The 115,343-nt window shown below is 71.6% G+C and carries 101 protein-coding genes and 2 tRNA genes; 43 read left to right on the forward strand and 60 right to left on the reverse strand.

From position 1 onward, the window contains the following. Nucleotides 1-122: 122 nt before the first annotated feature. The 3 genes from R2S09_RS17515 to R2S09_RS17525 form a co-directional block, all read right to left on the reverse strand. Complete coding sequence (locus R2S09_RS17515) at nt 123-2,702, reverse strand: FtsX-like permease family protein (protein WP_316741947.1); 2,580 nt, start codon at nt 2,700-2,702, stop codon at nt 123-125. Then, nucleotides 2,699-3,487, reverse strand: coding sequence for an ABC transporter ATP-binding protein (locus tag R2S09_RS17520; protein ID WP_306185931.1), 789 nt, complete (start codon nt 3,485-3,487; stop codon nt 2,699-2,701). Before R2S09_RS17520 ends, R2S09_RS17515 begins: the two co-directional genes overlap by 4 nt. A gap of 585 nt (nt 3,488-4,072) precedes the next feature. Next, entirely contained in the window at nt 4,073-4,777 is a 705-nt protein-coding gene (locus R2S09_RS17525; protein WP_316741950.1) for an SDR family oxidoreductase, read from the reverse strand. Between the two features lie 307 nt (nt 4,778-5,084). Here R2S09_RS17525 and R2S09_RS17530 point away from each other — a divergent pair, with 307 nt between their 5' ends. Both R2S09_RS17530 and R2S09_RS17535 read left to right on the forward strand, forming a co-directional pair. Beyond that, nucleotides 5,085-5,570 carry a DUF485 domain-containing protein gene (locus R2S09_RS17530; RefSeq protein WP_306185927.1) on the forward strand — a complete coding sequence of 162 codons (486 nt, stop codon included), beginning with the start codon at nt 5,085-5,087 and terminating at the stop codon, nt 5,568-5,570. 26 nt (nt 5,571-5,596) lie between these two features. Then, nucleotides 5,597-7,177, forward strand: a complete 1,581-nt coding sequence (locus R2S09_RS17535; protein ID WP_306186103.1) for a cation acetate symporter — start codon at nt 5,597-5,599, stop codon at nt 7,175-7,177. A gap of 46 nt (nt 7,178-7,223) precedes the next feature. Here the strand turns inward: R2S09_RS17535 and R2S09_RS17540 are convergent, their stop codons facing one another. The 3 genes from R2S09_RS17540 to R2S09_RS17550 form a co-directional block, all read right to left on the reverse strand. Then, a complete protein-coding gene (locus R2S09_RS17540) occupies nt 7,224-8,120 on the reverse strand; it encodes a cellulose-binding protein (RefSeq protein WP_316741951.1) in 897 nt (298 codons plus the stop codon). Between the two features lie 232 nt (nt 8,121-8,352). Then, complete coding sequence (locus tag R2S09_RS17545; RefSeq protein WP_316741952.1) at nt 8,353-11,205, reverse strand: SUKH-4 family immunity protein; 2,853 nt, start codon at nt 11,203-11,205, stop codon at nt 8,353-8,355. 9 nt (nt 11,206-11,214) lie between these two features. Beyond that, nucleotides 11,215-12,255, reverse strand: coding sequence for an SMI1/KNR4 family protein (locus R2S09_RS17550; protein ID WP_306185922.1), 1,041 nt, complete (start codon nt 12,253-12,255; stop codon nt 11,215-11,217). Nucleotides 12,256-12,572: 317 nt separating this feature from the next. Between R2S09_RS17550 and R2S09_RS17555 the strand changes: the two genes are divergently transcribed. Next, nucleotides 12,573-13,097, forward strand: a complete 525-nt coding sequence (locus R2S09_RS17555; protein ID WP_306185920.1) for a YwqJ-related putative deaminase — start codon at nt 12,573-12,575, stop codon at nt 13,095-13,097. A gap of 61 nt (nt 13,098-13,158) precedes the next feature. Further along, nucleotides 13,159-13,653 (forward strand): SUKH-3 domain-containing protein, encoded by a 495-nt coding sequence (locus R2S09_RS17560; protein ID WP_306185918.1) that lies wholly within the window; start codon nt 13,159-13,161, stop codon nt 13,651-13,653. An 86-nt stretch (nt 13,654-13,739) separates the two neighbouring features. On the opposite strand, the gene R2S09_RS17565 is transcribed toward R2S09_RS17560, so the two are convergent. Next, nucleotides 13,740-15,068 (reverse strand): sensor histidine kinase, encoded by a 1,329-nt coding sequence (locus R2S09_RS17565; RefSeq protein ID WP_306185916.1) that lies wholly within the window; start codon nt 15,066-15,068, stop codon nt 13,740-13,742. Between the two features lie 168 nt (nt 15,069-15,236). On the opposite strand from R2S09_RS17565, the gene R2S09_RS17570 reads away from it, so the two are divergent. The 8 genes from R2S09_RS17570 to R2S09_RS17605 all read left to right on the forward strand — a co-directional run bounded on the left by R2S09_RS17570 (nt 15,237) and on the right by R2S09_RS17605 (nt 21,855). Then, a complete protein-coding gene (locus R2S09_RS17570; protein WP_306185914.1) occupies nt 15,237-16,097 on the forward strand; it encodes a hypothetical protein in 861 nt (286 codons plus the stop codon). A 15-nt stretch (nt 16,098-16,112) separates the two neighbouring features. Further along, nucleotides 16,113-16,185, forward strand: a tRNA-Gln gene (locus tag R2S09_RS17575). A gap of 112 nt (nt 16,186-16,297) precedes the next feature. Beyond that, entirely contained in the window at nt 16,298-17,746 is a 1,449-nt protein-coding gene (glmU, locus tag R2S09_RS17580) for a bifunctional UDP-N-acetylglucosamine diphosphorylase/glucosamine-1-phosphate N-acetyltransferase GlmU (protein WP_316741953.1), read from the forward strand. A 148-nt stretch (nt 17,747-17,894) separates the two neighbouring features. Further along, nucleotides 17,895-18,869, forward strand: a complete 975-nt coding sequence (locus R2S09_RS17585; RefSeq protein ID WP_306185910.1) for a ribose-phosphate diphosphokinase — start codon at nt 17,895-17,897, stop codon at nt 18,867-18,869. Nucleotides 18,870-19,076: 207 nt separating this feature from the next. Continuing rightward, complete coding sequence (locus R2S09_RS17590; protein ID WP_306185908.1) at nt 19,077-19,673, forward strand: 50S ribosomal protein L25/general stress protein Ctc; 597 nt, start codon at nt 19,077-19,079, stop codon at nt 19,671-19,673. 88 nt (nt 19,674-19,761) lie between these two features. Beyond that, nucleotides 19,762-20,367, forward strand: a complete 606-nt coding sequence (gene pth, locus R2S09_RS17595) for an aminoacyl-tRNA hydrolase (protein ID WP_316741955.1) — start codon at nt 19,762-19,764, stop codon at nt 20,365-20,367. 53 nt (nt 20,368-20,420) lie between these two features. Further along, nucleotides 20,421-20,984, forward strand: coding sequence for a hypothetical protein (locus R2S09_RS17600; protein WP_399144050.1), 564 nt, complete (start codon nt 20,421-20,423; stop codon nt 20,982-20,984). 136 nt (nt 20,985-21,120) lie between these two features. Further along, nucleotides 21,121-21,855, forward strand: a complete 735-nt coding sequence (locus R2S09_RS17605) for an LPXTG cell wall anchor domain-containing protein (protein ID WP_316741958.1) — start codon at nt 21,121-21,123, stop codon at nt 21,853-21,855. Nucleotides 21,856-21,934: 79 nt separating this feature from the next. Here R2S09_RS17605 and ppc read toward each other — a convergent pair whose 3' ends face one another. Then, nucleotides 21,935-24,664, reverse strand: coding sequence for a phosphoenolpyruvate carboxylase (ppc, locus tag R2S09_RS17610; protein ID WP_306185899.1), 2,730 nt, complete (start codon nt 24,662-24,664; stop codon nt 21,935-21,937). 364 nt (nt 24,665-25,028) lie between these two features. Here ppc and R2S09_RS17615 point away from each other — a divergent pair, with 364 nt between their 5' ends. The 4 genes from R2S09_RS17615 to R2S09_RS17630 all read left to right on the forward strand — a co-directional run bounded on the left by R2S09_RS17615 (nt 25,029) and on the right by R2S09_RS17630 (nt 27,268). Beyond that, nucleotides 25,029-26,039, forward strand: coding sequence for a fatty acid desaturase (locus R2S09_RS17615; protein ID WP_306185897.1), 1,011 nt, complete (start codon nt 25,029-25,031; stop codon nt 26,037-26,039). After that, nucleotides 26,036-26,710 (forward strand): TetR/AcrR family transcriptional regulator, encoded by a 675-nt coding sequence (locus R2S09_RS17620; protein WP_306185895.1) that lies wholly within the window; start codon nt 26,036-26,038, stop codon nt 26,708-26,710. The genes R2S09_RS17615 and R2S09_RS17620 overlap by 4 nt, the downstream gene beginning before the upstream one ends. A 61-nt stretch (nt 26,711-26,771) precedes the next feature. Continuing rightward, complete coding sequence (locus R2S09_RS17625) at nt 26,772-27,023, forward strand: type II toxin-antitoxin system Phd/YefM family antitoxin (protein ID WP_306185893.1); 252 nt, start codon at nt 26,772-26,774, stop codon at nt 27,021-27,023. Continuing rightward, on the forward strand, nt 27,020-27,268 hold the full coding sequence (locus R2S09_RS17630; RefSeq protein WP_306185891.1) for a type II toxin-antitoxin system RelE/ParE family toxin: 249 nt from the start codon (nt 27,020-27,022) through the stop codon (nt 27,266-27,268). The genes R2S09_RS17625 and R2S09_RS17630 overlap by 4 nt, the downstream gene beginning before the upstream one ends. On the opposite strand, the gene R2S09_RS17635 is transcribed toward R2S09_RS17630, so the two are convergent. Both R2S09_RS17635 and R2S09_RS17640 read right to left on the reverse strand, forming a co-directional pair. Beyond that, nucleotides 27,243-27,623, reverse strand: a complete 381-nt coding sequence (locus R2S09_RS17635) for a glyoxalase (RefSeq protein WP_306185889.1) — start codon at nt 27,621-27,623, stop codon at nt 27,243-27,245. The two genes, R2S09_RS17630 and R2S09_RS17635, sit on opposite strands and share 26 nt — an antisense overlap. Before the next feature lie 3 nt (nt 27,624-27,626). After that, complete coding sequence (locus R2S09_RS17640; RefSeq protein WP_306185887.1) at nt 27,627-28,478, reverse strand: trans-aconitate 2-methyltransferase; 852 nt, start codon at nt 28,476-28,478, stop codon at nt 27,627-27,629. 79 nt (nt 28,479-28,557) lie between these two features. Here R2S09_RS17640 and tamR point away from each other — a divergent pair, with 79 nt between their 5' ends. Then, nucleotides 28,558-29,055: a MarR family transcriptional regulator TamR gene (tamR, locus tag R2S09_RS17645; RefSeq protein ID WP_030163987.1), complete on the forward strand. Its 498-nt coding sequence runs from the start codon at nt 28,558-28,560 to the stop codon at nt 29,053-29,055. On the opposite strand, the gene R2S09_RS17650 is transcribed toward tamR, so the two are convergent. Then, a complete protein-coding gene (locus tag R2S09_RS17650) occupies nt 29,014-29,796 on the reverse strand; it encodes a response regulator transcription factor (RefSeq protein ID WP_306185884.1) in 783 nt (260 codons plus the stop codon). The genes tamR and R2S09_RS17650 overlap by 42 nt on opposite strands. Nucleotides 29,797-30,087: 291 nt before the next feature. Here R2S09_RS17650 and R2S09_RS17655 point away from each other — a divergent pair, with 291 nt between their 5' ends. Further along, nucleotides 30,088-30,531, forward strand: coding sequence for a GNAT family N-acetyltransferase (locus R2S09_RS17655; RefSeq protein ID WP_316741962.1), 444 nt, complete (start codon nt 30,088-30,090; stop codon nt 30,529-30,531). Nucleotides 30,532-30,841: 310 nt separating this feature from the next. Here the strand turns inward: R2S09_RS17655 and R2S09_RS17660 are convergent, their stop codons facing one another. From R2S09_RS17660 to galT, 6 genes are all read right to left on the reverse strand, one after another. Beyond that, the gene (locus tag R2S09_RS17660; RefSeq protein ID WP_316741964.1) at nt 30,842-31,498 is read right to left on the reverse strand and encodes a hypothetical protein; all 657 of its coding nucleotides are present in this window, start codon (nt 31,496-31,498) and stop codon (nt 30,842-30,844) included. Then, on the reverse strand, nt 31,491-33,662 hold the full coding sequence (locus R2S09_RS17665) for a hypothetical protein (protein WP_316741966.1): 2,172 nt from the start codon (nt 33,660-33,662) through the stop codon (nt 31,491-31,493). The genes R2S09_RS17660 and R2S09_RS17665 overlap by 8 nt, the downstream gene beginning before the upstream one ends. A gap of 5 nt (nt 33,663-33,667) precedes the next feature. Beyond that, the gene (locus R2S09_RS17670; RefSeq protein WP_306185877.1) at nt 33,668-34,114 is read right to left on the reverse strand and encodes a hypothetical protein; all 447 of its coding nucleotides are present in this window, start codon (nt 34,112-34,114) and stop codon (nt 33,668-33,670) included. 286 nt (nt 34,115-34,400) lie between these two features. After that, a complete protein-coding gene (galK, locus tag R2S09_RS17675; protein WP_306185875.1) occupies nt 34,401-35,573 on the reverse strand; it encodes a galactokinase in 1,173 nt (390 codons plus the stop codon). Next, the gene (gene galE / locus R2S09_RS17680; protein WP_306185873.1) at nt 35,573-36,541 is read right to left on the reverse strand and encodes a UDP-glucose 4-epimerase GalE; all 969 of its coding nucleotides are present in this window, start codon (nt 36,539-36,541) and stop codon (nt 35,573-35,575) included. The genes galK and galE overlap by 1 nt, the downstream gene beginning before the upstream one ends. Continuing rightward, nucleotides 36,538-37,599 carry a galactose-1-phosphate uridylyltransferase gene (gene galT, locus R2S09_RS17685; protein WP_316741967.1) on the reverse strand — a complete coding sequence of 354 codons (1,062 nt, stop codon included), beginning with the start codon at nt 37,597-37,599 and terminating at the stop codon, nt 36,538-36,540. The genes galE and galT overlap by 4 nt, the downstream gene beginning before the upstream one ends. A gap of 214 nt (nt 37,600-37,813) precedes the next feature. Between galT and R2S09_RS17690 the strand changes: the two genes are divergently transcribed. After that, complete coding sequence (locus tag R2S09_RS17690) at nt 37,814-39,505, forward strand: sodium:solute symporter family protein (protein ID WP_306185870.1); 1,692 nt, start codon at nt 37,814-37,816, stop codon at nt 39,503-39,505. A gap of 21 nt (nt 39,506-39,526) precedes the next feature. Next, nucleotides 39,527-39,877, forward strand: coding sequence for a hypothetical protein (locus R2S09_RS17695; RefSeq protein WP_316741968.1), 351 nt, complete (start codon nt 39,527-39,529; stop codon nt 39,875-39,877). 152 nt (nt 39,878-40,029) lie between these two features. On the opposite strand, the gene R2S09_RS17700 is transcribed toward R2S09_RS17695, so the two are convergent. The 10 genes from R2S09_RS17700 to rsmI form a co-directional block, all read right to left on the reverse strand. Further along, nucleotides 40,030-40,701 (reverse strand): response regulator transcription factor, encoded by a 672-nt coding sequence (locus R2S09_RS17700; RefSeq protein WP_306185868.1) that lies wholly within the window; start codon nt 40,699-40,701, stop codon nt 40,030-40,032. Nucleotides 40,702-41,040: 339 nt separating this feature from the next. Continuing rightward, nucleotides 41,041-43,005 carry a PQQ-binding-like beta-propeller repeat protein gene (locus tag R2S09_RS17705; protein ID WP_316741970.1) on the reverse strand — a complete coding sequence of 655 codons (1,965 nt, stop codon included), beginning with the start codon at nt 43,003-43,005 and terminating at the stop codon, nt 41,041-41,043. A gap of 79 nt (nt 43,006-43,084) precedes the next feature. After that, on the reverse strand, nt 43,085-45,031 hold the full coding sequence (locus tag R2S09_RS17710; RefSeq protein WP_316741972.1) for a PQQ-binding-like beta-propeller repeat protein: 1,947 nt from the start codon (nt 45,029-45,031) through the stop codon (nt 43,085-43,087). Nucleotides 45,032-45,321: 290 nt separating this feature from the next. Next, nucleotides 45,322-47,133 (reverse strand): ABC-F family ATP-binding cassette domain-containing protein, encoded by a 1,812-nt coding sequence (locus R2S09_RS17715; RefSeq protein WP_306185862.1) that lies wholly within the window; start codon nt 47,131-47,133, stop codon nt 45,322-45,324. A gap of 282 nt (nt 47,134-47,415) precedes the next feature. Then, nucleotides 47,416-48,309: a 4-(cytidine 5'-diphospho)-2-C-methyl-D-erythritol kinase gene (locus R2S09_RS17720; RefSeq protein ID WP_316741974.1), complete on the reverse strand. Its 894-nt coding sequence runs from the start codon at nt 48,307-48,309 to the stop codon at nt 47,416-47,418. Beyond that, entirely contained in the window at nt 48,306-49,178 is an 873-nt protein-coding gene (rsmA, locus tag R2S09_RS17725) for a 16S rRNA (adenine(1518)-N(6)/adenine(1519)-N(6))-dimethyltransferase RsmA (protein WP_316741975.1), read from the reverse strand. Before rsmA ends, R2S09_RS17720 begins: the two co-directional genes overlap by 4 nt. 76 nt (nt 49,179-49,254) lie before the next feature. Then, a complete protein-coding gene (locus tag R2S09_RS17730; protein WP_316741977.1) occupies nt 49,255-50,535 on the reverse strand; it encodes a ubiquitin-like domain-containing protein in 1,281 nt (426 codons plus the stop codon). A 135-nt stretch (nt 50,536-50,670) separates the two neighbouring features. Further along, entirely contained in the window at nt 50,671-51,549 is an 879-nt protein-coding gene (locus tag R2S09_RS17735) for a TatD family hydrolase (RefSeq protein ID WP_316741979.1), read from the reverse strand. Between the two features lie 397 nt (nt 51,550-51,946). After that, nucleotides 51,947-52,381 (reverse strand): hypothetical protein, encoded by a 435-nt coding sequence (locus tag R2S09_RS17740; RefSeq protein WP_316741980.1) that lies wholly within the window; start codon nt 52,379-52,381, stop codon nt 51,947-51,949. Between the two features lie 263 nt (nt 52,382-52,644). Beyond that, nucleotides 52,645-53,490: a 16S rRNA (cytidine(1402)-2'-O)-methyltransferase gene (gene rsmI, locus R2S09_RS17745; RefSeq protein ID WP_316741982.1), complete on the reverse strand. Its 846-nt coding sequence runs from the start codon at nt 53,488-53,490 to the stop codon at nt 52,645-52,647. Between the two features lie 132 nt (nt 53,491-53,622). Between rsmI and R2S09_RS17750 the strand changes: the two genes are divergently transcribed. Then, nucleotides 53,623-55,374 (forward strand): phospholipid carrier-dependent glycosyltransferase, encoded by a 1,752-nt coding sequence (locus R2S09_RS17750; protein WP_316741984.1) that lies wholly within the window; start codon nt 53,623-53,625, stop codon nt 55,372-55,374. On the opposite strand, the gene R2S09_RS17755 is transcribed toward R2S09_RS17750, so the two are convergent. Further along, on the reverse strand, nt 55,371-55,553 hold the full coding sequence (locus R2S09_RS17755) for a hypothetical protein (protein ID WP_316741985.1): 183 nt from the start codon (nt 55,551-55,553) through the stop codon (nt 55,371-55,373). The two genes, R2S09_RS17750 and R2S09_RS17755, sit on opposite strands and share 4 nt — an antisense overlap. 155 nt (nt 55,554-55,708) lie before the next feature. Here R2S09_RS17755 and R2S09_RS17760 point away from each other — a divergent pair, with 155 nt between their 5' ends. Continuing rightward, the gene (locus R2S09_RS17760) at nt 55,709-57,346 is read left to right on the forward strand and encodes a penicillin-binding transpeptidase domain-containing protein (RefSeq protein ID WP_316741986.1); all 1,638 of its coding nucleotides are present in this window, start codon (nt 55,709-55,711) and stop codon (nt 57,344-57,346) included. 167 nt (nt 57,347-57,513) lie between these two features. After that, the gene (locus R2S09_RS17765) at nt 57,514-59,187 is read left to right on the forward strand and encodes a penicillin-binding transpeptidase domain-containing protein (RefSeq protein ID WP_316741988.1); all 1,674 of its coding nucleotides are present in this window, start codon (nt 57,514-57,516) and stop codon (nt 59,185-59,187) included. A 30-nt stretch (nt 59,188-59,217) separates the two neighbouring features. Here the strand turns inward: R2S09_RS17765 and R2S09_RS17770 are convergent, their stop codons facing one another. Further along, entirely contained in the window at nt 59,218-59,583 is a 366-nt protein-coding gene (locus R2S09_RS17770; protein WP_306185841.1) for an SsgA family sporulation/cell division regulator, read from the reverse strand. A 165-nt stretch (nt 59,584-59,748) separates the two neighbouring features. On the opposite strand from R2S09_RS17770, the gene R2S09_RS17775 reads away from it, so the two are divergent. From R2S09_RS17775 to R2S09_RS17790, 4 genes are all read left to right on the forward strand, one after another. Then, the gene (locus tag R2S09_RS17775; RefSeq protein ID WP_306185840.1) at nt 59,749-60,816 is read left to right on the forward strand and encodes an energy-coupling factor ABC transporter permease; all 1,068 of its coding nucleotides are present in this window, start codon (nt 59,749-59,751) and stop codon (nt 60,814-60,816) included. Then, complete coding sequence (cbiQ, locus tag R2S09_RS17780) at nt 60,816-61,577, forward strand: cobalt ECF transporter T component CbiQ (protein ID WP_316741993.1); 762 nt, start codon at nt 60,816-60,818, stop codon at nt 61,575-61,577. Before R2S09_RS17775 ends, cbiQ begins: the two co-directional genes overlap by 1 nt. A gap of 203 nt (nt 61,578-61,780) precedes the next feature. Further along, nucleotides 61,781-62,530 (forward strand): ABC transporter ATP-binding protein, encoded by a 750-nt coding sequence (locus R2S09_RS17785; protein ID WP_316741994.1) that lies wholly within the window; start codon nt 61,781-61,783, stop codon nt 62,528-62,530. 110 nt (nt 62,531-62,640) lie between these two features. After that, nucleotides 62,641-63,840: a serine hydrolase domain-containing protein gene (locus tag R2S09_RS17790; RefSeq protein WP_316741995.1), complete on the forward strand. Its 1,200-nt coding sequence runs from the start codon at nt 62,641-62,643 to the stop codon at nt 63,838-63,840. Between the two features lie 55 nt (nt 63,841-63,895). Here R2S09_RS17790 and R2S09_RS17795 read toward each other — a convergent pair whose 3' ends face one another. From R2S09_RS17795 to R2S09_RS17815, 5 genes are all read right to left on the reverse strand, one after another. After that, nucleotides 63,896-64,171, reverse strand: a complete 276-nt coding sequence (locus tag R2S09_RS17795) for a DUF1876 domain-containing protein (RefSeq protein WP_306185832.1) — start codon at nt 64,169-64,171, stop codon at nt 63,896-63,898. 113 nt (nt 64,172-64,284) lie between these two features. Further along, nucleotides 64,285-65,130, reverse strand: a complete 846-nt coding sequence (locus tag R2S09_RS17800) for a DMT family transporter (RefSeq protein ID WP_306185830.1) — start codon at nt 65,128-65,130, stop codon at nt 64,285-64,287. After that, nucleotides 65,127-65,642: a YbaK/EbsC family protein gene (locus tag R2S09_RS17805; RefSeq protein ID WP_306185829.1), complete on the reverse strand. Its 516-nt coding sequence runs from the start codon at nt 65,640-65,642 to the stop codon at nt 65,127-65,129. The genes R2S09_RS17800 and R2S09_RS17805 overlap by 4 nt, the downstream gene beginning before the upstream one ends. A gap of 145 nt (nt 65,643-65,787) precedes the next feature. Continuing rightward, a complete protein-coding gene (locus tag R2S09_RS17810) occupies nt 65,788-68,007 on the reverse strand; it encodes an MMPL family transporter (protein ID WP_316741997.1) in 2,220 nt (739 codons plus the stop codon). Nucleotides 68,008-68,121: 114 nt separating this feature from the next. Continuing rightward, nucleotides 68,122-68,763 carry a TetR/AcrR family transcriptional regulator gene (locus tag R2S09_RS17815; protein WP_316741998.1) on the reverse strand — a complete coding sequence of 214 codons (642 nt, stop codon included), beginning with the start codon at nt 68,761-68,763 and terminating at the stop codon, nt 68,122-68,124. 167 nt (nt 68,764-68,930) lie between these two features. Here R2S09_RS17815 and R2S09_RS17820 point away from each other — a divergent pair, with 167 nt between their 5' ends. Further along, entirely contained in the window at nt 68,931-72,206 is a 3,276-nt protein-coding gene (locus R2S09_RS17820; RefSeq protein ID WP_316741999.1) for a S41 family peptidase, read from the forward strand. A gap of 98 nt (nt 72,207-72,304) precedes the next feature. Here the strand turns inward: R2S09_RS17820 and R2S09_RS17825 are convergent, their stop codons facing one another. From R2S09_RS17825 to R2S09_RS17840, 4 genes are all read right to left on the reverse strand, one after another. Then, on the reverse strand, nt 72,305-72,490 hold the full coding sequence (locus tag R2S09_RS17825; RefSeq protein ID WP_306185822.1) for a hypothetical protein: 186 nt from the start codon (nt 72,488-72,490) through the stop codon (nt 72,305-72,307). 96 nt (nt 72,491-72,586) lie between these two features. After that, entirely contained in the window at nt 72,587-73,480 is an 894-nt protein-coding gene (locus R2S09_RS17830; RefSeq protein WP_316742000.1) for an SDR family oxidoreductase, read from the reverse strand. Further along, entirely contained in the window at nt 73,477-74,430 is a 954-nt protein-coding gene (locus R2S09_RS17835; RefSeq protein ID WP_306185818.1) for an alpha/beta fold hydrolase, read from the reverse strand. The genes R2S09_RS17830 and R2S09_RS17835 overlap by 4 nt, the downstream gene beginning before the upstream one ends. Next, entirely contained in the window at nt 74,427-75,947 is a 1,521-nt protein-coding gene (locus R2S09_RS17840) for an NAD(P)/FAD-dependent oxidoreductase (RefSeq protein ID WP_306185816.1), read from the reverse strand. Before R2S09_RS17840 ends, R2S09_RS17835 begins: the two co-directional genes overlap by 4 nt. A gap of 133 nt (nt 75,948-76,080) precedes the next feature. Here R2S09_RS17840 and R2S09_RS17845 point away from each other — a divergent pair, with 133 nt between their 5' ends. Beyond that, a complete protein-coding gene (locus R2S09_RS17845; protein ID WP_306185815.1) occupies nt 76,081-76,722 on the forward strand; it encodes a MerR family transcriptional regulator in 642 nt (213 codons plus the stop codon). Nucleotides 76,723-76,770: 48 nt separating this feature from the next. Here the strand turns inward: R2S09_RS17845 and R2S09_RS17850 are convergent, their stop codons facing one another. Further along, nucleotides 76,771-77,574, reverse strand: a complete 804-nt coding sequence (locus tag R2S09_RS17850; protein WP_306185812.1) for an exodeoxyribonuclease III — start codon at nt 77,572-77,574, stop codon at nt 76,771-76,773. Between the two features lie 103 nt (nt 77,575-77,677). Between R2S09_RS17850 and R2S09_RS17855 the strand changes: the two genes are divergently transcribed. Next, nucleotides 77,678-78,154: a GNAT family N-acetyltransferase gene (locus R2S09_RS17855; protein ID WP_306185811.1), complete on the forward strand. Its 477-nt coding sequence runs from the start codon at nt 77,678-77,680 to the stop codon at nt 78,152-78,154. A 13-nt stretch (nt 78,155-78,167) separates the two neighbouring features. Here R2S09_RS17855 and R2S09_RS17860 read toward each other — a convergent pair whose 3' ends face one another. The 9 genes from R2S09_RS17860 to galU form a co-directional block, all read right to left on the reverse strand. Continuing rightward, nucleotides 78,168-78,917 (reverse strand): glycosyltransferase, encoded by a 750-nt coding sequence (locus tag R2S09_RS17860; RefSeq protein ID WP_316742002.1) that lies wholly within the window; start codon nt 78,915-78,917, stop codon nt 78,168-78,170. A gap of 8 nt (nt 78,918-78,925) precedes the next feature. Continuing rightward, nucleotides 78,926-79,546 carry a UTRA domain-containing protein gene (locus R2S09_RS17865; protein WP_316742003.1) on the reverse strand — a complete coding sequence of 207 codons (621 nt, stop codon included), beginning with the start codon at nt 79,544-79,546 and terminating at the stop codon, nt 78,926-78,928. 102 nt (nt 79,547-79,648) lie between these two features. After that, nucleotides 79,649-79,722 (reverse strand) — tRNA-Ala (locus R2S09_RS17870). Between the two features lie 92 nt (nt 79,723-79,814). Further along, entirely contained in the window at nt 79,815-81,146 is a 1,332-nt protein-coding gene (gene glpR / locus R2S09_RS17875; RefSeq protein WP_316742005.1) for a gephyrin-like molybdotransferase receptor GlpR, read from the reverse strand. 218 nt (nt 81,147-81,364) lie between these two features. Then, complete coding sequence (locus R2S09_RS17880) at nt 81,365-81,985, reverse strand: GNAT family N-acetyltransferase (RefSeq protein WP_306185804.1); 621 nt, start codon at nt 81,983-81,985, stop codon at nt 81,365-81,367. Nucleotides 81,986-82,005: 20 nt separating this feature from the next. Continuing rightward, on the reverse strand, nt 82,006-82,548 hold the full coding sequence (locus R2S09_RS17885; RefSeq protein WP_316742006.1) for a MogA/MoaB family molybdenum cofactor biosynthesis protein: 543 nt from the start codon (nt 82,546-82,548) through the stop codon (nt 82,006-82,008). Next, nucleotides 82,545-82,973, reverse strand: a complete 429-nt coding sequence (moaC, locus tag R2S09_RS17890; protein ID WP_372337662.1) for a cyclic pyranopterin monophosphate synthase MoaC — start codon at nt 82,971-82,973, stop codon at nt 82,545-82,547. Before moaC ends, R2S09_RS17885 begins: the two co-directional genes overlap by 4 nt. Before the next feature lie 229 nt (nt 82,974-83,202). Further along, nucleotides 83,203-84,528 (reverse strand): gephyrin-like molybdotransferase Glp, encoded by a 1,326-nt coding sequence (gene glp / locus R2S09_RS17895; protein WP_306185798.1) that lies wholly within the window; start codon nt 84,526-84,528, stop codon nt 83,203-83,205. 4 nt (nt 84,529-84,532) lie between these two features. Then, nucleotides 84,533-85,435, reverse strand: coding sequence for a UTP--glucose-1-phosphate uridylyltransferase GalU (galU, locus tag R2S09_RS17900; protein ID WP_306185796.1), 903 nt, complete (start codon nt 85,433-85,435; stop codon nt 84,533-84,535). A 200-nt stretch (nt 85,436-85,635) separates the two neighbouring features. On the opposite strand from galU, the gene R2S09_RS17905 reads away from it, so the two are divergent. Beyond that, complete coding sequence (locus R2S09_RS17905; protein ID WP_316742007.1) at nt 85,636-86,250, forward strand: 5-formyltetrahydrofolate cyclo-ligase; 615 nt, start codon at nt 85,636-85,638, stop codon at nt 86,248-86,250. Nucleotides 86,251-86,431: 181 nt separating this feature from the next. Here R2S09_RS17905 and R2S09_RS17910 read toward each other — a convergent pair whose 3' ends face one another. Continuing rightward, on the reverse strand, nt 86,432-89,281 hold the full coding sequence (locus tag R2S09_RS17910) for a penicillin acylase family protein (protein ID WP_306185792.1): 2,850 nt from the start codon (nt 89,279-89,281) through the stop codon (nt 86,432-86,434). Between the two features lie 375 nt (nt 89,282-89,656). On the opposite strand from R2S09_RS17910, the gene R2S09_RS17915 reads away from it, so the two are divergent. The 6 genes from R2S09_RS17915 to mscL all read left to right on the forward strand — a co-directional run bounded on the left by R2S09_RS17915 (nt 89,657) and on the right by mscL (nt 95,459). After that, nucleotides 89,657-91,177: a potassium/proton antiporter gene (locus R2S09_RS17915; RefSeq protein WP_306186101.1), complete on the forward strand. Its 1,521-nt coding sequence runs from the start codon at nt 89,657-89,659 to the stop codon at nt 91,175-91,177. Between the two features lie 281 nt (nt 91,178-91,458). After that, a complete protein-coding gene (locus R2S09_RS17920; RefSeq protein ID WP_306185790.1) occupies nt 91,459-92,757 on the forward strand; it encodes an MFS transporter in 1,299 nt (432 codons plus the stop codon). Between the two features lie 67 nt (nt 92,758-92,824). After that, the gene (locus tag R2S09_RS17925) at nt 92,825-93,160 is read left to right on the forward strand and encodes an FmdB family zinc ribbon protein (protein WP_316742009.1); all 336 of its coding nucleotides are present in this window, start codon (nt 92,825-92,827) and stop codon (nt 93,158-93,160) included. A 79-nt stretch (nt 93,161-93,239) separates the two neighbouring features. Beyond that, nucleotides 93,240-94,073 (forward strand): S-methyl-5'-thioadenosine phosphorylase, encoded by an 834-nt coding sequence (locus R2S09_RS17930; protein ID WP_306185786.1) that lies wholly within the window; start codon nt 93,240-93,242, stop codon nt 94,071-94,073. Nucleotides 94,074-94,250: 177 nt separating this feature from the next. Further along, the gene (locus tag R2S09_RS17935) at nt 94,251-94,931 is read left to right on the forward strand and encodes an RcpC/CpaB family pilus assembly protein (RefSeq protein ID WP_316742012.1); all 681 of its coding nucleotides are present in this window, start codon (nt 94,251-94,253) and stop codon (nt 94,929-94,931) included. A gap of 57 nt (nt 94,932-94,988) precedes the next feature. After that, nucleotides 94,989-95,459, forward strand: a complete 471-nt coding sequence (gene mscL, locus R2S09_RS17940; protein ID WP_316742013.1) for a large conductance mechanosensitive channel protein MscL — start codon at nt 94,989-94,991, stop codon at nt 95,457-95,459. A gap of 121 nt (nt 95,460-95,580) precedes the next feature. Here mscL and R2S09_RS17945 read toward each other — a convergent pair whose 3' ends face one another. Continuing rightward, on the reverse strand, nt 95,581-95,751 hold the full coding sequence (locus R2S09_RS17945) for a hypothetical protein (protein WP_306185779.1): 171 nt from the start codon (nt 95,749-95,751) through the stop codon (nt 95,581-95,583). A 74-nt stretch (nt 95,752-95,825) separates the two neighbouring features. Here R2S09_RS17945 and R2S09_RS17950 point away from each other — a divergent pair, with 74 nt between their 5' ends. From R2S09_RS17950 to R2S09_RS17965, 4 genes are all read left to right on the forward strand, one after another. Further along, a complete protein-coding gene (locus R2S09_RS17950) occupies nt 95,826-97,070 on the forward strand; it encodes a low temperature requirement protein A (RefSeq protein WP_316742014.1) in 1,245 nt (414 codons plus the stop codon). 31 nt (nt 97,071-97,101) lie between these two features. Further along, nucleotides 97,102-98,133 carry a P1 family peptidase gene (locus tag R2S09_RS17955; protein ID WP_316742016.1) on the forward strand — a complete coding sequence of 344 codons (1,032 nt, stop codon included), beginning with the start codon at nt 97,102-97,104 and terminating at the stop codon, nt 98,131-98,133. A 153-nt stretch (nt 98,134-98,286) separates the two neighbouring features. After that, nucleotides 98,287-99,492: an Ig-like domain-containing protein gene (locus R2S09_RS17960; RefSeq protein WP_306185775.1), complete on the forward strand. Its 1,206-nt coding sequence runs from the start codon at nt 98,287-98,289 to the stop codon at nt 99,490-99,492. Nucleotides 99,493-99,693: 201 nt separating this feature from the next. Further along, on the forward strand, nt 99,694-100,440 hold the full coding sequence (locus tag R2S09_RS17965; RefSeq protein WP_306185772.1) for a DUF6227 family protein: 747 nt from the start codon (nt 99,694-99,696) through the stop codon (nt 100,438-100,440). Between the two features lie 56 nt (nt 100,441-100,496). Here the strand turns inward: R2S09_RS17965 and R2S09_RS17970 are convergent, their stop codons facing one another. The 5 genes from R2S09_RS17970 to R2S09_RS17990 all read right to left on the reverse strand — a co-directional run bounded on the left by R2S09_RS17970 (nt 100,497) and on the right by R2S09_RS17990 (nt 106,744). Continuing rightward, nucleotides 100,497-100,751, reverse strand: coding sequence for a hypothetical protein (locus R2S09_RS17970; RefSeq protein WP_306185770.1), 255 nt, complete (start codon nt 100,749-100,751; stop codon nt 100,497-100,499). 110 nt (nt 100,752-100,861) lie between these two features. Further along, the gene (locus R2S09_RS17975; RefSeq protein WP_306185769.1) at nt 100,862-102,994 is read right to left on the reverse strand and encodes a fructose-specific PTS transporter subunit EIIC; all 2,133 of its coding nucleotides are present in this window, start codon (nt 102,992-102,994) and stop codon (nt 100,862-100,864) included. Between the two features lie 157 nt (nt 102,995-103,151). Then, nucleotides 103,152-104,099 (reverse strand): 1-phosphofructokinase, encoded by a 948-nt coding sequence (gene pfkB, locus R2S09_RS17980; RefSeq protein WP_306185767.1) that lies wholly within the window; start codon nt 104,097-104,099, stop codon nt 103,152-103,154. Continuing rightward, nucleotides 104,096-104,857, reverse strand: a complete 762-nt coding sequence (locus R2S09_RS17985) for a DeoR/GlpR family DNA-binding transcription regulator (protein WP_189899754.1) — start codon at nt 104,855-104,857, stop codon at nt 104,096-104,098. The genes pfkB and R2S09_RS17985 overlap by 4 nt, the downstream gene beginning before the upstream one ends. 354 nt (nt 104,858-105,211) lie before the next feature. Further along, complete coding sequence (locus R2S09_RS17990) at nt 105,212-106,744, reverse strand: MFS transporter (protein WP_316742019.1); 1,533 nt, start codon at nt 106,742-106,744, stop codon at nt 105,212-105,214. Nucleotides 106,745-106,807: 63 nt separating this feature from the next. Here R2S09_RS17990 and R2S09_RS17995 point away from each other — a divergent pair, with 63 nt between their 5' ends. Next, entirely contained in the window at nt 106,808-107,788 is a 981-nt protein-coding gene (locus R2S09_RS17995) for a YafY family protein (RefSeq protein ID WP_306185761.1), read from the forward strand. A gap of 248 nt (nt 107,789-108,036) precedes the next feature. Here the strand turns inward: R2S09_RS17995 and R2S09_RS18000 are convergent, their stop codons facing one another. From R2S09_RS18000 to R2S09_RS18010, 3 genes are all read right to left on the reverse strand, one after another. Beyond that, nucleotides 108,037-108,690, reverse strand: a complete 654-nt coding sequence (locus R2S09_RS18000; RefSeq protein WP_399144097.1) for a TetR/AcrR family transcriptional regulator — start codon at nt 108,688-108,690, stop codon at nt 108,037-108,039. 786 nt (nt 108,691-109,476) lie between these two features. Next, on the reverse strand, nt 109,477-110,475 hold the full coding sequence (locus R2S09_RS18005) for an RNA polymerase sigma factor RpoD/SigA (RefSeq protein WP_306185758.1): 999 nt from the start codon (nt 110,473-110,475) through the stop codon (nt 109,477-109,479). Between the two features lie 569 nt (nt 110,476-111,044). Further along, nucleotides 111,045-111,836: a dioxygenase gene (locus tag R2S09_RS18010; RefSeq protein WP_306185757.1), complete on the reverse strand. Its 792-nt coding sequence runs from the start codon at nt 111,834-111,836 to the stop codon at nt 111,045-111,047. Between the two features lie 140 nt (nt 111,837-111,976). Here R2S09_RS18010 and R2S09_RS18015 point away from each other — a divergent pair, with 140 nt between their 5' ends. After that, nucleotides 111,977-112,522, forward strand: a complete 546-nt coding sequence (locus tag R2S09_RS18015) for a MarR family transcriptional regulator (protein ID WP_316742022.1) — start codon at nt 111,977-111,979, stop codon at nt 112,520-112,522. Nucleotides 112,523-112,623: 101 nt separating this feature from the next. Here the strand turns inward: R2S09_RS18015 and R2S09_RS18020 are convergent, their stop codons facing one another. Beyond that, nucleotides 112,624-114,165, reverse strand: a complete 1,542-nt coding sequence (locus R2S09_RS18020) for an MFS transporter (RefSeq protein WP_306185753.1) — start codon at nt 114,163-114,165, stop codon at nt 112,624-112,626. A 222-nt stretch (nt 114,166-114,387) separates the two neighbouring features. Beyond that, complete coding sequence (locus R2S09_RS18025; protein WP_306185751.1) at nt 114,388-115,041, reverse strand: TetR/AcrR family transcriptional regulator; 654 nt, start codon at nt 115,039-115,041, stop codon at nt 114,388-114,390. Nucleotides 115,042-115,343 lie beyond the last annotated feature (302 nt).

Genomic DNA, 115,343 nt, shown 5'->3' on the forward strand with positions numbered 1-115,343 from the left:
CGCGGGGTGGTGGGGGGGGCCGCCCACCCCCCCCCCCCCGGGCGGGGGGCCGCCCCGCCCCCCCCCCCCCCCCCCCCCGGGCTCCCCCGTGACCCCCGTCCACGGAGGCGTCGTCGCGGTTGCTACTCCGTGGCGATCGCGTTCAGCACGTTCATCCGGCCCGCCCGGAACGCCGGGATCAGGGCGGCGAACAGGCCCACGAAGGCCGAGCCGATGAAGACTCCGGTGATCGTCGGCCAGGGGATGTCCAGGACCTTCAGGCCCTCCAGGGCGAGAAGCTTCTGGGCGGTCGCGCCCCAGCCCATGCCCAGGCCCAGGCCCAGCAGGGCGCCGAAGAGGGCGATGACCACCGACTCCATGCGGATCATGCGGCGCAGCTGTCGGCGGGAGAGGCCGATCGCCCGCATCAGGCCGATCTCGCGGGTCCGCTCGACCACCGACAGGGCCAGGGTGTTCACCACACCCAGGATCGCGACGATGATCGCCAGCGCCAGCAGGCCGTAGATCATGTTCAGCAGCTGGCCGATCTGGTCCTTCAGCGCCTGCTTGTAGTCGGTCTGGTCGCGCACCGTGTACTGCGGGTAGTCGTGCAGCGCGGACTTCAGCGACTTGTACGCGGCATCCTGCTGCCCGTCCTTGGCGCTGGCGAAGACCAGCTGGTCCAGCGGCATCTTGTCGGCGGGCACGTGCTCGGCGAGCGTGGCGATCGACGTGTACATCGCGCCCTGGTCGATGACCACGTCGCTGCTGGTGATCGCGCGGACCGTCAGACGGGCCGTGGAGCCGTTCCTGAAGGCGACGGCGATCTTCGAGCCGAGGTGGATGCCGTGGTCCTTGGCGAACTTCTCGTGCACGGACATCGAGTCCGGCAGATAGGCGTCCTTCAGGTTCCCGGCGACGGTCTTGGTGCGCAGGTCCGTCGCGTACGTCGGGTCGGCCGCGGTGATCGCCGTGTCGTCGAGGGTCTTGCCGTCCGGGGTGGTGAAGTCGGCCTTGGTCCACTTGTACTCGGTGACCCGCGCCAGCCCCGGCGTGTCCTTGATCGCCTCGACCGCCTGCGGGGTGACCAGCTGCCCCCTGTCGGACTGGACGATGAAGTCCGTGCCGACGGTCTTGTCGAGCTGGTCGGTGGCGGAGGCGACCATGGAGGAGCCGACCACCGAGAGGCAGGCGACCAGCGCGAGGCCGATCATCAGGGCGGCGCCCGTGGCACCGGTGCGGCGCGGGTTGCGCAGCGCGTTGCGTTCGGCCATCCGGCCCACCGGCCCGAAGGCCCGCAGCAGTACGGCGCCCAGGACGCGCACCACGCCGCCCGCGAGCAGCGGGCCGATGACGACGAACCCGATCAGCGACAGCACCACGCCCAGGCCCAGCCACAGCGAGCCGTCCTTCGCCTTGTCGACGCCCGCGGCCAGGTAGAGGCTGTAGCCGCCGGCACCGGTCAGCACCAGGCCCACCAGGGCCCGGATCCGCCCGGCCCTGGCGTCGGCCGGGGCTCCGGCGTCGCGCAGCGCGGCCATCGGGGAGACCTTGCCGGCCCGGCGGGCGGGCAGATAGGCGGCGAGGACGGTGACGACGACGCCCAGCAGCAGGCCGACGACCGGGGTCGTCCAGGCGACCGTCAGATCGCTGGTCGACAGGTGCATGCCCATCTGACCCATGAGCTTCATCAGCCCGACCGCGAGGCCGACGCCCGCGCCGACACCCAGCACCGACCCGAACACACCGAGCAGCAGCGCCTCGGCCAGGACGGAGCGGTTGACCTGCTTGCGGCTGGAGCCGATGGCCCGCATCAGGCCGATCTCGCGGGTGCGCTGGGCGACCAGCATCGAGAAGGTGTTGATGATCAGGAAGATGCCGACGAGGAAGGCGATCCCGGCGAAGCCGAGCATCGCGTACTTCATGACGTTCATGAAGCCCTCGACGTCCTTCTGGTTGGCGTCGGCGGTCTCCTTGGCGGTCTGCACCTTGTAGCCGGTGCCGATCGCCGAGAGCACGTTCGTCTTCAGCTGCGGGTCGGTCACCCCGGAGACGGCCGTGACGTTGATGTTGGTGTAGACGCCGGTCCTGCCGACGAGCGTCTGCTGCGCCGTCCTGGTGTCCAGGTAGAAGATCGCCGCACCGGGGTTGGTTACCTGGAAGGCGGCGATGCCGGAGATCCTCGCGCGGTGCGTGCCGACCGCGCTGATCAGGCCGAGTTCGTCACCGAGCTTCAGATGGTGCTTGTCGGCGGTGTCGGCGTCGACCATCACCTGGTCCGCGCCCTTGGGCGCCGTACCGGAGGTGATCTTCATGGTGCGGGCGTCGTTGCCGTTCCAGCTGCCGACGATGGTCGGGGCGCCGCTGGAGGGCGACAGGCTGTCCTTCTTGCCGTCGACGACGGTGACGGAGGTCGAGAAGACCGTCCCCTCCGCCGACTTCACGCCCTGCGCCCCGCGCACCCTGCCGAGCACGGAGGCCGGCATGACCGGCGGCTTGCCGTCCTCGGCGGTGGTCTCACCGCTGTCCGAGGCACCCTTGGCGCTCACCGTCACATCCGACGACGTCGCCTGGAACAGCTTGTCGAAGGTGGTGTTCATGGTGTCGGTGAACACCAGCGTCCCGCAGACGAAGGCCACCGACAGCAGGACGGCGATCGCCGAGAGGGCCATCCGCCCCTTGTGCGCGAAGAAGTTGCGCATCGATGTCTTCAGGACGGTCATGACGTACGCCCCCGGGCGTCGAAGTCCTTCATGCGGTCCAGGACCTGATCGGCCGTCGGCTGGTGCATCTCGTCGACGATCCGGCCGTCGGCGAGGTACAGCACCCGGTCCGCGTAGGAGGCGGCCACCGGGTCGTGGGTGACCATCACGATCGTCTGGCCGAGCTCGTCGACCGAGCGGCGCAGGAAGCCGAGGACCTCGGCGCCCGCACGGGAGTCCAGGTTTCCGGTCGGCTCGTCACCGAAGATGATCTCGGGCCGGGCGGCGAGCGCACGGGCCACGGCGACCCGCTGCTGCTGACCGCCGGAGAGCTGGTTGGGGCGGTGCCTCAGCCGCCCGGCCAGACCGACGGTCTCGACCACCCTCTCCAGCCACGCCCGCTCCGGCTTCCGGCCGGCGATGTCCATGGGCAGGGTGATGTTCTCGATCGCGTTCAGCGTCGGCAGCAGGTTGAACGCCTGGAAGATGAAGCCGATCCGGTCCCGGCGCAGCTGGGTGAGCTTCTTGTCCTTCAGCCCGGTGATCTCGGTCTCGTCCAGGTAGATCTGACCGCTCGTCACGGTGTCGAGCCCGGCCAGGCAGTGCATCAGTGTGGACTTGCCGGACCCGGAGGGGCCCATGATCGCGGTGAAGTGGCCGCGGGCGATGTCCACGTCGACGTGGTCGAGGGCGACGACTCGGGTCTCCCCGGCCCCGTAGGCCTTCACGACCTGCCGCGCCCGCGCGGCAACGGCCGTAGTCCCTCCAGTACCCCCGTGCCTGGGAATGGTCACAGCCGATGTCACGGTAAGTCTCCTATGTCGGTCAGCGGTTGGTCGTGCCTTCGCCCGTCTGTCGAGCGAGGTGCTTCGGTACGCCCATGAGTCTGGTCGGCGTAAGGCTCCGGCGCGCTGGTGCCGGGCCCCGTCTTCTGCGGGGGAAAACCCCACCCCCTCAGGTGCGGTGCGCCGCCGCCCGGCGGTGCCGTGCCGCGCCCTCAGTGGCGTAAAGCCAGGTTAAGGACGGCCCCCGTGCCCTCTCGTCCTCCGTCGGTACGAACCCTCCCCGACCCCAGATGCGGAGCAACCCCTAGGGGCTGTCCACCGACGGGTGGACCTCGTCTCAGGGTCGCGTCCACCCACCGGCCCAGCGAGCCTCCACCCTCCCGCCACGTGAGGATCAAGTGCGAAGCTGTCCGCCGGCGCCTGGGGCATGGGTGCGAGGATCGCCTTCCGGTGATGCGGGGCCTGGGCGGCCGGGCTCTTCAGGGCACCGCGCCGCCGCGCACTCCTTCCCCAGCGACCACCCCCACCAGCGAACGGGAGCACACACGTTCGCGCGAACGCCGGGGCCTCCCAGCAAGAGACCGGGTGAAGTCCGCCGGCTCCGCCTCACTTCCCCAGCGCCTCCTTGCGGATCAGCTGGACGAAGCTCGGGGTGCCCTCCGTCGTGCGTACGTCGACGAACCGGTGCACGTACCGCCGGTCCTCGGCCTGCCGCAGCAGTTCCTGGGCCAGGTCGCGGCGCGCGGTGTAGCGGCCCGGCAGCCGTGACGTGCCGGTCCGGTAGTCGCTGACCCGCGGCGCGTCGAACAGCCCACCGGGACGGACCACCGTCCAGTCCAGGTCGCTGCGGCGGACGATCTCCTCCATGCGCCGCATGTCGTCGTAGACCGTGCGTCCCATGAACCGCGCCACGGCCGGTTCCAGCACCCGGCGGAAGAGGAAGCCCTCACCGGGCGCGGGCGTACCGAACATGATCGTGGAGGTGACGGCGACCAGACGGCGCACGCCGTGCGCCGTCATGGCCTCGATCAGGTGCGTGGCACCGGCGGAGTACACGCTGACCGGTTCGCGGCCGAACGGCACGCCGAGCGCCGATATCACCACGTCGTGCCCGGCCACCACGCGCTCGACCGCGTCCGGGTCGAGCACGTCCGCCTCGGCCACCCGCACGTGTGCTCCCCGCACCGGGAAGGCCTCGGGACGGCGGGTGACGGCGGTGACGTGGTGTCCGGCTGCGCTCGCCTGCTCGACGACCAGCCGCCCGGTGGGGCCGTTCGCCCCGAAGACGACGATGTTCCTGATGTTCTGCACGGTGGACTCCCCTTCGGCCGGTGCGACGTCGCGGTGTCGCGGTGCTTCCGCGTTGCGCCGTCTCCGCGTTGCGCCGTTTCGGCGCTCGCGCGTTTCCGCGGATCAGAGGGTCGAGGGCCCCTGTGATGTGACATCGGGGCGGCGGAAGGGCCGATGACGGCGCAGTAAGCGCATACCGACCACTCAGTTTGGCGAAAACGCAGCGCTGTGCCGGGGCGCCGAGTAGCGTGCGTGATCCGCAGCACCCTCCCCACGCCACCTCCCACCCCGCACCTCTCTTCCAGAGCCGCCACTCGAGGAGCCCGGGATGTCCCACCCCGCTCACGATCCCTCGCCGCCGTACGGCACGTATCCCCCGACGCCGTACGCCACGCACCCCTCGCCGTCGTACGACACGCGCCCCTCGCCGTCGTACGCCACTTATCCCTGGCAGCCGACACCGCCCGCACCGGAGCCGGACGCGCGGCGGTCGCCCCGGCGGGAGGCGCTCGGGCACCACAGCGACCTGCGGATCCTGCGCGGCGCCTACCGCTGGCAGCGGCGCGTGGCCTCCCTCACCGCGCTCGGGTACTTCACGCTCTTCCTCGTCCTGTCCGCCTTCGCGCCGTCCTTCATGACGGGCGACGGCCCGGGCGGACTGCCCGTCGGGCTGCTGCTCGCCCTCGCCCAGCTCCCGGTCACCCTGCTGGCGATCTCGCTGTACGAGTACACCGCGCGCCGGTACGTCGACCCGATCGCGGACCGCATACGCCGGCAGGCCGAGCTGGACAGCAGGCGGGGGGCGACACGGTGACCCTCTTCAGCGGCCCGCCCCAGGCGATGTCCCTGGTGGCGTTCACCAGTGTCGCCACCATCACCCTGCTGCTGTGCGTGATGACCGGCCCGGACCGGGACGACCTCGACGAGTTCTACACCGGCTACAGCTCCCTGTCCCCCATGCGCAACGGCCTGGCCATCGCGGGCGACTACATCTCGGCGGCCAGCGTGCTGGGCACGGGCGGGGTGATCGCCCTGTGCGGCTACGACGGGATCGTGCTGGCGCTGAGCACCGCGCTGTCGCTGATGCTGATGATGTTCCTGCTGGCCGAACCGCTGCGCAACGCGGGCCGGTTCACCATGGGCGACGCGCTGGCGCGCCGGATGCCGGGGCGGGCCGTACGGATGACGGCGTGCGCGGTGACCATCGCCGCGCTGGTGCCGCTGATGCTGGTGCAACTGGCCGGCACGGGCCAGCTGCTGGCCTTCATCCTCGGCTTCTCGGGCGACTCGCTCAAGACGGGCTGTGTGATCGGCCTGGGCGCGCTGATGATCAGCTACGCGGCCATCGGCGGGATGAAGGGGACGGCCCTCATCCAGATCCTGAAGATCGTGATGCTGCTGGGGTCCGGGGCCGTGGTCGCCCTGCTCATCCTGCGGCGGTTCGACTGGGACCCCGGCACCCTCTTCCACGCGGCGGCGCAGCAGAGCGGGGTCGGAGATGCCTTCCTGCACTCGGGGATCGAGTTCGCGGGCGGCGCCAACCCCCGGCTCGACATGATCACCGCCGAGCTGACGGTGGTCCTGGGCGGTGCGTGCCTGCCGCACATCACCATGCGTACGTACACCGCCTCCAGCGCACGGCAGGTGCGGCGGTCGATGTCCTGGGCGGTGTCCTGCGTGGCGCTGTTCGTGCTCGTCATCACCGTGGTCGGCTTCGGCGCCACGGCGCTCGTCGGACGCACGGTGATCGCGCGGGCCGATCCGCAGGGCAACACCGCCTATCTGCTGGGCTCGCGGGCCGCGTTCGGGGCGGACGTCTCCACCGGGGAGACGTTCCTGTTCACCGCGGTCACCACGGCCCTCTTCCTGACCCTGCTCGCCTCGGTCGCCGGAATGATCCTGGCCTGTGCCAACTCCCTCGCCCACGACGTCTTCGCCGCCCGCGTGCAGGAGATGCAGGCGCGCCGCGAGATGACGCTGGCCCGTCTCTCGGCGCTGGCGGTGGGCGTTCCCACGATCCTGCTGGCCACGCTGGTCCAGCACCGCAGCCTCCAGCCGCTGGTGACGCTGAGCTTCTGCCTGGGCGCCTCCGCCATCGCACCCGCCCTGGTCTACAGCCTCTTCTGGCGCCGTTACACCCGAACGGGCCTGCTCAGCACCCTGATCGGGGGCACCCTCGCGGTGCTGCTGCTGATGCCGGGCACCAACCTCGTCTCCGGCTCGCCGGTCGCCGCCTTCCCCGACGCCGACTTCAATTACTTCCCCTTCACCACGACCGGCCTGGTCACCATCCCCCTCGGCTTCCTGTTCGGCTGGCTGGGCACGCTGGCCTCCGGCCGGGCGAAGGCGGAGGAACAGCGGCACCAGTACGAGTCGGTGGAGGGCTGGATCCTGGCGGGGGCGGTACGGAGGGGAAACTGACCCCAGGGCGGCCGGACGGCCCTGTCCGTGCCGCGCCGGGCGGGCCCTATTCGGCCCAGGCCCGCCCGGTCAGCGCGGTGATGCTGTTCTGCACGGTGTCCATCTGGGCCCGTACGTCGTCCCACATCTCGCCGTGCTCGCGCAGCACGCGTTCGGTCTCGCGGGCGATCCGGTCCGCCCGCAGCCGGGCCTCGGCCAGCACCTCGGCCGCCCGCGCCCGCGCCTCCTCCGGCGCCCGCCGCTCCTGCTCCCGGGTGTCGGCGAGGGCCTGCTCGGCCGCGGCCAGCGCGGCCTCGGCCGCCTCGAGCCGCCGGGCGTGCTCGGCCTCCAGCGCGGCCTGACGCCCGCTCTCCTCCCGTTCCTCCTCGGCGAGCCGGGCGGCGTGCTCACGGGACTGCTCGGTGAGCATCCCGGAGGTGCGCTGCCGCATCTCGCGCAGGGCCGCCATGGCCTCGCCCCGGCTCGCCTTCACCTCGCGGCGGACGGAGATCCGCAGCTCCTCCGCCTCCGCCTGGGCGGCGAGGAGCCGCTGCCGGGCCCGTTCCTCGGCCTCGGCGCGTACGGCGTCGGCGTGCGCCCGAGCGGCCCGGAGCACGGCGTCCGCGTGCGCCCGCGCCGACTCCTCGAGCTGCTGGGCCTCCTGCCGCGCCCGATCCCGCACGGCCTGCGCCTCCCGCTGCCCCAGCTCGTACAGCCGCCGGGCGCCCTCCCCCAGCGACTCGTAGGTCTGCTCACCGATCCGGTCGGCGGTCTCCCGCAGGGCGGCGAGCTCCGCCTCCATGTTCTTGGCCAGCACGGTCAGCCGGGCGGCGCGCTCCCAGGCGGCGTCGCGTTCGTCGGAGAGGGCGTCCGCACAGGCGTTCACCTGGCTGGGACGGTAGCCACGCCCCCGTACGACCACGAAGCCGTGAAACACGGCCGATGACCTGGAGGCGCTGCCCATCCTGAACCCCTCTCCGCCGAAGCCTCGCCGAGCGGATGCGACACGATGATTTCGCGCACATCTTGAGGTATTGGGCGGAAATGTTCATAACGCGACACTCCGGACGCGCGATTCGATCGGTCGCCGAATACAAAAAGGCCGGGTGCGGTCGTACCGGTCGTACGACCACACCCGGCCCGTTCGGCAGCATCCGGCCTCGGCCGGCCTCACACGCCGTCAGGTGCTCACCCGCTCACAGCAGGCCGTCCCACATCTGCTCCAGCAGCACCGACCACCAGCTCTCCGGCGAGCCGAGCGCCGCCGGGTCCAGGGCGGCCAGCTGGGCCTGGAAGTCGACGGTCCAGCGGCCCGCCTGCTCCTGGTTCAGGCCGTGGCGCAGCCGCCACATCCGCCCGAGCAGCGCCAGGCAGCGCGCGAACTCCGGCAGGCCGGTGTTCACGAACTGCGGCGGCACGGACGTACCGCCCGGCCCCGCCTCGACCGGCACCGCGACGATGTTGGCCGTGCCGTACTGCACGCAGATCGCCTTGCCGAAGTCGCTGCCCATGACCAGGTACGAGCCCGCGTCCGGGGCGGGCTGCACCCCGCGCTCGGCCGCCAGTTCGGCCAGCGTCGGCACCGGCCGCCCCGGCTGGGCCTGCGCCCAGAAGAACGGCCCCATGTCCATCGGCAGACCCGCCACCACCAGCGTGTGCGCCACGACCGGCGGCACGCCCTGACGGGACACCGCAGCCTGCTCGAACCGGAACACGCCCGGACCGAAGGCCGCGCCCAGCTCCTGGGCGATGCCCTCCGGCGGAACCGGCGGCACCGCCTGCACCGGCGGGATCGGCGCCCGGACCGGGGCCGGACGGGCGGGCCCGTCGGCCACCTGGTGCAACTCACCCTGATGGGCGAGGAGCTGCGCCATGCCCTGCTGCCGGCTCGCATGGTCGGTGCCGTACGGCGCGATCGACGTGATCCGCGCCTGCGGCCACTGCTCGCGGATCATTCGCGCGCAGTAGGCGCCCGGCAGCCGGCACGACTCCAGCTCGGTGTGCAGCTCCAGCACCTGGTCCGGCGGCACGTTCATGGCGCGCAGCTCGTGGAAGATCTGCCACTCCGGGTGCGGCATGCCCGGCGCCGAACGCCGGATCAGCTGCTGCTCGGAACCGTCCTGGGCGCGGTAGCGCAGCACGGCCTGGTAGCCGGGACCGACGGTCGGCTGCCCTTGCTGGGGGTAGCCGTAGGCCGGGGGCTGCTGACCGGGGACGGGCTGACCGGGCACGGGCTGACCGGGCACGGGCTGACCGGGCACGGGCTGACCGGGCGGCGGCATGGCACCGGGGGGCATGGACTGCGGCGGCTGCGGGGCGCCCGGAGGCGTACCGGGAACGCCGGGAGCACCCGGGACGCCCGGGGCCGGCGGCGGCGGAGGCGCGCCGGGGCCGCCGGACGGGGGCCCGGCCAGCATGGTCGCCGCGTGGTGCACGGCACCCTGCCCGGTTCCTGGCGCGCCGGGGACCCCCGGTGCACCCGGTACACCCGGAGCGCCGGGCGCACCCGGCGGCTGCGGCGGACCGGGGACACCGGGAGCGGCGGGCGGTCCCGGCGGACCGGGCGGCTGCGGGACGCCGCCGCCCTGGCTGGGGTCGGCGAGCATCGTGGCGGCGTGGTGGACGCCGCCCGGAGGCGTACCGCCGGGCGTGCCGGGCGCACCCGGAGCACCCGGGGTGCCCGGAGCCCCCGGCGGGGGAGGCGCCGGCGGACCGGCGGGGCCCCCGGGCCCGTCGGGGCCGAGCGACGAGACGAGCTGGGTCGGCACGTACCCACCCGCGGTACCGGAGGCACCCGGGGCACCGGGCGCTCCGGGCGCAGGCGGCGGCGGAGGCGTGGGCGAGCCGACCCGCCCACGGCGCGGCGGAGGCGCCGCCTTGCTCGTCGCGGCGTCCGCGATGTCACCGGCGTTCTGCGCGAGAGGCCGTCCCGGACCGGCGGGGGGCGGAGCGGCCGGGGTGCCCTGAGCATCGGGGCCCTGCGGGTAGCCGTAGGACGGTGCACCGGGCGGCGGAGGAGGCGGGGTACCCGGGCCCGCCGGAACCCCCGCACCCGGAGCACCTGGGGCCCCGGGTCCACCGGGCGCTTGCGCACCAGGCGCACCGGGAACCTGCGGAGAGCCGTAGGACGGAGCGGCCGGCGGCGGGGGCGGAGTGCTGGGCCCCTGCGGATACGCGCTCGACGGACCGCCCGGCGACGGAGGCGGCGTGCTGCCCTGGGGCGCGCCGGAGGGCACGCCCGGGACGCCCGGGTCGTCGAGTGCCGGCGCCAGAGCCGTCCGCGGAAGCCGGCTGCCGCCCTCCATCAGCGCCGTCTTGGCGTCCGGAGCGGCGGCCGGAGGCGGGGTGTCGTCGTCGGCGTCGCTCAGCGGCGGCGCGAACACGGTCGCGGGCAGCGGTACGGAACGGTCGTCCCCGCCCTCGGCGTTGGTGTCCGTCCCGGCCCACGGGGTCGCCCCGGCGGGCGCGCCCGTGACACCCGCCGCGGCGGGCGCCGCCGGAGCAGCCGTGCCGGCGCCGGACGACCCGCTCACCGGCACCCCGGCCTGAGTCCGGGGCAGCGCGTCACCCCCGGCGCCCGCACCCGAACCGGCACCCGCACCGAACCCAGCACCCGGAGCCGCACCCGCACCGGCCCCCGGCCCACTGCTGTTACTACGCCGGTCCGGGATCCCGAGCTTGTCCGCCGCCTCCTGCAACCACTCCGGCGGGCTCAGCAGGAACGACGTCTGGTTCAGGTCCACCCGGGCGGGCGGCGCCGCGGCGGCGGCCTGGTCCGCCTCGCCGTCCGGGCCGCCGTACTCCTCCTCGTAGCGGCGGATCACCTCGCCCACCGGCAGCGCGGGCCACAGCGTGGCCTCACCGCTGTCCCGCGCGATCACCAGCCGCTGCGCACCGCCGTCCGAACGCGGCCCGTCCGCACGGTCCTCGGCCCACACCACGAAACCGAGGTCGAACTCCCGTACCCGCACCTCCCGGTGCTGGTACGACGGCACATCACCGTTGATCCACTCTTCCGCGCGCTCCTGCGCCTGCGCGAACGTCACCATCGCCCGACCTCACTCCCCCACCGACGACACGGAAGACGGCGCGGACGACACCGGGACGGCCCGTGCGAAACCGCCGTCCACCATCAGGTTCGCCACCGTCTCCAACTCCGGCGGAGACCCCGCCAGCCGGGACAGGAAGGTGTCGAAGTCCGCACCGCACGGCAGCAGCAGCCGCTCCACGCGCTCGGCCTGCGACCACGACGGATCGACGTCCCGGACGTCGTCGTACGCGCAGAACCACACCGACCCGGTCCGCTCGCCCCTCACCTTCACGGCCAGCAGCCCGCCCTGCACGAAACCGACCCCCAGATAGTCCTTGGTCAGGTGGTCGCGCAGACACTTGTTGACATACACCAGGTCGTTGACCGCCGCCTCCTCACGCACCGTGAAGAACGGCTGGTCGATCAGCAGCCCCAGCTCCGCGTCCAGCGCCGTCCCGACCGGCGCGCAACCGCCCGCCGCCTTCAGGAACGACCGGTACGCGCCCGGCAGCCGGTACCCCAGGTCCTCCTCGACCCCCTGCACCTGCTGCTCCGTCACCGCCGCACCCGACTTCGGCAGCCCGAAGTGCGCCGGCCGGGTCTCCTGCAACGGCCGGGTGCCGCGCTTGGTCTGGTCGACGTTCGCGGTCGCGATCCCGCCGTGATGGCGCAGCAGCGCCTTCACCTCCACCGGGACCAGCTCCAGGCGCCGGGTGCCCGCCACGTGGTGCCACGTCCAGCCGTGCGGAGTCGCCACGTTCGGCACCGTGTCCCACAACTCGTGCCCGGACGCCGCCAGCGCCGCGTTCGCGGACACGTAGTCCGTCAGCCGCAACTCGTCGACGCCGAAGCCCTCCGGCGGCTCCGCGATCTCCGCCGCCGCCCGCGCGTACGGCGAGAAGTCGGGGTGACCACGCTCGTCCACCCGTACCCCTCTCGGGTGACGGGCGGCCCGCACCGGGTCCGGGAAGTGCACGACCTGCCCGGCATAGGCCGCGTTCGGCGGCGCGGCTTGCCCCCCGGCCTGGCGGCTGGGCGGTGCCCCCAGCCCGAGCCGACCTGATGTCATGGCGGTTGCCCCCTGCGGCACTCTGTACGGCCCACGGCGGTACGGCTGCTGACGCCGTACCGCCAAGACCCGTATCGACTACTTCTCTCCAACGCGTCGACCGCGCGCATCGCGGCGTGCCGACAGCCTATGCGGTACGCCGACACCGGTCACCGGGCCTCCACCCACCCGCCACCCCCTCCCCCTCACCCCGCCGTGACCAGCCGTCACCCCACCGTGACGCACCGCCCCGGCCCTGGCGTGTCGCGGCGCCCCAGCTTCCGCAGCCGCCACGCGATTTGGCACTCTGTGTCCTCCGGGGGGATGCTCGGGAGGGGATGATGATCATGAATGCGACGCAGACGGGACCGCATGCCGGTGCCTCCGGCGACCCGAGGATCGGCTGGAGCAGCACCGAGACGCCCCAGGCGCCCGCCCTCCGCCACCGCCGCGACGGCATACTCCCCACCATCGCCGCCGCCCTGTCCGTACGCGGCGCCACCCTCACCGGCACCGCCGCCCGCGGCGAGGAACCCCCCGCCCTGCACCCCCTCGTCCAGGACTTCCTCGACACCCTCACCAGCGCCCAGCGCGACCGCTTCACCGGCCGCTGCGCCGAGACCATCCTCATCTCCCGGCACATCAGCGCCACCGACGCGGGCCGCAGCAAACGCGCCTCCCGCAAACCCATGACCAACGGCGAAGCCCGCAAAGCCCTCAAACAGGCCAAACTCACCGCCCGCCGCATCCGCGAGGACGGCGACCCCCTGCACGGCAGCTTCGCCACCCCCTGCCGCGCCTGCACCGCGCTCAGCGCCCACTTCGGCGTTCGCATCGTCGACCCCACGGACGGCGAAGCCTGACGACCCGCACACCCGGCCACGCGCACCGCACCCCACCGCGGCCACGACGAACGAAGGGCAGATGCACGCCGACCGCCACACCTCCACACGCTTCGCCGTACCCGTCGACGCCGCCCTGCGCGCCGCCGGCTGGCAACCCGGACGCTGGGACATAAAGCAGGCCGAAGTGTGGGCCGACGCCCTGCGCGACCACACCTCCCCGGCCGGCCACCGGCACACCGTCTTCCCCGCCGCCGTCGAGGCCTGGGCCGAATTCGGCGGCCTGCGCATCACCCCCACCGACAGCGGCCGCCAGATCGCCCCCGCCGCCCTCGACCTCGACCCGCTGCACGGCCTCCACATGGCCCGCACCCTCGGCGACCTCGGCCGCGCCCTCGACACCGAGGTCTGCCCCCTCGGTGCCGAGACCGACACCGAGTCCCTGCTCGCCATCGACACCGAGGGCCGCGTCTACGCCCTCGACCACACCGGCGACTGGTACCTCGGCCCGGACATCGACCAAGCCCTGTCGGCCCTCATCTCCGGCATAGCCCCGGTACGCCTGACAGCCGGCTGACGCACGAGCCGAACACGAGCCGAACCACAACCGGACACAAGGCGAACACGACCGGACACGAGCCGAAACCGAGGCAAGGGCAGGCCCTACGCGGCCGGAATCACCGCCGAGACCCGGAAACCCCCCGCCTCCGTCGGCCCCGACACGAACACGCCGCCCAGCGCCACGACCCGCTCCTTCATCCCGAGCAGACCGTTCCCACCGGACGGCAACCGCGCCGACGACGCCGACGACGGCTCCGGCGGCGGCTCGTTCTCCACCTGCATCGCGATCTCCGACCCCCGATGCGCGAGCCGCACATGCGTCTTCGCCCCCGCCGCGTGCTTGTGGACGTTCGTCAGCGCCTCCTGCACCACTCGATAGGCGGTCTGCTCGATCTCCGGGCCGTAGGGCCGCGCCTCGCCCTCCATCGACAGATCCACGACCATCCCCGCGGCCGCCGACTGCCCGACCAGCTCCTCCAGCTCCGCCAGACACGGCCCCTCCGCACCGCCCGGCTCACCGGCCGCCCGGGAAGCCGCGGCAGCGGCGGCCACCCCCACGGCGACCAGCGGCAAGGCGGCGGAAGCCCGCTCACGGCGCCGCTGCTCCTGCCCGTCCCCGCTGCGCAGCACCCCGAGCATCTCCCGCAGTTCGGTCAGCGCCTGCCGCCCCATGTCCCCGACGAGCGCGGCATTGCGCACCGCCTTCTCGGGATCCTTCCGGGCCACGGCCTGCAACGCGGCGGCGTGCACGACCATCAGACTCACCCGGTGCGCGACGACGTCGTGCATCTCCCGGGCGATCCTCGTCCGCTCCTCGTTACGGGCCCACTCGGCCCGCTCCTCCGCCCGCTCCGCGAGCAGCTGCAACTCCCGCTCCAGGCTGTCCGCCCGCTCCCTGAGCGACTCCATCAGCCGCCGCCGGGCGCCGACGTACAGCCCGAGAAGAAGGGGAGGAGCCGTCAGACCCAGCGAGGTCGTCACCGCGGCGAACGGAACGAACCAGTCCCCGAGGGAGAAATCCCCCCGCGCCATGTCCTGCCGCACCCGCACGAACGTCACGATCATCGTGCCGAGGAACGACATCCCGGCCAGCGCCCCGATGACCCGCCGCGGCAGCTCGCACGCGGCCAGGGTGTACAGCCCGACGATCCCCATCAGGAAGCCCATCTGGGCCGGCGTGACGGCGATCGCGACCAGCACCACGGCGATGGGCCACCGCCGCCGGATCAGCAGCACCGACCCGGCCAGCACCCCGAACACGATCCCGACGGCCGGCAAGACCCCGGCGTCCCGCGCGAACGGCACGCCCTCGGCCCCGCACTCCACCGCGGACACCAGCGCGAGGCTCCCGTCGAGCACCGCACTGCGCCACCGCACCCACCACCACGGCCCGGTCCCGGCCGCCTGATGGTCTTCCCCCGTCCTGGTCATGCCCTCCAGCGTACGGGCGCCCGCCGGGCCTTTTCCGGCGAGTTTTCACGTACCGACTCCCACCACACTCCGTGACCGAACGCCAGCAGGGCTGCTCGAAATCCCTCGAACTGCTGAACATCCCCTGTTCGACTCCGGAAGCAGACATTCCATCCGGACGGTATGCCCATGGCACATTCATTCGGCAGGTACGCCGACTTCGAGGGGCTGCGGGAGCGGGCGGTCGCGCTGCGGCGGGCAGGACTCAGCCGACGGCAGATCCGGGACCGGCTCCACGTCGACAACAACGACATCCTCAACCGACTCCTGGAGGGCGAGCCCGCCCCGGAGTGGACCAAGCGCCCGAACGCCAAGGACGACCTGCGCGCCAAGGCACGGGAGCTTCGCCTCCAGGGTTGGACCTACGACCAGATCCAGGTGGAGCTGGGGTGCTCGAAGAGTTCGATCTCGCTGTGGGTACGGGATCTGCCGAAACCGGAGCGCCGGGACCCGTCAGAGCAGGCGAAGCTCGCGGCACGGAAAAGGTGGGAGCACGAGCTGGCGGTGCGGGACGAGGCACGACAGCAGACCAAGGCCGCTGCCGCCCAGGAGATCGGAGAGATGTCAGACCGAGACCTGTTCATGACCGGCGTCGCTCTTTACTGGGCAGAGGGGACGAAGGACAAGCCCTACGACCGCCGAGAGACCGTCATCTTCGTCAACAGCGACCCCGGCGTAATCCAGCTCTACCTCGCTTGGCTGAGCCTGCTGGGCGTTGAGCCGGAGCGCCTGCAATTCCGCGTGATGATTCACATGACAGCAGATGTGGAGGCAGCCAGGCGTTACTGGGCCGCGCTGGTCGGCGTCGACGCAGCCACGTTCCAGAGGACGACGATCAAGAAGCACAACCCGAAGACCGTGCGCAAGAACGTGGGCGAGAACTACCGGGGCTGTCTCGTGATCCGCGTATCGCAGGGCGCGGAGCTCTACCGCCGCATCGAGGGATGGTGGACCGGATTGGTGGCCCAGGCACCGTCACGTCTCCGGTAAGGTCTGAGGCAGTGATCCGCCATGGGGTAACTGGTAGCCCGCGGGCCTTTGAAGCCCTGTAGTGCTGGTTCGAATCCAGCTGGCGGAGCTGCTTGGTTCGGGTCCTGCCCCCCACGGGTCAGGACCCGCTCTCGTCTCCCCCTCCCCGCGCCCCGCTATCCTGCGGATGTCCACCCCACCCAAAAGCCGAAGGGCATCCCGTGAGCGCCATTCGCCCGGCAGCCGTCGTCGTTCTCGCAGCGGGTGAGGGCACCCGTATGAAGTCGGCCACACCGAAGGTCCTGCATGAGATCTGTGGCCGTTCCCTGGTCGGTCATGTGCTGGCGGCCGCGCGCGAGTTGAAGCCCGAGAACCTCGTGGTCGTGGTCGGGCACGCGCGGGAGAAGGTGACCGCGCATCTGGCGGAGGTCGACCCCCAGGTCCGTACCGCCGTGCAGGAGAAGCAGAAGGGCACCGGGCACGCCGTCCGCATGGGGCTCGAGGAGCTCGGCGGGGCCGTCGACGGGACCGTGGTCGTCGTCTGCGGGGACACCCCGCTGCTCACCGGTGAGACGCTGCGGCAGCTGGCCGCCACGCACGGCGAGGACGGCAACGCCGTCACCGTGCTGACCGCCGAGGTGCCGGACGCCACCGGGTACGGCCGGATCGTGCGCGACGGCGACAGCGGTGCCGTGACCGCGATCGTGGAGCACAAGGACGCCACCGAGGCCCAGCGGGCGATCCGGGAGATCAACTCCGGGGTGTTCGCGTTCGACGGGCGGCTGCTCGCGGACGCGCTGGGCAAGGTGCGGACGAACAACAGCCAGGGCGAGGAGTACCTCACCGATGTCCTCGGGATCCTGCGTGAGGCCGGTCACCGGGTCGGGGCCTGCGTGGCCGGCGACCACCGGGAGATCGCGGGGATCAACAACCGTGTGCAGCTCGCCCAGGCCCGGCGGATCCTCAACGACCGGCTGCTGACCGCCGCCATGCTCGCCGGGGTGACCGTCGTCGACCCGGCGACCACCTGGGTCGACGTGACCGTCACCTTCGGGCAGGACGTCACCGTCCTGCCCGGCACCCAGCTGCACGGCTCGACGCATCTGGCCGAGGGCAGTGTGGTCGGCCCGAACAGCCGGCTGACCGACACCCGGGTCGGGGCGGGGGCGCGGGTGGACAACACCGTCTCCGACGGCGCCGTGGTGGGCCCGGAGGCGTCCGTGGGGCCGTACGCCTATCTGCGGCCCGGCACGCGCCTCGGGCTGAAGTCCAAGGTGGGTACGTACGTCGAGACGAAGAACGCCGCGATCGGCGAGGGGACGAAGGTTCCGCACCTGTCCTACGTCGGTGACGCCACGATCGGCGAGTACACGAACATCGGTGCCGCGAGCGTGTTCGTGAACTACGACGGGCAGGACAAGCACCACACCACCGTCGGGTCGCACTGCCGTACCGGTTCGGACAACATGTTTGTGGCGCCTGTCACGATCGGGGACGGCGCGTACACGGCCGCCGGGTCCGTGATCACGCGGGACGTACCGCCCGGTTCGCTGGCCGTGGCCCGTGGTCAGCAGCGGAATATCGAGGGTTGGGTGGCGCGCAAGCGTCCGGGGAGCGCGGCGGCGAAGGCGGCCGAGGCGGCGTCCGGGAAGGGTGAGGGCGAGGTCTGACCGGACACGAGTGCGTCAAACACGGCGTACCGTGATAAGTGCATACCCGCACCCCCACCAGCTGAGACGGCCTCTCGCCCACGGTCTGACACGGCTCATGAGGTCATCTCGACATCCAGCTGCGAACACCCTCTGAGGAGACACTGCTGTGACCGGGATCAAGACGACCGGCGAGAAGAAGATGATGTTCTTCTCCGGCCGCGCCCACCCCGAGCTTGCCGAGGAAATCGCCCACGAGCTGGGTGTCGGGGTCGTCCCGACGAAGGCGTTCGACTTCGCGAACGGCGAGATCTACGTGCGCTATCAGGAGTCGGCCCGTGGCGCGGACTGCTTCCTGATCCAGAGCCACACGGCTCCGATCAACAAGTGGATCATGGAGCAGCTGATCATGATCGACGCGCTGAAGCGCGCGTCGGCCCGTTCCATCACGGTCATCGTGCCGTTCTACGGTTACGCGCGGCAGGACAAGAAGCACCGGGGCCGTGAACCGATCTCGGCGCGTCTGGTGGCGGACCTGATGAAGACGGCCGGTGCGGACCGGATCCTCGCGGTCGATCTGCACACCGACCAGATCCAGGGCTTCTTCGACGGGCCGGTGGACCACCTGTTCGCGCTGCCGCTGCTGGCGGACTACGTGGGCAGCAAGGTGGACCGTTCGAAGCTGACGGTGGTGTCGCCGGACGCCGGCCGGGTGCGGGTGGCGGACCGCTGGGGCGACCGGCTGGGTGCGCCGCTGGCGATCGTGCACAAGCGGCGTGACAAGGACGTGGCGAACCAGGTCACGGTGCATGAGGTCGTCGGTGATGTGAAGGGCCGTATCTGCGTCCTGGTGGACGACATGATCGACACGGGTGGGACCATCTGTGCCGCCGCCGACGCGCTGTTCGCGCACGGTGCGGAGGACGTCATCGTGACGGCGACGCACGGTGTGCTCTCGGGTCCGGCCGCGGACCGGCTGAAGAACTCGAAGGTGAGCGAGTTCGTGTTCACGAACTCGCTGCCGACGCCGGGTGAGCTGGAGCTGGACAAGATCACGGTGCTGTCGATCGCGCCGACGATCGCGCGGGCGGTGCGCGAGGTGTTCGAGGACGGTTCGGTGACGAGCCTCTTCGACGAGCAGTAACGATCACTCTGTGACCCTTCGCGGGCCCTCGTAGATCGTTTTGGGTACGGCCTCCCTCTTTCGAGTAGACTGCTGCAGTTGCTCGGCGAGGGAGGCCGTGGCCGTCTTCGGACGGATACGGCGGTCCGTAATCGACGCGCTCTTCGTAGCAGGCCGTTCGTGTGGCCGGGTGACCACGTCCCCTACTTTCTACGAGGAGTGAGAAGCATGTCCGAGGTGAAGCTCGCCGCCGAGACCCGCACCGAGTTCGGCAAGGGTGCCGCGCGCCGCATCCGCCGTGACGACAAGGTCCCGGGTGTTCTCTACGGCCACGGCTCCGAGCCGCTGCACCTGACGCTGCCGGGCCACGACCTGCTGATGGCGCTGCGTACGCCGAACGTCCTGATCTCCCTGGACATCGACGGCAAGACCAACGAGCTGGCGATCCCGAAGGCCGTGCAGCGCGACCCGCTGAAGGGCTTCCTGGAGCACGTCGACCTGCTGCTGGTCAAGCGCGGCGAGAAGGTCACGGTCGAGATCCCGGTGCAGACCGAGGGCGAACTGGCCCCGGGCGGCAACCTGCTGGAGCACGTCCTGGCCGCGCTGCCGGTCGAGGCCGAGGCCACCCACATCCCCGAGGCCGTGACGGTGTCCGTGGAGGGTCTGGAGGCCGGTGCCTCTATCCACGCCAAGGACATCACCCTGCCGAGCGGTGTGACGCTGGCCGTCGAGGAGGACGCGGTCGTCCTCCAGGTCCTCCAGGCGCAGGCGGAGGAGGCCGCCGAGGGCGGCGAGGCCGAGGGCGAAGAGGCCGCGGAGGCCTGATCCTCAGCCGATCGTCGTTTCGCAGGCCGCTGCTTCCCGTACTCCGGTAGGGGGAGCGGCGGCCGGCGCGTATCAAGGAGAAGCAGACGTGACCACCCCGGCGAGTTCCGCGAACGCCCCCTGGCTGATCGTCGGCCTGGGCAATCCCGGACCGGAGTACGCCATGAACCGGCACAACGTGGGGTTCATGGTGGTGGATCTGCTGGCCGACCGTATCGGGGGCCGGTTCAAGCGGGCCAGCAAGGCGCAGGCGCAGGTGGTGGAGGGCCGGATCGGTCCGCCGGGCCCGGAGAGCCGCCGGGTGGTCCTGGTGAAGCCGATGTCGTACATGAACCTGTCGGGCGGTCCGGTGAACGCGCTGCGGGACTTCTACAAGGTCCCGGTGGCGAACATCGTGGCGATCCATGACGAGCTGGACATCGACTACGGCACCCTGCGGCTGAAGCTGGGCGGCGGCGACAACGGGCACAACGGCCTGAAGTCGATGACGAAGGCGATGTGCGCGGACTACCACCGGGTGCGGTTCGGGATCGGGCGTCCGCCGGGCCGTATGCAGGTGGCGGACTTCGTGCTGAAGGACTTCTCGGCTGCGGAGCGCAAGGAGCTGGACTACTTGGTGGACCGGGCGGCGGACTCGGTGGAGTGTCTGCTGGCGGAGGGGCTGGAGCGGGCGCAAAGCGCGTACAACTCCTGACTTGTCGGGCCGCCGGACTCCTCGGGAGTTGACCGGGTGCAGGGGTATGGCCAATGATCCCGGCCATGCCTGCCGCCGCAGCCACCGCCCGTAGTCGTTCCCGTCAGGCCCGTACGACCCGCAAGCCCGGCCGCACGAACCGCAGGCCCGCCCGTACGGCCTCGTTCGCCGCGCTGCGGTTCGGGCGGGTCGCCACGATGGGCGCGGTCACCGTGCTCATTCTGATCGCCGGTGTGTGGGCGTCCTGGAGCACCGCGCCGTACGTGATGCTGACCAAGGGGCGGGAGCGCGGGACGGTCGAGGTGACGCGGTGCGCCCACGACACGTGCAGCGGTCCGTACACGCCCCTGTCGCCGGGCTCGACGGCCCGGGACCGGGTGGAGATCGGCTCGGCGGTGGTGCACAAGGGGCGGACGTACAGCGTCGTGGTGAAGCCGGGCACCGACCAGGTGCTGCGTTCGGGCCCGGCCGGGATCCTGTACGCGTGGGCCCCGCTGGGCGGTGCGCTGCTGCTGGCCTCGGTGGTGGTGGCGGGCGGGCTGCGGCTGACCCGGGCCGCGTGGGCGCTGGCCGGGTCGGGCGTCGCACTGCTGACGGCGGCTTTTCTCGTGCTTTGACCGGGCTGGGACGGCGCCGTGCCGCCAAGGGCCGTCTTTGTTCCCGCTTTGTGATTGACGGGGCTGGGGGTGCTGCTGGGATGCTGAGCTGCCCCCTCCACATCTTCCTGTCCGCTTATTGAAGATGGACTGCCCCATGCGTACCCTGATCCGCGCCGGCGCGCTGACCGCCGGTGTCTCGGCGGCGCTCGCGATCGCTCCTCTCGCGCACGCCGCCTCGCAGAACTCCCACCCCGGTGACAACGGCACCGTGAAGATCCACGACGCGAAGACCGGCGAGGAGCTGCGCCGGAACGAGCCGCACGTGTGCACCTTCTACCTGGACGCCTTCGGATTCGACGGCGGGCAGAAGGTGGACTGGCACATCGAGACGTGGGCGCCGACCGACGCCGTGAAGGGCGACACCGTGAAGTCCGGCGACCTCACCCTGGACGCCCGCGGCCACGGCCGCACGGAGGATCTGTCGCTGCCCGACGGGCACTACAAGCTGTTCTGGAACTTCGACGGCGAGAACGGTCGCGCGAAGCACAAGGTGTTCTGGACGGACTGCGCTCCCGGCAACGGCGGTTCCGGCTCCACGCCGAGCGGGCCCGGCTCCACGCCCGGCGGACCCGGCTCCACGCCGAGCGGTGCCGGCACGCCCACCCCGGGCACCTCCGCGTCACCGACCGCGGAGGCGACCTCCTCGGCCCCGGCCTCCTCGGGCGCGGCTCCCGCCGCCTCGTCGTCGCCGTCCGCGCAGGGCGGCGCGAGCGGCGGCCTCGCCGAGACGGGCAGCAGCGCCCCGGTGGGTCTGCTGTCGGGCGTCGCGGCCGCGCTGGTCGCGGCGGGTGGCTTCCTGGTGCTGCGGCGCCGGGCCCGCCGCGGCTGACACGACGGAACGGACATGAGGGTGGGCCCGGGATCCGCGTGGATCCCGGGCCCACCCTCATGTGGTCCGGCGGCCCTGGTCAGCCGGTGTTGCGCAGGCCGGCCGCCACGCCGTTGACGGTCAGGAGCAGTGCCCTGGACAGCAGCGGGTCGGCCTCCTCGCCCGCTGCCACCGCGTCGCGCTGCCGCTTGAGCAGGGCGACCTGGAGGTAGGAGATCGGGTCGAGGTAGGCGTCGCGGATGGCGAAGGTCTGCTTCAGGACGGGCTGGGCGTCGAGGAGTTCCCGCTCACCGGTGACCTTGAGGATCTCGGTGACGGTCAGCTCGTGCTCGGCCTTGATGACGTCGAAGACGTGCCGCAGTTCGTCGGGGACGAGGGTGTCGACGTAGTGCTGGGCGATGCGCAGGTCGGTCTTCGCGAGCGTCATCTCGACGTTGGAGACGAAGTTGCGGAAGAAGTGCCACTGTTCGTGCATCTCGTCGAGCACGGTGTCCAGTCCGGCCTCCCGCAGCGCCTTGAGTCCGGAGCCGACGCCGAACCAGCCGGGGACGATCTGCCGGGACTGGGTCCAGCCGAACACCCAGGGGATGGCGCGCAGGCCGTCGAGTGAGACGCCCGAGCCGGGGCGACGGGAGGGCCGGGAGCCCAGGTGCAGTTCGGCGAGCTGGTCGACCGGGGTGGAGGCGAGGAAGTACGTCGGCAGGTCGGGGTCCTCGACGAAGGCGCGGTAGGCGGCGTGGGCGGCGTCGCTGACCACGTCCATGGCCGCGTCCCAGCGGGCGAGGGCCTCGGTGGACTGGCGGGGAGCGGTGTGCAGGGCGGAGGCCTGCAGGGTGGCGGCCACCGTCAGTTCCAGGTTCTCCCTGGCCAGCGACGGGATGAGGTACTTGTCGGAGATGACCTCGCCCTGTTCGGTGACCTTGATCTCGCCCTCGAGGGTGCCCCATGGCTGGGCGAGGATGGCGTCGTGGGTGGGGCCGCCGCCGCGGCCGACGGTGCCGCCGCGGCCGTGGAAGAGGCGCAGCCGTACGCCGTAGCGGTGGGCGACGTCGCGCAGCCGGCGCTGGGCGCGGTGGATCTCCCACTGGGAGGTGGTGATACCGCCGAACTTGGAGGAGTCGGAGTAGCCGAGCATGACCTCCTGGACGTCCCCGCGCAGCGCGACGAGGCGCCGGTAGGACGGGTCGGAGAGCATGTCCTCCAGGATGGTGTCGGCGGCCTTGAGCTCGTCGGTGGTCTCCAGCAGCGGCACGATGCCGATCCTCGCCCAGCCGGCGTGCAGGTCGAGCAGTCCGGCCTCGCGGGCGAGGACGGCGGCGGCGAAGACGTCGTCGGCTCCCTGGCACATGGAGATGATGTAGGACTCGATGACCTCGGGCCCGAAGACCTTCAGGGCCCGCTTGATCGTCTCGAAGACGCCGAGGGTCTTGGCTCCGGCGGCGTCGACCGGGGCCGGGGTGGGGGCGAGCGGGCGGCGGGACCTGAGTTCCTTGGCCAGCAGTCTGGTGCGGTACTCGCGGGGCATGTCGGCGTAGCGCCAGGACTCCTCGCCGAGCCGGTCGAAGAGCTGGCCGAGGGCGTGGTGGTGGGCGTCGGCGTGTTCGCGGACGTCCATGGTGGCCAGCTGGAGGCCGAAGGCGGCCAGGGTGCGGATGGTGCGGGCGAGACGGCCGTCGGCGAACAGGCCGCCCCGGTGGGCGCGCAGGGAGTCCTGGAGGAGGCGCAGGTCGGCGATGAGCTCGGCGGTGCCGAGGTAGTCGCGGCCGGCCACGTGGGGGGTGCCCTTGGCGAGGCGCTGCTTGGTGTTGACGAGCTTCTGCCGGATGCAGGTGGCCTTGAGCCGGTAGGGCTCCTCGGCGTTGAGCCGCTTGTAGCGGGGGCTGATCTCGGGCAGGTTGTCGAGGTCGGCCTGGAGGGAGGCGAGCAGTTCGTCGGTGGCGCCGCTGTAGCGGATGGAGTTGGACAGGAATCCGCGCAGCTCGTCGATCATGTCGAGGGCGTCGTTGATGCCGTGCTCGTGCTGGAGGATCAGCACGTCCCAGGTGACGTCGGGGGTGACGTTGGGGTTGCCGTCGCGGTCGCCGCCGATCCAGGTGCCGAAGGTGAGGGGGCGGGTGTCGTCGGGGAGTCTGACGCCGACGCGCTCCAGTTCCGCGGTGAGGTCCTCCAGGACGTCGCCGACGGCGCCGGCGTGGAGTTCGTCGAGGTAGTAGATGGCGTTGCGGGCCTCGTCGGTGGGTTCGGGGCGGACGACGCGGAGTTCGTCGGTCTGCCAGACGAGGTCGATGTTCTCGGCCAGCCGGGTGTCCAGGCGGCGGCGGTCGGATTCGAGGACCGGGGTCTCCAGCAGCGCGGCGATGCGCCGGAGCTTGTTGAGGACGGAGCGGCGCGCGGCCTCGGTGGGGTGCGCGGTGAACACCGGCCGCACGTTGAGGTGCTGGACGGTCTGGCGCAGGTGTTCGGGGTCGGCGTCCTTGAGCCGGTCGGCGGTGCGGGAGATGAGGCCGCCCTCGGCGGCGCGGCGGGCGCGCAGTTCGCGTCCGCGGTGGACCTGCTCGGTGACATTGGCGAGGTGGAAGTAGGTGGAGAAGGCCCGGACCAGCTTGGCCGCGGTCTCCAGTTCGGTGCCACGCAGCAGTTCGGCGGCGGCGTCGCCGTCCTCACGGGTGAGGCGGCGGACCTTCTCGACCAGGTCGAGGAGCTCGGGGCCCTCCTGCCTCACCAGGGTCTCCCCCAGGAGGTCGCCCAGTCGGCGGATGTCGGCGCGCAGCTCGCTGCTGGTCGTCGTCTGGTCGTCGGCACTGCTCACAGGTGCGGCTCCTTGCAGTGATCAGTAGGTGCGTCGCCCCAGCGACTCCTTGGAAGGGTGGTGGTGGGCGACGGGTTGGATCGTCTGGCAGGGGGAACCCGGACGGGTGCCGCGCGGCGGCTGCCGCATACGGGCCGGGCATCCGGGAAGGAATCTTCAGAGCGGACCGCGCTGTCCGACCGACTCCAAGTCTAGGTGTCGGCTGGGACGCGCAGGCCAGGGGCTCTTGCCGCGCGGCGACGCGCTGCCATACTTACGTCGCCGTAGGTTACGGAACCGTAGGGAGCTGGTCGTTTCCGAAACCCACCGGCACCACCGGCACCACCGGCATCTGTCACGACCCTCGACCCCACAGGGGACGCCCATGACCACAAGCTCCTCCGATGTGCTCGACGACGCCCCGGAGGCGGCCGTCGGCGAGCTGCCCTCCGCCACCCTGGGCGGCGAGCAGAAGCGTTCGATCGAACAGATCACGCTGCTGCTGTTCATCACCGTTCCGTTCCTGGCGCTGCTCGCGGCGGTGCCGCTGGCCTGGGGGTGGGGGGTGAGCTGGCTGGACCTCGGTCTGCTGGTGTTCTTCTACTTCCTGGGCTGCCACGGCATCACGATCGGTTTCCACCGCCACTTCACGCACGGTTCCTTCAAGGCCAAACGACCCCTGAAGGTCGCGCTGGCGATCGCCGGATCGATGGCGGTCGAGGGCCCGCTGGTGCGCTGGGTGGCCGACCACCGCAAGCACCACAGGTTCTCGGACGCGGACGGTGACCCGCACTCGCCGTGGAAGTACGGCGAGACGATTCCCGCGCTGGTCAAGGGCCTGTTCTGGGCGCATGTCGGCTGGATGTTCGACGAGGAGCAGACCCCGCAGGAGAAGTACGCGCCGGATCTGGTCAAGGATCCGGTGATGCGGCGGATCTCCCGTCAGTTCGTGCTGTGGACGACTGCGTCGCTGGTGCTGCCGGCGCTGATCGGCGGCCTGGTGACGATGTCGTGGTGGGGTGCGCTCACGGCGTTCTTCTGGGGTTCGCTCGTCCGGGTGGCGCTGCTGCACCACGTGACCTGGTCGATCAATTCGATCTGCCACGCGGTGGGCAAGCGCCCGTTCAAGTCGCGGGACCGCTCGGGCAACGTGTGGTGGCTGGCGATCCTGTCCTGCGGCGAGTCCTGGCACAACCTGCACCACGCCGACCCGACCTCCGCCCGGCACGGTGTGGAGCGCGGCCAGCTGGACTCCTCCGCCCGCATCATCCGCTGGTTCGAGCAGCTCGGCTGGGCGTACGACGTGCGCTGGCCGTCACGCTCGCGTATCGATTCCCGGCGGAACACCGACGATCGTGGCTCCCGGCGCCGGAAGGAGACCGCCGAGGCGGCATGATTGACGCCGTGGCGACCGACTCCAGCACTCCCAGCAGCGACAAGCCGCGGCGCACCCGCCGCACCCGTATGACCGGTGCCGAGCGCCGCCAGCAGCTGCTGGAGATCGGTCGCACCCTGTTCGCGGCGAAGGGTTTCGAGGGCACGTCGGTGGAGGAGATCGCGGCGAAGGCCGGGGTGTCCAAGCCGGTGGTGTACGAGCACTTCGGCGGCAAGGAGGGCCTGTACGCGGTGGTGGTGGACCGCGAGATGCGGCGCCTGCTGGACATGGTGACCAGCTCGCTGACCGCCGGCCATCCGCGGGAGCTGTGCGAGCAGGCGGCCTTCGCGCTCCTGGACTACATCGAGGAGTACACGGACGGCTTCCGCATCCTGGTCCGCGACTCGCCGATCCCCCAGTCCACGGGCTCCTTCGCCTCACTGATCTCCGACATCGCCACCCAGGTGGAGGACATCCTGGGCCGCGAGTTCAAGTCCCGCGGCTTCGACCCGAAGCTGGCCCCGCTCTACGCCCAGGCGCTGGTCGGCATGGTCGCCCTGACCGGCCAGTGGTGGCTGGACGTGCGCCGCCCGAAGAAGGCCGAGGTGGCCGCCCACCTGGTCAACCTGGCCTGGCACGGCCTGGACGGCCTGGAGCAGAAGCCGCGGCTGATAGGGCACCGGAAGAGCTGAGACTCACCGGAAAAGGTGACACTAGTGGGCAGTCAGATGCACCTTGTGGAAACATAGCCGTATGACTCAGATCGCGATCAGTGCCGCCCGTTCCCAGCTCGGCGACCTCGTCCGACGTGCGGCGCACAGCCGCGAGACCATCGCCCTCACCGACCACGGTCATGTGGCCGCGCTCCTCGTCTCACCTCAGGTGATAGAGGATCTCGAAGACGCCTTGGCCGTCTCCGACTATCTGCGGCGCAAGGCCGAAGGAACGCTGGGCGAAGGCATCCCGCACGAGGAGGTCGGACGCATCCTGGGGCTGCGTCCGTGACCTACCGCATCATCTGGGAGCCGGGCGCCACGGACCAGGCCGTACGGTTCCTCAAGGACGATCCGACCGGGCTCGCGGCCGTCTACGAAGCCGTCGACGGGCTGGCCGAGACACCGCGCCCCGCCAACTCAACCCCTTATGGACCCCACATCCGCCGCCTACGCGTCGGCGATTACCGCGTCTTCTACGTCATAGAAGACGATGTGGTCCGCATCCTGATCACGCATCTGGGCCGGACAGCCTGACCGGCTCCAGGAACTCCAGCCGGTTGCCCACCGGGTCCTCGGAGTAGAAGCGCCGGTGGCCCGGCAGGTTGTCGTCCCAGGTGACCGGGGCGCCCCGCCCGGCCAGCCGGACGGCGTACGCCTCGATGCCCGTCACCTTCAGGCCCGGGTGGGCCTTCTTCGCGGGCCGGAAGTCCTTCTCGACGCCCAGGTGGAGCTGGACGGACCCGGCCTGGAACCAGCAGCCCCCACGCGCGGCCAGGGCCGGCGGCTTGGGGATCTCCGTCATACCGAGGACGCCGACGTAGTAGGCCCTCAGCTCGTCCTCGGAGCCGGGCGGGGCGGCGAGCTGGACGTGGTCGATGGCCGTGAGCATGGCCTACGCCTCCTTCACGGCGACCGCGAAGAGGCGGCGGAAGGGGAACGGGGTGCCGTGCGGACCGGCCGGGTAGGCCTCGCGCAGGGCGGCCCGGTACTCGGCGAGGAACGCCTCGCGGGCCTCCGGGTCGTCGGCGAGCGCCGTGAGGACGGGGCGCAGGCCCGTGCCCTTCACCCAGTCCAGGACGGGGTCCTGGCCGGTCAGCAGGTGGATGTACGTCGTCTCCCACACGTCGGCCGCGCAGCCCAGCCCGGTCAGCCGCTCCAGGTACGCCTCGGGGGCGAGCACCGCGTCCTCGTGCCGCAGCACGCCGCCGAGGCGGTCGCGCCAGCGGGCGGAGCCCGCGAGGTCGCGCATCAGCCGGTGACTGGGGGCGGAGAAGTTGCCGGGCACCTGGAAGGCGAAGACGCCGCCGGGCTCGAGGGCCGCCACCCAGTCGGCGAAGCGCTCCACGTGCCCCGGCACCCACTGGAGGGTGGCGTTGCTGACGATCAGGTCGTACGGCTCGGTGGGCGTCCAGGTGCGGGCGTCGGCGGCGGTGAAGTCGAGGCGGCCGCCGCCGGGCGTGGGGCCCTCGTGATCCACCACGGCCTTGTCGAGCATCTCGGGCGAGTTGTCGTAGCCGGTGATGTGCGCGGTGGGCCAGCGGTCCGCGAGGAGGACGGTGACGTTGCCGGGGCCGCAGCCGAGGTCCGCGATGCGGGGCGGGCGCGGGTCCGCGGGCAGGTCCGGGACGCGGGCGAGGAGGTCGGTGAAGGGGCGGGCCCGGTGGCCGGCGTGGCGCAGGTACTGGGCGGGATCCCAGGTGGGACTGTCGGCGCGGCGGGCACGGTGGGAGCTTTCGGCGGACATGACGGCCTCCTGTTTATCTCGACTCCAAGATAGTTGATATCAAGAGACTTCACGTCGACACAACCACTACACTGATCTCATGGAGGACGAGGTCGATCGGCTGGTCGCGGCGTGGCGGCGGGAGCGCCCGGACCTCGACGTGGAACCGCTCGAGGTGCTCAGCCGGGTGAGCAGGCTGGCCCGGCACCTGGACCGCGCACGCCGGCTGGCCTTCGCCGAGCACAGCCTGGAGCCCTGGGAGTTCGACGTGCTGACCGCGCTCAGGCGCGCGGGAGCGCCGTACCAGCTCTCCCCCGGACAGCTGCTGACCCAGACCCTGGTCACCTCGGGCACCATGACCAACCGCATCGACCGGCTGGCGAAGAAGGGCCTGGTGGAGCGGCTGCCCGACCCCAGCGACCGGCGCGGTGTGCTGGTCCGGCTCACCGAGGAGGGCCGCGACCGCGCGGACCAGTCCCTCGCGGGCCTGCTGGACCAGGAACGCGCGATCCTGGCCGAACTGTCCTCCGCCCAGCGCGCCGAACTCGCCGGTCTGCTACGCCAGCTGACCGCCCCGTTCGACAACATCCCCGGCTAGCTCGTCCCCGGCCAGGTCGACGGGCCCGACCCCGGCCCGGCGGGCCAGGGCGACGGCGGCGAGGGTGGAGTGCACGCCGAGCTTGCCCAGGACGTTCTGCATGTGCGTGCGCACGGTGTGCGGGGACAGGTACAGGCGCTCGGCGACGGCCTTGCGCCCCAGTCCCGCGACCATGCAGCGCAGCACCTCACGCTCACGCGGTGTCAGGGACTCCACCAGCCGTTCGCTCTCGGTGCGGTGCTTGCGCGCGGCGGTCAACTCCCGCAGGACGCCGGTGAGCAGGGCGGGCGGCAGATGGGTCTCGTCGCGCAGCACTCCGCGGATGACGGTGAGCAGCCGGGACAGCGAGCAGTCCTTGGCCACCCAGCCGCAGGCGCCGGCCTGAAGCGCGAGCGCGGCCCGGCGCGGGTCGTCCTTCTCGGCGAGGACGACGGTCCGCACTCCGGGATACGCGCCGCGCACGCCGGCGACCAGGGAGATCCCGTCCACCAGCCCGTCGGCGTTGCCCTCCTGGACGGGCACGGCGGCCCGGACCCCGGGCACGTTCCCGCCGAGATCGGCGTCGACGAGCAGCACGTCGAAGCGGCGGCCCTCGGCCCCGGCCCGCTCCAGGCAGCGCAGCGCCGTCGGCCCGGACCCGGCGGCGGAGACGTCGACGTCCGGCTCCGCGGCCAGTGCGGCGGCGAGCGACTCGGCGAAGATGCGGTGGTCGTCGACGACCAGAACGCGGATACGCACCACTGATACCCCCTTCCCCAAGCTCCTTGGCAGAGCAGGGGATTCCCATTGTCCCGAGACATCTGCAGCGCTGACCGCTCTCACCTGCGCGGGTACGACGCCCGGGGTGGGCGCCACCGCCGCACGGCCGCCGCCATGCGGAACTGTTACCCCCACTTCGGGCGTCGTACCCGGCTGTCTCGCCCCCTGATCGGCACCGGCCCCCACCGGCACCGCTCCTCAGAGTACGGCCGGGGGCCCGAAGGGGAAGGCGATTCGCAGAACTGACCGTCCGGCGCGTTTAGGGTGTGCCGCATGTTCCGTATTGAGGCAGAAGTCGACAGGCAGCGCCGCGATCTGCTCCGCTCCCGCCTCCGCGACACGAACACGGCGGCGTCCCCGGTCCTGGCCGCCCTGCGCGGAACCCCCGCCGAGCGCGAGACCCCCCTGCACGTCTGGGCCCTGGACGAGTCGGGCGACCTGGCCGGCGGCCTGGTCGGCCACACCTGGACGACCTGGCTGCACGTGGCCTACCTCTGGGTCGACGCCCCCCACCGAGGCGCACGCCTCGGCTCCCGTCTGCTCACCCGCGCCGAACGCATCGCCCACGACGAACGCGGCTGCCGAGGCGCCCGCCTGGAGACCTGGGACTTCCAGGCACCGGAGTTCTACCGCGGACACGGCTACAAGGTGGTCTGCGCCATCCCGGACTACCCGCCGGGCATCACGGAGTACACGCTGATCAAGCCGCTGCGCTGATGGGCGCTCAGTCCGGCGCCGTCGACGCCGGTGGAGGCGGAGGCAAAGGCGGGTAGGGCGGTCGGGGCGGGATCCGGTGTCGGGGCGGGCCGGACGGCGCGGGCGGAGGTGGCTGCGGTTCCAGCGAGCGCCGGGGCCGGGGCGCGGGCGGCCGGGGTATGAAGAGCGGAGCCGGGGCCGGAGGCGGCGGAGGGGGAATCAGCTCGTCCTCCGTCAGCACCGGACCTCCCGCCCGCCACCGCTCAACGGTCCGCTCGGCCCGGCGCCCGGCCCCGGCCGTCGAAGCGCGACCGGATCTCGTCGTCCGTCATCAGCGGTCCTTGTTGTAGCGGGGCAGTTCTTTGGGGAAGGCGCGGTGATCCCTGCACTCGGCCAGCTTGTAGGCGTGCTCGGTGAGCTGATAGGCAAAGTCGGTCAGGGCTTGGCGCAGCTCCTCACCGGTGGCCCTGCTCCTCCCGGTGACGCCTGCATCCGCCACCAGGGCATAGGCGTGTGACGCAGTGCCTTCCTGCACGGTCGCCGGCGCACAGGGGACGTACACGGAAGCAGAGCCTTTGTCACCGTCCGTCTGTGCCAATGCTTCGACTCCGCCTGCCGTGACCCTGACGACTTGGTGGCCCGCAAGACTCCCGTAGTGGTCCTCCCACGCTGTCCGGGACGAATCCCTCAGATCCACCTGCCCCGACAGAATCGAGTGACCGCTGGTGGAGACGCGGCACGCGAAGGAGAAGTGACGTCCCGCACCTCCTTGCTCCGACCACTCGTCCGCCGATCGCGCACGCGGCAGAGTCCGGATCACGATGTCCCGCTGCACCGCCGCGTCGCACACCTTGTCCGGGAGCAGGTACAGACCTTTTATGAAGAACAGGACGAGTCCGCCCCCCAGGAGCCCGAGGACCACCAGGGAGACGAGGAATCCCTTCACAGAATGAGTCACCCAGCCCCGCCCCGACACCCGTTCACTCATATTCGTCCTTGGAGCGGTTCAAGTAGTAATCGCTGTCTTTCCAACCATCGTTCACAGCCTGCCGGACCGAGTCTCCGATTCCGTCCTTCGGCAGGTCCACATGGTTGCGGGCCAGGGCGTCGTGCACCGACCACAACGTCTGCTGGCTGACCGAATCCCGCATTTTGAACAGGTCCTTACTGGACTGATACAGCGCCTGGTCCCTGGCGCCCTCGAGTTGCTGGCCTTCGATCAGGCGGTCAACGGCCCCACCGGCGACGGCTCCGGCCGCTCCGCCGACGACGGACCCCATGGCCTCACCGCCCAGATGCTCGGGGAGCTTCAAGCCGGTGAAAGCAATGTTGACCCAGGTCTTGGCGACATCACCCTTCTGTTTCAGGGAGTCGTTGTAATCCGTCTCATTATGGACGGCAGTACTGACTTCGGCATTCGCGGCGGAGTGCCCAACGATTCCCTCGATGATTCCCGCATTCCTGCCGATGTCTTCAAGTACCTGCTTCTGATCTCCGTCGAACAAGGAGGGGTTCGAGAGGTGCTCCTGCAGAAGGCTCCCGGTGTAGATGCTCTCTCCGTAGATGATCCCAGCCCGGCCGGCGGGATCTGCGGACGTGGCTGAAAGAAAGCGGGTGACATCCGTGAGGTCGAGCCCGGCGGGGGACTCACTCTTTGTAAGGAAGACACTCTCGGACTCAGAGCCCGCGAACGCGTGGCTGATCTCCGGCATATAAGCAGCCGCCATGTCCCCGAAGCTCTCGCCCAGCCCCTTGGTCACGAGGTCCGCGCCGCCGCCGGGCTGGGCCACCGCGCTCATGATGTTGCCCATGATCTTGACCTGGGCCGCGCTGTGCGGTGGGGCCATGGAGGAGGTGTCACCGTCGGCGATTCCGGTGACCGCGCTTTCCAGGGCGCGACCGAGGGAGGCTCCACGGTCGGTGAACCTGGTCGTGCCGAGCATGTGGTCCAGGTCCGACTTGGACGCGAAGGCGTGCTCGGCCGCCTCGGGGTTGTGGGAAAGGCCGTCGAACAGCCCCTCCAGCGGGTCCCGGCCGTTGCCGTCGCCGAAGACGAGGTCAACGGAGTCGTAGCCCTTGGTCCACAGGTCATGCGTGCCCGAGTCCCCCGCCGCCTTGTCCGCCTTGAACAACTTCTCCCGGTAGTCGTCGAGGAACTCGGTGTCGAACTGCCCCTGGTGCATGAGGCTGCTGATCACCTGGGCGCCGAGAGCGCCGACCGCGTTGGACGAACCAGCGGCGTGGAAGCTGGTGTTGCGCTCCGCGATGAGGTCATTCTTCCAGTGCTGCATCGCGTCCGAGTCCGAGAAGGACGCCGTGGCCAAAGTCAGGCCCAGGTTGGTCTGCAGGTCCTTCATCGTATCGAGTTCCGAACCCCTGGCGCCGGCGTGCCGGGACGCCATCGCGTTCCAGAACCGGAGCGTTCCCTTGGCGCCCAGGTTCTTGGCGAACTGCTCGGCGAACAGCGGGTCGTCGTGGTACTGCGCCATCGTGCGGTTGAAGGCGGCGATGTCGTCGAGGGACATCTTGTCCGGATTCTTGGCCATCCTTGCCAGCTTCTCCGCTGCGTCGACGGCCTTGGCCGCCTCGTCCCGGTCCGCATAGGAGGCGTCGGAGAACCCGTACTCCGCCTGGTCGACGAGGAGTCTGAGGGCCTTGGCGGCACTGCTGTCACTCTCCGTCGCCTTGGTCAGGATGCCTTCGATCTCTTTGCGGTAGGCATCGACCTTCGTCTGATCCGTCGCGCCGGTCTTCCCGCTGGGATCGGACGACCAGTCGGGACGGGTGTTTCCCATGACGGTGAACGTGCCGCCACCGGTGTCCACCACGGTCATGTTCTCGTCGTTGGCGCGCTTGATCGCGTCGTTCAGCTGGGTGCGGTAGCCGATGAGCTCACCGCGCGTGTCGCTGAGGATCTTGGTGATGGAGTCGGCCTGGGTGTGCGCGTCGGCGAACTCGGCGGCAGTCTTGTCGATGAACTCCCGGCTGACGGTGGCGTTGACGCCCGCCCACTTGGCCTTGTCGGCTTTCGCCTTGAGGTTGTCCTCGGCGTCCTTCTCCAGCTCGGCGAGCTTCTTCGTCATCTGTTCCCAGTCGGTGACCGCTTCACCGAGCTTGGCGAAGTTGCCGTGACGCAGAGCGTCGAGATCCATCGGCGTCAGTGGCCCTTCCGGTCGTCGAAGCCCTCGTCGAGCGTGACGATGCTGCTGACCGCACCGGCGATGTAGGTCTCGTCGGCCGCGTGCCGGTTCTTGGTGTACCGCAGGTGGTTGGAGATGTGGGCGCAGGCGTCCAGCAGCGTCTTCGTCTGCTCGCCCCAGTGCTGCGTCACATGGTCCAGCGCACTCCCCAAGTCGAAGCCCTGGCCCTTGAGCCCGCCCGCGGCTGCCTCGGAGGCCACGCGCGCGTGGCCGCTGTAGGTCGTGAAGTGGTCGAACAGCTCATGGGCCGCCTTGCCGACCGCTTCGAGGTCCTTGTGCCCTACGACGAGGTCTCCCTGGGTGCCTTCGCCTCCCTGGTCAGCCGGATACTGATTGAGTTGCATCCGTGTGGAATGGCGCTGCGCCACCCGGGCCTTCAGCTGTTCCCACTCTTCCCATGCCATAAGCGGCCTCCCCCGCACTTCCTGACATCCCGTCAGTCCTGCCGGATGGCAGGCGGGCATGACATTACCGGGGCTTGCCAAGTGCCTGGCGAGGCACGGTCCTTCGTGGGGTGGTTACTGGCCAGGCCCAGGAACGGCGGTCCGGGGCTTACACGTTGGTGGCGCAAGAGACCGACGCGCGCGGGATCCGATGCCGTCGGTCGAACCGGTGTGCGCTGATCGCCCGGAAGAGACTCTCGCGGGCGGCGCCGGGAGCTGGTCGGCGCCGCCGCGTGGTCGGCGGGTGTCAGGCCAGGCGCCGGGCCCCCGCCGAGGGGACTGCCTCGAAGGCTCGGGGGGCCGTGAAGCCGGCGCTCGCGAAGGCCTCCTCGATCGCCTTGGTGAGGGAGGACGCCTCCGTCTCCTCCGTGAGGACGATCGCCGAGCCGCCGAAGCCGCCGCCCGTCATCCTCGCCCCCAGCGCCCCCGTGCTCAGGGCCGTGTCGACGATCAGGTCGAGCTCCGGGCAGGAGATGCGGAAGTCGTCGCGCAGGGAGGCGTGGCCCTCGGTGAGGACCGGGCCGATCGCCCGGGGGTCGCCGGACTCCAGGAGGGACACGACTCGTTCGACGCGCCGGTTCTCGGTGACGATGTGGCGGACCAGGCGGCGGACCTCCTCCTCGTCGCCCAGCTGTTCCAGGGCCGCGTCCAGGCCGTCGTAGGGGACGTCCCGCAGGGCGTCCACGCCCAGCAGGGCCGCGCCCTTCTCGCAGCCGGCCCGGCGCTTGCCGTACTCGCCGTCGCTGTGGGCGTGCTTGACCTGGGTGTCCACCACCAGCAGGCACAGGCCCCGACCCGCGAGGTCGAAGGGGATCTGGCGCTGGGAGAGGTCGCGGGTGTCGAGGAACAGGGCGTGCCCGGCCTCGCAGCAGGCCGATGCCGTCTGGTCCATGATGCCGGTCGGGGCGCCGACGTAGACGTTCTCGGCGCGCTGGCACAGGCGGGCCAGCTGCCAGCCCTTCAGGCCCAGGGCACAGAGGTCGTTCAGGGCAAGGGCGACCACGACCTCCAGCGCCGCCGAGGAGGACAGGCCGGCGCCGGAGGGCACCGTCGACGTCAGGTGCACATCCGCGCCCGTCACCGCGTGGCCGGCCTCCCGCAGGGCCCAGACCACGCCCGCCGGGTACGCCGTCCAGTCCTTGTCGGTCCCGGGTGCCAGGTCGTCGACGCGCAGCTCGACGGGGCCGCCGGGCACGTCCGCCGAGTGCAGGCGCAGCACGCCGTCCTCGCGCCGCGCCACCGCGGCGATCGTGACGTGCGGCAGCGCGAAGGGCATCACGAAGCCGTCGTTGTAGTCGGTGTGCTCGCCGATCAGGTTGACGCGGCCCGGCGCCGCCCAGACTCCGTCCGGCTCGGTGCCGTAGAGAGCCGTGAAGCCTTCCCTGATCTCCCGGGTCCGCCGGGTCTCCTCCGCCGCCACTACTGCTCCCTCGCGGTGTGCTGCGCGAACTCCCAGGCGTCCGCGACGATGCCCGCGAGGTCCGCGCGGGACGGGTTCCAGCCGAGCTTCTCGCGGGCGGTGGCGGCCGAGGCGACCAGGACCGCCGGGTCGCCGGCCCGGCGCGGGGCCACGACCTCCGGGATGGGGTGGCCGGTGACCTGCCGGACCGTCTCGATCACCTCGCGGACGGAGAAGCCGTTGCCGTTGCCGAGGTTGCAGATCAGGTGCTCGCCCCGGACGGCGGCCTTCACGGCGAGCAGGTGGGCCTCGGCCAGGTCCGCCACGTGGATGTAGTCGCGGACGCAGGTGCCGTCGGGGGTGGCGTAGTCGTCGCCGTAGATCGAGATGGCGTCGCGGCGGCCCTGGGCGACCTGGAGGACCAGCGGGATCAGGTGCGACTCGGGGTTGTGGCGCTCGCCGTACGCGCCGTAGGCGCCGGCCACGTTGAAGTAGCGCAGCGAGACCGCGCCCAGGCCGTGCGCCGCCGCCTCGCCGGTGATCATGTGGTCGACGGCGAGCTTGGAGGCGCCGTAGGGGTTGGTGGGCTTGGTCGGGGCGGCCTCGACGATCGGGACCTGCTCCGGCTCGCCGTAGGTCGCCGCCGTGGAGGAGAAGACCAGCTTCTTCACGCCGGCCTCGCGCATGGCGCCGAGCAGGGCCATGGTGCCGCCGACGTTGTTGTCCCAGTACTTCTCCGGCTTCACCACCGACTCGCCGACCTGCGAGAACGCCGCGAAGTGCAGAACGGCGTCGAAGGAGGAGTCCAGCCACTTGGCGGCGTCGCGGATGTCGCCCTCGATGAAGACGGCGCCCGCGGGCACGCCCTCGCGGAAGCCCGTCGAGAGGTTGTCGAGCACGACGACCTCGTGCCCGGCCTCCAGCAGGTGCTGGGCCACCACGCTCCCGACGTAACCCGCGCCGCCCGTCACCAGGTACTTCCCGCTCATGAACTCGCTACCTCTCGCAGTCGCTCGGCCGCGCGCTCCGGTGGCACGTCGTTGATGAAGACGCTCATGCCGGACTCGGAGCCCGCAAGGAACTTCAGCTTGCCGGAAGTGCGGCGGATGGTGAAAAGCTCGAGGTGGAGGGCGAAGTCCTCGCGGACGACTCCGTCGAACTCCTCCAGCGCGCCGAACGGGGCCTGGTGCCAGGCCGCGATGTAGGGCGTCGGAGGCTCACCTTCGCCGAACAGCCGGTCGAAGCGCCTCAACAATTCCAGATAGACCCGGGGGAACTCCGAGCGGGTCGGCTCGTCCAGGGCGAGCAGGTCCGGGACGCGGCGCCGGGGGTAGAGGTGGACCTCGTAGGGCCAGTGCGCGGCGTACGGCACGAAGGCCACCCAGTGGTCGCTCTCCAGGACGATCCGCTCGTCGGCGAGCTCCCGGGCGAGGACGGCGTCGAAGAGGTTCTCCCCGCCGGTCGCGTCCTTGTGGGCGGCCAGCGACCGCAGCATCAGCGCGGTGCGCGGGGTGGTGAAGGGGTAGGCGTAGATCTGGCCGTGCGGGTGCCCCAGCGTCACACCGATCTCCGCGCCGCGGTTCTCGAAGCAGAACACCTGCTCGACGGAGGGCAGATGCGACAGTTCCGACGTACGGTCGGTCCAGGCGTCCAGCACCAGTCGCGCCTGCTCCTCGGTCAGGTCGGCGAAGGAGGCGTCGTGGTCGGAGGTGAAGCAGACGACCTCACAGCGGCCGGAGTCGCCGGCCAGCGACGGGAAGCGGTTCTCGAACACCACCACGTCGTACGCGGAGTCCGGGATCTCGGTCAGCCGCTCGCCCCGGGTGGGGCACAGGGGGCACTCGTCGGCCGGCGGGTGGTAGGTGCGGCCCTGGCGGTGGGAGGCCACGGCCACCGCGTCGCCGAGCAGCTCGTCCCGGCGGATCTCGGAGGTGGTGACGGTCCGCTCCAGGGGGCGGCGGTCGACCGCGTCGCGCACGGCGTCGTCCCGCAGGTCGTAGTAGATGAGCTCACGACCGTCGGCCAGTCGGGTCGAGGTCTTCTTCACTGTCGGACTCCCTACCGGATCCAGGTCCGCTCCGCACTCCATCACCCAACACAATCAAACATAACACATCACAACCCACCATCCCGCTGACGTCAACCCTTGGGCGACCTTCTACATCACAATCAAACAAAGACCACCAACAAAAGTGTTCATTTTCTGAACGCGAAGGCGTAGGTTCCACGCTGGATCAGTTCGCGCGACGAAGCGAGTTCTTATGCAAACCCCCACATACGCACCCGCCTACCTGGCGGCGGAGCTACGCCTCCCCACCAACGGCCTGGACTACACGATCCTCGGCATCTACTTCGTGGTCGTCCTCGGCATCGGCTTCGCGGCGCGCCGCTCGGTCAAGACCAGCCTCGACTTCTTCCTCTCCGGCCGCTCCCTGCCCGCGTGGATCACCGGTCTGGCGTTCATCTCCGCCAACCTGGCCGCCACCGAGATCCTCGGCATGGCCGCCAACAGCGCCCAGTACGGTGCGTACACCGTGCACTGGTACTGGATCGGTGCCATCCCGGCCATGGTCTTCCTCGGCCTGGTGATGATGCCCTTCTACTACGGCAGCAAGGTGCGCTCGGTGCCCGAGTTCCTGCTGCTGCGCTTCGACCGGGGCGCACATCTGCTCAGTTCGATCCTGTTCGCCTTCGCGGCGATCCTCATCGCCGGCGTGAACCTCTACGCCCTCGCGATCGTCGTGGAGGCGCTGCTGGGCTGGCCGCAATGGGTGGCGATCGTCGTCGCCGGCTTCTTCGTCCTCGCCTACATCACCCTCGGCGGTCTGTCCTCCGCGATCTACAACGAGGTGCTGCAGTTCTTCGTGATCCTCGCGGCCCTCATCCCGATCGTGGTGCTCAGCCTGAGGAAGGTGGGCGGCTGGGACGGACTGACCCACAAGCTCACCGCCGCCCACGGCGAGAACTTCACCACCGCCTGGGGCGGCACCGGGATCGGCCACGGCAACCCGCTCGGCGCCAACTGGCTCACCATCGTCCTCGGCCTCGGCTTCGTGCTGTCCTTCGGCTACTGGACGACCAACTTCGCCGAGGTGCAGCGCGCGCTGTCCGCGAAGAACCTCTCCGCCGCCCAGCGCACCCCGCTGATCGCCGCGTTCCCGAAGATCTTCATCGTCTTCCTGGTGATGATCCCGGGCCTGGTCGCCGCCGCCCTGGTGCCGAAGATCGGCACCTCCGGCTCCGGGCTGCAGTACAACGACGCCATCCCCTACCTGATGCAGGAGCTGCTGCCCAACGGCGTGCTCGGCATCGCGGTGACCGGTCTGCTCGCCGCCTTCATGGCCGGCATGGCGGCCAACGTGTCCTCGTTCAACACCGTGTTCACCAACGACATCTGGGCCAAGTACGTCGTCAAGGACCGCGAGGACACCTACTACGTGCGGTTCGGGCGGCTGATCACCGCGATCGGCGTGCTCGCCTCGATCGGCACGGCGTTCCTGGCGTCGTCGTTCTCGAACATCATGAGCTACCTGCAGACGCTGTTCTCCTTCTTCAACGTGCCGATGTTCGTGGTGTTCATCGTCGGCATGTTCTGGAAGCGCGCGTCGAAGAAGTCCGGCTTCTGGGGGCTGCTCGCCGGCACGACCGCGGCGATGGTGAACTACTTCGTCCTCTACAAGCACGGCATCATCGACATCCCCACCGACCAGGGCGCCAACTTCGTCTCCGCGATCGCCGGGTTCGTCGCCGGCGCGGTGGTCATGGTGGCCGTGTCGCTGTTCACCAGGCCGCGGCCGCAGGAGGAACTCCAGGGCCTGGTCTACGGCACCCGCTCGCCGGGCATGGCCGAGCCGGCCGCGCCCGGTGACGAGGTCTGGTACCGCAGGCCCGCGCTGCTCGGGTGGGGCGCCGTCGTCCTCGCCGCCCTCTGCTACATCCCGTTCTCGTTCTGATCGCGGGAGGATTGGAAGACCATGTCAGACTCCGAGAACTCCGCACCCCGCTCCGGGCACTCCGAGAACTCCGGGTACTCCGAGCAGGATGTGCAGCGGGAAGTCACCGCGCTGGAGGGCAAGTCCGCGACCGCCGCGCGGATCTTCGATCTGCGGCGGATCATCGGTGGGTTGTTCGTGCTGTACGGGATCATCGTGACGGTCACCGGGATCACGGACTCGCAGGCGGCGATCGACAAGGCGCAGGGGGTGAACATCAACCTGTGGACCGGGATCGGGATGCTGGTGCTGGGGGTGTTCTTCCTGGTGTGGCTGAAGCTGCGGCCGGCTGCGCCGCCGGTGCCGTCGGCGCAGGAGCCCAGGGGCGAGTGACGTAGCTGGGTGGGCGCGATCTGCCGGGTGCTCCCGGTGGTGCGCTGGGGTGCGCTTGCCCGCGCGTACGGGGGGGGCCGCTGCGCCCACCCGTGCCGCCATGGGGGTACCTCCCAGGCGTTGAGCACTGGGAGAGGTACGACTGCCCGCAGCTATGTGGGCTTGCCCGCGCGGTCCAGTAGGCCCGTGCGGGCTGCCAGGGCCGCCGCTTCGAGGCGGGAGCCGACGCCCAGTTTCATCAGGACGCGTTGGACGTGGGTGCGGGCGGTGCTGGGGGCGATGCCCATGCCGGCCGCGATCAGCCGGGTGTCCTCGCCCTCGGCGACCCGGACCAGGACCTCCACCTCCCGCGGGGTGAGCATCCGCAGCAGGCGCTGTCCCTCGTCGTCCGGCTGGGCGGCCGGGTTCAGCAGCTCGCCGAAGGCGCCCTGCAACAGCTGCGGGGCCACCGCCGCCTCCCCCGCGCGCGCCTTCATGATCGCGCGCTCCACACCCTCTATGCGCTCGTCGTGCCGTACGTAGCCGGAGGCGCCCGCGGCGAAGGCCGCCGCGATGCCGCGCGGGGAGGGGACGGGGCCGAGGACGACCACGGCCACCTGCGGACGTTCCCGCTTGATCTTCACCACCGGGTCGAACGCCCCCGGCTCGGCCGGTGCCGCCGTGCCCAGCAGGCACACCTCCGGCGCGCGGCTGATCACCAGGTCCGCCGCGCCCGCGGCCGGCGCCGCGGCGGCCAGCACGCGATGCCCCCGCAGCTTCAGCGCCGAGGCCAGTGCCTCGGCGAGCAGTCGGTGGTCGTCGACCACCATGAGCCGCACTCCCATCGAGCAACCCCCCAGTCCCCCAACGGATGCCCAATCGGGCCGTCCATGCTCCGACGGGCTCGCACGGGCGGGAAGCCCCCCGGCAGTCCCGTCCCACATGCCCCCGGAAGCTACACGCTAGTTCGACGTCGCGCTGCCCCTACCGGCGAGAAGCACCCCGGATCGGCGGACTTTTTGGCCCACCGCGCACACGACGGTGACGTGCGGGGGCGCACGCGCGGGTGAATGTCGGGGGCGAGAGGTGACGAGCGGGTACGGCGACGGCCCCGCCCCCGGATCGGGGACGAGGCCGTCCGCGTGGCCCTCACGCCGTCGCCAGGCCGTCAGGACGTCACGCCGTCAGGACGTGCCGAAGGCGATGGCCAGATAGCGTTCGCTCGAGCTGGAGAAGTCCGAGGCGTAGACCTGGGACATGAACAGGCGCCCGTTGTGGAAAAGGATCTCCGCGTAGTCCGTCGAGAAGGTGGTCTCCGCGTCACGGACCGCCCGGTCCGAGGGGTTCTCCAGGAGCTTGGTCTCCTTGAACGAGGCGCCGTCGATGCTCACGATCTGACCGCCCTTGTCGTAGGGCGGCTCCTTGTAGGCGATGATGTTGCCGCCGTCCATGCGCAGCGGAGTGATCGTGTAGCCGTCTCCCGCGTCCGCGCGCTGACCGGTCTGCTTGCCGCTGCCGAGGTCGAAGGCGACGACCTCGTTGGTGTCGCGGAAGCTGCCCGAGCTGCCGTCGTGTTCGGCGGTGGCCAGGTAGGCCCGGTCGTTGCCGATCACGATGCCGGAGCAGCCCTCGATCCGGGTGATCCCGTCGCACTTGGCCGCGTACCGGTCGGCGGGCACCGAGATCTTGTTGCGCAGGGCGCCCGTCTTGTTGTCGATGCTGAAGATGTCGGAGATGCCGCGGCCCTTGGCGGAGTCGCCGACGTCCGCCGCGACCACCAGCGGGTTCGTCGACACCACGCTCGCGTACTCGACGCCCGTCGCCATCTTGTACTCGGAGATCACCTTCCCGGACTTCGGGTCGATGGTCTGGATGTGCAGCTGCGGGTTGTCGTAGTCACCGCACTTGCGCACCGCCACCAGCTTGTCGCCGCCGCCGTAGCCGGCGTCGTAGCAGGTGTCGCCCGGCTTCGGCGTCCACAGGGCCTTCCCGGTGGCGAGGTCGAAGGCGGCACCGCCGCTGGTGCTGCCCAGGGCGACCGTGCCCCCGCCGATGGTGACGTTCTCGAGGTTGACCGGCTCGTCACCGGTCTTGACCGTCCGCGTCCACAGCTTCTTCCCGGCGTCGAGGTCGATCGCCGAGACCTGGGAGCAGCCGTGGTAGCGCTTGTCCTTGGTCGGCATGGCGGGCTCGTAGGCGATCACGGTCTTGTGGTCCGCCGTGACGTGGCGGGTGACCTGGCACACCGGGCCGGGCAGCTTGATCGTCCACAGCTTGGTGCCCTTGCCGGGGTCGTAGCCGACGATCTCGGCGACGCCGCTCTTGGCGTACACCTTGTCGGTGAGCCAGGAGCCGGAGACGGTGGTGGTGTCGTCCACCTTCGGCATCGGCACCTGGAAGAGCACCTTGGCGTTGGTGTCGGCCGGCACCTTCTCGTCGCCGCGGGTCGGCGTGCCGCCGCTGCCGCCCTTGTCGCCGCCCTTGCCTCCGGTGCCGCCGCTGGTACCGGCGGTGTCCTTCTTGCCGCCGCTGTCGCCGGACGAGTTCGCGTACAGGACGCCGCCGCCGATGATCAGCGCGATCGCGACGACGGCCGCGACGATGATCAGCAGCTGCTTCTTCTTCTCCCCGTCGCCGCCCGGCCGGCCGGCCTGCGCCGGCACGGTGGCCTGCTGACCCGGATACCCCGGCTGGCCGGGGTATCCGTAACCGGGCTGCGGGGTGCCGTACCCGCCGGGCTGCGGAGTGCCGTACGCGCCGGGCTGCTGCTGGGCGTACGGGTTCGGCGCAGGCGCGGGTGCAGGGGCGGGCGTGGCCGGCTGACCGGGGTAGCCGTAGCCCGCGGGCTGCTGCGGCGGCTGCGCCGGCTGGGGCGCCTGCGGGTAGCCGTAGCCGGGCTGGGGCGGCGGCGGACCGGACGGCGGCTGCGCCGGAGGCGGCGGGGTCTGCGGGGCGCCCTGGGGCGGCTGGGGGGCCTGCGGATAGCCGTAGCCCGGGGCCTGGTGCTGCGGCTCGGCGACGTCCGGGCCGCCCGACGCGGGCGGGGTCTGCGGAGGCTGCGGCGGCTGCTCGGGCCGCTGGTCCTGCGGCTGGCCGTAACCGCCCTGCGGCGGCGGCTGGTTGGGCGGCGGGGGAGGCGGCTGGGTCATGACGGTACCTCGGATGAACGGGACGGGGTCGGGAGCGGTGCGCAACGGCGCCGGCCGCGCTCGGGCGGCCGGCCTCGCCTCACTTGCCGAAGGCGAGCATCAGCTTCTCCCTCGACTCGTCGTTGCCGCTCAGCCGGGTGGTGGAGATGTAGAAGCGTCCGTCGACCCAGTCGATGTCCTTGGAGAAGAAGCCGTTCTCGATCTCCGCGGTGCTCTGCGGGTTCTGCAGCAGCTTGGTGATGGTGTGGACCGACCCGGTGACCGACACCGACACGACCTGGCCGCCCGCGTCGTACGACGGCTCGACGTACGCGACGAGCTTCCCGTTCTCCACCTTGATCGGCAGCATCGAGGTGTCCTGCGGGGACTTCACCCGCCACTTCTCCTTGCCGGTGGCGAGGTTGACGGCCACGATCTCGTTGGCGCCGGTGGTGGCCCGCGTGGGCAGGTAGAGCGTGGTGGCGTCGGAGGCGACGGCCTGGCAGCCCTGGAGGTCGCGCTCCAGGATGGCCCAGCCGCACTGCGGGTCGAAGGTGGCCTTGGAGTCGACCTGGGAACGGACGGACCCGTCGTTGTTCAGGCTCGAGATGTTGTAGTGCTTCTTGTTCTCGTCGGTCGAGTACAGCACCACGGGGTCGACGGAGAAGGTCCGCTGGACCGTCCAGCCCTTGGGGATCTTCCTGGTCCACTTGACCTTGCCGGTGGCCGGGTCGAGTTCCTGCACCTCGTCGTGCTCGTTGGAGCTGCCCGCACCGCAGGACGAGACCGAGATCAGCCGCGTGCCGCCCGCGAACGCGCCCGGGAAGCAGGCCTCGCCGTACCGCTTCTTGTCGTAGAGCTTGTGGCCGCTGTCGATGTCGTACGCGACACCCGACTGCGAGCGGCCCACCATCAGCGTCTTACCGGTGACGGTCAGCTCGATGGTGATCGTGCTGTCGAACAGCTGGCCCTCGGAGAGCTCCGTGCTCCAGCCCTTCTTGCCGGTGTTCAGGTCGATCTGCTGGAGCTGGTTGCACGTGGCGCGGTCGCTGGAGCCGCTCTCGTAGGCCACGACGACCTTGTCGTCGGCCGACTTCTGCGGGGTCACCGCACAGATCTTCTGCGGGAAGGTGATCGGCGCCCATGTGGGCTTGCCGTCGCCGACGTTGTAGGCCAGTACCTGCTTGTACGCCGCCTTCACCGCCGCCTTGTCGGTGATCCACATGCCGGGGGCGTCGGCGCCGGAACCGGGCGCGTCGGGCGCCTCCTTGTACCAGAGCACCTTCGCCTCGCCGTCCTTGCGGCCCGAGTTGAGGTCCTCCGGGTCGTCGCCGCCGTCGCCGCTGCCGTCACCGGGGTTGACCGGATCGCCGGACGCGGACGGCCCCGAGGGCTTGGAGTCGCCGCTCTTCTGCGCGACCGGCTTCTTCTCGCCGCCGTCGTCGCCGCCGGTGACGGCCCACACGGTGCCGCCGACGACGAGCAGCACGGCCACGGCGGCGCCGATCAGGACCGCGGGCTTGCCCTTGAAGGGGTTGCGGGAGCCGCCGCCGGGCGGCGGGGTGCCGGGCGCGCCCGGGAACTGGGCCTGCGGGTAGCCGTAACCGGGCTGCTGTCCGTACGGACCGGGCCGGCCCGGCTGACCGTACGGACCGGGCTGCTGCGGGTAGCCGTACGGGCCCGGCTGCTGTCCTGGCTGCGGCGGCCGGTCGTAGGGGCCGGGCGCGGGGGCACCGGGCGCGGGGGCACCGGGTGCGGCGGGGGCACCGGGTGCGGCGGGGGCGCCGTAGGGACCCGGCTGGGCGTACGGTCCTGTCGGCCCCGGCCGGCCCGGCTGTCCCGGCTGGCCGTAGGGGCCGGGCTGCTGCGGGTAGCCGTAGCCGGGCTGGGGCTGCGGCGGACCGGACGGCGGCTGTGCCGGAGGCGGCGGGGTCTGCGGGGCGTCCTGCGGCGGCTGCGCCGGAGGCGGGGGCGTGGCCTGCCGTGGGTCCTGCGGTTCCGGTGGTCCGAATCCGCCCTGCGGCGGCTGGTTGGGCGGCTGAGTCATCAGCGCGTTTCCCCCTCATCGACTGACTTTTAGCCACGCCCTGAGATTCGCGAAGGCCCCAGAGTCGCACTCACACAGGCCGGGCACTTCTCCGGCCGCTCCTTCTTATCACCCGGCACCGACACCCCACCGGGCCGCGTCCACCCCTGTTCCCAAGGGAGAACCGGCCTGTGATGCCCCCGTTACGCGCCTTCACGACGCCTTCACGCGGCGCACGCGCCGGTCTTCACGCGCCGGTCTTCACACGCCGGTCTTCACACGCCGGTCTTCACACGCCGGTCTTCACACTCCTATGCGTCCTCGGCCAGTTCGAGCCAGCGCAGCTCCAGTTCTTCGCGCTCCCCCGTCAGGTCACGCAGCTGGGCGTCGAGTTCGGCCACCTTCGTGAAGTCCGTCGCCTGCTCGGCGATCTGGGCGTGCAGCGTGGACTCCTTCTCGGAGATCCGGTCCAACTGCCGCTCGATCTTCTGGAGTTCCTTCTTCGCGGCGCGCTGCTCGGCGGCGCTCTTCTCCGTGGTCGCCGGCTTGGGCGCGGCGGTGGCGGCGGCCTGCGCGGCGACCGACTCCTCCATGCGCCGGCGCCGCTCCAGGTACTCGTCGATGCCGCGCGGCAGCATGCGCAGCGTGCCGTCGCCGAGGAGGGCGTGCACCGTGTCGGTGGTGCGCTCGACGAAGAACCGGTCGTGGGAGATGACGATCATCGAGCCGGGCCAGCCGTCGAGGAGGTCCTCCAGCTGGGTGAGGGTCTCGATGTCGAGGTCGTTGGTGGGCTCGTCGAGGAAGAGGACGTTGGGCTCGTCCATGAGCAGGCGCAGCAGCTGGAGCCGGCGCCGCTCACCGCCGGACAGGTCGCCCACCGGCGTCCACTGCTTCTCCTTGCTGAAGCCGAACGTCTCGCACAGCTGGCCGGCGGTCATCTCCCGCCCCTTGCCGAGGTCCACGCGCTCGCGCACCTGCTGCACGGCCTCCAGGACCCGCAAGGCGGGGTCGAGTTCGGCGACCTCCTGGGACAGGTACGCCAGCTTCACCGTCCTGCCCACGGCGATCCGGCCGCCCGCGGGCTGTGCCTCGCCCTCGGTCCGGGCGGCCTGCTGCATGGCCCGCAGCAGGGAGGTCTTGCCGGCGCCGTTGACGCCGACGAGACCGATGCGGTCGCCGGGGCCGAGCTGCCAGGTGACGTGCTTGAGCAGCACCTTGGGCCCGGCCTGGACGGTCACGTCCTCCAGGTCGAAGACGGTCTTGCCGAGCCGCGAGGAGGCGAACTTCATCAGCTCGCTGCGGTCCCGCGGCGGCGGCACGTCCTTGATCAGCTCGTTGGCGGCCTCGACGCGGAAGCGCGGCTTGGACGTACGGGCGGGGGCGCCGCGCCGCAGCCAGGCCAGCTCCTTGCGGATCAGGTTCTGCCGCTTGGCCTCCTCGGAGGCGGCGATGCGCTCGCGCTCGGCGCGCGCGAAGACGTAGTCGGAGTAGCCGCCGTCGTACTCGTGGACCGTGCCGCGCTGGACGTCCCACATGCGGGTGCAGACCTGGTCGAGGAACCACCGGTCGTGGGTGACGCAGACCAGCGCCGAACGCCGGCCGCGCAGGTGCCCGGCGAGCCAGGCGATGCCCTCGACGTCGAGGTGGTTGGTGGGCTCGTCCAGGACGATCAGGTCCTGTTCCTCGATGAGCAGCTTGGCCAGCGCGATGCGCCGCCGCTCACCACCGGACAGCGGTCCGATGACGGTGTCCAGCCCCTTGGGGAAGCCGGGCAGGTCCAGCCCGCCGAACAGTCCCGTCAGCACGTCCCTGACCTTGGCGTTGCCGGCCCACTCGTGGTCGGCCATGTCCCGGATGACCTCGTGCCGGACGGTCGCCTCGGGGTCGAGGGAGTCGTGCTGCGTGAGCACCCCCAGCCGCAGCCCGCCGGAGTGCGTGACCCGCCCGGAGTCGGCGTCCTCCAGCTTGGCGAGCATCCGGATGAGCGTGGTCTTGCCGTCGCCGTTGCGTCCGACGACCCCGATCCGGTCCCCCTCGGACACGCCGAGTGACACACCGTCGAGCAGGGCACGCGTGCCGTAGACCTTGCTGACGTTCTCGACATTGACCAGGTTGACGGCCATTTCACTCCTGTGCAGGGGGGCGGGTCAGCCTTCAAGCGTAGGGCCTCGGGGGTGGGCGGTGACGCGCGAGGCGATGGTCACTCTTCGTGATGACGTGATCGGTCGAGAACTTCTGGCGGGTCGAGGAAATCGGACACACCGGCAGGCCGGTGATCCACGTCTACGAACTTGACCCGGTCACCGGGGTATACGTGCACGCGGGATGCACCGCCACCGCATCAAGGTGGCCAAGCCGTACCCGATCGACATCGACCTGACGGCCATCGAAGAGTTCTGAGCCCCTCAGAGAACCGCCGCCCCGGCCGCCGGAGACTCGGCGACCCGGACGGCGCGGCACGTCCCCGACGCCCGCAGCGCCTCCGCCACCGCAGCCGCCGACTCGGCGTCCGCCGCGAGGAACGCCGTCGTGGGCCCCGACCCCGACACCAGCCCCGCCGACGCGCCCGCCGCACGCCCCGCCGCGAGTGTGTCCGCCAGCGACGGCCGCAGGGACAGCGCCGCGGGCTGGAGGTCGTTGGAGAGCGCGGCGGCGAGCGCGGTCGCGTCCCCCTTCGCCAGCGCGGCCAGCAGGTCCTCCGAGGCGACCGGCTCGGGAATCTCCCGCCCCTCCGCCAGCCGGTCGAACTCGCCGTACACCGCCGGCGTGGACAGCCCGTCGTCGGCGACCGCGAACACCCAGTGGAAGGTGCCGCCGACCTCCAGGGCCGTCAGCTGCTCGCCGCGTCCGGTCCCGAGCGCCGCCCCGCCGACCAGGCTGAAGGGCACGTCGCTGCCCAGTTCGGCGCAGATGGCGAGGAGTTCGGCGCGCGAGGCGCCCGTACCCCACAGCGTGTTGCAGGCGAGCAGCGCGCCCGCGCCGTCCGCGCTGCCGCCCGCCATGCCGCCGGCGACCGGGATGTCCTTGGCGATGTGGATGTGGACGGCCGGCTCGATGCCCCGGCGCGCGGCGAGCGCGACGGCCGCGCGGGCGGCGAGGTTGGTGCGGTCCAGGGGGACCTGGGCGGCGTCCGGGCCCTCGCAGGTGATGCGGAGTTCGTCCGCGGGCGTGACGGTGACCTCGTCGTACAGGCCGACCGCGAGGAAGACGTTCGCCAGGTCGTGGAAGCCGTCCGGGCGGGCGGCGCCGACGGCGAGCTGGACGTTGACCTTGGCCGGGACGCGGACGGTGACGCTCACTGGTTGTCGGACTCCCTGTGCTCTGCGATACGCGCGAACTCTTCCACGGTCAGCGACTCGCCGCGCGCCTGCGGCGACACCCCGGCCGCGACCAGGGCCGCCTCGGCCGCCGCGGCCGACCCGGCCCATCCGGCGAGCGCGGCCCGCAGGGTCTTGCGGCGCTGGGCGAAGGCGGCGTCGACGACGGCGAACACCTCGCCCTTGGTGGCCGTGGTCTTGATCGGCTCGGTGCGCCGCACCAGCGACACCAGCCCGCTGTCGACGTTCGGCGCGGGCCAGAAGACGTTGCGGCCGATCGCGCCGGCCCGCTTGACCTCGGCGTACCAGTTCGCCTTCACGGACGGCACGCCGTACACCTTGGAGCCGGGGGCGGCGGCGAGCCGGTCGGCGACCTCCGACTGCACCATCACGAGGGTGCGCTCGATGCTCGGGAAGGTGTCGAGCATGTGCAGCAGCACGGGGACGGCGACGTTGTAGGGCAGGTTCGCCACCAGGGCGGTCGGGGCCGGGCCCGGCAGCTCGGTGACGTGCATGGCGTCGGAGTGCACCAGGGCGAAACGGTCGGCGCGGTCGGGCATGCGGGCGGCGACGGTCGAGGGCAGCGCGGCGGCGAGCACGTCGTCGATCTCGACGGCGGTCACCCGGTCGGCGGCCTGGAGCAGCGCCAGGGTGAGGGAGCCGAGCCCCGGGCCGACCTCGACGACCACGTCCTCGGGGTGGACGTCGGCGGTGCGGACGATACGGCGGACCGTGTTCGCGTCGATCACGAAGTTCTGGCCGCGCTGTTTGGTGGGGCGCACGCCGAGGGCGGCCGCCAGCTCACGGATGTCGGCGGGGCCCAGGAGGGCGTCGGGGGTGGGGCTGCTCACGGCACAAGGGTACGGGGGCCCGGACCAGGTCTCGTCCTGATCCGGCCCGATCGACGAGACACTCCCTAGCCGATCCCTAGCCGTGCAGCCTGTCCCCGCACTGCGGCCAGGGGCCGGCCCCGCGCCGGACGTACAGTTTCCCGGCGCGGTACGTCTGTTCCTCCGCCGACGCGTCCTGCGGGCGTCCTCGGCCGCCGAGGCTGTGCCAGGTGCCCTCGTCGAGCTGGTACAGGCCCCCGTACGTGCCGGACGAGTCCACCGCGTCCGGCCGGCCGCCGGACTCGCACTGCGCGAGACCCCGCCAGTTCAGGTGGTCGGTGCCCCGTACCGACGGCGGGTGGGGCCGTGTGCCGACCTTGACGATCCGCGAGCGCGGCGCGCGCACGACCTCCGACTCCACGCGCCGCGGCCGCTGCCGCACGCCGTTGACGGTGCGCAGGGTGTACGTGACCCGGAGGACCCCCGGCCGGCCGGCCCGTTCGACGATCTCCGTGCCGCGGAACAGGGTGGGATCGGCGGTGCGGCGCACGGTGAAGGCGATGGGTTCCTCGCGCACCTCGCGCATGCCGGTGACGCGCAGCACGGTGACGGTCTGCCCGTCGCGCGGGAAGCTGCCGGGCGGCACGGAGGTGGTGTCCTGGCCGCGCAGGGTGACTCCGGCCTCCTCCACCGCCTGCCCGACGGTCGGGGCGTTGGTGCGGATGGTGCGGGCGCGGCCGTCGGCCATGATCGTGACCGAGCGTTCGGTGCGCACGTCGAGCGTGATTCCGGCGTGTCCGATCGGCCGGGGGCCCGGGACCGACAGATACGCGCCCTCCGCGCGCACTCCCCACTGTCTGAGTGCCCCCTCGACGGTGCGGGCCGTCGTCCACAGCTCGTGCCGCTGTCCGTCCAGGGTGAGCCGGACCGGGTGGCCGTGGCGGACCGCGACCTCGTCGCCGCTGGTGAGGGCCGCGCCGGGGGCGGGTGCCACCGTGTCGTGCGCGCCGAGCCGCACGCCCTGCTCGGCCAGCAGTTCAAAGACGTCGTCGGCGAAGGTGTGCAGGGTGCGCGGCCGGCCGTCGACGCTCAGCTCGATCGCCTTGTCCTGGGCGACGAACGCGGTGGTGCCGCCCGCCAGGAACGCGACGACCAGCGCCTGCGGCAGCAGCCGCCGTACGCCCGCCTCCGGGCGCTCCGGGGAGCGCGCCCTGCGCCGCCGCGCGCCCCGCCGCGCCCCGCCGCGCCGCGTCTGCCGGGGAACCGACGGCTCCGGCTCACCGGTCTCACAGGTCCCGGCGGTCTCGTCATACGCCTCGTACGACGGGCCGCAAGGCTCATACGGCGGGCGGTACGTCTCGTACGGCGGACTGCTCACGCAGACACACTCCACAGGGCTGGGTCCGGGGGCGGATCGGAGCCCCAGAACCTAGCGGAGTGGCCGTCACTCTCCAAAGCGGCGCGACTACGGAGGGTGTCTACGGTGACGGTCGGTGAGTGATGGTCATGACGGTCAGTAGGCGAAGGCCCGGGCGGTGTTCGCGGCGAGGGCCGTCGCCAGCGTGTCCTCGTCGATGCCACGCACAGCCGCCATGGCGCGCACCGTGACGGGGATCAGATACGGCGCGTTCGGCCGCCCCCGGTACGGCGCCGGGGTGAGGAAGGGCGCGTCGGTCTCCACCAGGACCAGCTCCAGCGGGGCGACGGCGAGGGCGTCCCGCAGGTTCTGGGCGTTCTTGAAGGTGACATTGCCGGCGAAGGACATGAACCAGCCCGCGCGGGCGCAGATCTCGGCCATCTCGGCGTCGCCGGAGTAGCAGTGGAACACCGTCCGCTCGGGGGCGCCCTCCTCCTTCAGGACGCGCAGGACGTCGGCGTGGGCCTCGCGGTCGTGGATGACGAGGGCCTTGCCGTGCCGCTTGGCGATCTCGATGTGGGCGCGGAAGGACCTCTCCTGCGCCTCCTTGCCCTCGGGCCCGGTGCGGAAGTAGTCCAGTCCCGTCTCGCCGACGCCCCTGACCTGGGGCAGCGCGGCCAGCCGGTCGATCTCGGCGAGTGCCTCGTCGAGGGCGGCGTCGCCACCGGGCTTCCTGGCGCCCTGCCGGGACCATCCGTCGGGGTCGCCGTGAACGATGCGCGGCGCCTCGTTCGGGTGGAGGGCGACCGTCGCGTGGACGCTCTCGTACGCGGCGGCCGTCTCGGCGGCCCAGCGCGAGCTGTTGATGTCGCAGCCGACCTGGACGACCGTGGTCACCCCCACCGACGCGGCCTTGGCCAGACCTTCCTCGACCGTGCCGGACTGCATGTCGAGGTGGGTGTGCGAGTCGGCGACCGGTATCCGGAGAGGCTCCGGAAGCGGGGGCGCCGCGTTCTTGTCGGCATGGGAGGGCATGCCCCGATCCTACGAAAGGGACATGCCCTCACGGACCCACCGACGCCACCCACCGGCCGCCCGCAGCCCAGCCGCCCACCCGATGACCGCGCGCGGCCCGACCGATGGCCGATCGCCGGATCGATGGCCGCGCACAGCCCGGCCGCAGGCCGATCGCCCGACCGGTAGCCGCGCACAGGCCACCAGCGATCCACCGACCCGCGGGACATCCGCCGCCCGTCCACCGACCACAGGCCGATCGCCCAGCCGTGCGCACAACGCGGCCGGCCAGCCGACCGCCAGCCCCGGACGCCCGCCCCCGAGCCGACCGCAGGCCCGTTCCGCGGACCGACAGCCTGCCGGCCGACCGGCCGGAGGTCGGTCCGCCGGCCGGCCCGTCAGCCTGCCGGCCGTTCCGTCAGCCCGCCTTGCGGTGGTGGAACGGGTGCAGCAGGTCGGACAGATGCCAGTGATGGGGTTCCGGTCGGTCGGTCCCCGCCTCCTCCCCGGGCGGGGACTCGGGTGCCGGGTCCATCACGGGACCTGCCGGACGCTGGTGCCGGTGCTCGCGTTCGTGCAGGTGGCTCTGTGCCGACGACACCCGGCCCGCCCGCATGATCCGCACGACGTGGCCGTCGCAGTTGCGGCAGCTGGGCCTGGACAGCGGCGACGGCACGACCCGGCCGTCCGCCACGTACAGCACGAACTCGTTGCCGTCGGCGTCCGTGTGGTGCTCTATCTCGTACGACTGCTCCCAGCCGTGCCCGCATCGCATGCAGGCGAAGGAGTACGACTCGTTGACGACGGCGGCAGTCGCGCCGCGGTGGCCGGCCTGCCCTGTGATCTCGCTCATGCCAGCTCCTCGTGTCCGCTGGGCGAAGGGACGGATCCGTCCCTTCCTCCAGTGGACGCCTCCGCCGGCGCCCGCGCAGCAGGCCTGTCGAGTGTTGGAGCCGATTTGGACCGCGCTTGCCCAAGGCTCCCCTGAACGGCAGGTGTCGCTTTGCCTTCCCGAAACGGCCCTTTGCCCCCGCATGGGGCGCGCGCTCATGCGAGATACGCCCTGCTCAGAGTGGGTCTGAGCGCCGTCTCACAACCGCGCGCGGCCTCCCCGCGTCAACCCGCGTGCTTCGCCGCCACCACCGCGTCGAACACCTCGCGCTTGGGCACCCCGGCCTCCGCGGCGACCGCCGCGATGGCCTCCTTGCGCCGCTCGCCGGCCTCCTCGCGGACCCGCACCCGCCGCACCAGCTCCTCGGCGCCGATCTCCTCCGGCCCCTTCTCCGGCGCCCCCTCGACCACCACCGTGATCTCGCCGCGCACCCCCTCGGCGGCCCACGCGGCCAGCTCGCCCAGCCCGCCGCGCCTGACCTCCTCGTAGGTCTTGGTCAGCTCACGGCACACGGCGGCGCGCCGCCCGGGGCCGAACACCTCGGCCATCGCCGCCAGGGTGTCGTCGAGCCGGTGCGGGGCCTCGAAGTAGACCAGGGTGCGCCGCTCGTCCGCGACCTCCCGCAGCCGGGAGAGCCGCTCGCCCGCCTTGCGCGGCAGGAACCCCTCGAAGCAGAACCGGTCGACCGGCAGGCCGGACAGCGCCAGCGCGGTGAGCGCGGCGGACGGCCCGGGCACGGCGGTCACCCGCACGTCCTTGGCCACGGCCGCCGCGACCAGCCGGTAGCCGGGGTCGGACACCGACGGCATGCCCGCGTCCGTGACCAGCAGCACCCGCGCCCCGCCGAGCAGCTCCTCGACCAGCTCCGGCGTACGGGCGGACTCGTTGCCCTCGAAGTACGACACGATCCGCCCGCGCGGTGTCACGCCGAGCGCCTGCGCGAGCCGGCGCAGCCGCCGGGTGTCCTCCGCGGCGACCACGTCCGCGCCCGCCAGTTCCTCGGCGAGCCGGGGCGGCGCGTCCTGGACGTCGCCGATGGGGGTGCCGGCCAAAACTAGGGTTCCACTCACACCACCCATCCTCTCAAGCGTCCGCGTACGCCCCGCCCCGCGCGTCCGGTGAGGTCCTTCGTGAGCAGGCGCATATCCTCCGGTACCGCCCATGCGCGGGACTCACACAGCCCGGTTCCCTACGATGGCGCGGTGACCAGTACCGCGTCCTCCACGGACCCCCGGCAGGACCTGGCCCCCCACGACCAGCGGCCGTCGTGGCAGTGGCGGCTGCGCCGCTTCGGCTACGCGGCGGCCCCGGCGGGCCCCGCCAGTGACGTACGCGACCGGCTGCTGCCGCCGTACACCCGGCCGGGCCCGCGGCTGTGGGCGGCCCTCGGTGTGCCGCACACGCTCGCCGACCGCCTCGAGCGCTGGTCGGGCTGGGGCGGGCCGCTGCTGGTCACGCTGCTGGCGGGCGTGCTGCGGTTCTGGCACCTGGGCAGCCCGAAGGCGGTGATATTCGACGAGACGTACTACGCCAAGGACGCGTGGGCGATCGTCCACCGCGGCTTCGAGGTCAACTGGGACAAGAACGCCAACGACCTCATCCTGAACACCGGCGGCCACGTCACCCTGCCGTCCGACGCGGCGTACGTGGTGCACCCGCCGGTCGGCAAGTACGTGATCGGCCTGGGCGAGCTGATGTTCGGGTTCAACCCGTTCGGCTGGCGCTTCATGACGGCGCTGCTCGGCACGCTCTCCGTGCTGATCCTGTGCCGGGTCGGCCGCCGGCTGTTCCGCTCCACCTTCCTCGGCTGCCTGGCGGGCACGCTGATGGCGGTGGACGGGCTGGCCTTCGTGATGAGCCGCACCTCGCTTCTCGACGGCGTGCTGATGTTCTTCGTGCTGGCCGCGTTCGCCTGTCTGCTCATCGACCGGGACCAGGCGCGCGCGAGACTCGCCGCCGCGCTCCCGGCCGACGCGGACGGCCGGGTGCGCCCGGACGCCCGCACGGCGGACACGTTCTGGCTGATGTGGCGCCCCTGGCGCTGGCTGGCGGGCCTGCTGCTCGGCCTGGCGATCGGCACCAAGTGGAACGGCCTGTTCTTCCTGGTGGCCTTCGGCGTGATGACCGTGCTGTGGGACGTCGGCACCCGCAAGGTCGCCGGTGCCGGCCGCCCCTACGCGGCGGTGCTCAAGTACGACGTGGGGTTCGCCTTCCTGGCCACGGTGCCGGTCGCGCTCCTGACCTACCTGCTGTCGTGGACCGGCTGGATCCTCTCCCCGGCGGACGGCACCGGGGGCTACTTCCGCAACTGGGCGGTGACCGACGGCAGGGGCAGCCACTGGAGCCGGCTGATGCCCGACTGGTGGCGCAGCCTGTGGCACTACGAGCACGAGGTCTACAAGTTCAACGTCGGCCTGTCCTCGCCGCACACCTACCAGTCGAACCCGTGGAGCTGGATCGTCGACGCCCGCCCGGTGTCGTACTTCTACGAGTCCCCCTCGCCCGGCACGGCGGGCTGCCCGGCCGACGCCGGCGAGAAGTGCGCCCGCGAGGTCCTCGCCATCGGCACACCGGTGCTGTGGTGGGCGGCCTGCGCCGCGCTGGTGTACGTCCTGTGGCGCTGGTTCTTCCGCCGCGACTGGCGGGCCGGCGCGATCGCCTGCGGTGTCGCGGCCGGCTGGCTGCCCTGGTTCAACTACCAGGAGCGGACGATCTTCTTCTTCTACACGATCGTCTTCGTGCCGTTCCTGTGCCTGGCCGTCACCATGCTGATCGGCGCGATCATCGGCCCACCCGGCTCCACCGACACCCGCCGCGTCATCGGTACCACCGGCGCGGGCGTCCTGGTCCTCCTGATCGCCTGGAACTTCATCTACTTCTGGCCCCTCTACACGGGCACGGCCATCCCCATGGACCAGTGGCGGTCGCGGATGTGGCTCGATACCTGGGTCTAGCCGGACGCACACACCACGAGGGCGCGGCGGTCTGCCGCGCCCTCGTGGTCGTTGCCGGTCGTCGATGGTTGCTGCCGGGCGGCTCCCCGGGTCAGCGCCGACCGCGGCGCAGGTGTCCGGCGGGCCAGGGCCGCCCGGATCTCCAGGGTCTTCTCCTCGCCGTGGGCGTCGGACGGCACCCGATGGCGGAAGTCTGGCGTTCACGTACGTGGCTGGATGCCTGGGTGTGAGTCAGCGGGCCGATCTCTCTTAGGACAACATCCGGAAACAGCCCTCACACTTTCCCCTCACGCCACTTACAGTGCCGAGGAGGAAACGGGGAGGGAGCGCTCTCATGCGCAAGGGGGCCAAGGCCGCCATAGTCAGCGGGGTGTGCGTCGTGCTGGTGGGCGGCGCGGCGTACGGGGGGTACAACTTCGTGTCCGCGCTGAACGGGGACACCACCACCGGGAGTGGGGCCGCCCCCGTGAAGACCGGGCCTCCGGACGGGGACGAGGTGAAGGAGGCGTCGGAGAAGTTCTTCACCGCGTGGGAGAAGGGCGACGCGGCGACGGCCGCCTCCTACACGAACTTCCCGGACGCGGCCGAGGAGCTGCTCACGTCCTACGGCGGCGACGCGCACCTCACCCATGTGAAGATCACGCCTCAGCAGGCCACCGGCACCACCGTCCCCTTCTCGGTCGAGGCGACCGTCTCCTACGACGGGAAGTCCAAGCCGCTGGCCTACCGCAGCAGCCTGAGCGTCGTGCGCGGCACCAACACCCACCGGCCGCTGGTCGACTGGCAGCCGGCCCTGGTGTACCCCGAGCTGAAGAAGGGCGACACGCTGGTCACGGGCGCGTCGGCCGCCCCGCCGATCGAGGCGGTCGACCGCAACGGCGCCGTGCTGACGAAGGAGAAGTACCCCTCCCTCGGGCCGATCCTGGACGAGCTGCGCGCGAAGTACGGCGACAAGGCGGGCGGCACGCCCTCCATCGAGCTGAGCATCCGTCACGCCGACACCAATGCCGCCGAGACCCCCATCGTCACCCTCGCCAAGGGCCGGGCGGGCAAGCTGCGCACCACGCTCAGCGCGAGCGCGCAGGCGGCGGCCGAGCAGGCCGTGCAACGGTTCACCGAGTCCTCGGTCGTGGCCGTGAAGGCGTCCACGGGTGAGGTGCTGGCGGTGGCCAACCACCGCGAGGACGCCTTCAACGCGGCGTTCCTGGGGCGCCTCGCGCCCGGCTCCACGATGAAGATCATCAGTGCCGCCGCCCTGATCGACAACCGGATCACCACGGCGAACGGGCCCGCCCCCTGCCCTCCGGAGGCGGTGTGGCAGAGCCAGACCTTCCACAACCTCAAGGGCCTCGAGCCCGACGAGCACGCCACCCTCTCCGACAGCTTCGCGCGCTCCTGCAACACGGCCTTCGTCAAGCTCACCGACGACCTCGCGGACCGAGGCGGGTCGGACGCCCTGACCAGGGAGGCTCAGGACCGCTTCGGGCTCGGCCGGGACAACTGGAAGAGCGGCATCCCCTCCTTCGACGGCTCGGTGCCCGCCGTCACCGGCCCGGACCAGGCGGCCAACATGATCGGGCAGGGCCAGGTGCAGATGAGCCCGCTGAACATGGCGTCGGTGACGGCCACCGCGATGACGGGCCGGTTCCGTCAGCCGGTCCTCGTCTCCCCGAAGCTCGACGACCGCGAACTCGCCACGGCCCGGGGCCTTCCGGCGAGCACGGTCGCCCAGCTGCGGCAGATGATGCACCGCACCGCCACCAGCGGCACGGCGGCCCACGCGATGTCCGGGCTGAGCGGCAGCATCGGCGCGAAGACCGGCTCCGCCGAGGTCGACGGGCAGGCGAAGTCCAACAGCTGGTTCACCGGGTACCGCAACGACGTGGCGGCCGCCGCCATGACCCAGGAGGGCGGCCACGGCGGCGAAGCGGCCGGCCCCATCGTGGCGGCGGTGCTGCGCGCGGGCGGCTGAGCCGGGCGGCCCGGCTTTGTCGCAGCTTGGCTACGGACTGGTGGCCGAAGTCACCCGCACAGAGCGGGACTCTAGGGTGGGTGCCGTCGTTGGTTGCGTGGGTGCGCCGAAGGCGGCACGAGCAGCGCGGGCGACGGGGGCCTGGGGATCGCAAAGGACGGAAGGCAGTGGGCAAGAGAAGGCGCGTCGCCGAGCGACGGAAGACGAGTCCGGCCGTGGTCGGCAGTGTGATCGCCGTGGTCGCCGTCGGCGCCGGTGTCGGCGCGTACGCGCTGTACGGCGGTGGCGCCGCGGCCGAGGACCAGACCCGGACCACGTCGGCGAGCGGCCACCGGAAGGTGCCCACCGGACCCCTGTCGGCGGCCGAGGTGCAGACCACGGCCGGGCGCTTCCTGTCTGCCTGGCAGCAGGGCAGGCCGGCCGAGGCGGCGGCCACGACCAGCGACTCCACCGCGGCCGGCGCCCTGCTCACCGGTTACACCAAGGACGCGCACCTGAAGGACGTCACGCTGACCGAGGGCACCCCCAGCGGCGGCAAGGTCCCCTTCCACGTCAAGGCGACGGTGTCGTACAAGGGTCTGAGCAAGCCGCTGGCGTACGACAGCGCGCTGACCGTCGTGCGCCGTGCCACCGACGGCGCACCGGTGGTCGACTGGCACGCCTCCGTCGTCCACCCGGACCTCAAGGACGGCGACAGACTGGTCACCGGCGAGTCCGGCACCCCTCCGGTGAAGGCCCTGGACCGGGACGGCGGCGAGCTGACCGCCGCCAGGTACCCGTCGCTGGGCACGGTGCTGGACGGGCTGCGCGACAAGTACGGCAAGACGGCCGGCGGCAAGGCGGGCGTCGAACTGCGGGTGGTGCGCGGCACCGCGTCGAAGAAGGCGGAGCTGCCCGACAAGACGCTGGCCGAGCTGAGCAAGGGCACCCCGGGCACGGTGAAGACGACGCTGAGCCCCACCCTCCAGGCCGCCGCCGAGCACCAGGTGTCCGGGCAGAAGCGGGCGTCGGTGGTCGTGATGCGCCCGTCGACGGGTGAGATCCTCGCCGTGGCGAACACCGGCCACGGCTTCAACACCGGCTTCCAGGGCTCCCTCGCGCCCGGCTCCACGATGAAGATCGTGACGTCGACGATGCTGTTCGAGAAGGGGCTCGTCACCCCGGACGCCTCGCACCCCTGCCCCAAGACGTACAAGCTCGCCGGCTGGACGTTCCACAACGACGCCGACTCGGAGATCAAGAAGGGCAGCTTCAGGCTGAGCTTCGGGGCCTCCTGCAACAACGCCTTCATCGACTTCGCGCCGAAGCTGTCCAACAGCGACCTGACGAAGGAGGCCCAGCAGGTCTACGGCCTCGGCCTGAACAACTGGGCCATCGGCGTGCCGTCGTTCGACGGCTCCGTCCCGGTGCAGAGCGGCGCGCAGATGGGCGCCTCACTGATCGGGCAGGGCGGGGTGCGCATGAACCCGCTGAACATGGCGTCGGTGTCGGCGACGGTGCAGGCGGGCGTCTTCCATCAGCCGTACCTGGTGGACCCCTCGGTGGACCACCGCACGCTGGCGAAGGCCTCGCGCACGATGTCGTCGAAGACCCGGGCCCAGCTGAAGGACGTCATGGCGTACACCGCGGCGTACGGCACGGCGGCCAAGGCGATGTCCGGGGTCGGCGGCGACGTCGGCGCCAAGACCGGCTCCGCCGAGGTCGACGGCCAGAAGAAGCCGAACGGCTGGTTCACCGCCTACCGCGGTGATCTCGCGGCGGCGGGCGTCGTCCAGGCGGGCGGCCACGGCGGTGACACGGCGGGCCCGATCGTGGCGGCCCTGCTGAAGATGGGCGGCTGAGCGAGCGTCCCGGCGGCACGCGCGCAGGAGTCAGTGGTGGACCATGGCCCTGCTGGTCGCCGCCACGGCCGTGTAGGTGCGCCGCAGGAATCTCAGCAGCGTCCTGGTCTCGAACTCCACCACCGAGACGCCCTGCGGGGAGTGGAACTCGACCACGGCCTGCACCCGGCCGCAGGGCCACACCCGCACCGGTCCGCTGCTGACGGGGGCGATCAGGCCCTCTTCGAGCAGCGACCGGGAGAACCTCCACTCGTGCGCGCCGGGCAGCCCGATCCGCACCGAGCGCGGGTCGTCCTCCGGGTCGTAGCGCAGAACGACCGGGACGGCGCCGTGCTCGTCCAGGGAGTCGTCATCGGTGACTATGTGGGCTCGCGTGTACTGCTCGACTACAGACATCAGACGACCCCTCACACTCGGTGACCCAACCAGCAGCTGCTTTTGCGCTTTGTTACTAATGTCCCATATATTCCGATTTACACATCCTGACGGCGGGCCGCTCGGACGGGATGACGACCTCCTCGCTCTTGCAACTGGTTCGCAACAAGCCACTATCATCGAACGGTGCACGTGCCTGACGGATTCATCAACGCCCCCACGTCCGCCGCCGCCGGAGTGGTCGCCGCCGGTGCCCTCGCGGTGAGCCTGCGCGGCGCGCGCCGGGAGCTGGACGAGCGCACCGCGCCGCTGGCCGGCCTGGTCGCCGCGTTCATCTTCGCGGTGCAGATGCTCAACTTCCCCGTCGCGGCCGGCACCAGCGGCCACCTCCTGGGCGGGGCGCTCGCCGCGATACTCGTGGGCCCCTGCACAGGGGTCCTGTGCGTCTCCGTCGTCCTGCTCATGCAGGGCATCCTCTTCGCCGACGGCGGGCTGACGGCGCTCGGCGTCAACATCACCGACATGGCGATCACCACGACGATCGTGGCGTACGCCGTCTTCCGCGGCCTGGTGAAGGTGCTGCCGCGCCGCCGCCGCTCGGTCACCGTCGCCTCCTTCGCCGCCGCGCTCCTCTCCGTCCCGGCCGCCGCCGTCGTCTTCACGCTGATCTACGCGATCGGCGGCACCACCGACGTGTCGATCGGCAAGGTCGCCACCGCGATGATCGGCGTGCACGTCCTCATCGGCATCGGCGAGGCCGCGATCACCGCGCTGACCGTCGGCGCCGTCATCGCCGTACGGCCGGACCTGGTGTACGGCGCGCGCGGGCTGCGGCAGCGGCTGAAGCTGCGGGTGAACGGCGAGCTCGTCGACGCCCCCGCCGCCGGGCCCGCGCCCGTCCCGACCGCGGCGCGCTCGCACCGCAAGCTGTGGATCACCGGCCTGGTCACCTCGCTCGTCCTCGCCGGCTTCGTCAGCTTCTACGCCTCGGCCAGCCCCGACGGCCTGGAGAAGGTCGCCCACGACCAGGGCATCGACAAGAAGGAGGAGCGGCACGCCTCCGCCGGCTCCCCGCTCGCCGACTACGGCGTGAAGGACATCTCCGACGCCCGGCTGTCCGGCGGGCTCGCGGGCGTGATCGGCGTCGGCTCCACCGTCGTGGTGGGCAGCACGGTCTTCTGGGTGGTCCGCAGGCGCCGTACGGCCGCCTCGGCCGCCACCTCCGGTCCCTCCGCTTCTTCGCAGGCCGCCTGATGGGGGCGGGCCACACGCACCGGCTGTACCGGCACGGGCACTCGCCCGTGCACGCGCTGCCGCCGCACACCAAGCTCGCCGCGGCCTTCGCCTTCGTCGTGGTCGTGGTGTCGACCCCACGCGAGGCGATGTGGGCGTTCGCCCTGTACGCCGTGCTGCTCGCGGTCGTCGCCTCCGTGGCGCGCGTACCGGCGGGTTTCCTGCTCGGGCGGCTGCTGATCGAGATCCCGTTCGTCGCCTTCGCCGTGCTGATGCCGTTCGTGGCGGAGGGCGAACGGGTCGACGTCCTCGGCATGTCCCTGAGCGTGAGCGGTCTGTGGGGCGCGTGGAACGTGCTCGCCAAGGGCACCCTCGGGGTCGCCGCGTCCGTGCTGCTGGCGAGCACGACCGAGCTGCGGGAGCTGCTGCTGGGCCTGCAGCGCCTGAAGCTGCCCCCGCTGCTCGTCCAGATCGCCTCCTTCATGATCCGCTACGGGGACGTGATCACCGACGAGATGCGGCGCATGCGGATCGCCCGGGAGTCACGCGGCTTCGAGGCGCGCGGCATCCGGCACTGGGGGGTGCTCGCCAAGTCCGCGGGCGCGCTGTTCATCCGCTCCTACGAGCGCGGGGAGCGGGTCCACCTGGCCATGGTGAGCCGCGGCTATGCCGGTTCGATGCCGGTCATCGACGAGGTGACCGCGTCCCGGGCGCAGTGGTCGTACGCACTGGCCCTCCCGGGCGCGGCCCTCGTCGTGTGCCTGCTGGGATGGGTCCTTTGACTCCTCCCCCTTGCGGACGAGGGGGATTCCTGGCTCACGCTGCTTGACCGCCCAGCGGACGGCCAAGTCTCACACGATCAACACCAGCCGGGTTGAGACCAGCCGGTTGACACGACGTCAAGGAGGAAGCGCGTGCTCGGTTCTCGCAACGCGCCGTTCGATGAAGACGACAGCGGATCGCATGGTGAGATTCGGAGGATTCCGTGACACTCTCACTGGAAGTTTCCGGCCTCGCCTTCGCCTACCCCGACGGGCACCAGGCCCTGTTCGGCGTGAACTTCTCCGTCGCGCGCGGGGAGCGTGTGGCTCTGCTCGGCCCGAACGGCGCCGGGAAGACGACCCTCGTCCTGCATCTCAACGGCATCCTCGGCGGCGGGACGGGCACGGTGACGGTGGCCGGGCTGCCGGTCGGCAAGCGGCACATGGCCGAGATCCGGCAGAAGGTCGGCATCGTCTTCCAGGACCCGGACGACCAGTTGTTCATGCCGACGGTGCGGGAGGACGTGGCGTTCGGACCGGCGGCGGCCGGCCTGAAGGGACCGGAACTTGAGCAGCGGGTGCGCACGGCCCTGGAGCGGGTCGGCATGCAGGACTTCGCCGACCGCCCGCCGCACCACCTCTCCTTCGGCCAGCGCCGCCGGGTGGCCGTGGCGACGGTGCTCGCCATGGAGCCGGAGATCCTGGTCCTGGACGAGCCCTCGTCCAACCTCGACCCGGCCTCGCGCCGTGAGCTGGCCGACATCCTGCGCTCGCTGGACGTGACGGTGCTCATGGTCACCCACGACCTGCCGTACGCGCTGGAGCTGTGCCCGCGCTCGCTGATCCTGAGCGACGGGGTGATCGCGGCGGACGGCCCGACGGGCGAGCTGCTCTCCGACGACGCGCTGATGCGCGCCCACCGCCTTGAACTGCCGTTCGGCTTCGCCCCGCGCTCGGTGACAGCGGGGACCTGACCCCCGAGGAATCGCAGGCGGCACGCCTGTGTTGCACTCACTGTCGCAGGTGACGGACGGATACGAGTGCCGAGCGGCAAGTAACGAGCGACAGCGACAGGAGTGCGGACGTGGACGTGAACGGTGCGGTGGCCGAGGGCTTCGAGCCGGTCAGGGACGCGTTCGCGGGGAACTTCACCGCACGGGGCGAGCGCGGCGCGGCGGTCGCGGTGTACCGGGACGGGCACAAGGTCGTCGACCTCTGGGCCGGGACCCGGGACGTGGACGGCGCGGCCGACGGCTCGGCGGGCGGTGCGGCCGGCGGTGCCGCGCCCTGGGAGCGGGGCACCGCGCAGATCGTGCGCTCGGCGACCAAGGGCGTCGCCGCCGCCGTACTCCTGCTGCTGCACCAGCGCGGGGAGCTGGACCTGGACGCCCCGGTGGGTGCCTACTGGCCCGAGTACAAGGCGGCCGGCAAGGAGCGGACGCTGGTGTGGCACCTCCTGGCCCACCGGGCGGGCGTGCCCGTGCTGGACCGGCCGCTCACGCCCGCGCAGGCCGCCGATCCGGCGCTCGGCGCGGAGGCGGTGGCGGCCCAGGCGCCGGTGTGGGAGCCGGGCACGGACCACGGCTACCACGCGCAGACGTACAGCTGGCTGACGGGCGAGCTGGTGCTGAGGGTCACCGGCCGCACGATCGGCGAGTGGATCGCGGACGAGATCGCCGGGCCGGTCGGCGCGGATCTGTGGGTCGGCCTGCCGGAGGGCGAGGCGCCGCGCGTGGGCCGGGTGGGCCGCGTCGAGCCCCCGGCCACCGAGAGCGGCGCGCTGCGGACCCGTCCCCGGCGTGCGGTCGCCGAGGCCTACGCCGACCCGTACTCCCTCACCCGCCGCGCCTTCGGCGCGATCACCCCGCAGCCCGACGAGAACGACCCGGCGTACAAGGCGGCCGTCCTGCCCGCCTCCAACGGCATCGCGACGGCCGAGGGCCTGGCCCGCTTCTACGCCTCGCTCATCGGCGAAGTGGACGGCGGTGTGCGCCTGTTCACGCCGGAGACGACGGCCCGCGCCCGCGCGGAGGTCTCGGCGGGCCCGGACCGCGTCCTCGTCGTCCCCACCCGCTTCGGCCTCGGCTACATGCTGCACGGCAGCGCGTCCCCGCTGCTGGCGCCAGGGTCCTTCGGCCACCCTGGCCGCGGCGGCGCGCTCGGCTTCGCCGACCCGGAGTCGGGCATCGCCTTCGGGTATGTCACCAACGGCTTCCGCACCAGCGTGACGGCGGACCCTAGGGCCCAGGCGCTGGTCCGGGCCGTGCGGGCGTCACTGGCCTAGGCACCGGCGCCGGAACCGGGCGCAGGGCCTTCAGCGGGGGGCCTGCAGCAGGGATTCAAATGTGGATCGGCTGGGACGTGCGGCCCGACGCCTGGTCGATCTCCTCGTGCGCTTTGGTGAGAAGCTCCATGGCCAGCTCGTTCAGGGCGCGTGCCCCGGCGATCTCCTCGCCGACGCGTGGCTGATTCGAGTCCGTGCGGTGCCTGCTCGCCCGCCCGTGCGACCGGACCTCGCTGCCGTCGGGCAGGCGCACCAGCGCCGCCGCCCGCGTGTGCTGGTCGTCCTCCTGGAACTCGAGCTCGACGTGCCATCCCACGGCGGTCTCCATCATGACCATCACCTCCGGAACACCTCCTTCCAGGGTGCTCCTTTCGCCCTCGACACGCAGCATCAGTCCCAACCCGCGGGCGGCGGCCGGGCCCTTACCCCAGGCGGCAGCCGGCTCTAACCCGCGTGCAGCATCAGCCCGATGCCGACGACCAGCAGCCCGGCGGCCGCCAGGCGCGGGGCGCCGAAGCGCTCCTTGAAGAAGAGCGTGCCGATGGCCGCGCCGACGAGGATGGAGGACTCCCGCAGCGCCGAGACGGGGGCGAGGTCCGCCCTGGTCTGGGCCCACAGGACGAGGCCGTACGCCGTGACGGACAGGACGGCACCGAGCAGGCCGAGCGTGGCGTAGGGGCGCAGCGCGGCGGCCGTCCGGGGGCGCAGGCGGTGGACGGCGTACGCCGGGATGGCCACGCCCTGAACGGCCATCAGCCAGGCGATGTACCCGAGGGGCGTGCCGGAGGCGCGGACGCCGAGGCCGTCGACGACCGTGTACGCCGCGATCGACAGCCCGGTGGTCAGCGCGGCCCCGACCGCCGCCCAGTTCGGCCGCCGCCCGCGCAGCCCCCACAGCGCGACCCCGGTCAGCCCCGCGCACGACAGCGCGATGCCCGCCGCGACCCAGCGGTCGGGCACCTCGTGCGCGAAGACGGCGGCCAGCACCGTGACCACGAGCGGTGCCGTGCCGCGCGCGATCGGATACGCCTGCCCGAAGTCACCGAGCCGGAACGACGTCATCAACAGCGCGTAGTACACGATGTGGATGGCGGCCGACGCGCACAGGTACGGCCAGGCGCCCGCCGCCGGCACGGCGGTGAACGCGGCCAGGACGGCCCCGATCAGCAGCCCGCCGCCGGAGATCAGGGTGAACCCGACGAGCTTGTCGGGGATCCTGTGCGCCAGCGCGTTCCAGCAGGCATGAGTGACCGCGGCCACCAGCACGGCCGCCGTGACCAGCGGCGTCACGCAGTGCGCTCGCGCACGTCCACGAGCGTGCCGCCGGCGTGGGCGACGAGCTCCTTCGGCTCCATCGGGAAGACGGTGTACGGAGTGCCGGCCGCGGCCCAGACGACGTCGTGGCCGAGCAGCCCCCGGTCGGCGAGCACCCGGGTGCGGGTACGGTGCCCGAACGGCGGCACGCCTCCGATGGCGTACCCGGTGGTCTCCCGCACGACGTCGGCCTTGGCGCGGGTGACCTTGCCCGCGCCCAGTTCCTCGCGGACGCGCTCGACGTCCACCCGGGAGCCCCCGTCCATGAGCACCAGCACCGGCTCGCCGTCCACGTCGAAGACCAGTGACTTGCAGATCTGGCTCAGCTCGCACCCCACGGCCGCGGCGGCCTCGACGGCGGTCCGAGTGGCCTCGGGAAACCGGCGTACCTCACCGGCCAGTTCCCCGATCCCCATCTCCCGCAACGCCTCGACGAACCTGGGGTGAGCTCCTGATCCTCCGGCGTCGGTGGTGGCAGTCGTCGTCATGCCGGGCAGGCTAGCCCGCCGGCCGCACGGGTCACGAGCGAATTCCCCCCAGGCGGGGCGAAGGCCGGTGAGGCGAAGGCCGGTGAGGGTGCAGCCCCGTCCCCACGGGCACCCTCACCGGCCGGTCGGCCAAGAGCCGTCCGCGTCAGACGCGGACCAACTCCCGGTCCTCGTCGAGGTCCTTGGGCCCGGAGCCGGGCCCCGTGCGCAGACCCTCGCCCTCCACGTCCACGTTCGGCAGGGCGCGGTCCAGCCACTTCGGCAGCCACCAGGCCCTGCGGCCCAGCAGGGCCAGGACCGCCGGGACGACGGCCATGCGGACGATGAAGGCGTCGAAGAAGACCGCGATCGCCAGGCCGAAGCCGATCATCTTGATCATCGACTCGCTGGAGCCGATGAAGCCGGCGAAGACGGCGATCATGATGATCGCGGCGGCCGTGACGACGCGTGCGCCGTGCCGGAAGCCGGTCACGATCGCCTGGCCCGGCTTCTCGCCGTGGACGTAGGCCTCGCGCATCCGGGTCACGAGGAAGACCTCGTAGTCCATCGCCAGGCCGAAGACGACGCCCACCATGAAGATCGGCATCATCGACATGACCGGGCCGGTCTCCTCCACGCCCATCAGGCCGGACAGCCAGCCCCACTGGAAGACCGCGACCACCGCGCCGAGTGCGGCCATGACGCTCAGCAGGAAGCCGAGTGCCGCCTTCAGCGGGACCAGGACCGAGCGGAAGACCACGATCAGCAGCAGGAAGGCCAGGCCCACCACCAGGGCCAGGTACGGGAAGAGGGCGTCGTTCAGCTTCTGCGAGACGTCGATGTTCATCGCCGTCGAGCCGGTGACCAGGACCTCGGCGTCCGTCTTGGCCTTGATGCCGGAGCCCGCGTCGCGGATGGCGTGCACCAGGTCCTCGGTGGTGGCCGAGGACGGCTTGGAGTTCGGGATCACGGTGACGGTCGCGGTGTCGCCGGCCTTGTTGGGCTGCGCCGGGGTGACCGTGACGACGTCCTTCAGGCCCTTGATGTCGTCGGTCACCTCGGTGAAGGCGGCCTTCGGGTCGTCGCTCCTCTTCGCGTCGACGACGACCATCAGAGGGCCGTTGAAGCCGGGGCCGAAGCCCTCAGAGAGCAGGTCGTAGGCACGGCGCTGGGTGGTGGAGACGGGCTGGGAGCCGTCGTCGGGCAGGCCCAGTTCGAGGGAGGCGGCGGGGACGGCGGCGGCGCCCAGGCCGATCACGCCGAGCAGCAGCACGGCGACGGGACGGCGGACGACGAAGCTCGCCCAGCGGGTGCCCATGTTGGGCCGGGCCGGCTTCTTCGCGGCGCGGGCGCCGCCCAGCAGCCTGCTCTTCTGGCCGGCCGGCTTGACCCTGTGGCCCGCGTAGCCGAGCAGTGCCGGGATCATCGTCAGCGCGATGAGGACGGCGACGACGACCGTGCCGGCCGCCGCGATACCCATCTTGGTGAGCATCGGGATGTTGACGACGGACAGTCCGACCAGGGCGATGACGACGGTGAGGCCCGCGAAGACCACCGCCGAGCCCGCGGTGCCGACGGCCCGGCCGGCCGCCTCCTCGCGCTCGCGGCCCTCGGCGAGTTCGGCTCGGTAGCGGGAGACGATGAACAGCGCGTAGTCGATGCCGACCGCGAGGCCGATCATCGTGGCCAGGGTGGAGGTGGTGGTGCCCAGGTCGAGGGCGTGGGCGAGGGCGGTGACGGTCGAGACGCCGATGCCCACGCCGATGACGGCGGTCAGCAGCGGCAGCCCGGCGGCGAGCAGCGAGCCGAAGGTGATGACGAGTACGACGGCGGCGACGGCGATGCCGATGGCCTCGGTGGCGCCGGTCCCGGGCGCGGCGCTCAGCGCGTCACCGCCGATCTCCACGGTCAGCCCGGCCTCCCGCGCGTCCTGCGCGGCGTCCTTCAGGGCGGTGCGCGAGGAGTCCTCCAGCTCCATGCCGGAGACCTTGTACTTCACCGAGGCGTAGGCGATGGTGCCGTCCTTGCTGACGGCGTGCCCGGTGTAGGGGGCGGTGACGGAGGCGACCTCGGAGCCGTGGGAGAGCTCCTTGACGGTCTTGTTCACGGTCGCCTTGTTGCCGGCGTCCGTCATCTTCTCGCCGCCCGGCGCCTTGAACACCACCCGGGCGGTGGCCCCGTCGGCGCTCGCGCCGGGGAACCGCTGCTGCAGCAGGTCGAAGGCCTTCTGCGCCTCGGTGCCGGGGATGGAGAAGGAGCTGTTGCCCGCGGGGGGCGCGGAGGCGGCGCCGACGCCGGCGAGCGTCAGCAGCGCCACCCAGATCAGCGCGACGAAGTGCCGTCGCCTGAAGGCGAGGCGTCCTAGTTTGTACAGGAACGTGGCCACGTGGGCGTACTCCCGGTCAGGTCGTTGGGGTGGAACTGGGCAGGGGTGATCAGCCCGACGACGTGAGCGGTGACGTCAGTGGGTGGGCTTGCTGGGGAGGTCTCGGCAGGGGTGTCAGACGGTGGGCGCGCCGAGGGCGGGGAGGACCACGGCGTCGATGTAGGAACGGAGGAAGGCCTGGGTCGGCGGCTGGTCCTCGATCAGCGCGCGGACGACGAACCCGCCGGCCAGCATGTGCACCACGAAGTCCAGCGCGGGACGGTTCTCGCGGATCTCGCCCCGGTCGACGGCGCGCCGCAGCAGCCGCTGGAACTCGGCCATCTCCGGCTCGATGAGCTGTTCCCGGAAGGCCTGCCGGAGGTCGTCGTTGCCGTGCATCGCCATGGCCAGGCCGCGCATCAGCGCGGAGTTCTGTGCCATGCCGCAGTCGTCCTCGCGGGAGACCAGGGCGTGCAGGTCGCTGCGGAGCGACCCGGTGTCGATCTGGTCCAGCTGTCCGGGCTTGCCGTGCCGGACGGCCCTGACGACCAGCTCGGCCTTGCCGCCCCACTGGCGGTAGAGCGTGGCCTTGCTGGACCGCGTCCGGGCGGCGACGGCGTCCATGGTGAGGGCGTCGTAGCCGACCTCGCGGAGCAGGTCGAGCACGGCCTCGTACAACTCGGCCTCCCGCTCGGGCGTGATCCGGCTCCGGCGCCCCGGTGCGAGCACCGGCTCCACTGGAGCGGCTGCCGCCGCGCCCTTGGACGCCTCGGTCATCCCGCCCGCCTTTCCGCTTGTCGAACGACACGGTTTCGTACGGAACGAAGGTAGCGCAGCGCATCAACGAAACGAAACCGTTTCGTACGTGTGGCGGGTCACGTCTGTCGGATCCGCATAAACGGCACAAGTTGCTGCGCTGGATGGGCGGGCGAAGCATGGGGGAGGTGAGCTATCTGCGCCTGCCGCATCTCAGCGGCGATCTGCTGTGTTTCGTGGCCGAGGACGACCTCTGGCTGGCGCCGCTCGACGGAGCGGAGCGTGCCTGGCGGCTCACCGTGGACCGCACCAAGACCGGCCACCCCCGCTTCTCCCCCGACGGCCGCCACATCGCCTGCACGAGCTGGCGGAGCCTCGCGCCCGAGATCCACCTCGTGCCGGTGGACGGCGGTCCGGGCCGGCAGCTGTCGTACTGGGGCAGCACCGACACGCGGGTGTGCGGCTGGGCCCCGCCCGACGAGCACGGCCACACCGAGATCCTCGCCGTCACCTCGCAGGGCGAGCCGTTCTCGTACTTCACCTGGGCCTACAAGGTCGGCACCGACGGCTCCCCCGGCCGCAAACTCCCCTGGGGCCCGGTCGCCGACCTCCAGGTCGCCGACCTCGACGGTGAACGCAAGAGCCTGCTGCTGACCGGCACCCCGCCGCACGAACCGGCCTCCTGGAAGCGCTACCGGGGAGGCGCCACGGGCCGGCTGTGGCTGCACGGAAAGCGGCTCCTCGCCGGCATCGACGGCCATCTGGCCTGCCCCATGTTCGTCGGCGGCCGGATCGCCTTCCTCTCCGACCACGAGGGCGTCGGCAATCTCTACTCGTGCGCCTACGACGGCTCCGACCTGCGCCGCCACACCGACCACGACGCCTTCTACGCCCGGCACGCCGCCAGCGACGGGCAGCGGGTGGTGTACCAGTGCGCGGGCGATTTGTGGATGGTCGACGACCTGTCCCCCGACTCGGTGCCGCACCGGCTCGACGTACGGCTGAGCGGGCCGCGCGCGGGCCGCCGCCGCTACCCGGTGCCGGCCGCCCAGAACCTGGACGGCCTCTCCGTCGACGAGACCGGCCGGGCCAGCGCCGTCGTCGTACGCGGCTCCCTGTACTGGCTGACCCACCGCGACGGACCCGCGCGCACCCTCACCGACACGCCCGGCGTCCGCGTCCGGCTCCCGGAGATGCTCGGCGCGAGCGGCCGGATCGCCTACGTCACCGACGCCGACGGCCCGGACGCCGTCGAGATCACCTACCTGCCGCGCGCCACCGGCCCCCACCCGCCGCGCCGGCTCGCCTCCGGGCAGCTGGGCCGGGTGCTGGAGATGGCCTCCGACTGCGAGGGCGAACGGCTGGCCCTTGCCTCCCACGACGGCCGGCTGCTGCTGCTCGACGTGCCCGAGGACGCCGAGAGCTCCGAGGACCCCGAGCACTCCGGCGGGACGGTCACCGAACTCGTCCGGTCCGACAACGGACCCGTGCGGGACCTCGCCTTCTCCCCGGACGGGGCGTGGCTGACCTGGTCGCACCCCGGCATCGGCCGCTCGCTCAGGCAGATCAAGGTGGCCCGGATCAAGGACCGACTGATCGTGGACGTCACCGACGGCCGCTTCGAGGACGAGAACCCCGTCTTCACCCGGGACGGCCGCTATCTGGCCTTCCTGTCCTGGCGCGGCTTCGACCCGGTGTACGACGTGCACACCGGCGACTTGTCCTTCCCGCTGGGCTGCAAGCCCTACCTGGTCCCGCTGTCCTCCGCCACCCCCTCCCCCTTCGCGCTGAACCCCGAGGGCCGCCCGGCGGCCGGCGGGCTGGACCCCGTGGAGGACGAGGAGACCGGCGAGGCGGGCGCGGTGACCGTGGAGGTGGAGGGGCTGGCGAGCCGGGTCACTCCGTTCCCGGTGATCGCCTCCAAGTACTCGGCGCTCTGCCCGGTCGCGGGCGGCGGCCTGGTCTGGCTGCGCTGGCCGATCTCGGGCGCGCTGGGCGAGACGTTCGTGAACCCGGACGACATCACCGGCCGGCCGACGCTGGAGTTCTTCAGCATCACCAAGGCGAAGAAGTCCGAACTCGTCGGCCATCTCGACTCGTTCGCGATCAGCGGCGACGGCACCCGGCTGGTCGTCGTCGACGAGGGCGACCTGCGCGCCGTGCCGTCCACCGAGATCGGCGACAGCGACACCACGACCTGGATCGACCTGCGCCGGATCATGCACGTCGTCGACCCGGGCGCCGAGTGGCGCCAGTCCTACGAGGAGGCCGGCCGGCTGATCCGCGCCTACTACTGGGACCCGGACATGTGCGGCATCGAATGGGACGCCGTCCTCGCCCAGTACCGCCCGCTGGTCGAACGGGTCGCCTCCCCCGACGAGTTCGCCGACCTGCTCCGCGAGGTGCTCGGCGAGCTCGGCACCTCCCACGCCTACGTCGCCGCCGCCCGCCGCAACGAGGGCCCCGCGCACTACCAGCGCTGGCAGGGCCTGCTCGGCGCCAACCTCGTGCACCGCGACGCCGGCTGGGTGGTCCGGCGGATCCTGCCCGGCGACTCCTCCGACTCCCGCGCCCGTTCACCGCTGGCCGGCGCGGGCATCCGCGAGGGCGCCGTGCTGACCCACGTCGACGGCCGCCCGGTGGACCCGGTGACGGGACCGTACCCCCTGCTGGCCGGCTCCGGCGGTACGACGGTGGAGCTGACCTTCGCGCCCCCCGACGGCGACGGCCCGCCCCGACGGGTCGCCGTCGTCCCGCTCATCGACGACCGGCCGCTGCGCTACCAGGACTGGGTGGCCAAACGCCGTGCGGTGGTGCGCGAGTTGAGCGAGGGCCGCTGCGGCTATCTGCACATCCCCGACCTGGGCGGCTCCGGCTGGGCGCAGTTCAACCGGGACGTGCGCATGGAGATCTCCCGGCCGGCGCTCATCGTCGACGTGCGCGGCAACGCGGGCGGCCACATCAGCGAACTGGTCATCGAGAAGCTGACCCGGACCATCCTCGGCTGGGACCTGACCCGCGACGCCCAGCCGGTGTCGTACACCTCCAACGCGCCCCGCGGCCCGATAGTGGCCCTCGCGGACGAGGCGACCTCCTCCGACGGCGACGTGATCACGGCGGCCTTCAAGCTGCTGAAGCTGGGGCCGGTGGTCGGGCAGCGCACCTGGGGCGGCGTGGTCGGCATTACCGGCCGGCACCGCCTGGGCGACGGCACGGTCATCACGGTGCCGATGAACGCGGCCTGGTTCGACGCCTACGGCTGGTCCGTGGAGAACCACGGCGTCAGCCCGGACGTCGAGTCCCTGCGCACCCCCATGGACTGGGCCGAGGGCCGCCACGTCGAGATGGACGACGCCATCGAACTGGCCCTGGACCTCCTGACCGCCAACCCACCCGCGACCCCGCCCGGCTACGAGAACGTCCCCGACCGCACCCGCCCGAAACTGCCGCCGCGTCACGGGTAGCCGAGCCCGCCGCGGGCGCAACGTGGGGCGCCCCGACACACAGGGCGCCCCACGCCTCCCGGCCGAGGCCGAGCGCAGCAAACCTCAGTGACTACCGACTACCGGTCGTAGTCCTGGTTGAGGCGGTCCTCCATCTCGTCGTGGGTGTCGTCGACGGTCTGACGCCCGCGCTCACGCTGCTGGGACGAGCGCTGGCCGGCCTTCTCGCGGCCCTCGTGCGCGCGCTCCCTGCCCTGCTGCTGCCGCTGCTCGGCCTGGTCCTGGAACTTGTCCTTCATACCCATGCTGTTTCACTCCCGTGTGGGTGAGGGGGATCCCCAAGTGGGTGAGGGGATCGACCTCGACCAGATTCACACGGGCGGTGACGCTGCGCATGTCGATCAGTGACGCTGCGTAGTATCAGTGGCCCGGTGTTGTTCGTCGGCGGCGCCGCCCGCGCCCACCAGCCCGGTGCGCATCCCCGTCAGCCGGTCCGCGAACCGCCGCATCTCCCGCTGCCCCACGGTCCCGATGACCCCCGGCAGATATCCGCGCACGCCCTGCATCCCGCGCAGCCACCACTGACCGTACACATGGCCGGCCCGCCGCTCGACGCCGTCCACGATCCGGTCCACCGCCGGACCCAGCGGATAGGTCTTGTTGGACGGCCACGGCAGCCGCTGCCGGAGCTCCCGCATGACCTCGTCCTGGTCGGCCCCGCGCACCATGTCGGTGTCGGTCCACGACAGGTACGCCACGCCCACCCGCACGCCCTGGTGGCCGACTTCGGCGCGCAGGCTGTGCGCGTACGCCTCCACACCGGACTTGGACGCGCAGTACGCCGTCATCATCGGCGCCGGGGTGATCGCCGCCAGCGAGGCGATCTGCAGCAGATAGCCCCGGCTCTCGACGAGCGCGGGCAGGAACGCCCGGCCGGTGACCGCCGATCCGATGAGGTTCACCTCGATCACCCGCCGCCAGGACTCCGGGTCGGAGCCGACGAACGGACCGCCGGTCGCCACACCGGCGTTGGCGACCGCGATGTCGACCTTGCCGAACCGCTCCCTGACCTCCGCGGCGACCCGCGTCATCGCCTCGTGGTCGGTGACGTCGGCGTGCCAGTGGGCGCTCTCGCCGTGCAGCCGCTCCGAGAGCTGCTTGAGCGCGTCCGGTTCCAGGCCGACCAGCGCGACCTTCGCGCCGCGCGCGGACAGTTTGCGCGCGAGCAGCTCCCCGACGCCCCGCGCGGCGCCCGTGACGACCGCGACCTGCCCCTGAAGGCTCACCCTGCTCATGCGCTCTCCTCGACCTCGGCGTGTGCGTGTACGTGCGTTCCTGCGCGTGCGCCCGCGTGCGCGGCGACCAGCGCGCGGATCTTCCCCGTGACCAGGTCGGGCGCCTCCACGGGCGTCATGTGGCCGATCCCGGGCAGCTCGGTCAGCCCGGCGCACTCCGGCAGCGCGGCGGCCAGCTCCCGCGCGTGCACCGGCGGCGTGAGCCGGTCGGCGGTGCCGGCGACGATCTCGGTGGGAACCCTCAACTCCCGTACACCGTGGTCGAGATCGAGCGCCTCCAGCACCTGCGACCAGGCGTGGCGGACGGTACGCGGGCAGGCGTGCACGATCCGGGCGCACGCCTGGACCATGTGCGGCGTCGAACCGGCGCCCATCGTCCCGTACTTGAGGACCCGCAGCGCGAGCGGCGTGACCGGACCGAGCGGCGCCCGCGAGCCGAGGATGTGCTTCGTCAGCCAGGTCCGCGGCCGCCCGGCCCGGATCGGCACGACCGTGGACCGCGCGACCAGCCGGGAACTGCCGGTGCTGCACAGCAGGACGGCCGCCGCGTGCTCGCGGAAAGCCGGACGCGTCGACGCCGCCATCACCGTCATGCCGCCCATGGAGTGTCCGGCGATCACCGCCTGCTCGCCGGGCGCGAGGGTGGCCTTCAGTACGGCTTCGAGGTCGTCGGCGAGGGCGTCGGTGCCGCATGTCGCGCTCGCCGGGCTGCGGCCGTGGCCGCGCTGGTCGTAGGCGATGACGCGGTGGTCGGCGGACAGCGCCCGGATCTGCGCCGCCCAGAACGCGGTCGAGCAGGTCCAGCCGTGGGCGAGGACGACGGCCGGCGCCCCCTCGGGACCGTGCACCTCGGCATGCAGGCGGGCGCCGTCGGCGGAGGTGACGGTGAGGGTGCGGGCGGGAACGGGCGGGGCGTAGGGGCCGGAGGAGACGTGGGCGAGGCGGCTCACGCGGTCACCTCCGCGGCCTCGTCGACCGGGGACGCCTTCACGGCCGGTGGTCGCAGGACGGCGTACTCCGCGAGGTCCACCTGCCGCGTGGCGCGCCGGAACTCGGTCGTCGTACCGGGCCAGACGGTGGTGTTGCGGCCGCTCGCGTCCAGGTACCAGCTCGTGCAGCCGCCGGTGTTCCACACGGTGCGCTTCATGCGCTCCTGCACTTTTCGGTTCCAGGCGTTCACGGCGCTCGGGCGGGCGTCGAGGGCGACCCGGCCTCCGAGGACGTCCAACTGGCGCAGGTAGTCGGCCATGTAGTTCAGCTGGGACTCGATCATCAGGATCATCGAGGAGTTGCCGAGTCCGGTGTTGGGGCCGATGATCGTCATCCAGTTCGGGAACCCGGCCGCGGACGCGCCGCGCAGGGCGGCCATGCCGTCCTTCCAGGTCTCGGCGAGCGTACGGCCGTCCGCGCCGACGACCCGCTCGGCGATCGGCATGTCGGTGACGTGGAAGCCCGTGCCGAAGATGATCGCGTCGACCTCGGTCTCGGTGCCGTCGGCGGCGACGACGGTGGACCCGCGGATCTCGCTGAGCCCGCTCGCGACGACGTCCACGTTGTCCTGCGCGAGTGCCGGGTAGTACGTGCTGGACAGCAGGATCCGCTTGCAGCCGATGCGGTAGTCCGGGGTGAGCTTGGCGCGCAGCGCCGGGTCCTTGATGGCGCGGGCCATGTTCCGCTTGGCCAGCTGCTCGACGAAGCCCAGCTCGCCCGGGTGCTTGGTGAACGCCTGGACCTGCAACTCCCGTATGCCCCACAGCAGTCCGCGGCGCAGCCGGGTGGTCACCGGCAGCGCGCGGTGCAGTGAGCGCTCCACGCCGCTGATGGCGCGGTCCACGCGGGGCATCACCCACGGCGGGGTGCGCTGGAAGACGGTGAGGCGGGAGACCTCGGGCTGGACGGACGGCACGATCTGGATGGCGGAGGCGCCGGTGCCCACCATGGCGACCCGCTTGCCGGCGAGGTCGTAGTCGTGGTCCCAGCGGGCGGAGTGGAAGACCTTGCCGGGGAAGGACTTAAGGCCCGGGATGTCCGGGATCCTGGGGTCGGACAGCGGCCCGGTCGCGGAGACCACGACGTCGGCGGAGAGGTTCCCGGCGGTCGTCTCGATGTCCCAGCGCAGCAGCTCCGTGTTCCAGGTCATCTTCTTGACCTCGGAGTCGAAGCGGATGTGCGGGCGGAGGCGGAAGACGTCGGTGACGTGCTCCAGGTAGGCGCGGATGTGGCGCTGGCCGGAGAAGGTGCGCGGCCATTCGGGGTTGGGGGCGAAGGAGAAGGAGTAGAGGTGGGAGGGCACGTCGCAGGCGCATCCCGGATAGCTGTTGTCGCGCCAGGTGCCTCCGACGCTGTCGGCCCGTTCGAGGACGATGAAGTCGGTGATCCCCTCCCGGCGCAGCCGCACGGCGGCGCCCAGCCCACCGAATCCGGAGCCGATCACCGCCACCCGCACGTGCTCGTGTTCGTGGGCCATCCCGAAGCCTCCGCGCATCGCTCTTGGACTCCGCCAGTGAATACTGGCGCAATGGGGAGAGTAGAGGAGCACCGTACTCATGGGTAGGGGGCGGTGAGCGAAAGTTACCCGGGGTACGACATAGGCTTCCCGTGTGGCAGACAAGCGCGAATACCGCATGGAGGAGCTGGCGGAGCTGGCCGGCATCACGGTGCGCACCCTGCGCTTCTACCGCGAACGCAGACTGATCCCGCCACCCCGCCGCGAGGGCCGTATCGCCTGGTACGACGACCATCACCTGGCCCGTCTGCGCACCATCGCGGCGCTGCTGGAACGCGGCCACACCCTGAGCGGCATCGCGGAACTCGCCGAGGCCCTCGACCACGGACGCGACGTCGCCGACGTCCTCGGCGTCGCCCCCACGGAGGAGGAACCGGTCCGCCTCACCCCCGAGGAACTCGCGGCCCGCTTCGAGGGCGAGGTCACCCCCGAGAACCTCGCCGCCGCGCTGGAACTGGGCTACCTCGGCACCGACGGCGACGAGATCGTCCACATCAGCCGCCGCCTCCTCGACGTCTCCTCCGCCCTGGTCCGCGAGGGCATCCCGCTCGCCGAGGTACTGGCGGCCGGCGCCCGCGTCCGCGAACACGCCGACGCGCTGGCCGAGTTGTTCGCCGACCTGATCCTGCGCCACGCCCCCGAGGAAGACCTCCACCGCCTGCGCCCCCTCGCCCGCAGCGTGGTGGAGGCGGAACTCTCCCTGGCCATGGACCGGCGGCTGAACAAGCGCCCGTAGCGACCGCCCGGCGAGCGGCCGTCCTGCGGCCGTCCTGCGAGCGCCCGCCTAGTGGTCGTAGACGACCGTCACCGGCGCGTGGTCCGACCAGCGCTCGGCATGGGTGGCCGCGCGCTCCACGTACCCCTTGACGGCCTTGCCGGCCAGCCCGGGGGTCGCACAGTGGTAGTCGATCCTCCAGCCCGAGTCGTTGTCGAAGGCCCGGCCCCGGTAGGACCACCAGGTGTACGGCCCTTCGGTGTCCGGGTGCAGGGCGCGCACGACGTCGACGTAGCCGCCGTCCGCCGGGGCGAAGACACGGGTCAGCCAGGCCCGTTCCTCCGGCAGGAAGCCGGAGTTCTTGGTGTTGCCGCGCCAGTTCTTCAGGTCGGCCTGCTGGTGGGCGATGTTCCAGTCGCCGCAGACGAGGACCTCGCGGCCGTCGGCGGCGGCACGCTCGCGCAGTTCCTTGAGGTGGGCGAGGAACTCGCCCATGAAGCGGAGCTTCTCGTCCTGCCGTTCGGTGCCGACCTCGCCGGAGGGGAGGTAGAGGGAGGCGACCGTCACACCCGGCAGGTCGGCCTCGACGTACCGCCCGCTGGTGTCGAACTCCGGCGATCCGAAACCCACCTGGACACGGTCGGGTTCGCGGCGGGTGTAGAGCGAGACGCCCGCACGGCCCTTGGCGGCGGCGGGCGCGTGCACGACGTGCCAGCCGTCGGGCGTGCGCACGTGCTCGGGCAGCTGCTGCGGCTCGGCGCGCACCTCCTGAAGGCACAGCACATCGGCCCCGGTCCCCGCGAGCCACTCCACGAAGCCCTTCTTCGCGGCGGCGCGCAGTCCGTTCACATTGGCGGAGGTCACAGTCAGCACCCGGGCACTTTACCGGCACACTGGACGGGGTCCCGTAGGAGACCGCCCCGCACTCCCCTGTCACCGGCTCCCGCCAGCCCTGCATTGATATACGGTATCCAACATGATTATCCGCCCTGTGCCCTTCGACCACCCGGACGCCGTCAAGCTGAACGACGAGGTCCAGGCCGAGTACCACGTGCGCTACGGCGACGGCGGCGACGCGACGCCCCTGGACCCGGACGACTTCCGGCCGCCGAACGGCGTGTACCTGATCGCCTACGACGAGGACGGCACCCCCGTCGCCACCGGCGGCTGGCGCAGCCAGGACAAGAACCCCGAGGGCAACGAGGACGGCGACGCCGAACTGAAGCGGATGTACGTCATCGAGTCCATGCGCGGCCGGGGCCTGGCTCGCCGCATGCTCGCCGCGCTGGAGGACGACGCGCGCGCCGCCGGCCGCGTCCGCATGGTCCTGGAGACCGGCGACCAGCAGCCGGAGGCCATCGCGCTGTACGCCTCCAGCGGCTACGAGCCGTGCGCCAAGTTCGGCTACTACCGCGCGTACGAGTCGAGCATGTGCTTCGCCAAGCCGCTGTAGCCGCAGGACGCGGTCACGGGTGCCAGGTGCTGAGTCTGGCGAAGGCTTCGGCGCGGGACTCGATGATCTTCATGCGCGCGCGTCGTTCGGTGTCGTGGTGGTGTGCGCTCTGTGCGGTGCTCTGGCCGGGCCACTTGCGGTAGAGCAGCCCGCACTCGTCGATGAACCACCCGGTGCTGACCGCGTTCAGCGCCATCAGCAGGCCGGTGTCCTCGGACGAGGGAAGGGCCATCCAGCCGCTGAGCGCCGTCACGAGGTCGCGCCGGGCGCACAGGGTGGCCGGGTGGACCTGGGCCCGGTAGTCGTGCGTACGCCATCGTTCGAGGACGGCGCCGCGTGCGATGGGGCCGGGCGGCGGGTCGCCGTCGAAACCGACGGTCGATCCGTCGGGAAGCAGGTCGAGCACGCGGGACGTCGTCCACGCGATGCCGTCGCGCCCGGTCAGGGTCGTGATGTCGCGGAGCAGTGCGCCGGGCGTGAGCATGTCGTCCGCGTCCAGCACCTTGACGAAGTCGCCGCGGGCCCGGGCGAGTGCCATGGTGCGGGCCATGCCGGCGCGCCCCTGCCTGCCCTGCCCGAAGCTGACACGCGGGTCGTCGGGCACGTGTGGCCGTACGTCCCCGCTCTCGCCGTCCTCCTGGACGACCCACTCCCAGTCCCAGCCGGGCGGCATCTCCTGCCGGGTCAGCGAGGCGTGGGCGTCCGCGAGATAGCGGGCGCTGGGCCCGTGCACCGGGGTGATCACCGACACGACGTGCGTCAAGCGACCGGTCACCACCTTTCCAGCGGGGTCACACACTTGACGGTGTAGCGGTCACCGGGCAGCACGACGTCCGCCACCTCCACGACCCGGCCGCCCATGTCGTGCAGGGTCTTGCGGACGTCCATCACCGCGACACCCGGCACCAGGCCGAGTTCCTCGGCCTCCTCCGCCGTGGGCGGACGCGCGGTCACGATCTCCTCGACCCGCCCGACCTCGATCCCCACCGCGAGGAGCTGGTGCATCGTCCCGCCGGGCCACGGTTCCCTGGTCTGGTCGAGCAGTTCGGGGTACTCGCGCGCGATCTCGTACGGGAGGTAGGACCGGGCGATGTTCAGCGGTGCGCGCTCGCCGGCCCGGCGCGTGCGATACGTCCGCCTGAGGACGGCGGCGCCCGGCTCGATGCCCAGCGTCACGGCGAGTTCCTCGGACGCCTCGATCCGCTCGTACTCGGCGTGGAAGGCCAGTTGGCCGGTGCTCAGGCCGGTGTCCCGCTCGGTGGCGCCTCTGCTGCCGCGCTCCCTCAGACCGGCGCGCGCCCGGTCCTTCTCCCACTGGTGACGAAGGTTGCACCGCTCGGCCCGCCGGTGCCGCCCGTGTACGAACTCGACCCTCTCGTACCGATTCGCCATCTGCGGCCTCCTCGGTCCACACAGTTCAGTGTGCCGTGCCTCACCGCCGTACGACACGTCAGAGCCCCGGTAGGAGATCACCTACCGGGGCTCTGAGCTGCGTGGACCTGAGGGGATTTGAACCCCTGGCCCCCTCGATGCGAACGAGGTGCGCTACCGGACTGCGCCACAGGCCCTTGCAACGAGTGAAACTCTAGCATCCCCGTCCGGGTGGTTGGAAATCCGTTCCCGGGCTGGTCAGCCGTGGGGCTCCCACGGGGTTCGTGGGCTACTCGTTGGCCGCGCGCGGCCGCTCGCCGTCCTCGTACTGGTCGAACAGCGGGGTGCGGCCGCGCTCGCGGGAGCGGCGGGCCGAGGCGGCGGAGCTCCCCCCGCGCGAGCGGCCTCGAGCGTGGGGGCGGGCGTCGCCGCGGCCGCCGGCCGGACGGTCCTCCTCGGGCGCCGGGGGCTCCTCCGCGACGGAAGCCGCGTCCTCCTGCTCCGGCACCGCGGCGGACGACCGGGCCGAGCTCCAGGAGTCCGGTGTGCCCAGGTCCACGTCGGAGCTGGCCCGCGGGGCGACCGGTGCGGTCACGTACGTCGGCAGCGGGACGGGCACCGGGTCCCAGCTGTCGCCGTGCCCGGGGCGCCGACGGCGCTCGCGCTGCTGGTCCAGCCACTCCGCGTGGTCGGTCTGCTCGACCAGGGCGCGCCGGTCCGCGGCGAGCGCGGACAGTCCCGGATCGGCCTCCGGCTCACCCGGGGCCTCCGGCTCGTCCGCGTCCTCGTCCGGGGCGGCGCGCCGGCGCTGTGGGCGCCGGCTCTCCCGCAGCCGCTGCGCGGCGGCCTCGGCGCGGCGGCGGTCCATCTGGTACGCGAAGCGGCGGCGCTCCTGGACGCGCAGGTACGCGATGTACGCGCTGAGCAGCACGGCGGGCACTCCGGGCGCCCACAGGAAGGCGAGCCCTCCGACGGCGGCGACGATCGCGCCCAGGGTGAAGGCGAGGAAGAGGACGACGGTGGTGCGCCGACGGCGCGCGAGGACCTTCGTCCTCCGGGCGCGCGCTGCGGCCGCCTCCGCGCCGGGCGCACACCGAGCCGCGGGAACGCGCTTGCGCACGGGCGGGACGGCGGACCCCGCCCCGGATCCCGGCCCGGACGCGGACGGCGGTACGGACGCGGATGCCGACGGGGAGGCGGACGCGGATGCCGCTGTGGTCACGGACGCGGCTTCGGACGCGGTGCCGGAGGCGGGCGGGGCCGCCGGTGACGTGGTCCGGGCCGCGGGCACGCCCGCACGGCCGCGGCGGTCCCGCCCCGGGGCCCGCTCGGGCTCCTGCGCCCGGGTCGGGGGCATGGCGAAGGCCCGGACGTCCACCGAGTCGGTGACGGCGTCCGGGTCCACGGCGCTGGACTCCCCCTCCTCGGCGGAGCGCGCCCTGAGGTCCCTGGCGTACCGGCGCTCCATGCCCGCCCGTCCGGAAAGCAGCCGGATGGCGGTGCTGAAGCGTTCCGTCGGACGGGCCTCGTTCAGCTCGTCCTGCCTACGGAGCCACATGGGCACCAAGTAGGCGGCCCAGGCCCCGACAATGACTGCGTAGATGAGGCCGCTGCTGCTCACGCCTCACACGGTAGAGGGGTTGGCGTGAGGCCATCCGCCAATTGGGCCGGTGTGTCGCACGATCTGGCTGATATTTCGAACTTTTTTTGTGACCGATGCGATCAGCGGGCCGTCAAGTCCGTGAATTCAATGCCACCCGCACGGTCACCCGCCGATCATTTTCGAACATTTATTCAATTTCCCGGGAGAGGCTGGACTCACTCCCGGTCATGCCGGTTCTACTCGCTGTTCTGCCGGGCGTTCTGGGGCTTGCGGGGGCGGGTCCGCCGCCAGCGGCTCAGCAGCCCTTCGGGCACCTCTTCCGCGGTGAGCGCGAAGACCAGGTGATCGCGCCAGGCCCCGTCGATGTGCAGATAACGCGGCCTGAGGCCCTCCTCGCGGAATCCGAGTTTCTCCACCACCCGGCGGCTCGGCCCGTTCTCCGGGCGAATGCAGACCTCGATGCGGTGCAGTCCGACGGTGCGGAAACAGTGGTCCACGACGAGCGCCACCGCCGTCGGCACCACCCCGCGCCCGGCCACCGCCTCGTCCACCCAGTAGCCGATGTGGCCCGAGCACATCGAGCCCCAGGTGATTCCGGCGACCGTCAACTGCCCGACCAGCTGCCCCTGATACTCGATGACGAACGGCAGCATCCGCCCCGCGTTCGCCTCGGACCGCAGATGCCGCACCATCTGGCGGTAGGTCGGCCGGTGCGTGATCGGCCCCCTGGACGTGGGCGGCGGAATGGTCGCCTCCCACGGCCTGAGCCAGTCCCGGTTGCGCCGGTTCACCTCGCGCCAGGCCCGCTGGTCGCGCAGCTTTATCGGCCGGAGGACGACATCGCCCTCCGCGAGCACGACGGGCCAGGATGGGCTGTTCAGCTCGCACCCCCACTGCCGGCACCGGGTCTGGGATGGTCGCCGCCGCGCAGCTGGTCGACGGCGTGCGTCAACAGCGGCTCCAGCACGGCCAGTCCGTCCCTCACTCCGCCGGTAGAGCCCGGCAGGTTGACGATCAGCGTCCGCCCGGCCACCCCGGCCAGTCCCCGGGAGAGCGCCGCCGTCGGCACCTTCTCCCGTCCGAACGCCCGGATGGCCTCCGCGATGCCCGGCACCTCGTGGTCGATCACCCGGCGGGTGGCCTCGGGGGTGCGGTCGGTGGGCGAGATGCCCGTACCGCCGGTGGTGACGACGACGTCGTACCCGGCCTCGACGGCGGCGCGCAGCTCGGCCTCCACCGGGTCGCCGTCCGGTACGACCCGCGGACCGTCCACGGCGAAGCCGAAGCGCCTGAGGCCGTCGGCGATCAGCGGGCCGCCCTTGTCCTCGTAGACCCCGGCGGCGGCCCGGTTGGACGCCGTGACCACGACAGCGCGGTACGGCGCGGGCCGCGCGCCCGAGGCCGCTGCGTCCGATGTCATGCCCGGCTCCACTCGCCCGACTTGCCGCCCGTCTTCTCCTCCACCCGCACGTCCGTGATGACCGCCCCCTTGTCGACCGCCTTGACCATGTCGATCACGGTGAGCGCGGCGACCGAGACCGCGGTGAGCGCCTCCATCTCCACGCCCGTGCGGTCCGTCGTCTTCACGGTGGCCGTGATCTCCACGGCGTCGTCCGCGACCGACAGGTCCAGTTTCACACCCGACACCGACAACGGGTGGCACAGCGGGATGAGGTCCGGGGTGCGCTTGGCGCCCATGATCCCGGCGATCCGCGCGGTGGCGAGGGCGTCGCCCTTGGGCACCCCCTCGCCGCGCAGCAGCTCCACCACGCGCGGCGAGACGAGGACACGGCCGCTGGCGCGGGCGGTGCGCGCGGTCACCTCCTTGCCGGACACGTCGACCATGCGGGCGGCGCCCGCGTCGTCGATGTGCGTCAGTCGGTCCTGCGCGACCTCCTGTGCGCGATCCTGCGCTGCGTCCTGCGGGACATCGTGTGCGCGGCTGTGCGCGGAGGGTCCGGGGGTCTCCCCCCGGGAAGGCGTAGTCATGCTCTGTGGCGCTCCCGGTCCGGGCCCGGCGCGGTGCGGCGCGCGGGCCTGCTGTGCGCGACACGGTACCGCCAACCAGCGCCGGTCAGCCGAGGAGGACCACCTCGACCTCGTCGCCGGGCGCCACGGACTCGACGTCCTCGGGCACGACGATGAGGGCGTCGGCCTGTGCGAGGGCGGCGATCAGATGCGAGCCGCTGCCCCCGACCGGGGTCACCTCGCCCTCGGCGTACGTCCCGCGCAGGAACTGCCTGCGGCCCTTCGGGGAGCTCAGCGCCTTCTCGGCCGCGAGCGTCGCCCGGGCCGTGGGCCGGTGGACGTCCTGAAGGCCCATCAGGGTGCGGATGGCGGGCCGGACGAACAGCTCGAAGGACACGTACGACGACACCGGGTTGCCGGGCAGCGCCAGCAGCGGGATGTGCTCGCGGCCGATGGTCCCGAAGCCCTGCGGCTTGCCCGGCTGCATGGCGAGCTTGCGGAACTCCACGCCGCCGCCCGGCACATCCTCGTCGCCGACGTGCGACAGCGCCTCCTTGACCACGTCGTACGCCCCGACGCTCACCCCGCCGGTGGTGACCATCAGGTCGGCGCGGACGAGCTGGTCCTCGATGGTGGACCGCAGGACGTCGGCGTCGTCGGCGACGGCGCCCACCCGGTAGGCGATGGCACCGGCGTCCCGGGCCGCCGCGGTCAGGGCGAAGCTGTTGGAGTCGTAGATCTGGCCCCTGCGCAGCTGCTCGTCGGGCTGGACGAGCTCGCTGCCGGTGGACAGCACCACCACGCGCGGGCGCGGGCGCACCCGGACCGTGCCCCGGCCGATCGCGGCGAGCAGCGCGATCTGCGGGGGTCCGAGGACCGTGCCGGCCTCCAGGGCGAGGTCACCCGCCTTCACGTCGCTGCCCTTGGCGCGCACGTGCGCGCGTGCCTCGCCCGGCCGGTACACGCGCACCTGGCCGGTGGCGCCCTCCGGGGACAGGCTGCGGGCGCGCATCCCGCTGACGGGGCCCTCGCCGAGCCCGCCGTCGGTCCACTCCACGGGCACGACCGTCTCGGCGCCGGGCGGCAGTGGGGCGCCGGTCATGATCCGGGCGGCCTGACCGGGGCCCACGCGGATCGGGTCGGCCGCGCCCGCGGCGACGTCCCCGACGACCTCCAGCGCGGCCGGGAACTCCTCGCTCGCGCCCGAGACGTCCGCGACGCGCACCGCGTACCCGTCCATGGAGCTGTTGTCGAACGGCGGCAGCGACAGCGGCACCATGACGTCCTCGACCAGGACGCAGCCCTGGGCGTCGAGCAGCTGGAGCTCGATGGGGTCCAGGGGGCGGACGGTGGTGAGGACGTCCTCCAGGTGCTCGTCCACCGACCACAGGCGGTCCGGTTCCTCCGTGGTGTGGTGCCCGCCGCTGCTCAACCCGTCACATCTCCTCGGCCACGTACCGCTTCAGCCAGGCCCTGAAGTCGGGGCCCAGGTCCTCACGTTCGCACGCGAGCCGGACAATGGCACGCAGGTAGTCGCCGCGGTCGCCGGTGTCGTAGCGGCGGCCCTTGAAGACGACGCCGTGCACCGGGCCGCCCACACTCTCGTCCTCGGCGAGCTTCTGCAGGGCGTCGGTGAGCTGGATCTCGCCACCGCGGCCCGGCTCCGTCTTGCGGAGTATGCCGAAGATGTGCGGGTCCAGGACGTAACGGCCGATGATGGCGTACTGCGAGGGGGCCTCCGCCGCGCTCGGCTTCTCGACCAGGCCGGTCACCTGGACGACGTCGCTGTCCTGGGTGGCCTCCACGGCCGCGCAGCCGTAGAGGTGGATCTGCTCGGGGGCGACCTCCATGAGGGCGACGACGCTGCCGCCGTACGTCTCCTGCACCTCGATCATCCGCTGCAGCAGCGGGTCGCGCGGGTCGATCAGGTCGTCGCCGAGCAGCACGGCGAACGGCTCGTGCCCGACGTGCGGGGCGGCGCAGAGCACCGCGTGGCCCAGACCCTTGGGGTCGCCCTGGCGGACGTAGTGCATCGTCGCGAGGTCGCTGGACTCCTGGACCTTGGCGAGCCGCTCGGCGTCACCCTTCTTCTCCAGGGCGGATTCCAGCTCGTAGTTGCGGTCGAAGTGGTCCTCGAGGGGGCGCTTGTTGCGGCCCGTCACCATGAGGACGTCGTCGAGGCCCGCGGAGACGGCCTCCTCGACCACGTACTGGATCGCCGGCTTGTCCACGACCGGCAGCATCTCCTTGGGAGTGGCCTTGGTGGCCGGCAGGAAGCGGGTTCCCAGGCCTGCTGCGGGGATGACGGCCTTGCTGATCCGGGGGTGCGACTGACTCATGCCCGCCACCTTATCCGCCGCTCGGACCGCCGCTGCGCGGGCTCCGGGGTTCCGGTCCGTCGACTCGCACATGAACGGCACACGTGCGGCACAGGAACACACGGGACACTGGGACGGGTGCCCCGCGGGGACGTCCCATGGGTGGCCCCGCAAGGATGGGCGTCGCACGCTCAGGACTCGAGAAAGGTGCGGAAGCGGCCTTGGCTGAGATCGGACGGACGACGGAGCCCGCCAAGCGGACGGTGCGGCGGGAGTTCCTCGCGGCGAGGGACGGGCTGACGGAGGACGAGCTGCGCCGGGCGGCGTCGGCGCTGGCCCGGCGCGCGCTGGAGCTCCCCGAGCTGGCGCGGGCGCGCACGGTGGCCGCGTACGTCTCCGTGGGCACCGAGCCGGGCACCCTCGCGCTGCTCGACGCGCTGCGCGCGCGGGGCGTACGTGTCCTGCTTCCCGCCCTGCTGCCCGACAACGACCTGGACTGGGGCGTCTACACCGGGGAGGACTCCCTCGCGCGCGTGCGCCACGGCGGGAGGACGGCGCTGCTGGAACCGGCCGGGGAGCGCCTCGGCCCGGACGCCGTGACGGCCGCCGACGTCGTCCTGCTGCCGGGCCTCGCCGTCGACGCGCGCGGGATGCGGCTGGGGCGCGGCGGCGGCTCCTACGACCGTGTCCTGGCCCGCCTGGAGCAGACGGGCGCACGCGCCGCGCTCGTGGTCCTGCTGTACGACTCCGAGGTCGTCGACCGCGTACCGGAGGAGCCGCACGACCGGCCGGTGCAGGCGGTGGTGACGCCGTCGGGAGCGCGCCGCTTCACCTGAAGCCCGAAGCACCTGAAGCCCAAAGCCCAAAGCCCGGAGTCCGGAGTGCGGAGTGCGGCGTCCGGAGTCCGGAGCTGGATGCCCGGAGTCTGAGCCGTACGGACGGCACCTGTGGTCATACGGACGGCGAAGGCCCTCCACGCGCGCGTGGAGGGCCTTCGTCAGTCGGCGGACCGCCGGGTCACGGCTTGAGCACCAGCGTGTCCCTCGTGCCCTTGTCGACCGCGCCCGCCGAGAACGACCACGGCAGCAGCTCCCCCTTGGCCCACTTGCCCGTCTGGTCGGTGTAGTGGGCGCTGAAGGCGTGCCCGGAGGCGCCGGTGAGGTTGATCCACTTGGACTTGTCGAGGTCGGCGAGGTTGACCACCATCCGCATGGACGGCACCCACACCACGTTGTAGCCGCCGGCGGCGTTCCACCCGGAGGCGTCGACCGCGGCCTCGCCGCCGCTGAGCTTCCAGGGCCCCCGGTTCAGGACGTACTTCAGGAAGCCGGGCCCCTCGGTGCCCAGGGTCTGGTTCTTCAGGAACAGGCGGTGCAGCCGGCCCCAGCTCCAGGTGTCGATGTCCTTGCCGAGCTTGGCGGTCAGCTCCCAGCGGGCGTCGATCATGGCGCGCTCGAACAGCTCGTCGCGGTTGTCGGCCTTGGGCCGGCCGTAGCCCGACGCGGGCGCCTTCCACCAGTCGCTCTTCGGGTCGTTCACGAGGTTGCGGACCACCTCGAACCAGCGGTCGCCGCCGTCCGGCTGCGCCTGGTCGGCGTCCCGCTCGCCGCACTCGCGGACCTTGGTGGTCTCGTCGACCGGGCCGGTGTTGTCGGCCGGCTCCACCCACAGGCACTGGCCCTTGACCCGCAGCTCCTTGGGCAGCTTGTTGCCGAAGGCGAGCTTGAGGACGTTGCGCCAGACCGCGTTGAAGTAGGCGGCCGCCGCCGAGTCCGCGTCCTGGGTGTAGTCCCAGCCCTCCAGGAGCTTCTGCGCCTGGCGGACGTCCTTGTCGCCGATGTCGATCTTCAGCAGCATGGGCACCAGCAGCTTGGCGATCTCGCTGCTGTCGTCCGTCTGCATCTGCCGCATGTCGTCGGTGGAGATCTTGCCGCCACCGTCGATCTTCGACTGGATCAGGTCGGTGATGCGCTGGCTGCGGGTGCCGTAGCCCCAGTCCGTGGTGAGCGTGTACGGGTAGTCGTCCGGGTCGACGACGGCCTGGTTGGCGGTGACGATGTAGCCGCGCTTGGGGTTGTACTCGTAGGGCAGCTCGTCCTGATCGAGGTAGCCGGTCCAGTCGTACCTGGAGTCCCAGCCCGGCGCGGGGACGGAGCCGTCGTCGTTCTTCGCGCGCGTGGGGATCCGGCCGGGCAGCGTGTAGCCGATGTTGTTCTCGGTGTCGGCGTAGATCAGGTTCTGCGAGGGCACGTCGAACAGGGCCGCCGCCGAGCGGAAGCCGTCGAAGTCCTTGGCGCGGTCGATGGCGAAGACGGCGTCCATGGTGGTGCCCGGCTGAAGCGCGGTCCACTTCAGGGCCACGGCGTAACCGTCGCCGCGGTCCGGTGCGGCCGTGTTGACCTGGGCCTTCTTGCCGACCTTGACCAGCTCGTCGTCGCGGTCGGACAGCAGTGGCATGCCGTCCTCGGTCTGGCGGACGACGATCTTCTTGGAGGCGCCGCCGGCGACCTTGATGGTCTCCTCACGGCTCCGGAAGGGCACCGTCTTGTCGTCGCGCAGGTAGCCGTCGCCGCTGAGCTTCTCCAGGTACAGGTCGGTGACGTCGACACCGGAGTTGGTCATGCCCCAGGCGATGTTCTGGTTGTGGCCGATGATCACGCCGGGCATGCCCGCGAAGGTGTAGCCGGTGACGTCGTACGGGCACGCGGCGGACACCGAGCGGCAGTGCAGGCCCATTTGGTACCAGACGCCCGGCAGCGAGGGCGACAGGTGCGGGTCGTTGGCGAGCAGCGGCTTGCCGGTGATGGTGTACTTCCCGGACACCACCCAGGAATTGGAGCCGATGCCGTTGCCGTTCACTCCGACGGCGGTCGGCAGGTTCTGCATGACGTTGCGCAGGCCCATGAGCTGGCTCTGCACGCCGGAGGTGCCGGAGGCGGAGGATCCGCCCGTCCCGGCCTGGGTGCCGCCCGCGGAGCCGGTGGTGCCGGCCGTCGTCCCGGTGGTGCCGGTGGTGCCCGTCGAGGTGCCGGTGGTGCCGGTCGTCGTCCCGGTGGTGCCGCTCGTGCTGCCGCCGCCGCTCGCCTCGAACGCCTTGGCGAGCTCGTTGTACTGGCCCTGCGTGACGATCGGCTTGTTCCGGCTGTAGGGGTAGTCCGGGTAGAGGTCCTTGATCTGCTTGGGGCCGAGGCGGCTGGTCATCAGGGCGCGGTCGATCTCGTCCTGCATGTTGCCGCGCAGGTCCCAGGCCATCGCCTTCAGCCAGGAGACCGAGTCGACCGGGGTCCACTTCCCCGGCTTGTAGTCGTTGGTGAAGCCCAGGGCCGCGTACTCCAGCGAGATGTCCTTGGCGTTCCGGCCCTCGAGGTAGGCGTTGACGCCCTGGGAGTACGCCTGGAGGTACTTCTTGGTGGAGGCCGACAGCTTCTTGTCGTACTCCTCCTTGGCGACCCGGTCCCAGCCCAGGGTGCGCAGGAACGCGTCGTTGTCTACCTGGCTCTTGCCGAACATCTCCGACAGGCGCCCGGAGGTCATGTGCCGGCGCACGTCCATCTCGTAGAACCGGTCCTGGGCCTGGACGTAGCCCTGCGCCATGAACAGGTCCTCGGCCGAGGAGGCGTAGATCTGCGGGATGCCGTAGCCGTCCCGCTTGACGTCGACCGGGCCGGACAGGCCCTGGAGCGTGATCGAGCCCTTGGTCTGCGGGAAGGAGGCGCGGACGGTGCTGATGGACCAGTAGGCCCCATAGGCGATGCCGCCGATGATGGCCAGCACCAGGACGAGCACGACGAGTCGGGCTTTTCGCCCCTTCTTCCTGCCGGACTTGCCGGGCTTGTCACCCGTTGAGGCGGTGGTGTTGGGGGGCATCGCTGTCCTTGCTGTCCTAACGCGAGCGGCAGGCGGTACTGGAGTGCTGGAGCAACCATAGGCGCAGGGGCCGGTACCACTTGACGCGGAGTCGGGTCCGAGCACGGACGAGCGTTCGATCTCGGCCCTTCAAGCGTCAAGAAAGCGTCAAGAGTTAGGTAAGGTAATGAAGTAATCGGGCTCGGAACGCCGGAACACCGGGGTGCCGGCGCGCCGGAAAGCCGGAGCGCTGGAGCGCTGGAGCGCTGGAGCGCTGGAAGGCCGGAGTAACGGAAGGCCGGAGTAGCGGAGTACCGGGAGACCGGAGTACCGGCGTAAACCGGGAGGCCGAGAGGACCCGATCGGAGAACTCGGAACGCGGGGAAGGAAGCGCCACTGACTGTTCACCACCTCAACCAGCTCCTGCTCGCCTGCTCCCTCGTCCTGCTCGTCGCCGTGGCAGCGGTACGGATCTCCTCGCGCAGCGGGCTCCCCAGCCTGCTCGTGTACCTGGGGATCGGCATCGGCATGGGCGCGGACGGCATCGGCCACATCCGCTTCGACAACGCCCAGCTGACCCAGATCATCGGCTACGCGGCCCTCGTCGTGATCCTCGCCGAGGGCGGACTCGGCACGAAGTGGAAGGAGATCAGACCGGTCCTGCCGTCCGCCTGCGTGCTCGCGCTGCTCGGGGTCGCGACGAGCGTCGCCGTCACGGCCGCCGGAGCGCACTACCTGGTCGGTCTGGAGTGGCGCCCAGCGCTGATCATCGGTGCGGTGGTGTCCTCCACGGACGCGGCGGCCGTCTTCTCGGTCCTGCGGCGCATCCCCCTTCCCGCGCGCGTGAAGGGCACGCTCGAGGCCGAGTCCGGCTTCAACGACGCGCCCGTGGTCATCCTGGTCGTCGCCTTCTCCACCACCGGGCCGGTCGACCACTGGTTCACCCTGGTGGGTGAGATAGCCCTGGAGCTGGCCATCGGCGCGGCCGTCGGCCTCGCGGTGGGCTGGCTCGGCTCCTCGGCCCTCAAGCACGTCGCCCTGCCCGCCTCCGGCCTGTACCCGATCGCCGTGATGGCGATCGCGGTCACGGCCTACGCCGCCGGGGCCCTGGCGCACGGCAGCGGCTTCCTCGCCGTCTACCTGGCGGCGATGCTGCTCGGCAACGCCAAGCTGCCGCACTGGCCGGCCACGCGCGGCTTCGCCGAAGGGCTCGGCTGGATCGCCCAGATCGGCATGTTCGTGCTGCTCGGCCTGCTGGTCACCCCGCACGAACTGGGCGACGACATCGTGCCCGCCCTGCTCATCGGCCTGGTGCTGACCATGGTCGCGCGACCACTGAGCGTCGTGGTCAGCCTGCTGCCGTTCCGCGTGCCGTGGCCGGAGCAGGCCCTGATGTCCTGGGCCGGGCTGCGCGGCGCCGTGCCCATCATCCTGGCGACCATCCCCATGGTGAACGGCGTCGACAGCACCCACCGCATCTTCAATATCGTCTTCGTCCTGGTCGTCGTCTACACCCTCGTCCAGGGGCCGACCCTGCCCTGGCTGGCCGGCAGGCTGCGCCTCGGCGAACCCCAGGAAGCCGCCGACCTCGGCATCGAGTCGGCGCCCCTGGAACGGCTGCGCGGCCATCTGCTCTCCGTCGCCATCCCGGAAGGGTCGCGGATGCACGGCGTGGAGATCAACGAGCTGCGGCTGCCCGCCGGGTCGGCGGTCACCCTGGTGGTCCGCGACGGAAAATCGTTTGTTCCGCTGCCCACCACGGTCCTGCGGCGCGGCGACGAACTCCTCGTCGTCGCCACCGACCCCGTCCGCGAGGCCGCGGAACGCCGCCTGCGCGCGGTCGGCCGCGGTGGCAAGCTGGCGGACTGGCTGGGCGCCGACGGCCCCGGGCAGAGCCGTCACGGCCGCGGTCGGTGAGGGAACGTCTCCTGTATGTGACCGCCCGCCGAGCGCTCCGGAACCCAGGCGAACACCGGTCATGGTGCTCACTTTCACAGGGGCACAAGCCCAACACGCCTGTACGATGAAGGCGCACCTTGATCGAACCAACTCTGCCTGACGCAGAGCTGGCGCGACCGTATGGCGGCCGGGCCACCCCCGAAGCGGGCGCCGGCATCTACCGCAGTCCGCGCAAGAGGACAGCTCTCGGCGCGCCCGCACAAGGGGCCGCGCTACCAGGCGGCAGAAAGGCACGGGCCGTGGGATCCGCGGTCACCACCACCGACCCCGCGACGACCTCGCCGGCACGCTCCCGCCCCGGATACGGGCAACTGCTGCGCACCCGCGGCGCCTGGACGTTCCTGCTCCCCGGCTTCGCGGCCCGCCAGCCGTTCGCGATGCTGACCATCTCCATCGTGCTGCTCGTGCAGCACGCCACCGGCTCCTACGGCTCGGCGGGCGCCACCGCGGCCGTCACCGGCGTCTCCATGGCGCTGTTCGCGCCGTACAGCGGGCGCCTCGCCGACCGCTACGGACAGCGCGCCGTCCTGCTTCCCGGCGTCCTGGTGCACGCCCTGGCCGGGCTGACGCTCACGGGCCTCGCCCTGGCGCACGCGCCGCTGTGGGCACTGTTCGCGGCGGCCGTGCCGACCGGCGCCTCGGTGCCGCAGATCGGGCCCATGGTGCGCGCCCGCTGGGGCGTGACGCTGAAGGACTCGCCGCTGATGACCACCGCGGCGGCCTTCGAGTCGGTCACCGACGAGCTCACCTTCGTCCTCGGCCCGCTGCTGGCCACCGCGCTGTGCACGGCCGTCGCCCCGGCGGCGGGCCTGCTCACCGAGGCCGCGCTGACTCTGGTCGGCGGTCTGCTGTTCGCCGCGCAGAAGCGCACCCAGCCGCCCGTGGACGCCGACGACGGGCACGCGCGCGTGGAGCACGCCTCCGCACTGCGCGTCCCCGGTGTGCGCGTGCTGGTCGTGGCCTTCCTCGGCATCGGCACGGTCTTCGGCGGCATGCAGGTCTCGCTGGCCGCGTTCACCGAGTCGGTCGGCGAGCCCGGCCTCAACGGTGTGCTGTACGGGACGTTCGCCGCGGGCAACATGCTCTCCGGCATCGTCTGCGGCGCTCTCGCCTGGAAGACCGCCCCGCGACACCGCCTGGTCGTCGGCTACACGGCCCTGGCGGTGGCCGCGTCCGCGCTGTGGACCGCCCACTCGGTGCTCCTGCTGGCCGCGCTCGGCCTCCTGGTGGGCATGTGCATCGCGCCCGCCCTGATCACCGGCTACACCCTGGTGGAGGGCCTGGTCCCGGCCGGCGCCCGCACCGAGGCGTTCACCTGGCTCACCGGCGCGGTCGCCCTCGGCCAGGCGGCCGCCGTCACCGTCGCCGGGCAGCTGGAGGACCGCCTGTGGGCCGGCGCCGGATTCCTGGTCCCGGCGAGCGGCACGGTGCTCGCCCTGGTGACCCTCGTGACCCTGCGGTCGCGGCTCGCCACCCCGGTCCACAGCCGCACCGTGGCACGTGGTGTCGGTCACCGCGCCCCCGCCACAGTGGACTGATCCCACGGAATACGTCACTATGGACCGTCGTTAGCACTCATCGAGTGAGAGTGCCAGGAGGAAGACAGTGCCCACCTACCAGTACCAGTGCACCGAGTGCGGCGAGGGCCTCGAGGCGGTGCAGAAGTTCACCGACGACGCGCTCACCGAGTGCCCCAACTGCGGTGGCCGCCTGAAGAAGGTGTTCTCCGCGGTCGGCATTGTCTTCAAGGGCTCCGGCTTCTACCGCAACGACAGCCGCGGCTCCTCGTCGAGCAGCAGTCCGGCGTCGTCGAAGTCGTCGAGCGGCTCCGGCGCCTCGTCGTCCGGGTCGTCCGGCTCCGGCTCCGGCTCATCGCCCTCTTCGTCTTCGTCGTCCTCGTCGTCTTCCTCGACGGGCTCGGCGAGCAGCTCCGCCGCCTGACCCCACCGATTCACCGGACCCTGCCGTCATCGGACGGGCGGGGTCCTCGGCCTTCACGCCGACGGCTAGTGTGCTGCTCATGGCGAACGCAGAGATCGGTGTCATCGGCGGGTCCGGCTTCTACTCGTTCCTGGACGACGTGACCGAAGTCCAGGTGAACACTCCGTACGGAGCACCCAGCGACTCCCTCTTCCTCGGCGAGATCGCCGGCCGGCGGGTGGCCTTCCTGCCCCGGCACGGCCGCGGCCACCACCTTCCGCCGCACCGCATCAACTACCGGGCCAACCTGTGGGCGCTGCGCTCGGTGGGCGTGCGCCAGGTCCTCGGCCCCTGCGCGGTGGGCGGCCTGCGGCCCGAGTACGGGCCGGGCACGCTGCTCGTGCCGGACCAGTTCGTCGACCGTACGAAGTCACGGGAGCAGACCTATTTCGACGGGCTTCCGCTGGCCGACGGCTCACTGCCGAACGTGGTGCACGTCTCCCTGGCCGACCCTTACTGCCCCACCGGCCGTGCGGCCGCGCTGAAGGCGGCGCGCGGCCGGGACTGGGACGCGGTCGACGGCGGCACGCTGGTCGTGGTGGAGGGGCCGCGCTTCTCCACCCGCGCCGAGTCGCTGTGGCACCAGGCGCAGGGCTGGTCGGTGGTGGGCATGACCGGCCATCCCGAGGCGGCGCTCGCCCGGGAGCTGGAGCTCTGCTACACCTCGCTGACGCTGGTCACCGACCTCGACGCGGGCGCCGAGACCGGCGAGGGCGTCTCCCACGAGGAGGTGCTGCGGGTGTTCGCCGCCAACGTGGAACGGCTGCGGAGCGTGCTGTTCGACACGGTGGCCACGCTGCCCGCCACCGGGGAACGGGACTGCGCGTGCGCCACCTCTCTGGGCGGGATGGACCCAGGGTTCGCGCTGCCGTAGGGGAGCCTGCCGGCCTCCCTCGGGTACGGAAACGTGCCGGAGCGCCACGTTCGGGTGGCGAGGTTGTCCACAACCCGTGAGTAGCGCACGGGCTCCGGCGGGCTGCGGCGCGATGCCTCATCGTGGGCGTCGCAAGCCGTTTCCCGCCGATCCCGCACCGCAGGTGGTGGTCTCCTCATGTCCGTTCCGTCGCCGGCCTCCTCGCCGTCCTCGCCGTCCTCGCCGTCCTGGTCGCGCCAGCCGTCCGAGTCACTCCGGTCGCTCGGAGCACTGGGGGCGCTCCAGTCGTTCTCGTTCGCGTCCTCCGCCCGCACTTCTCCGTTCCCGCCGGGTACGGAGGTACCGGCCACGTGCGAGGTGCCGTCTTTCGCACCGGTGCGCGTGCGGGGCGGGCGGTGCGGGCTGCGCCGGCTCGTGCGGCACCGGCGGCGGGCCATGGCCGCCGGGCTGGCCGTCACGGCGGCCGCGCTGGTGGCCGCGGGTCCGCGGGTCGCGTCGGATCCTTCGCGCGGCGGGCCGGCCCGCGGGCATCCGGTGCGCGCGGACTCGGGGCGGACGGTGACCGTGCCCGTGCGCCTCGCCGACGCGGCCACGGTCCGGCTGCTGCGGCCCGGTGACCGGGTGGACGTGATCGCCGCGGAGGACCCGGCGGTGGGCGGCCGGGCCCGGGTGGTGGCGCGTGGGGCGCGGGTGGCGAGGGTGCCGGATCCCGTGACGGACGGCGCGGCGGCAGGCGGGAGCGAAAGCGGCGGCGGGGCTGACAGCGGGGCGCTTGTCGCGCTCTCGGTACCGCGTTCGGCCGCGGCGCGCCTGGCCGGGGCGGGTGCGACGGCCCGATTGGCGGTGAGCCTGTGGTGACCCGTAGGTTGCTGAACTGTTTGTTCTACAACCAGCATGTCCGAGGAGGGCCCCCAGGTGAGCGTGAAGAAGTACCCGAGCGTCTGGGAGGGCTTCAAGGCCTTCCTGATGCGCGGGAACGTCGTCGATCTGGCTGTCGCGGTGGTCGTCGGCGCCGCCTTCACCAACATCGTCAACGCGGTGGTGAAGGGCGTGATCAATCCGGTGGTCGGGGCGATCGGCACCCAGAACCTCGACCACTACAGCTCGTGCCTGAGCACGACGTGCAAGGGCGACCAGGGCATCCAGATCATGTGGGGCTCGGTCCTCGGCGCCACGCTGCAGTTCCTGATCACCGCGGCGGTGGTCTACTTCCTGATGGTGCTGCCCATGGCGAAGTTCCTGGCCCGGCAGGATGCGCGGAAGAAGGCCCGGGAGGGCACGCACGAGGTCATCGAGGTGACCGAGCTTCAGGTGCTCAAGGAGATCCGCGACGAGCTGGTCGCCCAGCGCGGCGGCGGCGTCCAGGCCGAGTACGAGCGGCGCTAGGGGGTGTGATCGCGGCCGGACGGGCCGGCCGCTCGCGGACCGGGCCGTTCCGCCGCTGCCAGAGGCTGGTGCGACGGCGTGAGAGGCTCGTCCGCCGGTGCCGGAGGCCGGTCCGCCGGTGTCAGAGGTGGTGGGGCGGCTTCTCGTCGAGGAAGCGCCGGAGGTCCCCGGCGGCGTCGCCGTCCGTGCGCTCGCTCCATCCCCGGTCGGTGTCGTCCGTGGACTGCTGGTTCAGCGGATCGTCGAAGATCAGCGCGTTCTTCGGGTCGCGCGGCTCGGAGGCGGTGCTCATGCCTCCAGGGTACGGTGACCGGCGCGGACGGTCGGCCCGGGCAATCCCGGTCGCTTTCTGCTGTGCTGGGAGCCATGACGTCCAGTTCCGACTCCGCTCCGGAAACCGCCCCCACCACGCCTTCCCACGTCCGCCGTCCGCTGCGCCCGCTGACCGCGCGCGGACGCCACGAGGCGCACCGGGTCGCCACCTCGCTGGAGCTCTTCTTCGACCTGTGTTTCGTGGTGGCCGTCTCCCAGGCGGGCGTGCAGTTGGTGCACGCCGTGGTCGAGGGCCGGGCGGGCCACGGCATCCTGAACTACGCCATGGCGTTCTTCGCCATCTGGTGGGCCTGGATGAACTTCTCGTGGTTCGCCTCCGCCTACGACAACGACGACGTGCTCTACCGGCTCGTCACCCTGGTGCAGATCGCCGGTGTGCTGGTGCTGGCCGCGGGAGTCTCGCGGGCGTTCACGCAGCACGACTTCCTCCTGGTGTGGCTCGGCTATGTGATCATGCGGCTGGCGATGGCCTTCCAGTGGCTGCGGGCCGCGCGGTGGGCGGAGGGCCCGGAGAAGCACATGGCACGGCGGTACGCGGCCGGGGTGCTGCTGTGCCAGGTCGGCTGGCTGGGGCTGGTGGTGCTGCCGGAGCCGGCCCGGCCTTGGGTGTTCCTGGTGATGGCGATCGCGGAGCTGTCCGTGCCGCTGATCGCGGAGAGGGCGTGGGCCACCTCCTGGCATCCGCATCACATCGCCGAGCGGTACGGGCTGTTCACCATCATCGTGCTGGGCGAGACCATCGCGGCGGCGACGATCGCGGTGAAGTCGGCCGCGGACGAGCACAGGGCGCTGGCCGACCTGCTGCCGATCGCGGCGGGCGGTCTGCTGATCGTCTTCTCCGCCTGGTGGATCTACTTCGTGGTGCCGATCCACGGGCATCTGCGCTCCAACCGGGAGTCGTTCCTGTGGGGTTACGGCCACTGTGTGATCTTCGCCTCGGCGGCGGCGATCGGCGCGGGGCTGGAGGTGGCCGTCGAGCAGGTGGTCGGCAAGACCCATCTGTCGGCCCTTGCGGCGTCGGCGGCCGTGACCCTCCCGACGGCGCTGTATCTGCTCACCGTGTGGGTGCTGCACTCGCGGTACTTCAAGGTGGGCATCGCCCAGCAGATGGTGCTGCCCGCCACGGCCCTGCTGGTGATCTGCTGCACGTTCCTGGGTGACTGGGCGGTTTTCGCGGCGGGCATCGTCTCGGCGCTCTCGGTGGCGACGGGTGTGGCCCTGACGGGCCGGAAGACCGCGGGAAGGGACGCGGGCCGTTCGGCGGAACAGGCGGCATGACGCCCCGCCAGGTCCGGGGAGACTGACTCCCATGACGGTTGACGCTCTGACAGATGTCCCCGGCCTGCGGGTGGGCCACGCCACGCGCAGGGGTGGCGGGTGGCTCACCGGGACGACGGTCGTGCTCGCACCGGAGGGCGGAGCCGTCGCCGCGGTGGACGTGCGCGGCGGCGGGCCCGGCACCAAGGAGACCGACGCCCTCGATCCGCGCAACCTGGTGCGGAGGGTGGAGGCGGTGGTGCTGACCGGCGGCAGCGCGTACGGGCTGGACGCGGCCTCGGGGGTGATGGCCTGGCTGGAGGAGCGGGGCCGCGGGGTGCGGGTAGGACCGGATCCCTCCCATGTCGTGCCGGTCGTTCCCGCCGCCTGCGTGTTCGACCTGGGCCAGGGAGGCGACTTCCGGGCCCGGCCGGACGCGGCCACCGGGCGTGAGGCGGTGGAGGCCGCCGCCGCGAGCGAGCCGGGCGGGCCCGTGCCGGAGGGATGCGTCGGCGCCGGAACGGGAGCGACCGTGGGCCCCGTCAAGGGCGGGGTCGGCACGGCGAGCACGGTGCTCGCCTCGGGCGTCACGGTGGCGGCACTGGTGGTGGCCAACGCGGCCGGTTCGGCGGTGGACCCGGAAACGGGGGTGCTCTACGGGGACTTGTTCCAGGGCCGGGCCGCCTACCCCGACGCCGGGGTGCACGAGACGGCGCGCCGGCGGCTGGCCGAGGCCGCCGCGCGCAACGCACCACCCCCGCTGAACACGACGCTCGCGGTGGTCGCCACCGACGCTGATCTGTCCAAGGCGCAGGCGCAGAAGCTCGCCGGCACGGCCCACGACGGCATAGCCCGTGCCGTACGGCCGGTACACCTGCTCAACGACGGCGACACGGTGTTCGCCCTGTCCACCGGGGCCCGCCCGCTCGCGCCCGGCCGGCCCCTCGCCCTCAACGACATCCTCGCCGCCGGCGCGGACACCGTCACCCGCGCGATCGTACGAGCCGTCCGCGCGGCCGAGCCGGTCCACACCCCGGCCGGGAGCTGGCCGTCCTACGGCGAGCTGTACGACCGCGCCCGCTGAAGCCGCGGGCCGGGGATTGTCGCGGTTCTGTCACCGTGAGGGTTTCCGCGCGGGCGGCGGGAACCCCGTGACGGCCCGTCGGCCTCTTCACCGACGCACTGCAGCGAACCACGCACCCGACACCACCTGGAGAAGCCCGTGACAAGGCCGGACATGACAGCGCGGCGCGTACTGGGGGCCTGTGCCGCCCTGGTGGTCGGCACCCTCACCCTCACCGGATGCGGCGGCGACGCCAAGGCCAGCGACGACGGCCGCGGCGGCGGCAAGGACGAGCCGAAGACGTCCACCGCGAAGATCGCCATCTCGGCGCAGGACGGCTCGACCGGTGCGTCGATCAACACCACCGGGGTGAAGGTCAGCGGCGGCAGGCTGACCGAGGTGAGGATGACCGTGGCGGGGTCGGGGCAGACCGTTCCCGGTGCGATCTCCGCGGACGGTGCCGGCTGGAAGCCGAAGGAGCAGCTGGAGCGCGGGACGAAGTACCAGATCTCGGCGACCGCGAAGGACGCGGACGGCCGTACGGCCGCCGCCAACTCCATCTTCACCACCGTCACCACGGCCAACAGCTTCATCGGCACCTACACGCCGGACAACGGCACGACGGTCGGCGCCGGCATGCCCGTGAAGTTCGTCTTCGACAAGCCGATCACCGACAGGAAGACCGTCCAGTCGCACATCACGGTCACCTCCAGCACCGGCCAGCGGGTGGTCGGCCACTGGTTCGGCTCGCAGCGGCTCGACTTCCGCCCCGAGGACTACTGGAAGGCCGGTTCCAAGGTCACGATGAAGATCGACCTGGACGGCGTGCAGGGCGCGAACGGCGTCTACGGTGTACAGAAGAAGACCGTGACCTTCACCGTCGGCCGCTCGCAGATCTCCACGGTGGACGTGAACACGCAGACCATGACGGTGGTCCAGGACGGGCGGACCGTCAAGACGATCCCGGTGTCCACCGGCAGCCCGGAGCACACCACGTACAACGGCAAGATGGTGATCTCGGAGAAGTTCCTCCAGACGCGCATGGACAGCCGGACGGTCAACCTGGGCGGCGAGTACAACATCCCGGACGTGCCGCACGCCATGCGCCTGACGGACAGCGGCACCTTCATCCACGGCAACTACTGGTACAACCACGGCAGTCCGCCCTTCGGCCGGGAGGGCACCAGCCACGGCTGCGTCGGGATGGCGGACGTGCAGGGCGGACAGGGCGACACCAACGCCAAGTGGTTCTACGACCACTCGCTCATCGGTGACGTCGTGATCGTGAAGAACTCCCCCGACAAGACCGTCGCCCCGGACAACGGCCTCAACGGCTGGAACATGTCCTGGAGCGAGTGGACCGCCGGCAGCGCCCTCTGACCGGTCCGGCCCACGACACCCCGGCCACGCCAACGGGCCTGTGAGCAGCGGATTCTGACGGTACGGCGGACCGCGCGGGAACTTCTCGCGCGGCCCGCCCGTTTTTCCACCGTACGTTTTCTCGGTTCCCGGACATGATGTCCGACCGAGGGGCTACGGTATGCACCCACAAGGTGACATGCAGCGACGCCGGGAGAAACCTTGAGCGTTCCGTACGAGACGACAGCGTACGAACCACGCGAGTCGCCGGAGTCCTTGGAGGAGCATCTCGCGCGGCTCCTCGGCCGTGCGCTGAACTCCTTCGAGCTGCCCGACGAGACGATACGGCACCTGGACTGCGCGCTGGCGTACGACAGCTCGCTGTACTCCGCGCACCACAGCGCGGGACTGCACCGCGAGACGTACCGGCACACCTGGCTGCTGGCCGACGCCTCGGCGCTCACCCTCTGGGAGCTGGTGCACAACACCGCGCCCGGCAGCGAGCCGCAGCACGAGCTGTACGTCGACGAGGAGGAGCTGCGCACGGCCACCGCCCGGCTGCCGTTTCCGCCGGACAACCCGGAGCTGGACCTGCCGGTGCTGGTGCAGCTGTCGCCGCTGCCCGAGTCCCGGCACGCGTACACCCCGGAGGACTCGGCCGACCACGCGCGCCGTCTGCTGCGGCGCGCGGAGAACACGGACCGGCCGGGCCCGGACGTCGCCGCCCGGCTGGCCACGGCGTCCGGGCACCAGATCACGCAGGCGTTCGGCCGCCCCTGCCGCACGCGCCGCGCCGGACTGTGCTTCTCCCTCTACGAGCACGCGTTCCTGCTGAGCGACGGCGTGGAGATCTCCCTGTGGGAGGTCGAGCACACGGCGACCCCGGACGGCCGCCACATGTGCGAGGTGTACGTGACGGAAGACGCCGCCCGGGACGCGATGGAGCGCCGGGCGGCGCAGGTGCCGTAGGCGAGGCGGCGGGGCGGGCCGGGCGGCGCAGGTGCCGCGGGCGGGCCCGGGCGCCGTCAGCGGCCGTCGTCGAGTTGCCGCATCAGGCCGGCGAAGGCGGCCCGTTCGGCCGGGGTCAGCTCGACGTACTCCCGGTGGGGACCCGAGCCGCGCTGGGACGGGAGGGCCGGCAGGCCCGGGACACGATGCCGTCGACGGATCTCGAACTGCAGGCCGAAGCGGTAGCCGGCAAGGCCGATGGCGCAGACGGTGACCAGCACGGCGGGGAGGACCACACCGAACCAGACCAGGATCGAGACGTGCTCAGGCATGTCTCCAAGTGAACACCACGGTCCGGGACGTTGGCCCCGGACCGTGACGCATCTCGCAAGTGACCTGAACTACTCACAGCACCCCAAAGGGGCGGTGAGCGTGGCCGCCGTCAGGCCGCCACCGGCTGCTCGCGCCCCGCCGACGCGGCCTGCGCGCCCTCGCCCGCGTCCTCGCCGCCCGCCCCGGCCGCCGCGCCCGGCGCGGGCTTGCGCAGGGTCTTGAGGGCGACCACCAGCGCGGTCGTCACGCACATGCCCGCCGCGATGGCGATCAGGTACAGGAACGGGTTGCCGATCAGCGGGACCACGAAGATGCCGCCGTGCGGGGCGCGCAGCGTCGCGCCGAAGGCCATCGACAGGGCGCCGGTGAGCGCGCCGCCGACCATGGAAGCGGGGATGACCCGCAGCGGGTCGGCCGCCGCGAACGGGATCGCGCCCTCGGAGATGAAGGAGGCGCCCAGAACCCAGGCGGCCTTGCCGTTCTCCCGCTCGGCCCGGGTAAAGAGCCGGCCGCGCACGGTGGTGGCCAGGGCCATCCCCAGCGGCGGCACCATGCCGGCCGCCATCACCGCGGCCATGATCTTCATCGCGGAGTCGCTCGGGTTGGAGACCGCGATACCGGCGGTGGCGAAGGTGTACGCGACCTTGTTGACCGGTCCGCCGAGGTCGAAGCACATCATCAGGCCGAGCAGCGCGCCGAGCAGGACGGCGTTGGTGCCGGTGAGACCGTTCAGCCAGTCGGTCATGCCCTTCTGGGCGGAGGCGATGGGCTTGCCGACCACGACGAACATCAGGAAACCGACGATCGCCGAGGAGATCAGCGGGATCACCACCACGGGCATGATGCCGCGCAACGCCGGGGGGATGCCGACCCGTTGGATCGCCATCACCACGCCACCGGCGAGCAGACCCGCCACCAGGCCGCCGAGGAAGCCGGCGTTGACGGTGAGGGCGATCGAGCCGCCGACGAAACCGGGGACGAGACCGGGCCGATCGGCCATGCCGTAGGCGATGTAGCCCGCCAGGACCGGGACCAGGAAGCCGAAGGACACGACGCCGATCTGGAAGAGCAGCGCGGCCCAGCTGTCACCCTGGGTCCACACGAAGTGGTCCATGACCGACGGCGCCTTGTTGATCTTGTAGCCGCCGATCGCGAAGCCCAGGGCGATCAGCAGACCGCCCGCCGCGACGAAGGGCACCATGTAACTGACGCCCGACATGAGCCACTTGCGCAGCTTCGTGCCGTAGCCCTCGCCCGACTCACCGGCCCGCTCGACCGGCGTGCCACCCGGCGCCGCCGCCGAGGTCACCTCGCCGCGCGCGGCCTTCCGGCGGACCTCGCCGATCAGTTCGCCGGGCCGGTTGATGCCCGCCTTGACGCCGACGTCGACGGTCGGCTTCCCGGCGAAGCGGTCCTTGTCCCGTACGGGGACGTCATGGGCGAAGATCACACCGTCCGCCGCCGCGATCACGGCCGGGTCGAGCCGGGTGAAACCGGCCGAGCCCTGGGTCTCGACGACCACCTCGACACCCGCCTCACGGCCGGCGTTCTCCAGCGACTCGGCGGCCATGTAGGTGTGCGCGATGCCGGTGGGGCAGGAGGTGACGGCGACGATCCGGAACGGCCGCTCCGCGCCGGCTGGCGCGGCGGCATCCGGTGCCGTGGGTGCCGCCGGTGTGGTGGTGCCCGCCGCGGCGCCGGGAGAGGCCGCCCCTGACGCCGCGGCGGTGTCTTCGGAGGTGCCGGACGTGTCCCCGGACACCTGTGCGCTCTCGCTCCGGGCGGCCGCCTCGGCCGGAGTCTCGTCCCCGCGGATGAGCGCCGCCGCGGTCGCCGCGTCGCCCGCCGACCGCAGCGCGCCGGTGAACTGAGCGTTCATCAGCTGCCGGGCCAGCGAGGACAGGATCGTCAGATGGGCGTCGTCGGCACCGGCCGGAGCGGCGATCAGGAAGATCAGGTCGGCGGGCCCGTCCGGCGCGCCGAAGTCGATCCCGGCGGCGCTGCGCCCGAAGGCGAGCGTCGGCTCGGTGACATGGGTGCTGCGGCAGTGCGGGATGCCGATGCCGCCGTCGAGGCCGGTCGGCATCTGCGCCTCACGGGCGGCCACGTCGGCGAGGAAGCCCTCCAGATCGGTCACCCGGCCACGGGCCACCATCCGCTCGGCGAGGGCGCGCGCCGCGGCTTCCTTCGTGTCGGCGGACAGGTCGAGGTCGACCAGATCCGCGGTGATCATCTCGCTCATCGCGGGCTCCTTAGCACGCGTATCGCCCGGTGGGCGGGGTGGGGACGGGGTGGAGACAGGAGTGGGAGCAGGGGGTGGGAGAGGGGGGTACGGGTGAGGGCGCGGACGGGAAGGGGCACGGGGGCCGAGGCGCGGCAGGGGCCCGGGGCGGGGGCGGTCATGACACCGGCTCCGTCAGAGCACGGTCCACCGGCACCTCGGCCGTGACCGTGACCGCCGCCGGGTCCAGGTCGGCGGGGGTCGGCATCACGCTGCCGGGCAGCCGTACGGCGGCGGCGCCGTGGGCGACGGCGGAGGCCAGGGCCTGAGAACCGGTGCCGCCCGCGATCAGGAAGCCGGCGAGCGAGGAGTCGCCGGCGCCGACGTTGCTGCGGACGGCGTCGACCAGCGCGCTGCCGTACCAGGCGCCCGAGCCGTCCACGAGCAGCTGCCCGTCGGCACCCAGGCTGGCCAGCACGGCGCGCGCGCCCAGCCCGCGCAGCTCCTCGGCCGCCTTCAGCGCGTCGCCCACCGTCGCCAGGGGGCGTCCGACGGCCTCGGCGAGTTCCTCGGCGTTCGGCTTGACCACGTCCGGGCCCTCACGCAGCGCCTGCAGCAGGGCGGGGCCGGAGGTGTCCAGGGCGATGCGTACCCCGACGGCGTGCGCCCGCGCGACCAGGTCGGCGTACCAGGACGGCGCGAGCCCGCGCGGCAGACTGCCGCAGCAGGCGATCCAGTCGGCGCCGCGCGACTGCCGCCGCACGGTCTCCAGCAGCAGCTCCTGCTCCTCGGCCGACAGCTGCGGGCCGGGTGCGTTGATCTTCGTCAGGACTCCGTCGGACTCGGCGAGCGCGATGTTGGAGCGGGTGGCCCCGGCGACCGGGACCGGAGCGACCTCGATGCCCTGCGCGTCGAGCAGTTCGGCGACGAGGGCGCCCGGCGCACCGCCCAGGGGCAGTACGGCGACCGTGCGCTGTCCGGCGGCCGTTACGGCCCGCGAGACGTTCACGCCCTTGCCTCCCGGGTCCACACGCTCGCCGGTGGCCCGGACGACCTCGCCTCGGTCGAGGGAGGGCACCTCGTAGGTGCGGTCCAGGGACGGGTTGGGGGTGACGGTGACGATCATGCGCGTACTACTTCCGTGCCGCCACGCTCGATGACGGCGGCATCCTCGGGGCTCAACCCGCTGTCGGTGATCAGCAGGTCCACATCGCTCAGGTCACCGAAGCGGGCGAAGTGCTCCTGGCCGTGCTTGGTGGAGTCGGCGAGCAGCACCACGCGGCGGGCGGCGGCGATCGCCGCGCGCTTCACCGCGGCCTCGGCGAGGTCGGGGGTGGTCAGACCGTGTTCGGCGGAGTAGCCGTTGGCGGCCACGAACAGCACGTCGGCGCGGATCTCGCCGTAGGCCCGCAGCGCCCAGGCGTCCACGGCGGCCCGCGTACGGTGCCGTACGCGGCCGCCGACCAGGTGGAGCTGGAGGCCGGGGTGGTCGGCGAGGCGGGCCGCGATGGGCAGGGAGTGCGTGACGACGGTGAGCTCGGCCTCCAGGGGCAGGGCGGCGGCCAGGCGGGCCACCGTGGTGCCGGCGTCGAGGATCAGCGTGCCCTCGGTGGGCAGTTCGGCCAGGGCCGCCTTGACGATGCGGTCCTTCTCGTCGGCCGCCGTGGACTCGCGCTCGGTCAGATCCGGCTCGAAGTCGAGGCGGCCGACCGGAATCGCACCGCCGTGCACCCGGCGCAGCAGGCCGGCCCGGTCGAGGGCCTTCAGATCGCGGCGGATCGTCTCCGCCGTCACCTGGAACTCCTCGGCGAGCGACACGACGTCGACCCGGCCGCCGTCACGGGCGAGGCGGAGGATCTCCTGCTGTCGCTCGGGTGCGTACATGTCCGTTTACCTCCGACCGATGCCCGAACCTGTGGTTTCGCCCTGAGGCTACGCCCGGATTTCCGGAAAGTAAACAGGTTCGGGCCAGGAACAGGCGCGATCGGACTTCGAGTGGGCGTCCGGTCGGACATCCGGTGCCACGGCCCGTATACGGCACGGGGCAGCCGCGTACGACCGGCGCCCGGGTACGGCGCGGGAGCAGCCACGTACGCCCGACGACCGGGGACGACATGGGAACAGCCCCGTACGACCGACGACCTCGTACGACATGGGGCAGCTGCGTACGACCGACGACCGCGTACGGCAAAGAGCCCGGTACCGCGATCGGTACCGGGCCCTCTCCACCGGAGGTGCTCAGCCGACGAGCTCCGGCTCCGACTTCGACTCCCGGGTCCGGTCGGCGGGCTGCTCACCGGCGCCCTCGACATGCTGGGCCGGGCGCTTGGGCAGGGCGGCCATCAGGGCGAAGATGACGACCAGCACCGCGGCCACCCAGAGCAGCGCGTGCCGGAAGGCGCCGACGAAGGCCGGGCCGACCTGGGCCGGGGTCAGCCGGTCCCCGATCTCCCCGAAGAACACCACCGACACCAGGCCGAGCCCCAGCGCGTTGCCCATCTGCTGCACGGTGTTGATCAGATCGGAGGCCGAACCGGCGTGCTCGCGCGGCACCTCCGACAGCACCGCGTCCGTCAGCGGGGCGACGATCAGGCCCATGCCGACGCCCATCACCACCAGGGGAAGCGCCATCTGCCAGGGAGCGACGTGCTGGCCGTACCGCCCGGACTCCCAGACGTAGAGCAGCACGCCGGCCGCCATCAGCAGCGCGCCCGCCTGGAGCACCTTGCGGCCGAAGCGCGGGACCAGCTTCTGCACCGACATCCCGGCCGCCACGGACACCGCGATCGAGAACGGCACCCCGGTCAGGCCCGCCCGCAGCGGACTCCAGCCCAGACCGACCTGCATGTACAGCGTCCAGACCAGGAAGAACACGCCCAGCGCGACACCGAAGACCGTCTGCACCGCGATGCCCGCCGCGAAGCTCTTCACCCGGAACAGCGACAGCTCGACCAGCGGGGAGCCGTCCCGCGCCGCCTTCCGGCGCTCGTACGCCACCAGCGCCGCGAAGACGACCAGGGCGCCCGCCATCGACACATACCCCCACAGCGGCCAGCCCAGCTCGCGGCCCCGGGTCAGCGGGTAGAGCAGCATCAGCAGCCCGAGCGTCACGAGGGCGACCCCGACCAGGTCCAGCTTCAGCGCGCGCGGCGCCTTCGACTCGGTGATGAAGCGGCTGCCGAGGAGGAACGCCACCACGCCGACAGGCAGGTTGATCAGGAAGATCGGCCGCCATTCGAGGCCGAACAGGTTCCACTCGGTGAGCAGCGCGCCGAGCAGCGGGCCGGAGACCGCGCCCAGGCCGACGATCGCGCCGAACAGGCCGAAGACCTTGCCGCGCTCGTGCGCCGGGAAGGTGGCGTGCACGATCGACAGCACCTGCGGGACCATCATCGCCGCCATGCCGCCCTGGAGGATCCGGGAGGCGACCAGCATCTCGGGGTTCGCGGCGAAGCCGCACAGGGCGGAGGCGAGGGTGAAGCCGCCGATGCCGACGAGGAACAGCCGCTTGCGGCCGTGGATGTCGCCGAGCCGGCCGCCGGTGATCAGGCCGGCCGCGAAGGCGAGCGCGTAACCGGCGGTGATCCACTGGATCTGACTGAAGGACGCGCCCGCGTCCCGCTGTATCGAGGGGATCGCGATGTTGACGATCGTGACGTCCACGAGGTCCATGAAGGCCGCGGTCATCACGATCGCCAGCGCGAACCAGCGACGGCGGTCGGCGGTCTGCGCTGCGCTGTCGGGGGAGGTTGTGGTTCCGGTGGAGGCCATGGGCCACAAGCTAGAACCCCTCTAGGTCAGATCATGTCCTAGATATGCGGCATCCTCGTATCCATGACGACGGACACACCGGCCCGGCTGTTCCAGCTCCTCTCGCTGCTGCAGACGCCCCGCGAGTGGCCCGGCGGCGAGCTCGCCGAGCGGCTCGGGGTCTCCCGGCGCACGGTGCGCCGGGACGTCGACCGGCTGCGTGAGCTGGGCTATCCGGTGCAGGCGACCAGGGGCTCGGACGGCGGGTACCGGCTGGTCGCGGGCAAGGCGATGCCGCCCCTGGTGCTCGACGACGAGGAGGCGGTGGCGATCGCGGTCGGGCTGCGGGCGGGGGCCGGGCACGCGATCGAGGGCGTGGACGAGGCCTCGGTGCGGGCGCTGGCGAAGCTGGAGCAGGTGCTGCCGGCCCGACTGCGTCACCGCGTCTCCACCCTTCAGGCCGCGACGACCCCGCTGACCAGCGGTGACGGTGCGAGCGTCGCGCCGGAGACGCTGACCGTCATGGCGTCGGCGATCGCGGGCCGGGAGCGGCTGCGGTTCGCCTACCGGGCCGGCGACGGCACCGCGACGCGCCGGCTGACCGAGCCGTACCGGCTGGTGTCGACCGGACGGCGCTGGTACCTCGTGGCATACGACGTGGACCGGGCGGACTGGCGGACGTTCCGCGTCGACCGGGTGAGCGAGCCGTTCGCGACCGGCGCGCGGTTCGAGCCGCGCGAGCTGCCGACCGGGAACGCGGCCGAGTATCTGCGGCGGTCCATGCAGCGGCGACAGGAGACATACACCTTCTCGGTGGTCTTCGAGGCGTCCGCCGAGGTCGTCGGGGAGCGGCTGCCCGCCTGGCTCGGCACCCCCGAACCACTGGCGGACGGCGGATGCCGGCTGCGGGCCACGGCCGGGGACTCGGTCGAGTGGCTGGCGGTCCGGCTGGCCATGCTCGGCCACCCGTTCACGGTGCAGGAACCGGCGGAACTGGTGGAGTGCGTACGGGCGTTGGGGGCCCGTCTGACGCGCGCCGCGGACGGTGATCCGCGGCGGGCGTGACGATGCCCGCGCGGGGTCACCGGTAGCGAGCGGCCGTGACGATGGCTGGCGCGTGCCGTGGCGGGCATGCAGGTGGCCGGCGGGTGCCCTGGCATGCAGGTGCCCGGCGGGTGCCGTGTCGGGCGTGACGATGGCTGACGGGTGCCGTGGCGAGCGCGCAGGTGCCCGGCGGGTGCCGCGGCGGCCGTGGCGATGCCCGGCGGGCGTGTCAGCAGGTCAGGCGTCCGGTCCGGGACAGGCTCCAGGTCCTAGGCCGGGGCCGGGGGGCCGGGGCCGGGGCCGGTCTCCCAGACGAAGTCCCGCAGGGCCGCGAGGTTGCGCAGGGCCAGCGCGGCCGGGCCCTCCGGGCCGTCCGCGGCCGCGTCTCCGGTGGCCCAGGCCTCCACGGCGACCCGTACGGCGGCACTCGCCACGGCGGCGGAGAAACGGAGCCCCGGAGTGATGGATCCCGCCGTGTCACCGGCCCTGTCATGGGCGGACGCCTCGGCAACGTTGTCGCGGGCGCCCGTCCGGGTCGCCAGCGCCTCCGCCAGTGCCCGTTCCGCGTCACGGCAGACGTCGGCCCACACCTTGCGCACCGCCGGGCTGGTCCCGGCCAGGCGGATAAGGGTACGGACCCACTGCCAGGAGGTGGTCGAGACACCGGTACCGGGAGTCAGGGTGTGGCGCACCGCGTGTGCCAGGGCCTCGGGCACGGGGAGTTCGGCCGGGGCGGCTCGCACCGCGTCCGTCCACCGCTGGGCGCCCGCCGCGTAGAGGGGGGCCACGGCCTCCTCCTTCGTGGCGAAGTAGCGGTAGAAGGTGCGCGGGGCGATGCCGGCGGCCCTGGCGATGTCCTCGGCGCGGGTGGCGCGCAGACCCTGGGTCACGAAGAGGCGGGCCGCCGCTCGGGCGATCTCCATGCGCGTGGCGGCCTTGCGGCGCTCGGTCAGGGAGGAGGGCTTGCCGGGAGCGGGGGTGGAGCTGATCACCTCGGCAGGCTATGCCCGTATGGCAGAATCCGCCATCTGGGCGGGCCACCCCGGGGTTCAGGTCCGGGGTGCCCCGCCTCTCCGGCGCGCCCGCACGCGCCGTCCCGAGAGTCGCCTCGGCCCCTCGGCCACTCGACCCCCCGGGCAGGGGGCGGACAGAAGTAGAGCCGGGCTCCGGCGCCCGGGGGGGGGAGGGCGCCGGAGCCCGGCTCGGGGAAGGTCCCGGCGCCGGGGGGGAGTGCGTCGGGACGTGGCTCATGTGTCAGGGCTCATGCGTCTGAACGTGCTGAGCATGCCGGACGTTCAAACCGCGTTCAAACCGTTCAGGACGTTCGGACGGGCATGACGTTCAGTCGCGGGTGCCGCCGACCGGGAGGCCCCGTCGCGACCGAACTGCTGTGCTCGGGAAGGTATTTCCCGGGGCGCATCCCGTTGAAGCGACGGTACACAGCCATGTTTGCGCTGTCTTTCGCCACCGGGCGTACGCGGTCACGCCCGCCGACGACGAACGCCCCGTCGCACGCCCACTCTCGCATCACAGCCGTCCGCCACTTCACCTGCCGCACGCCGCTCGCGGCGCCCGCCGAACATGCCGCCGCGCCACCATGCCGGGCCGCCGTCACGCCGACCCATCGTCATGCCGGCCCGCCGATCACGACGGCCCGCCGATCACGACGGCCCGTCGTCATGCCGGGCCGTCGCCACGCCGCGCCGCAGTCACGCCGCGGCGTCGAAGCCCGTGTCGCGGGCCAGCTTCTTCAGCTCCAGCAGCGCGTGCTTCTCGATCTGGCGGATGCGCTCGCGGGTCAGGCCGTGCTCCTTGCCGACCTCGGTCAGCGTGCGCTCACGGCCGTCCTCGATGCCGTACCGCATCTTGATGATGGACGCCGTGCGCTGGTCGAGGCGGCCGATCAGGTCGTCGAGCTCCTCGCTGCGCAGCAGGGTCATCACCGACTGCTCGGGCGACACCGCGGAGGTGTCCTCCAGGAGGTCACCGAACTGGGTCTCGCCCTCGTCGTCCACCGACATGTTCAGCGAGACCGGGTCACGGGCCCAGTCGAGCACGTCCGAGACGCGCTCCGGCGTCGCGCCCAGCTCCGCGGCGATCTCCGCGGGCTCCGGGTCGCGGCCGTGCTCGCGGTTGAACTCGCGCTGGACGCGGCGGATGCGGCCCAGTTCCTCCACGAGGTGGACGGGGAGCCGGATGGTACGGGACTGGTCCGCGATCGAACGCGTGATCGCCTGGCGTATCCACCAGGTGGCGTACGTCGAGAACTTGAAGCCCTTGCGGTAGTCGAACTTCTCCACCGCGCGCACCAGACCCGCGTTCCCCTCCTGGATCAGGTCCAGGAGCGGCAGGCCGCTGCGCGGATAGCGACGGGCCACCGCGACGACCAGACGCAGGTTGGAACGGATGAAGACGTCCTTGGCCCGCTCTCCCTCGGCCACCAGGGCCTCGAGCTCCTCACGGGTGGCATCCGCCTTGGACTCCTCGTACCCGTCGAGGATCTGCCGCGCGAACACACCCGCCTCGATGACCTGGGACAGCTCGACCTCCTTGGCGGCGTCGAGCAGCGGTGTACGCGCGATCTCGTCGAGGTACATGCCGACCAGGTCGCGGTCGGCGATCTCGCCGCCGTGGGCGCGAACACTGCCTGCCGCGTCGGCCGTCTCGCCGGTGGCGGACTGACGACGGGCGACGGCACGGGTTGCCATGCGTGCTCCCTTGCGATGGTGGGTCAGCGGGTGGTCCTTCGGACGCTCGGAACTGCCTTCGGAACTCTCCTCGGGTGCCCGGCATCCGATGGGAACAACGACTTGAAACCGGACAGAATTCCCAACCCGCCCCCCAATTTTTCTGATCATGCAGTACCCTGCGGCGCCACAGCGCGCCGACCGCCTCGCCGGCCTCCACGGAACCCCAGGTCAGGGCAGGATCCAGGAGATCCCCTCAGACCCCGGTGGGCCCACCGGTCCGCCCGTGCACGAGGCACCGGTCACACGGATGTCGCAGTCCGCGCCACGATCGCCGCAGCCCACGCCACGGTTCCCGCGTTCGCGCGCCCGCGTGCCCGCGCGTCCCCGCTCGCCGCGGAGAGCGTCACCCTCGACCGCCCTCCACCCTGATGGACGGCCCATAGCGGCGGAAGGTTGCCGCAAACCCGGACTCTCAGGAGATTCCCAGACTCTCCACACCATGGTTGTACGTGCCTCGGGCGCGCATGTTTCAGCCACCCCCGGATCATCGGGCGGCATGGCATGTGGACCAGCCGCGAGCGGGCCTATCAGCCGAACTGAATCGACCGCTTGGCCATTCCCATCCAGAAACCGTCGATCACCGACTTCTGCGCGTCGAGCTCTCCCCCGGCCTCCGCCGCGCCCATGGTCACGAACAGCGGGGCGAAGTGCTCGGTGCGCGGGTGGGCGTAGCGGCCCGCCGGGGCCTTGTCGAGGAAGTCCAGCAGGGCGTCCCAGTCGCGGGCCTCCAGGGCGCGCCGCCCCCAGTCGTCGAACTCCGAGGACCAGCTCGGCACCCCCTTGCCGGCATGGCGCAGCGCGGCCAGGTTGTGGGTGAAGAAGCCGGAGCCGACGATCAGCACGCCCTCGTCGCGCAGCGGCGCGAGCCTGCGCCCGATGTCCATGAGCCGCACGGGATCGAGGGTCGGCATGGACACCTGGAGGACAGGGATGTCGGCAGCGGGGAACATCTCGACGAGCGGGACGTAGGCGCCGTGGTCCAGGCCTCGGTCCGGCACGTCCTGCACGGGCGTGCCGGGGGCGCGCAGCAGTTTGCGCACGCTCTCGGCGAGCTCGGGGGCGCCGGGAGCGGCGTACGTCACCTGGTAGTAGCGCTCGGGGAAGCCCCAGAAGTCGTAGACCAGGGGGACCGTCTCGGTGGCACCGAGGGCCAGCGGGGCCTCCTCCCAGTGGGCGGAGACCACGAGGATCGCCCTGGGGCGGGGCAGATCGGCGGACCAGGCGGCGAGCTGGCCGGGCCAGACGGCGTCGTCCGCGAGCGGCGGGGCGCCATGGCTGAGGTAGAGGGCGGGCATGCGCTCCCGGGCGGTGGCGGACATGGCGGTGGCTCCCTGCGGCAGTTGCTCGAACTTGCTTGAACTCGCTCGAAATCGCTCGAATTGCTTGAACTCTAAAGCTTTACTGGGAAGCATACGCCGAGATAGTTCAAGGTTCAAGGAACACCCCGTAGAGTAAATACATGAACACGGCACCTCCCTCCGGCTCCGCCCCCACGTCGGCCCCCGAGCAGCCCGGCCCCGCCGCTCCGCGCTGGCTCACGGCCGACGAACAGCGCGTCTGGCGTGCCTACCTGCACGCCACCACCCTCCTCGAGGACCACCTCGACCGGCAGCTGCAGCGCGACGCGGGCATGCCGCACATCTACTACGGCCTGCTCGTCAAGCTCGCCGAGTCCCCGCGCCGCCGCCTTCGGATGACCGAGCTGGCCATGCATGCCAAGATCACCCGCTCCCGTCTCTCCCACGCCGTCGCCCGGCTGGAGAAGAACGGCTGGGTACGCCGCGAGGACTGCCCCTCCGACAAGCGGGGCCAGTTCGCCGTGCTGACCGAAGAGGGCCGGGAAGTGCTGCGGAGGACCGCGCCGGGCCATGTGGACGCCGTACGCCAGGCCCTGTTCGACCGGCTGACCCCCGAACAGCAGAAGTCCCTCGGCGAGATCATGCAGATCGTCGCCGAGGGACTTCAGCCGAACGAAGCGGGTGCCGACCTGCCCTGGCTCCGCTGAGCCGCTCACTCAGCGGGCCAGGACAGGTCCTGGTGCCGTACGCGGAAGGCGTCCCCTTCCTCCTCGCGCAACGGTGGTTCCGAAGGGGGTACGGCCGTTCGTCAGTGGGCGATCACCGGGACGGCCACCTCGTCCTCGGCGCCCTCCTCGGAGCCGGCCACGACGGTCGAGCCGGGGCGGCCGGCGTTGACCAGGGCCACGACGATCACGGCGGCGAGCACCAGCATGCCGACCGCGATCCAGATCGCGTTGGTGTAGCCGTGCACCGCGCCCTGCATCTGGACCAGCTGCGCCTGCGACTTGGAGGTCGCGCCCGCGATGTGGTCCTTGATGTACGCCGTCGTCGCGGACGCGGCAATCGTGTTCAGCAGGGCCGTACCGATCGCACCGCCCACCTGCTGCGAGGTGTTGACCATGGCGGAGGCGACACCGGCGTCCCGGGGCTCGACACCCAGGGTGGCCAGGGACATGGCCGGCATGAACGCCGTACCCATGCCGAGACCCAGCAGCAGCATCGCGGGCAGGATCGTCGCGGCGTACGACGAGCCGATCTCCAGCTGCGTCATCAGCAGCATGCCGACGGCGGCGACCAGGAAGCCGGGGCCCATCAGTGCCCGGGCCGGGACCCGGGTCATCAGCCGGGCGCCGATCTGGGTGGAGCCGACCATCATGCCCGCGATCATCGGCAGGAAGGCGAAGCCCGTCTTGATCGGCGAGTAGCCGTTGATGACCTGCAGGTAGTAGGTCAGGAACAGGAACGTGCCGAACATCGCGATGACGGCGATGCCGAGGGAGAGGTAGATGCCGCCGCGGTTGCGGTCGGTGATCACGCGCAGGGGCAGCAGCGGGGCCTTGACCCTGGCCTCGGTGATGACGAAGGCGAGCAGGAACACCACAGAGGCGATGAACAGGCCGATCGTCGTCGAGTCGCCCCAGCCGTCGGACTCGGCGCGGGTGAAGCCGTAGACGAGCGCGATCAGGCCGACGCTGGAGAGCACGACGCCGGGGATGTCGAGCGGGTTGCGGTTGCGGCCGCCCTCCGGCTCACGGATGACGAAGTACGCGCCGAGCGCGGCGACGATGGCGAACGGGATGTTGACGAAGAACGTCCAGCGCCAGTCCAGGTACTCGGTGAGCAGGCCGCCGAGGATGAAGCCGACAGCGCCGCCGCCACCGGCGATCGCGCCGTAGATGCCGAACGCCTTGGCGCGCTCCTTGGCGTCCGTGAACATCACGGCGAGCAGGGAGAGCGCCGCGGGCGCGAGCATGGCGCCGAAGACGCCCTGCAGGGCACGGGCGCCGAACATCATCGCGCCGCTCGTGGCCGCGCCGCCGAGCGCGGAGGCCGCGGCGAAGCCGGTCAGACCGATCACGAAGGCACGCTTGCGGCCCCACAGGTCGGCGATGCGGCCGCCGAAGAGCAGCAGTCCGCCGAAGGCGAGGGCGTAGGCGGTGACGACCCACTGCCGGTTGCCGTCGGAGATGCCCAGGTCACGCTGGGCGGAGGGCAGTGCGATGTTCACGATGGTCGCGTCGAGGACGACCATCAGCTGGGCGAGCGCGATGAAGACGAGCGCTTTCCAGCGGTTGGCGTCGCCGGACTTCTCCAGGACGCCGGGAGCCTTTGCGGCTGTTTGAGACATGGGAGTACCCACTTCGGGACTTCGTGACGGAAAAAGGGTGACGTGAGGTGACGGCCCGCCCTCATGGACGGCCGAAGGCTCGGTATCGGAAAGTCGTTGACGGAAGTCGGTTGACGGAAGCCGGTTGACGGAAAGTCGTTGGCAGAGGGCCGTTGGCAGAAGGTCGGTTGCGAGTGATGACCGGGCCACGGCGCTGAACTCATCGGCCGTACGGCCCCGATCTCAGGCCTGGCGGAGATCCTCCAGGGTCGTGGCCGTACCCGGCAGGACGGATCGGGCCGGGGCCCGCAGCCCGTCCAGGAACAGCTGCAGATGACGGTGTACGAAGCGGTCGAGGCTGAAACAGGCGGTACCGGCCGGCGGCCGGCTGAGCTGGGCCACGGCGACCATCAGGTCACCGACGCCCACGTCCGGGCGCAGTTGTCCGGCCGTCCTGGCCCGGTCCATGACCTCCTCGATGAGGCGCTCGACCCGTTCGCGCGCGGCTTCCAGGTCGGGGTGGTGCTTGTCGAAGGTGCTGGAGACCATCGGGCACAGCGCGCTGATCCGCTCGTCGGCGGAGGCGTGCACGAAGCGCGACAGGGCCTCGAAGGCGTCGCCGGTCTCCGCGAGCGCCTGCTCGGCTGCGAGCGCCGTACGGTCCATGACGCAGCAGACGACCTCGCGGACGAGGGCGTCGCGGTCCGGGAAGTTGCGGTACAACGTGGCGTTGCCGACGCCGGCCCGGCGAGCGATCTCGTCGAGCGGCACCTCGGGCCCGTGCTCGACGAACATCTCGCGGGCGGCGCTGACGATGCGCTCCCGGTTGCGCAGTGCGTCGGCGCGGGGCCTGGTCACCTTGCGCGGTACGGGGTTCGCGGTCGTCGCGGCCTGCACGGCGTACTCCTCGGGTCGGTCGGTTCGGCGATCCGGGGACGTCTTCCCCGTTTCGCGCGGACACAGGTCTAAACGGGGAAGAGGTCCCCGGTTATTTCCCGCCCTCGAAGAGATTCCTTGTGACCTGCACCACACTCTGATCGGGACTCCGCCCCTGCCCATGCCCCCGCCCGGACGACCCACCCCACGTACAGCCGAACCCCGACCCCACGACCGGACCGGACCGGCCCATGCCACGACCGGCCCACCCTCCGTGCCCGAAGGCCGTCCCACGACCGGCCCACCCCCCGCGACGAAGGCCC

Source organism: Streptomyces sp. MK7, assembly GCF_032658145.1.
Classification (GTDB): Bacteria; Actinomycetota; Actinomycetes; order Streptomycetales; family Streptomycetaceae; genus Streptomyces; species Streptomyces spiralis.

Bases quoted from the DNA above. Each gene is read 5' to 3' on its own strand.
- R2S09_RS17710 (WP_316741972.1), bottom strand. From the start codon at position 45,031: ATGACTCAGCCGCCCAACCAGCCGCCGCAGGGCGGATTCGGACCACCG.
- R2S09_RS17910 (WP_306185792.1), bottom strand. From the start codon at position 89,281: ATGCCCCCCAACACCACCGCCTCAACGGGTGACAAGCCCGGCAAGTCC.
- R2S09_RS17590 (WP_306185908.1), top strand. From the start codon at position 19,077: ATGTCCGAGGTGAAGCTCGCCGCCGAGACCCGCACCGAGTTCGGCAAG.
- R2S09_RS17740 (WP_316741980.1), bottom strand. From the start codon at position 52,381: ATGAGCGAGATCACAGGGCAGGCCGGCCACCGCGGCGCGACTGCCGCC.
- R2S09_RS17565 (WP_306185916.1), bottom strand. From the start codon at position 15,068: ATGACCAGGACGGGGGAAGACCATCAGGCGGCCGGGACCGGGCCGTGG.
- R2S09_RS17670 (WP_306185877.1), bottom strand. From the start codon at position 34,114: ATGGCATGGGAAGAGTGGGAACAGCTGAAGGCCCGGGTGGCGCAGCGC.
- R2S09_RS18010 (WP_306185757.1), bottom strand. From the start codon at position 111,836: ATGTCCGCCACCGCCCGGGAGCGCATGCCCGCCCTCTACCTCAGCCAT.
- R2S09_RS17935 (WP_316742012.1), top strand. From the start codon at position 94,251: ATGTCCGTTCCGTCGCCGGCCTCCTCGCCGTCCTCGCCGTCCTCGCCG.
- R2S09_RS17840 (WP_306185816.1), bottom strand. From the start codon at position 75,947: ATGGCCCACGAACACGAGCACGTGCGGGTGGCGGTGATCGGCTCCGGA.
- R2S09_RS17865 (WP_316742003.1), bottom strand. From the start codon at position 79,546: ATGGCGAATCGGTACGAGAGGGTCGAGTTCGTACACGGGCGGCACCGG.
- R2S09_RS17695 (WP_316741968.1), top strand. From the start codon at position 39,527: ATGTCAGACTCCGAGAACTCCGCACCCCGCTCCGGGCACTCCGAGAAC.
- R2S09_RS17760 (WP_316741986.1), top strand. From the start codon at position 55,709: ATGCGCAAGGGGGCCAAGGCCGCCATAGTCAGCGGGGTGTGCGTCGTG.
- R2S09_RS17700 (WP_306185868.1), bottom strand. From the start codon at position 40,701: ATGGGAGTGCGGCTCATGGTGGTCGACGACCACCGACTGCTCGCCGAG.
- R2S09_RS18015 (WP_316742022.1), top strand. From the start codon at position 111,977: ATGAACACGGCACCTCCCTCCGGCTCCGCCCCCACGTCGGCCCCCGAG.
- R2S09_RS17545 (WP_316741952.1), bottom strand. From the start codon at position 11,205: ATGGTGACGTTCGCGCAGGCGCAGGAGCGCGCGGAAGAGTGGATCAAC.
- R2S09_RS18005 (WP_306185758.1), bottom strand. From the start codon at position 110,475: ATGGCAACCCGTGCCGTCGCCCGTCGTCAGTCCGCCACCGGCGAGACG.
- R2S09_RS17955 (WP_316742016.1), top strand. From the start codon at position 97,102: ATGACGGTTGACGCTCTGACAGATGTCCCCGGCCTGCGGGTGGGCCAC.
- R2S09_RS17555 (WP_306185920.1), top strand. From the start codon at position 12,573: ATGATGATCATGAATGCGACGCAGACGGGACCGCATGCCGGTGCCTCC.
- R2S09_RS17535 (WP_306186103.1), top strand. From the start codon at position 5,597: ATGTCCCTGGTGGCGTTCACCAGTGTCGCCACCATCACCCTGCTGCTG.
- R2S09_RS17560 (WP_306185918.1), top strand. From the start codon at position 13,159: ATGCACGCCGACCGCCACACCTCCACACGCTTCGCCGTACCCGTCGAC.
- R2S09_RS17665 (WP_316741966.1), bottom strand. From the start codon at position 33,662: ATGGATCTCGACGCTCTGCGTCACGGCAACTTCGCCAAGCTCGGTGAA.
- R2S09_RS17805 (WP_306185829.1), bottom strand. From the start codon at position 65,642: ATGACGACGACTGCCACCACCGACGCCGGAGGATCAGGAGCTCACCCC.
- R2S09_RS17515 (WP_316741947.1), bottom strand. From the start codon at position 2,702: ATGACCGTCCTGAAGACATCGATGCGCAACTTCTTCGCGCACAAGGGG.
- cbiQ (WP_316741993.1), top strand. From the start codon at position 60,816: ATGGGGGCGGGCCACACGCACCGGCTGTACCGGCACGGGCACTCGCCC.
- R2S09_RS17640 (WP_306185887.1), bottom strand. From the start codon at position 28,478: ATGTCCGCCGAAAGCTCCCACCGTGCCCGCCGCGCCGACAGTCCCACC.
- R2S09_RS17885 (WP_316742006.1), bottom strand. From the start codon at position 82,548: ATGACATCGGACGCAGCGGCCTCGGGCGCGCGGCCCGCGCCGTACCGC.
- R2S09_RS17735 (WP_316741979.1), bottom strand. From the start codon at position 51,549: ATGCCCTCCCATGCCGACAAGAACGCGGCGCCCCCGCTTCCGGAGCCT.
- galU (WP_306185796.1), bottom strand. From the start codon at position 85,435: ATGAGTCAGTCGCACCCCCGGATCAGCAAGGCCGTCATCCCCGCAGCA.
- R2S09_RS17930 (WP_306185786.1), top strand. From the start codon at position 93,240: ATGGCGAACGCAGAGATCGGTGTCATCGGCGGGTCCGGCTTCTACTCG.
- R2S09_RS17550 (WP_306185922.1), bottom strand. From the start codon at position 12,255: ATGACATCAGGTCGGCTCGGGCTGGGGGCACCGCCCAGCCGCCAGGCC.
- R2S09_RS17660 (WP_316741964.1), bottom strand. From the start codon at position 31,498: ATGAGTGAACGGGTGTCGGGGCGGGGCTGGGTGACTCATTCTGTGAAG.
- R2S09_RS17995 (WP_306185761.1), top strand. From the start codon at position 106,808: ATGACGACGGACACACCGGCCCGGCTGTTCCAGCTCCTCTCGCTGCTG.
- R2S09_RS17620 (WP_306185895.1), top strand. From the start codon at position 26,036: ATGATTGACGCCGTGGCGACCGACTCCAGCACTCCCAGCAGCGACAAG.
- R2S09_RS17815 (WP_316741998.1), bottom strand. From the start codon at position 68,763: ATGACCGAGGCGTCCAAGGGCGCGGCGGCAGCCGCTCCAGTGGAGCCG.
- R2S09_RS17530 (WP_306185927.1), top strand. From the start codon at position 5,085: ATGTCCCACCCCGCTCACGATCCCTCGCCGCCGTACGGCACGTATCCC.
- R2S09_RS17795 (WP_306185832.1), bottom strand. From the start codon at position 64,171: ATGATGGAGACCGCCGTGGGATGGCACGTCGAGCTCGAGTTCCAGGAG.
- R2S09_RS17825 (WP_306185822.1), bottom strand. From the start codon at position 72,490: ATGGGTATGAAGGACAAGTTCCAGGACCAGGCCGAGCAGCGGCAGCAG.
- R2S09_RS17975 (WP_306185769.1), bottom strand. From the start codon at position 102,994: ATGAGCGAGATGATCACCGCGGATCTGGTCGACCTCGACCTGTCCGCC.
- R2S09_RS17945 (WP_306185779.1), bottom strand. From the start codon at position 95,751: ATGAGCACCGCCTCCGAGCCGCGCGACCCGAAGAACGCGCTGATCTTC.
- R2S09_RS17970 (WP_306185770.1), bottom strand. From the start codon at position 100,751: ATGCCTGAGCACGTCTCGATCCTGGTCTGGTTCGGTGTGGTCCTCCCC.
- R2S09_RS17770 (WP_306185841.1), bottom strand. From the start codon at position 59,583: ATGTCTGTAGTCGAGCAGTACACGCGAGCCCACATAGTCACCGATGAC.
- moaC (WP_372337662.1), bottom strand. From the start codon at position 82,973: ATGGTCGACGTGTCCGGCAAGGAGGTGACCGCGCGCACCGCCCGCGCC.
- R2S09_RS17830 (WP_316742000.1), bottom strand. From the start codon at position 73,480: ATGAGCAGGGTGAGCCTTCAGGGGCAGGTCGCGGTCGTCACGGGCGCC.
- R2S09_RS17705 (WP_316741970.1), bottom strand. From the start codon at position 43,005: ATGACCCAGCCGCCTCCCCCGCCGCCCAACCAGCCGCCGCCGCAGGGC.
- R2S09_RS17985 (WP_189899754.1), bottom strand. From the start codon at position 104,857: ATGTACGCACCCGAGCGACAGCAGGAGATCCTCCGCCTCGCCCGTGAC.
- R2S09_RS17540 (WP_316741951.1), bottom strand. From the start codon at position 8,120: ATGGGCAGCGCCTCCAGGTCATCGGCCGTGTTTCACGGCTTCGTGGTC.
- R2S09_RS17655 (WP_316741962.1), top strand. From the start codon at position 30,088: ATGTTCCGTATTGAGGCAGAAGTCGACAGGCAGCGCCGCGATCTGCTC.
- R2S09_RS17570 (WP_306185914.1), top strand. From the start codon at position 15,237: ATGGCACATTCATTCGGCAGGTACGCCGACTTCGAGGGGCTGCGGGAG.
- pfkB (WP_306185767.1), bottom strand. From the start codon at position 104,099: ATGATCGTCACCGTCACCCCCAACCCGTCCCTGGACCGCACCTACGAG.
- tamR (WP_030163987.1), top strand. From the start codon at position 28,558: ATGGAGGACGAGGTCGATCGGCTGGTCGCGGCGTGGCGGCGGGAGCGC.
- R2S09_RS17690 (WP_306185870.1), top strand. From the start codon at position 37,814: ATGCAAACCCCCACATACGCACCCGCCTACCTGGCGGCGGAGCTACGC.
- R2S09_RS17950 (WP_316742014.1), top strand. From the start codon at position 95,826: ATGACGTCCAGTTCCGACTCCGCTCCGGAAACCGCCCCCACCACGCCT.
- R2S09_RS17625 (WP_306185893.1), top strand. From the start codon at position 26,772: ATGACTCAGATCGCGATCAGTGCCGCCCGTTCCCAGCTCGGCGACCTC.
- R2S09_RS17605 (WP_316741958.1), top strand. From the start codon at position 21,121: ATGCGTACCCTGATCCGCGCCGGCGCGCTGACCGCCGGTGTCTCGGCG.
- R2S09_RS17715 (WP_306185862.1), bottom strand. From the start codon at position 47,133: ATGGCCGTCAACCTGGTCAATGTCGAGAACGTCAGCAAGGTCTACGGC.
- R2S09_RS17855 (WP_306185811.1), top strand. From the start codon at position 77,678: ATGATTATCCGCCCTGTGCCCTTCGACCACCCGGACGCCGTCAAGCTG.
- R2S09_RS17615 (WP_306185897.1), top strand. From the start codon at position 25,029: ATGACCACAAGCTCCTCCGATGTGCTCGACGACGCCCCGGAGGCGGCC.
- R2S09_RS18000 (WP_399144097.1), bottom strand. From the start codon at position 108,690: ATGGAGATCGCCCGAGCGGCGGCCCGCCTCTTCGTGACCCAGGGTCTG.
- galE (WP_306185873.1), bottom strand. From the start codon at position 36,541: ATGAGCGGGAAGTACCTGGTGACGGGCGGCGCGGGTTACGTCGGGAGC.
- R2S09_RS18020 (WP_306185753.1), bottom strand. From the start codon at position 114,165: ATGTCTCAAACAGCCGCAAAGGCTCCCGGCGTCCTGGAGAAGTCCGGC.
- R2S09_RS17960 (WP_306185775.1), top strand. From the start codon at position 98,287: ATGACAGCGCGGCGCGTACTGGGGGCCTGTGCCGCCCTGGTGGTCGGC.
- R2S09_RS17600 (WP_399144050.1), top strand. From the start codon at position 20,421: ATGATCCCGGCCATGCCTGCCGCCGCAGCCACCGCCCGTAGTCGTTCC.
- R2S09_RS17635 (WP_306185889.1), bottom strand. From the start codon at position 27,623: ATGCTCACGGCCATCGACCACGTCCAGCTCGCCGCCCCGCCCGGCTCC.
- R2S09_RS17990 (WP_316742019.1), bottom strand. From the start codon at position 106,744: ATGGCCTCCACCGGAACCACAACCTCCCCCGACAGCGCAGCGCAGACC.